Here is a 114,158-nt window from a genome sequence, read left to right on the forward strand (position 1 = left end):
TGCTCAGGCGGTCGATGTTCGGGCGGTGGGGTCGATCGCCGTGAGGGTATGTCCGGCGCGGTCAGAGGGTGTCCGAGAAGTCAGTCGACCGTGACGAGTTGCTTCTCCGAAGCAGCGGGCACCTGGAGGGTTTCGCCTTCGATGTCGACCTTGGGGGTGATGCGGTCGAGCCACTTCGGGAAGAACCAGGCTCGGTCGCCGAGGAGGGTGAGGACGGCGGGGACCAGCGTCATCCGGACGACGAAGGCGTCGATCAGGACGCCGATGGTGAGGCCGAAGCCGATCGTCTTGATGATCGGGTCCTCGGCGAACATGAACCCGGCGAAGACCGCGGCCATGATGAGCGCCGCCGCTGTCACCACCCGGGCGCCATGGCCGACACCTTCGATGGTCGCCTCGGTCGCGTGCCGTCCGTGCACGAACTCCTCCCGGACCCGGGACACGATGAACACCTCGTAGTCCATCGCCAGCCCGAACAGGATGCCCATCATGATGATCGGCAGGAAGCTGACCAGCGGCCCAGGCGAGTCGACGCCGAGCAGCGACGCGCCCCAGCCCTTCTGGAACACCGCCACGGTGATGCCGAACGTCGCACCGATGGTGAGCAGGAAGCCGAGCGTCGCCTTCAGCGGCACCAGGATCGAACGGAACGCCAGCATCAGCAGCAGGAACGACAACCCGATCACGACGAGCAGATAAAGCGGCAACGCTGCGGTCAGCTTGTTCGACACATCCACACCCACCGCGGTGTTGCCGGTGACGGCGACGTCGCCGAGCGGGTGGATCGACGTCCGCAGGTTCTTCACCAGGTCGGCGGTCTGCTCGCTGGCCGGACCGCCCGCCGGGATCACGCTCACCAACCGGGTCTTCCCGTCAGCACTCGCCGGCCCGGGCTGAACCGCGACGACGTCCTTGAGTCCCTTGGCCTTCCCGAGCACCTGCTCGACCAATGCACCCGCCGCGGCGGGGTTGTCAGCCCTGACCACAACCACCAGCGGCCCGTTCGCCCCCGGCCCGAAAGCCGCCGCCGTCAAGTCGTACGCCACCCGCTGATTGGTCCCGGCCGCGGCCGACGCGCCATCCGGCAGTGCCAGCCGCATGTCCTGCGTGGGAAGCGCCAGTACGCCGAGCCCGATGATGCCCACAGCAACAATCGGGACCCGGAATCGCGTCACCAACCGCGCCCAGCGGAATCCGAACCCATGAACAGCAGGAGCAGCAGCCCCACTCTTCCGCACCTTCCGTGGCAACACCCGCTGCCCGACGAACCCCAGCAGCGCAGGCAGCAGAGTCAACGCAACCAGTACTGCGGTAAGTACCGTGGCCGCCGCGGCCAGCCCCATCGCGGTCAGGAACGGAACTCCGACCAAACTCAACCCGGCAAGGGCAATCACGACGGTCGCACCAGCGAACAACACGGCCGACCCCGCGGTCGCGGTGGCTCGTGCGACCGACTCCTCCTCGTCCATTCCCGCCGCGAGCTGGGACCGGTGCCGCGAGCTGATGAACAGCGAATAGTCGATTCCCACCGCGAGCCCGAGCATCAACGCGAGGATCGGAGCCGTCGAGGAAACATCGACCACCGACGTGATCAGGAACAAGCCGGCCATCCCCGCAAGCACACCGGCGAGCGCAGTCAGCAAGGTCATTCCAGCAGCGACCAGCGATCCGAACGTGATCACCAGTACGAGAGCAGCGATCGCGACACCGATCACCTCGGTCACACCCATCGGCGGTGCTCCACCGACGATCTGGCCACCCGGAACCACCTGAAGGTCACCGGAGCTCAAGTGGTTCAGGTCGTCGTACGCCGTGGTGGTGCTCTTCGCCAGCTCGTCGGCGGGCTTGGTGAACTGCACGCTGATCAGGCCCGTCGTACCGTCCGGGCTGATTGCCTTGCTGGTAAAGGGATCCACCGCACCGACGACCTCGGGCAACTGGTTGGCCTTGGCAACGGTTGCGCCGACGGCCGCCTTCACGGCGGGAGTAGCGAGCGTCTGCCCGGCAGGTGCCTTCACGACGATGGTCGCCGAGGCGCCACTCGCGGCCGGCAGCTCTGTCTTCAAGGCGTCCAGCGCTCGCTGCGATTCGGTGCCGGGGATCGAGAAGGTGTTCGCCGTCTTGCCGCCGAGCGTCAGTGCGCCGACCCCGAGCAGGACCAGGACGAAGACCCAGATCGCCGTGACGATCCGGCGCCGCTGATAGGAGAACCGGCCGAGCCGGTACAGGAGGTTTGCCATGGCTGGTGCGTCCGTTCGCTGGAGGTAGGCGGTGGTCAGCGGTTCAGCCGGAGGATCCGGCGCAGGGCGGTGTCGCAGAGGGTGTGCAGTTCGGCGTCGGTGCGATCGCCGGGGTGCCGGCACTCGCCGAGCAGGCCGTTGATGGCGAACTTCGCCAGGTCGATCTCGAGCTGGTCGTCGGTGCCGCCGGCGAGGATCTCGGTCATCCGCATCCCGGCCGTGATCAGGTCGGCGAACTCGGGGTACTGCTCCATCGTGCTCAGCAGGTCCTGCAGCACGTTGATCAGTCCGCGGAACTCGACGGCGAGCTCGACGAACCGGGTCAGGGCGAATTCCTGCGCCGCCGCGGCCGGCATCCCGGCGGCCTGGTCGATCAGGTCGTTCAAGGCGATCCGCGAGGGTTCGAGCACGGCCGCCAGCACCGCCGGCTTGCCGTTGAAGTGGTAGAGCACGGTCGCTTTCGAGCAGCCGGCCGCGGTCGCGATGTCCTGCAGGGAGGTCGCGTCGTATCCCCGGCTGACGAACAGGGTCATGGCCTGCTGCTCGATCTCGCGCCGGGTCCGCTCCCGCGCCGGGGTGGTGGCTGCCATGCTCCCCACTATCCTGACCGATCGGCCAGTTTTCAACCGATCGGTCAGTTCTGTGTCCCAGCTCACCCGGCGACGGGGCCGCCGGGGTGCGTGGGAGGATCGGAGCGTGACGGCGGAGATTCTGGACGGCAAGGCGACCGCGGCGGCGATCAAGAGCGAGCTGGCGGTCCGGGTGGCGAAGCTGGCCGAGCAGGGCGTGGTGCCCGGCCTCGGCACGATCCTGGTCGGCGACGACCCCGGCAGCCGGGCGTACGTCGCGGGCAAACACCGGGATTGCGCGGCGGTCGGGATCGCCTCGATCGAGGTCGAGCTGCCCGCTACCGCGACCCAGGACGAGATCGCGGCCAAGGTGATCGAGCTGAACGAGAATCCGGCCTGCACCGGCTTCATCGTTCAGCTCCCGTTGCCGAAGCACGTCGACACCAACGAGATCCTCGGCCTGATCGACCCGGTCAAGGACGCGGACGGTCTGCATCCGGTCAGCCTCGGCAAACTGGTCCTCGGCCAGGACGGCCCGCTGCCCTGTACGCCGAAGGGCTGCGTCGAGATCCTCCGCCGGTACGACGTACCGATCGCCGGGGCGCACGTGGTCGTCGTCGGGCGCGGGGTCACGGCGGGACGCCCGATGGGGCTGCTGTTCACCCGGAAGTCGGAGAACGCGACCGTCACCCAGTGCCACACCGGCACCAAGGACCTGGGCGCTGTCGTCCGGACCGGTGACATCGTGATCGCCGCGGCCGGTTCGGCCGGCCTGATCACCGCGGACATGGTCAAGCCGGGTGCCGTCCTGCTCGACGTCGGCACCAGCCGCAGCGCCGAGGGCAAGATCGTCGGCGACATCGAGCCGGCCGCCCGCGAGGTGGCGAGCTGGATCGCGCCGATGCCGGGCGGGATCGGCCCGATGACCCGCGCGATGCTGCTCACCAACGTGGTGGAGGCGGCCGAAGCCGCTCTCGCCGGCTGATGGCGGGCGAGGCACAGCGCCGCAGCGAGTGGCCGTTGGCGTTGTCGGTGATCGTGGCCGCGGCCGGTCTGGTGATTCTCACCTTCTACGACTGGCGCAACGGCATCCTGCTCTTCGCCGGTGGAGTGCTGCTGGCCGGCCTGCTCCGGGCCGCCCTCGGCGACGACGCGGCCGGGTTGCTGCACGTCCGCAGCCGGATGTTCGACACTGCCCTCCTCCTCGGCGTGGGAGCCACCATCCTGCTGCTGGGCCTGATCGTTCCCAGTTGACGTCAACCTGGCGGCGGTCCCACGGCGTTCGAAGAGAGTCCACCTGATGAAAGGACTCCCTCTTCATGCGCTTCCCGCGTCGAAGAACCGCCGCTGCCGCGAGCGTGATCGCGCTCGCCGCCGCAGGCCTGGCCCAGCCCCAACTCGCGCATTCGAGCCCTGACCAGCTCACCCCGACAAGCAGTCCGTGGGATTCGTCCCGCAGCGTCACCCTGCTCACCGGTGACACCGTCCGGCTCGGCCCGACCGGCCGGCCCGAGATCAAGACTCGCCGCGACGGCATCTCGTACGCCGTCCAGAAGGTCGCCCGGCACCTGTACGTCGTACCGTCGGACGCCACGACGCTGCTGAGCCAGGGCAAACTCGACCACCGCCTCTTCGACGTCAGCGCCTTGCTGGCATCGGGACTGGACGATCAGCACAGCAAGGATGTCCGGCTCCTCGTCGAGTACGCGCAACCAACCGGCAGGCTCCGTTCGATCAACGCTTCGCCGACCCGCTTTGCCAAGACCGATGCTGCGGCCGGCTGGGCGAACCTGGTCAAGGGGCAGCGCCTCGCCGGTACCGTCCGCAAGATCTGGCTCGACGGAAAACGTCAGCTCAGCCTGGACAAGTCGGTTCCGCAGATCGGCGCGCCGGAAGCCTGGAAGTCCGGCCTGACCGGCAAGGGCGTCAAGGTCGCCGTCCTCGACAGCGGGATCGACGCCACCCACCCCGACCTGGCGGGCAAGGTGATCGCCGCCCAGAACTTCACCCAGGATCCCGCCGGCGATCAGGTCGGCCACGGAACGCACGTCGCCTCGACCATCGCCGGCTCCGGCGCCGCGTCGGGCGGTCGGTACCGGGGTGTCGCCCCGGATGCCGAGTTGCTCGACGGCAAGGTCTGCGCATTCACCTGCTTCGACTCCGATGTCCTGGCCGGGATGGAGTGGGCCGTCGCCCAGGGCGCCGACGTCGTCAACCTCAGTCTCGGCGGCACCGACACCCCGGAGATCGATCCGCTCGAGGAGGCCGTCAACCGGCTCAGCTCGCAAGCCCTCTTCGTCGTTGCCTCCGGCAACTGGCCGTACTGCACCAGCCCCCGGTACGGCGTATCGTCGCCCGCCACTGCCGATGCGGCCCTCGCCGTCGCCGCTGTCGACAAGGCCGACGCGTTCGCCGACTTCTCCTGCATCGGGCCGCGGCTCGGTGATCACGCCATCAAGCCGGACCTCACCGCGCCCGGCGTCGACATCGTCGCTGCCCGCGCCAAGGACGGCGTGATCGGCGAACCGGTCGACGAGAACTACACGAAGCTGTCCGGTACGTCGATGGCCACACCGCATGTCAGCGGCTCGGCCGCGATCCTGGTCCAGCAGCACCCGGACTGGAGCCCGGCCGGGATCAAGACGGCCCTGATGGCCTCGGCGAAGACCAACCCGGACCAGACCCTCTTCCAGCAGGGCGCCGGGCGCGTCGACGTCGGCGCCGCCACCAGGCAGAGCGTCGCGCCCTTGGAAGGCAGTATCTCCTACCCCGTTCAGACCTGGCCGCACACCGACGACGAACTGGTGAGCAGGACGATCACCTACCAGAACTCCGGTACGGCGGATGTCGATCTGCAGTTGGTTGCTCAAAGCAATGATCCTGGCGGCCGTCCGGCCGGAACCTTTACGCTCGACCGGTCCTCGGTGCGTGTCCCCGCAGGCGGCACCGCGAAGGTCACCGTCACCGCGAACACCAAGCTGGACGGTCCCAACGGCTACTACGCCGGACGGGTGATCGCGACCGCCGGCACGACTCACCTGACCACGGTGCTCTCGGTGGAACGTGAGGCCGAGAGCTACAACCTGACGATCAGGCACCTGGACCGCCGGGGCGGCCTGATCCAGCCGGCGGAGACGGTGGTGGCGTCACACGACGATCCCGAGGCGTTCGACTTCGCCTACGATCCGGTCAGCGTGGTCCGGCTGCCGAAGGGGAAGTACGTCCTGGACACCTACATCCGGCTGCCGACCAGCGATGACCGCAAGGACCGGGCCTTCCTGGCGATGCCGGAGCTCGACCTGAGCAAGGACACCACCGTGACCTTCGATGCGGCGCAGGCCAAACCGGTCAAGGTGGCGCCGCCACGAGCAGATGCCGCGCCGAACTCGATCGAGCTCGGTTTCGCCCGCGGCACGCAGCTCTCCTTCGCCTACCTCACTGGCACTTCCTTCGACGGCCTGGCGACTGCCCAGGTCGGCCCTGCTGTCGCGGGCAAGGATTTCGCGAGCACGCTGCTGACCCACTGGTGCCGGCCGGACGAAACCATGGGCTGCGACGATTCGCCGTACAACTACCTCTTGCAGTGGTTCGTGCCGGGCGAGCTGTACACCGGCTTTGACAAGGTCGTCCGACCGCAGGAGCTGGCCGCCGTCAAGGCCGATTACGCCGCCACTCCTGCGAGCAACAGGATGGAGATGGCGCGGTTCGCCAGGCCCCTCGCCGATCTGCCCGAGCAGCCCGTGGGCGGTTTCTCCCTCTTCCCGAAGCTGCCCAGTAGCACCACCCTGTATCTGCAGGCGGAGGGCATCCGCTGGTCCACGCAGTACCAGGAGATTCTCGTCGACCCGGACACCGGCGACTGGGGCAGCGGGACCCAGTTCGGTGCATCACCGCGGACGTACCGGGCCGGCAGCACGACTGTCGAGCACTGGAACAAGGGCGTCTTCGGTCCGGGCTTCCCGGCGACCGACCGACGGCCGTTCGATCCGGTCGCCAAGCCCTGGGCCGGTCGCGAGGGCGATCATCTGCACACCGATCTCCCTTTGTTCACCGACGGTTTCGGGCATCCGGGTTTCTCGCCGACGGATGAGGCCCGGACGACGCTGAAGCAGGACGGCAAGGTGATCGCCGAAGCGAAGGAGGCGGCCGGTGTGCTGACCGCCGATCTGCCGGCAGCCGCCGCTCAGTACCAGCTGGAGGTGGAGGCCAAGCGGAACTCGCAGAAAGGCCTGAGCAGCGAGGTCAGTGCGGTCTGGACGTTCCGTTCCGGCCACACGGCTGCGGACAGCGCGCTGCCCTTGTCGGCGGTTCGATTCAGCCCAGCGCTCGACGACCACAACCGGGCCAAGCCGGGTTGGGTGCCGGTGTCCGTTCAGCGGCAACCCGGTTCGGCGGCGCAACCGGCCAGGACCCTCGCGGTGCAGGTGTCGTACGACGAGGGCAAGAGCTGGCAGTCGGCTCCCGTACGACGCCACGGCGTCGCCTGGCAGGTCAAGGTCACCCCACCGGTCGGTACTGCGTATGTCTCGCTGCGAGCCCAGTCGGCAGACCGCGCGGGTAACACGATCGACCAGACCGTACTGAAGGCGTTCGCCGTCTCGCGCTGACGTCCGCCGAAGGGAGCGCGAAAGCCGTTTCCCTGCAGGTGACTGTCGGGTGCCCGGAGATCCTCCGGGCACCCGATCTTTTTCGCTCCGGGTGGCGTCTCACCAGCGGCTTGATCGACGACCTGGGGAGAAGTGAGATGGCAAGCAGGAAGAGGGGGCCGGCGCTCGCGCTGGCGGTGGCGCTGGTGGTGACGACCAGCGGGAGCGCGGCTGTGGCGCAAGGTGCCGGTGCGGTGCAGGGGCCGGCGTCGTGGCCTACGGGCAAGGGCGATCAGGTGGTCACCTTGATCACGGGAGACAAGGTGATCCTGGCAGGGGGCGACCCGGCGAAGTTGCGGGTTGAGAGGGGGCCGGGGCGGGAGAAGGTCGTCTTTCGGGTGCTGCGGGACAACAAGATGGACAAGGGCGCCAGTCAGGTCACGGTGCTGCCGATGGATGTCCGCACGATGGTGGGCTCCGGCCGGCTCGACCGGCGTTTGTTCGACGTGACCGGCCTGATCCGGATGGGGTACGACGACGCGCACCTGAAGGCCACTCCGTTGATCGTGGAGTACGACGCGCGCCGGCGCTCGGCCAGCGCGTTGCCGGGGGCAACAATCACTCAGCAGTTGCCGGCCGTCGGCGGGGCGGCGGTCCAGGTGCCGAAGAACGCCTCGGGGGAGTTCCTCCGGCAACTGGACGGCAGCGCCCGGTCGGTGGCCGGGATCAGCAAGATCTGGCTGGACGGCAAGGGCAAGGTGCTGCTGGATCAGAGCGTCCCGCAGATCGGTGCACCCGCCGCCTGGAAGGCCGGCTACACCGGCAAGGGCGTCAAGGTGGCGGTGCTCGACACCGGCATCGACAAGACCCACCCGGATCTCAAGAGCCGAGTGGTCGGCGGCAAGAACTTCACCAGCGACCCCGCCGGTGACAAATACGGGCACGGCACGCACGTCGCCTCGATCATCGCGGGCACGGCGGCCGCCTCGGGCGGTAAGTACAAGGGTGTCGCGCCGGACGCGCAACTGCTGGACGGCAAGGTGTGTGACAGCGAGGGGGGCTGTGAAGAGTCGGCCGTGATCGCCGCGATGCAGTGGGCAGCCGTCGAGCAGAAGGCCAAGGTGGTCAACATGAGCCTCGGCTGGCCGGACACCCCCGAGGTCAACCCGATGGAGGCGGCGCTCAACCGGCTGACCGCCCAGACCGGCACCCTGTTCGTCGTTGCCGCCGGCAACAGTGGTCCCGACGCGCAGACGCTGGGCTCGCCCGCCAGCGCGGACGCGGCGCTCACGGTCGGCGCGGTGGACAAGTCCGACCAGCTGGCCGAATTCTCCAGCCGTGGCCCGCGGCTCGGCGACGGCTCGATCAAGCCCGATGTCACCGCGCCCGGTGTCGACATCGTCGCCGCCCGCGCGAAGGGCGTCGAGATCGGCGAGCCCGTCAACCAGTACTACACGAAGCTGTCCGGTACGTCGATGGCGACGCCGCATGTGGTTGGTGCCGCGGCGCTGCTCGCCCAGCAGCACGTGGGCTGGAAGGCGCCCGAGCTGAAAGCGGTTCTGATGGGTTCGGCCAAGAAGCTGCCGAATCAAGGCGTCTTCGCGCAAGGAGCGGGCCGGATCGACGTCGCCAAAGCGATCACCGAATCGGTCCTCGCCTCGCCGGGCAGCCTGTCGTTCGGTACGGCGTTGTGGCCGCACACCGACGACAAGCCGGTCGCCAAGCAACTCACCTACCGCAACCTGGGCAAGTCCGCGGTGACGCTGTCTCTCAAGCTGACCGCGTCCGCCGCGGACGGCAAGCCCGCACCGGCGTCAGCCTTCAAGCTGAGCGCAACCTCGGTAACGGTCCCCGCCGGCGGAAGCGCTTCGGTGACCGTCACCTCGAACACCAAGCACAACGGACCCGACACCCTGTACTCCGGCCAGGTGGTCGCCAAGGCGGGCGCGTTGGCCATCGGCACGCCGTTCGCGGTCGACAAGGAGGTTGAGAGCTACGACCTGGTCATGCGCCACATCGGCCCTGATGGCAAGGGAACAGACCAGGGCGACACGCTGGTCTACTCGCTCGATCGGGACTTTGCCACCGAGCTCACGCCCGGCGCAGATGGAGTCGTGAAGCTGCGGCTGCCCAAGGGCAAGTACTTCGTCGACGGCAGCGTCGGGGACGCCCAAGGGCGCGTCTACCAGCTCGTCCGGCCTGTCCTGACGCTCGACCGTGCGACGAGCGCACCGATCGACGCCCGCCAGGCCAAGCCGGTGCGGATGACCTTGCCGCGGGCCGACGCCCGTCTCGGCCAGCTGGAGATCGGCTATCTGCGCGCACTGTCCGAAGGTGCGGAGAGCAACTCGATCTGGGCGCCAGACCTGGACCAGGTGCGCGTCGGTTCGCTGGGGAAGGCCGCTGCCAAGGATGAAATGCTCTCGTACGTCTCGACCCGGTGGGGCGTGCCCAAGCCCGACGGGCAGTTCCTCGATTCGCCGTACAGCTACAACCTGTTGCAAGGGAAGCAGGGCAGCTACTTCTCGGGGTACAACAGGATCGTTCGGGACAAGGAGCTGGCCAAGGTGGTCACGCGGTACGCCGCAGACCAGCCGGGACTGCTCGCCCTCGATCAGCGGTTCGGGACCCTGCCGGGGGCGGGCCTCAGCAGCTCGGGGCAGACCTTCGCGTACTCCAGGCCCGGTCAGGCCACGCATTATCTCGACACCGTGCCTGGGATGACCTGGTCGGCCATGGTCGACACCTTCAAGCCGGACAGCGGTGACGGCCGATGGCTGACCAATCACGTCGCCTACGACCAGCCCTATCAGGCCGGCCGGACGTACTCCGAGCGCTGGGGTGCCGCGGTCGCCGTACCGGATGTCGCCGACGGTGGCTCGACGCGGACCGGGAACGCGATCAACCTCTACGTGCAGCCGAACGCCGATGCGGACGGTCACTCCGGTGACTCGCTCGAGGTCGACAAGGCCGCGATCAAGCTGTTCCGGAACGGGAAACTGATCGGCTCGGACACCAGCCCGGGACAGCTGTCCGTCGAAGATGTTGCTGCAGGCAAGGGCTCGTTCCGGCTGGAGTCGTCGCAGGTGCGATCGCTGCTGCAGCTCGCGACCCAGATGAGCACGGTGTGGACGTTCAGCTCGCAGGACACCGGGAGCAAGGAAGTCGCCCTACCGCTCTGGGCGGTGCGGCCGCGGCCCGCGGTGGATCTGAACAACTCCGTGGCCCGGCAGCCGCTGTCGATCCTGCCGCTCGACGTCGTCAGCCAGCCGGGCGCGAAGGTGGGCGCGGTGAAGCAGGTGACGTTGCAGGTCTCCGGCGACGGCGGCAAGACCTGGACGAAGGCTTCCGTCGTACGGACCGGCAAGTCCGGCTACAAGGCCTGCTTCCGTACGCCGGCCGGGGCGAAGCTGATCTCGCTGCGGTCGACGCTGGCCGACCGGGACGGCAACACGGTCAGCCAGTCGGTGATCAACGCGTACCGGATTCGCTGAGAAAGCCGAACGCCCGGCCGGGAAGGTCTCCCGGCCGGGCGTTCGCGTACGTCGTGGATCAGCCGAGCAGGTTGAGCGCCTGCACCGCGTCGCGCTCCTCGCCGAGCTCCTGGGTGCTGGCGTCGATCTTGCCGCGGGAGAAGTCGTTGATCTCCAGGCCCTGGACGATCTCCCAGTTGCCGTCCTTGGTGGTCACCGGGAACGACGAGATGAGGCCCTCGGGGACGCCGTACGAGCCGTCGGAGACGACCGCCATCGACAGCCAGTCGCCGTCGGCCGAACCGAGCAGCCAGTCGCGGGTGTGGTCGATCGTCGCGGCCGCCGCGGAGGCGGCCGACGAGGCGCCGCGGGCCTCGATGATCGCCGCGCCGCGCTTCTGCACGGTGGGCAGGAAGTCGTTCTCGATCCAGTTCTGGTCGTTGACGACCTCGGCCGCGTTCTTGCCGGCCACCTCGGCGTGGAAGATGTCCGGATACTGGGTGGCGCTGTGGTTGCCCCAGATTGTCAGCTTCTTGAGGTCGGTGACGTGGGTGCCGGTCTTCTTCGCGAGCTGCGCGAGCGCGCGGTTGTGGTCCAGCCGGGTCAGCGCGGAGAACCGCTCGGCCGGGATGTCCGGCGCGTTGCTCTTGGCGATCAGCGCATTGGTGTTGGCCGGGTTGCCGGTCACGGTGATCCGGATGTCGTCCGCGGCGTGCTCGTTCAGCGCCTTGCCCTGGACGGTGAAGATCGCGCCGTTGGCCTCGAGCAGGTCGCCGCGCTCCATCCCCTTGGTGCGGGGGCGGGCACCGACCAGCAGGGCCACGTTCGCGCCGTCGAAGATGGTGTTGGCGTCGTCGCCGATCTCGATCCCGGCCAGGGTCGGGAACGCGCAGTCGTCGAGCTCCATCACGACACCCTCGAGTGCCTTCAGTGCCGGCGTGATCTCCAGCAGCCGCAGCTCGACCGGGGTGTCCGGCCCGAGCAGGGCACCGCTGGCGATGCGGAACAGCAGGCTGTAGCCGATCTGGCCGGCGGCGCCGGTGACGGCGACCTTCACGGGTGTAGTGCTCACGACATCGCTCCTCAGAGGTTTTCGACGGACTTGCCTTCGGACGCTAGCAAGTCGTCCGCCCGTGGGCGACGGTGGGTCCAGTGATCCGCACCACCCGGTCACGCTCCGCGTTCCGGCGTACTGCGAAACTCGGGGGATGGAACGCAAGGTCGGTAGTGGGGTCGCGACCGTCGAGGCCGAGGCCGACGGGACCTTCGTCCTGCGGGTCGACGGGTCGCTGCAGTCGCAGGTCGATCTGGCCGACCCGGCGAATCTCTGTTTCGAGTACGTCCGCCGGATCGGCGACGTCCTCGACGCCGTCGCCGAACGCCGCCAGCCGATCTCGGTGCTGCACATCGGCGGGGCCGGGATGACGCTCGCGCGGTACGTCGCCGCCACCCGGCCGCGGTCGCGGCAGATCGTGCTGGAGCCGGACGAGGATCTGACCGAGTTCGTCCGCGAGACCCTGCCGCTGCCGAAGCGCGCGGGTATCAAGGTCCGGCCGGTCACCGGGCGGGCCGGGATCGCGGACATCTACCCGGACTCGGTCGATGTGGTGATCGTCGACGCCTTCGTTCACGAGGCGGTCCCGGCGAACCTCGTCACCGCCGAGTTCGTCGCCGAGTGCGCCCGCGTCCTCCGCCCCGCCGGAGTCGTTGTCTTCAACCTCATCGACGGCACCGCGGGCCTCGGCTTCGTCCGCCGGGTAGCCGCCACCCTCCGCACCCACCTGGCCTCCGGCGCCCCTTCCGCCGGGCCCGCCGGCGGTGCCGGGCCTTCCGCCGGACCCGCTGGCGGTGGTAGCGGCCTCGGGTTCGGGGTGGTGCTGGCCGAGCGGAAGGTGTTGCGGGGGAAGGCGTTCGGCAACGTGGTGCTGGTGGGGTCGGCGCAGCCGGTGCCGGAGCTTGCCGACGCCGGGCGGCGCGCGCAACCGCCGTACGAGGTGCTCCCGCTGGTCGAGCTCGCGGGGAAGGCCGAGCCGCTCACCGACGCCGACGGGTTCACCTCGCCGGCCGCGCCTGCGGGGACCTTCGGGCGCTGAACCGGACAAAGCGCTGTCAGCTTTCCGGGGTGCGACCCGCGCTGGGCCTGCGGGCCAAGGTAATTTTGCGGGGTGTCCACAGCCAAGGTTGCCGCGCTGAACTACTACCCGGTGAAGGGTCTGGCCGGGGTATCGGTCGAGGAGGCCGAGGTGACGCCGACCGGTCTCCTGCACGACCGCAGCTTCATGCTCGTCGACCCCGAAGGCACCTTCCTCAGCCAGCGAACCGTTCCCGCGATGGCGCCGCTGAAGGTGCAGGTCCTCGGCGACTCCCTGCGGCTGTCCGCCGACGGCGCCGACGATCTCGAAGTACCGATCCAGTACGACGGTAAGCGGCGCGACGTGAGCCTGTTCAACAAGTGGTTCGGGGCTGGTGTGGTCCAGGACCCGGCGGCGGCCGAGTGGTTCTCCGAGCGTCTCGGACGTCCCGCGGCTCTGGTCCGCGTGACGCCCGAGCACGACCGTCCCGGTTGGGGCGTGCACAAGGGCCAGACCGGCTTCGGCGACGCGCACGCGCTGCTGATCACGTCGTTGTCGTCGCTCGACGGGTTGAACGAGCGAATCGTGGAGCGCGGCGGCACCCCGATCCCGATGAACCGCTTCCGCCCGAACCTCGTCATCTCGGGCTGGGACGAGTGGCACACCGAGGACCGCGTACTGCGTGCTTCGGCCGGCGAGGTCGACTTCGGGTACGCCGCCCGCGCGATCCGGTGCGCCGTGCCGACCGTCGACCAGGCGACCGGCCGCAAGAGCGGACCCGAGCCGACGCGCACGCTCGCGACGTACCGGCGGCAACCCGACTACGGCGGCGGCGTGAGCTTCGGAATGAAGGCGGCCGTGCTCAAGCCCGGCGTCGTCCGGGTCGGCGATGAGATCTTGGTACACGATTGGTTGCCGGAAGGCCCTGATCCCGCGCCGCTGGCTCGATAGCCTGCGACTCCACCGACCTGTGGAGTCGCCATGCGCCGGATCGTTCTGCTGGTAGCCCTTTCCTTGCTCTTGGCCCCTATCTCTCCTGCTGTTGCTGTCAGCAACGATGGACCCCGGTACGACGTACGCCTCGGCGCCGACGCCAGTGGGGTGACCTGGACAGGGCGGGAGCGGGTGACCTTCACGAACACGTCGGCGGGCACGCTGTCCGAGGTCTACCTACGTTTGTGGGGCAACGCATGGGACGGCTGCAACTCGTCACCGGTGCGGGTGAGCCACTTCGCGGGCGGGACGCCTGGTACTGCGTCCGTCGCGTGCACCGCCTTGCCGGTGGCTCTCACCCAACCAGTTGCTCCAGGCAAGCAGATCTCCATCGCCTTCGACCTCAGCATCACCGCGCCCGATCGGGCTGAGAAGTTCGGCCGGTCGGGCGACTACAGCTTCTTCGGCAATGCTCTGCCGGTGCTGGCGATTCACGACCAGGCCGGCTGGCACCTCGAACCGGATGTCGGCATCGGTGAGAGCTACTACGCGGCCGCCGCCGACTTCGCCGTACGACTGGATCATCCCGCCGCTGTGCAGGTTCCCGCGACCGGGACGGAATCGGGCGGTGTGATCACCGCCAAGCAGGTGCGCGACTTCGCTTGGGCCGCCGGGCCGTTCGAGCACTCGGAGGTGACCTCGCCCGGTGGCGTGAAGGTCCGCACCTGGTGGACCTCGGTGGTGACGGCGGGCGCCGTCGCCACTGCGCGAACCGGAGCAGTCGCCGCGGTCGACGATTTCGGCCGCCGCTTCGGGACCTACCCCTACGGCGAACTCGACCTCGTGCTCAACGACAAGTGGGCCGCCTTCAGCGGGATGGAGTACCCGGGCTTCGTGCTGCTCGTCGCCCCGCCGTACGGCGAAAGCGCCGCCGTCCACGAGGTGGCGCACCAGTGGTGGTACGGCATCGTCGGGAACAACGAGTACGCGGATCCCTGGCTGGACGAGTCGTTCGCGACCTACTCCGCCGACCTCTTCGCCGGCGACGCGAAGCCGGGTTGCTGGCCGGGCTCCGTCGTGACCTCGATCACCAACTCGATGGCCTACTGGAAAGCCCACCCGACCAGCTACGGCACCTACGTCTACACCTACGGCGCCTGCATGCTCCACGACCTCGACCGCCTGATCGGCGGCCCGGCCATGGCCACCCTGCTGAAGACCTACGCCCTCACCCACTGGTACGGCATCGCCACCCCGGCAGCCTTCAAGCAGGCCGCCCAATCCGCAACAGCGATCGACCTGACTTCCTTCTGGAGCGGTCACAGCATCGGCTAGAGGTCCATCGCGATGCCTGCGGTGGGGAGGCGGAGGCGGTCGGCCAGGTTGGCGGTGGTGAAGGTTTTGGCGAGGTGGGTGGGGCCTTCGCTGAAGTGGGCCCAACCTTCGGTGTGGACGGGGACGATGACGGCTGGGTTCAGGAGCCGGGCTGCTTCGACTGCGGCTTCCGAGGTGAGGGTGAGTGGGGCACCGTCCAGGAGGGGAGTGCGGGCGGCGCCGGCGAACAGTACTGCGACGTCCACCGAGCCGGCCTTGACGCCGGGGATGGTGCCCGCGGCGAGGCGGGTGACGAGTTCGTCGACCAGGTCGACCGACGCGTTGTCGCCGGAGACGTAGACGGTCGGCAGGTCGTCGCCGGTGAGCAGGAAGCCGGTGACGATACCGGTCACCGGCTCGCAGCCCTCCGGGCCGTGGCGAGCGGGGAGGCCGGTCACCGTGAGGACACCACCGTCCGGGCGGGCGAGGTCGATCGATGCCCAGTTCTCCAGGCCGTGTACGCCGGGAACCCGCTCGGCGGCGGCCGTCGTCGACAACACCTTGGGCACGCTCGACAGCAGTTCCCGGCCGGACTCGTCCAGGTTGTCCTTGTGCTGGTCGTGCGACAGCAGAACGGCATCGATCGGCCCGAGCTCCGCGATCTCCAGCGCGCGGCCGGTCAGCTTGGTCATCACGCGCCCGGGCAGGTGGTACTCGCGGGGCTGGTCGAACGCGGGGTCGGTCAGCAGAGAGAGGCCGCCGATGGTGAGCAGGGCGGTCGGTCCGCCGATGTGAGTGAGCAACATGTCTTCATCCTTCAGCTTCGAAACCCTCCTGACCATTGGCCCGGAGGACATACTTGCTTAAGATCGGGCCATGCGTTCGGTAGCGGTCCTCGCGTACGACGGGATGAGCCCGTTCCATCTGTCCGTGCCCTGCCTGGTGCTCGGCGACCGCCTCGGCGGCGAGCGGCAGTACGACGTACAGGTCTGTGCCGAGAAGCCCGGGCGCCTCGGCACCAACGCCGGATTCGACCTGCACGTCGAGCAGGGTCTCGCCGCGATGGACGACGCGGACGTGGTGATCCTGCCGAGCTGGGATCCGGACCTGGAGCCGTCCGATGCCCTGATCGAGGCGATCCGGGCGGCACACGCGCGGGGCGCGACCGTAGTCGGCCTGTGCATCGGGGCGTTCCTGGTCGCGGCGAGCGGGATCGCCGACGGGCGGGAAGTGGTGACGCACTGGCGATGGGCCGACCAACTGGCCGCGCGGTACCCCGGGATCGACGTACGCGCCGACGTGCTCTGGTCGGACCTGGGCGACCTGCTCACCTCGGCCGGTACGGCGGCTTCGCTCGACTGTTGCCTTCACCTGGTCCGGACCCATCACGGCCTCGAACTGGCGGAGCGGCTGGCCCGGACGATCGTGGTGGCGCCGTACCGGAGTGGGTCACAGGCGCAGTACATCCCGGCCCCGATGCCCTCCGATCCGGCCGACGACGTGATCGAACGAGCGATGGTGTGGGCCCGGTCCCGGCTCGACCAGCCGGTCTCCCTGGACGAGTGGGCGGCCGCGGTCGCGCTGTCACGGCGTACGTTCACCCGGCAGTTCCGGGCCAGGACGGGTAGCAGTGGACAGGCCTGGTTGCTGCGGCAACGGCTGGACCGCGCGCGGCTGCTGCTGGAGACCACGGACCACCCGGTCGAGCGGGTCGCGGCCGAGAGCGGCTTCGGCAGCAGCGCGGCGCTCCGGCATCACTTCCACCTGGTCTTCGGTACGACGCCGCAACGGCATCGCCAGGAGTTCGCGACGCCCAGGGACGGGCGAGGACTGCTCGGATCAGAGCAGCAGCAGGAGCGTGTAGAGCGCCGGGGCCGCGAAGGTGACCAGCAGGATCCAGGCCATCATCTTATGGCCGGGCTTGGCGCCGTCCAGCGATGAGGCGAAATGGACCACCGCGCCCTCTTCGGTATGGCGGCTGAGGCCGATCCGGCGGGCGTCCTCGGGTCGCCGGTCGGGACGTTCGTCCGCCAGGGCGTCGGGTGGGATGCCGTAGAGCGCAGGCCGGGCCGCATCGAGGTCGTCACGCTCGCCGTACATCCGGCCTCCCGCCAAGGTGGATGGAACTTCCTCCATGGTCGCACCAAACACCACCCCAGCGGCCCGACGCCGCCGAGCCGCTGTACTGAGTAGTCGAGCCGCTACCGGAAGTCAGCCACCCAGGCCACCCTGGTGTGGTAGCTGCAGAACAAATTCAGAAGGCCGCCGCAGGTCCTGTACCTGGCCGTGTCGCGGCCGACACCGAGCTCCCGCAGGCCGCAGTTGAGCACCGTGCCTGAGCTGTTGTTCTTCAGCCGATCGAACGCTGCCTGCGCGGACATGTCGTCGCCACCGGCCGACGCCTTGGACTGTTCGGTCGAGGAGACGTCGCCGCTGTCGGCCCGATCGCCGGCCTCGTTGCGGGCGCCGCCGGTGAGATCGCTGTCGCGGCCCAGCGGCGCGCAGCCGTTCTGCACCCGCGCGTCGTCGATCAGCGAGAACAACTGCTGCTCGTCGGCGCTCATGCTGCCGTCGTCGGTCGGTGGCTGAGTCGTCGGCGGCTTGCTGGGCACCGGCGTCGGCGTGGTGCTGTGCGAGTCCCCGCCGCGGGTCGGCTCGACCGGCGGTGTGCTCGTCTGGTCGCCCGGACCGTCCGTCGGCACGGTCGTCGGACGACTTGAGGGCGTCCTCGTCGGGTCGTCGCCAGGAGTCGGTGTGGCGGACGGCGTACGGGTCGGCTTGGTCGGCGTGACGCGTGGAGTCGGCGTACTGGTCGACGGTGTGTCGCTCGTCTGCACCACCGGCTCGTTGGAGGCGGTGATGTAGGTGTCGTCGTCCCTGGTGACGTAGGGGATCGAGGCGTCGGCCTGGTCCGACTGCGGTTCGTGCAGGAGGATCCAGGAGATCGGGGTGATGACCAGGATGACGGTGCCGATCGCGACCAGCGTCCGCTTCAGCCTGGACGGAGTTTCAGCGGCTCGACGGCCGCGCCGGGCTCGTGTGGCACCGGGTGCTGACATTGCTTGGTGTTCCCTTCACGGTCGCCGTCCCCCTCTGGCGTTGAGGTCAGTTCCGGCCGAAGTCCTGGACCCAGCTGCCCGGTCCCCACTCGGACTTCACCTGGCCAGGGTCGTACCCGATGCCGATCTTGTTGAACCTGCAGTTGAGGATGTTCGCGCGGTGCCCGTCGCTGTTCATCCAGGCGTTGAAAACCCTCTGCGCGGTGCTGTAGCCGGCGGCGATGTTCTCGCCCCAGCCCGAGCCGTGCCAGCCGGCGGCGGCCATCCGGTCGCCCGGGTCCTGCCCGTCCGGGTTCGTGTGATCCATGTAGTGGCGGCGGACCATGTCCGAGGCGTGCTTGCCGGCTGCCTCGACCAGGCTGTCGTCCAGCGACAACGGGCCACAGCCCTGGTTGCGCCGGGCCGCGTTGGTGAGGTCGAGGACCTCGCGCTCCTCGGCGCTGGTGCCGCCACCACCGGACGGCGGAGGCGGTGGGTCGTCCGGGGTCTGCGTGGCGGTGACCGTCTTCGTCGGCGTGCCGGTCGTCTTCGGCGGTTTCGGCTTGCCTTCGATCGTCCGCGGCGCCTTCGGCGTGACGGTCACCGTGGTGACCTCACCGGGGGTCGAGGCCGGCCCGCTCGAGGGGGTGGTGCCGGCGGTCGACTCGGCCGACCCGAGCTGCGGCGTACCGGACGGAGTGATCGTGGTGGTGACGCCGTTCGGCAGGGTCGCCGTGACGGTGACCTGCTTGCCCGGCAACTTGGCGGCGATGGTGCTGGTGTCGTCGACAGCGGCCGGGCCGGAGTCGTCCTGGGAGATGTTCAGCACCTTGGTGTCGTCCGTGGCGACAGCGGAGCCGTCGTGCGCGGTGACCAGCCAGACCACCGGGCCGATGGCCAGCAGAACCGACAATGCGCTGACGATCGGGCCGAGCAGGCCTCGTCGCTTCTTCGGCGCGGCTCGTCTACCGCGGTGTCGCCCAGGGGTTGGCGATTCCGTCATGGGTGGGCGAATCCTCTTCAGTTCGTCGTACCGGAAGTCCGTCGTTCCCCGTCGTTCGTTGCCAGGCCCCCCTGGTTACCGAACAGTGACCCTAACCGATGCGTGAGGTCACCGTTACGGGTCGGTAAGGCGTCTTAACGATCACCGAAGGTTGCCCCTGGAAACGTGCCGCGACCGGTCAGCCGCCGAAGTCCTGGACCCAGCTTCCGTTGCCCCATTCGGGTTTGACCTGGCCGCTGTCGTAGCCGATGCCGATCATCGTGTAGGAGCAGTTGAGGATGTTGCGGCGGTGTCCCTCGCTGTGCATCCAGCCGTCCACCACGGCCGCGGCGCTGCTGTACCCGACGGCGATGTTCTCCGCCATCGCACCACCGGTGAACCCGGCCGCCTTCATCCGGTCGAACGGGCTGCGGCCGTCCTGGCTGTTGTGGTCGAAGAAGTGGTGCACGACCATGTCGGTCGCGTGCAGGTCGGCCGCACGGGTCAGCGCGCTGTTCGTCCGCAGCGGTCCGCAACCGGCCTTCGCCCGCTCGTTGTTCGTGAGCGCCAGAACCTGCGCCTCCTTCGAACCACTCGGCGCGGGCGGCTGCGTCGTCGGCTTGGTCGTGGGCTTCGTGGTCGGCTTGGTCGTGTGGCTGGTCCCTGGCGACGTCGTTGTCGGCGTCGGCCGGGGCGTCCTGGTGGCGTGCCGGCTCGGTGCCGTCGTCGACCGCGTCGGTGTGGGAGTCGCGCTGGGGGTCTTGCTCGGCGTCTTCGACGGGGTCGGAGTGGCCTGAGGAGGCGTCGGTGTCGCGTCGTCGGTCGGGGGAGTGCTCACCTCGTCGGTCACCACCGACGTCAGCGGATCGTGCTGCCCGGTCGCGACCGCGTCCTTGCCGTCACGCGTCACGTACCAGCCGCCGGCGGCGACCAGACTCAGTACCGCCAGAGCTCCGACGATCGGCCCGGCCACACCGCGCTTGCGTCGACGGTGACCTCTCGGTTCCTCGTTGCTGTAGTCGTCGGGCCCGTTCTCCGAAGGAAAGAAGGGGTTCTGGCCGTTGGGCGGGTTCGTCACGCGAGGGACCGTAGCGGATCCCGTCGCCGACCACGAGACTTCGTGAGCTACCTGACCCCCGCATTGACGAAGCTTTGACGTACGGCGTCGGCGCGTACCGCGCTAGCCCACAACGCAAGGAGGAGACCGAGTGCGGGTGGTCGTAGGGGCAGGTGCCGTCGGTACGGCGGTCGCCAAACTCCTTGCAGAGCAGGGCGAACAGGTCAAGGTGGTGACGAGGAGCGGCGCCGGTCCCGACCACTCACGGATCGAAAAGGTCGCCGCCGACGCCAGTGATCCGACCGAGTTGAGCCGGATCGCGGCAGGCGCCGACACCCTCTTCAGCTGCGGCGGTCCGGCGTACGACAAATGGGCCACCGACTGGCCGCCGCTCGGTGCATCGCTCATCGGCACGGCCCAGGCCACCGGCGCGTTGCTGGTCACCACCGGCAATCTCTACGGGTACGGCGCACCGACACATCCGATGACAGAACATGACGAGGAGCGGCCGAACTCGGTCAAGGGCCGGGTCCGTGCGCGGCTCTGGGCCGACGCACTCGCCGCTCATCGCGATGGCCGGATCCGTACTGCGGAGGTCCGCGGCTCCGACTACCTCGGCGCGGGAGCAGCCTCCTTCTTCACGGTCGGAGTCCTCCCCGGCGTACTCCGGGGCAAGGCGGCTCCCGTGCCCGCCGACCTCGATGCCGCGCACAGCTGGACGTACGTCGGGGACGTGGCCCGCACCCTGATCGCTGTCGCCAAGGAGGACAGCGCCTGGGGGCGGGTCTGGCATGTGCCGACGGCCCCGCCCGTCTCCGTGCGCGAGCTGGCCACGCAGGCGGCCGCGATCGCCGGCGTCCGGGCTCCGCGGCTGATAGCCATGCCGCCGGCTCTGCTGTGGCTCGGTGGCTTGGTCAACAAGCAGGCCAGGGAGATTCGCGAACTGCAGTACCAGTTCCGGCAACCGTTCGTGCTCGACTCATCCGCCGCCGCGGAGAAGTTCGGCATCGAGCCGGTCGGCGCCGACCAGGCCCTGCGCGAAACCGTCACCCACCTGAAAGGGGCGGTTTGAGCTAGGCCGAGCGGGCGATGACTATGTCGGCGACGACCTTCCAGCCGAGGCTGCGGTAGAGCCGCAGGCCGTCGATCGAGGCGATCAGGATGCCGCGTTTGGCGCCCTGGGCCGCTGCGGTCTCGACCAGGGAAGCCATCACCGCGCTGCCGAGTCCGCGTCGTCGGTGCGCCGGGTCGGTCTCGATCCGGTCGGCGACGGCGTCCTCGCCGACCACGGCCATCCGGCCGCTCGACACGACTCCGCCGTGCAGCGTGGCCCGGGTGATGATCAGGTCGGACTCGAGCTCGGAGTGCAGCGAGTAGCGCTCGTTCAGGGTCAGCGCGGGCTGCTCCGACAGCTGGATCGTCATCAGCCAGTCCTGCTCGCGCTGCACCTCCAGCCCGAGGTCCTCCAGTTGCTCGACGCGGGCCTCGCGATCGTCGGTGGCCAGCGTGATCCAGCCCGCGCCGCGGCCACCGCCGGCGTTGAGCGCCAGCTCGGCGGCGCGCTCCACCCGCTCGGGTTTGTCGTCCGCGTCCAGGACGACGTACTCCATCGCGCGGTTGTCCTCACCCGCGCGGACGGTCAGGATCCCGTCGTTGTCGTCGTCGACCTTGGTCCAGCCCCGCGACACAGACCACCCGGCCTGCCAGCGGCGGACGAGTTCCTCACGATCTCTCACTCGTCGATTCAACCAGTCAGAACGCCGCACGGCGAGGGGAAGATGTGTCGGGCGGCACCAATTGGTCGCGTAGGGCGACGAAATCCGGCACGGATCGTTGCCCTTCGCTAACTTTCCGTCGCCACGGTCGCCGCGGTCGCCTGCGGGTGATCGGTCGCGAGGAGGTCGAAGCAGAGCAGGTTGTCGAAGCTGCCGTCGCGCCGGGGGCTCGCGGCGCGCGCCGTACCGGTCAGGGTGAAGCCGTTGGCGACGGCGACGTGCGCGGAGGCTGTGTTGCCTTCGGCAGCGAACAGCATCAGCCGCCGGCGGCCCAGACCGCCCTCGTCGATCGGCTTGAAGGCATGCCGGATCGCGAGCCCGACCGCGGCCGACATCACGCCGCGCCCGCGCGCCTCGGGGTGCAGCCAGTAGCCGACCTCGCCGACGGTCGCGTCGATCCGGTTCTTCAGATCGAACACGCTGACGTTGCCGAGCAGGTCGTCGGTTTCCGGATCCGCGATCGCCCAGGAGACTCCTTCGCCGCTGGCCAGGTTCTCCAACCGGCCGGTGATGAAGGCCTCCGCATCCTCCAGTTGGTACGGCGACGGCATGCCGACCAGCCACTGCTGCGTCCGCTCGTCGTTGCACGCCTCCATCACCCGCTTGGCATCGGTACTACGGAGCGCTCGCAACCGCAGTCCCGCACCGTCCAGCGTCGGCACCTGCCACCAGTGGCCCACCGGCTCGCCGGAATCGTCCCGGCTCCGGGTGGCGACCCACTCGTCCTTCCGTACGCCGCGCGCGACCCCGCCGTCGGGAACCATCACCAGACCGCGGAACCCGGCCTTCCAGGCGACCCGGCGAGATCCCCAGTTGCCGACGTACGCGCGCCAGATCACCCGCGTCCAGCCCCGCTCGAAGGCGTGGTCCACCGCCAGCTTCAAGGCTCTCGTCATCACCCCGTGGCCGCGAGCCCACGGTGCCACCGCGAACCCGACTTCGCCGACGCCGCCGTCGCCGGGCCGCAGGTCGATCGTGCCGGCGTACCGGCCGTCGTACTCGATCGCCCAGGCCCAGGAATTACCCTCCCGCCAGCCGGCCGGGACGAACTCGGTGAGGTAGTGGACCGCGTTCCCCCACTCGTACGGCACCGGGATCGTGGTCCAGCGCTGCATCTCCGGGTCCTGGCACGCCTCGTACGCCGGTCCGACGTCGTCGGCGGTGTGCGCCCGCAGGGTCACCACATCGTCACGCAGCACCGGAACGTCCTCAGGGAATCGCATACCCCACCCTCCCAAGCCACCTGCCTCAGCGGCAATCACATTTCAACCCACCAGGCGAACGGCACATCACCAACACCTACCCCGCCTTCCTTCCCTTCCCTTGAGTGCTGACGGCACATAAATCAACGTTTTCGCACTGCAAAGGGGGGCAGGACCGCTTAGGCTGTGGCTGTGAGCGCAGCTGGAGTGAATGCCGAACCGTCCCGCGGCCGGGGCGGTCAGCTCGCTGCCCAGCGGCAGGCCACGATCGTTGCCGAGGTCAACAGCCGCGGCGCGATCACCGTCGCCGAACTGGTCGAGCGGTTCGGGGTGTCGGACATGACGATCCGCCGCGACCTGGACGCGCTCGACTCCAGCGGCCTGCTGCACAAGGTGCACGGAGGTGCCACCTCGGTCGGCCTGCGCAGCGCGCATGAGCCCGGGTTCGACGCCAAGCTCACGCAGGAATCCGCCGCCAAGCAGGCGATCGCCGCCGAGGCCGCCCGCCGGGTGCAACCGGACAGTGCGATCGGCATCGGCGCCGGTACGACGACGTACGCGCTGGCCCGCCAGTTGCTCCGGGTCGAGAACCTCACCGTGGTGACGAATTCGGCCCGGATCGCCGACGTGTTCCACGGCAACGGCCGGTCGGACCGCACCGTCGTCCTGATCGGCGGCATCCGGACGCCGTCGGACGCGCTGGTCGGCCCGATCGCGACCGCCGCGCTGCAGTCGCTGCACCTCGACCTGCTCTTCCTCGGTGCACACGGCGTCGATGCCGAGCACGGCCTGAGCACGCCGAACCTGATGGAGGCCGAGACCAACCGGTCCTTCATCGCCGCGAGCCGCGAGGTGGTCGTCGTCGCCGACCACACCAAGTGGGGCACGGTCGGCCTCAGCACGTTCGCCGGCTGGGGCGACCTCGACCTCGTCGTCACCGACTCCGGCCTCTCCACCGCCGCCCGCAAAGCCATGCGCGACACCAACTGCGAACTGATCATCGCCTCCTGACCACCCACACTTTGAGGGGATGTCCCCCCAAAGTGTGGGCTGTCTGCCTGCATACTGCAGGGCAACCCGCCAGTTGGGGGGATATCCCCTCAAAGTGTGGGTGGTCAGGGTGGCTGCCGCGGCGTAACCCACCAGTTGAGGGGATGTCCCCTCAAAGTGTGGGTTGTCTGCCTGCATACTGCAGGGCAACCCGCCAGTTGGGGGGATATCCCCTCAGAGGGGGAGGCGGGAGGCGCCGGGGGACGGGGTGGCGGCCAGGGAGGTGGGGGCGGTGAAGCCGTGGTCGGCGAAGGCCTTCTCGATCGCGGCGAGGGTGGCGTCGGCCGCGTCGGCTTCAACCAGCGCGATGATGCAGCCGCCGAAACCGCCGCCGGTCATCCGGGCGCCGAGCGCGCCCGCCGCCAACGCGGTGTCGACGGCGACATCGAGTTCGGGCACGGTGATCTCGAAGTCGTCGCGCAACGACACATGCGATGCGGTGAACAGCGGACCGACATCGCGCAGCCGGCCGGCGTGCATCAGCTCGACCGCCTCCTCGACCCGGCGGATCTCGGTCACCACGTGCCGCACGCGACGGCGTACGACATCATCCGTCAACCGGGTAAGCGCATCGTCGAGCTCGTCGAAGGCAACCGAACGCAAAGCCGGTACGCCGAGCTCGGCCGCGGCCTGCTCGCAGCTCTTCCGCCGGGCGGCGTACTCGCCGTCGACGTGCCGATGCGGTGCCTTCACATCGACCACCAGCAAGGCGAGTCCGTCGGCCGCCGGGTCGAACGGGATCTGGTCGGTCGACATCGCGCGGATGTCGAAGTACAAGGCGTGTCCGGCGGTGCAGCACATCGACGCCATCTGGTCCATCAGACCGACCGGCGCACCGACGTACGAATTCTCGGCCTTCTGCGCGAGCCGGGCGACCTCGGCCGGATCGACCTCGACGTCGCTCAATCCCAACAGGGCAACGGCTGTCGCGCACAACAGCGCTGCCGACGACGACAGGCCGGCCCCCGACGGGAGGTCGGAATCGACCAGCAGGTTGGCCCCGCCGATCGGGTAACCGGCCTCACGCAGTACCCAGGCTGCTCCCGCCGGGTACGCCGCCCAGTCCTCGACGGACCCCGGTGCCAGGTCGGCCAGCGTGAACTCGATGACACCCGGCTGCCCCTTCGTCGCCACCGCGAACCGGCCGTCGGTGCGCGCGGAGGCGGTCACCACGATCTGGTTCGGCAGCGCGATCGGCATCACCAGGCCGTCGTTGTAGTCGGTGTGCTCGCCGATCAGGTTGACCCGGCCGGGCGCGCGCCAGGAGCCGTCGGGGGCGGTGTGGAAGATCTCCTCGAACGTGCTCACGAACCAACCTTCCGCAGAGTCTCGGCGACGTCTTCCGGCCGGGTGTCGCTGATGAACGCGCCCATCCCGGACTCGGAACCGGCAAGGTACTTGATCTTGTCCGCGGCCCGCCGGATCGACAACACCTCGAGGTGCAGGTAGCCGAGTTCGCGGTCGATGCGGACCGGCGCCTGGTGCCAGGCAGCGATGTAAGGCAGCGGATCGCCGTACAGGCCGTCGAGCCGGCGCAGTACGTCGAGGTAGAGCTGGGTGAAGTCGTCGCGCTCCGGGCCGGACAGCTCGGAGATGTCGGCGACCTGGCGGTGCGGGTACAGGTGCACCTCGACCGGCCAGCGGGCGGCCTCGGGGACGAAGGCGGTCCAGGTGCCGTTCTCGGCGATCACCCGGGTGCCCTGCTTGCGTTCGGTGGCGAGGATGTCGGCGAAGAGGTTGCTGCCGGCAACGGCCTGGTGTTCGCGCGCGCGGTCCAGCAGGGTGCGCATTCGCGGCGGCAGGAACGGGTAGGCGTAGATCTGGCCGTGCGGGTGGTTCAGCGTCACGCCGATCTCGCGGCCGCGGTTCTCGAACGGGAACACGTGCTCCACGTCCGGTCGCGCGCTCAGCTCGGCGGTCCGGTCGGCCCAGGTCTCGACGACGAGCCGGGCCTGGCCCTGGGAGAGGTTGGTGAAGGACTGGTCGTGGTCGCTGGTGAAGCAGACGACCTCGGCCCGGCCCGGACCGGCGAAGGACGGGAAGCGGTTCTCGAAGACGGCGACGTTGTAGTCGTGGTCGGGGATCTCGGTCGGGTTCCCCGGCTTGCTCGCGCACAGCGGGCACTGGTCCGCGGGCGGCAGGTAGGTCCGGGTGTTGCGGTGCGTCGCGTAGGTGATCGTGTCGCCGGTCAGCGGGTCGATCCGCAGGTCGACCTGCGGCTTCGGGGCCGGCAGTCCGCGGGTGTCCTCGAGCGGCACCCGGACGGCGGCGTCGGCGGGGTCGTAGTAGATCAGGTCCCGGCCGTCGGACAACTTGGTATCGGTCCGCCGCGCACCACGAATCGTCATGGAGCGATCATAAACCAACAGATTCAAACATGCATCAAAGGACCTCCCGCCGCTACTCTTGATCGATGGACGTCGCCCTACTTCCGCGTCCCCTCCTGTTCTGCCGGAGAGGACGCTAGGAACTCCCAGCCCATGAAAGAAACCCTGACCAACATCGTCCTGATCTTCGTCTTCGTGCTGATCGGCGGCGTCTTCGCGGCCGCCGAGATGGCCCTGGTCTCGCTGCGCGAGAGCCAGCTCAAGTCGATCGCACACCGCGGCAAGCGCGGCGAGACGGTGGCCCGGGTGGCCGCCAACCCGAACCGCTTCCTGTCCGCCGTGCAGATCGGCGTCACCCTGATGGGCTTCCTGTCGGCCGCCTTCGGTGGCGCGACCCTGGCCGACGGGTTGTCCCCGCACCTGCAGAACCTCGGCCTGCCGGAGTCGCTGGCCGACACGGTCGCGCTGATCCTGATCACGATCGCGATCTCGTACGTGTCGATCGTCCTCGGCGAGCTGGCGGCGAAGCGGCTCGCGCTGCAACGGGCGGAGACCTTCGCCCTCGGGCTGGCGCCGCTGGTGGACCGGATCGCCTCGGCCGCCCGGCCGGTGATCTGGCTGCTGTCGAAGTCGACCGACCTGGTCGTCCGGGCGCTCGGTGGTGACCCGAACGCCAACCGCGAGGTGATGTCCGACGAGGAGCTGCGCGACCTGGTCTCCGCGCACGAGTCGCTCGGCGAGGAGGAACGCCGGATCGTCGACGACGTCTTCGAGGCGGGTGGCCGGCAACTGCGCGAGCTGATGCTGCCGCGGACCGAGGTGGACTTCGTCGACGCGGAGATGCCGGCGTACAAGGCGGTCAAGTTCGCGGCCGAACGGCCGCACTCGCGGTACCCGGTGATGAACGGGTCGGCCGACGACATCGTCGGGTTCGTGCACGTCCGCGACCTGTTCGACCCCGCGGTCGCGACCCGCTCGGTGCGGGTCGGCGACCTGGCGCGCGACGTCCTGATGCTGCCCGACACCGCGAAGCTGCTGCCGACACTGACCGAGATGCGCCGCCGCAGTACCCATCTCGCGATCGTGCTGGACGAGTACGGCGGTACGGCGGGCATCGTCACGATGGAGGACCTGGTCGAGGAGCTGATCGGCGACATCAAGGACGAGTACGACGAGGACTCGACCGAGACGACCCGGCTGCGCAGCGGCGACATCGAGGTCGACGGCCTGCTCAACCTGGACGACTTCGCCGAGGAGACCGGGGTGGAACTGCCCGACGGCCCGTACGAGACGGTTGCCGGCTTCCTCGCCGCCCAGCTCGGCAAGGTGCCGGCGGTCGGCGAGGAGGGCGCGGTCGACGGCTACAAAATCACCGTCACCGAGATGGACGGCCGCCGCGTCGCCCGGGTCCGGGTCCACCGCGTCGCGCCGGCCGAGGAGACCGCCGACGCGATGGCCGGCGATCCGGCTGATGCGAAGGCACCGCCTGCCGAGTGACTCAGACGGCCTCTGGCTGTCCTACCGCGGGTTCTTCCTGGCCGGCCATCGTGTCGATCAGCACACGGCGACGGGCCAGGACGGCCAGGCCGCCGACGAAGAAGCCGAGACCCTGGAAGATCAGCACCGGGATGACCCCGACGACGTCGCCGAGGATGCCGGCCGCGACGGTGCCGGTGAGCACCGCGAGCCCCTCGGCGGCGAAGAGCGCGCCGAACACCCGGCCGCGCGAGGCGTCGTCGGTGAGCCGCTGGAGCACCGTCATCATCCCGGCGATCAGGAAGGCCCCGGGCACTCCGACCAGGATCATGCAGACGAACGCCGGTACGACGCTGTGCCAGACCAGCGGGTAGCAGAACATCACCAGGTCGATCAGCCCGAACAGCACCGCGCCGACGCCCCACATCTTCGCCGCCGGGAACCGCGACCCGACGGCCGCCGCGATCAGCCCGCCAACGATCCCGCCGACCGCCTGCGAGGAGGTGATCAGCCCGTACGTCGTACCGCTGCCGCCCAACTCGGTGCTCACGAACGGCGCGAACAAGGTGCTCATCGCTCCCTCGCCCACGCCGGTGACGAGTCCGAAGACGAAGACCAGCCGCAGCGCAGCACCGCCGACGCAGATCCGCAGTCCCTCCATCCACTCGGCCTTGATCCGCTGGATGGCGCTGGTGGTCTTCTCCACCACGATCTTGGTACCGCGATGGCGGACAGCGAACAACAGCCCCATCGCGGCCAGATAGGTGGCCGCGTCTGCCATCGCCAGCAGGGGAATCCCGCCGATCGCGGCCAGTACGCCGCCCAGCGCCGCGCCGATCAACCGGGCGATGTCGCTGGACTGGCTGTTCAGCGCGTTCGCCGTGACGAGCTGGCGCGACTCGACCAGCAGCGGAATCAGCGCCTGCTCGGCCGGCCGGAAAAATTGCTGCAGGCAACTTTGTGCGAGGACGACCAGGTAGACCACCCAGATCGTGCTGCCGTCGTGCACCAGCAACAACGGCAGCAGGACCAAAGCATGCAGGAGGTTGGTGACGATCATCGTGCGGCGCCGGTCCCACCGGTCGACGAAGACGCCGGCCAGGGAGCCGAGCAGGAACAGTGGCAGGAACGACGAGAGCAGCAGTCCACCGGAGGCCAAGGTCGATCCGGTCAGTGCGTAGACGTAGTACGCCAGGCCGATCCGCAGGGTCCAGTCGCCGGTGAGGGAGATCAGTCCGGCGGTCAGCACGAGCCGGTAGTCGCGTTGCCGGGCGAGCACCTCCCACAAGTTCTTCATGGGCCGGTTTCTTCCGGCGCGACCGTGACGATGCGGGTGATGTCGACCAGCCGGCTGCCGGGCGGACGCGTGGACTTGTCGTCGATCGGCCGTTCGTCGATGTAGCGCTGCAGCAGTCCGCTGATCTGCCGCTCCAACTCGGCCAGCTCCTCGCCGGTGAGGTAGATGCCGGTGTGGCCGATGCCGGCGTTCTCCCACCAGATCGGTTCTTCGCCGGCCCGCCGCTGCTGCCAGTCGGCCAGCGCGCCCAGCGCCCGCTCGGCGATCAACTGCTCCAGTACGTCGGCTGCCGCGGTCGCCTCCGGGCTCAGGCCCACCTCGCGCCACGACTGTGAGGTCGAGACCAGCCGCCAGGGCCGCTCCCGGTTGTCCTTGCCCGGCGCCGCTTCGACGAAGTCGTACTTCGCCAGCTGCCGCAGGTGATGCGAGGCCAATGCCTGGCTGATCCCGAGCCGGCGGGCCGCATCGGCCGCCGTCAGCGGGCCCTCCTTGCCGAGCAGGGCCTGCAGGTCCAGCCGGACCGGGTGCGCCATCGCCCGGATGGCCAGCGGATCGTCCAGCAGCCGCCGCCTGCGCGGGTCCTCCGAGGATTCCAAAGACATGCTTGGAATATGACGCGCGACAGAACGCATGTCAAGCCGTTGCTTGGAATGCCCCCGGACTCAGCGCTTCTTGGTCGACTTTTCCTTGGGTTCCTTGGGCGTCTTCGGGTGGCCCTTGGTCTTGCCCGGTTCCGCTGGTCCGTGGGTCGGTCGGCTGGTGGCCGGCGGCTTGACCGGCCGGTTGGTGATCGGCGCGGTGGTCGGCGGCCGCGTGGTACGGACCGTCGGTGGATGAGTGGTGACCGCGGCAGGCGTCGTACGAGGTGTGGACGGCGGTGTCGACGGCAGGAGATCGGTCGCCGGAAGATTGCCGAGATCAGGGCCGAGCAGTACTGCGAGCGCGATCGCCGCGGCGGCGGCGGTCACTGCCGCGGCGCCGGCCAGCACGCCTCGCCTGGACCCACCGAGGACGGTCGCCGGAACGGTCGGGGCCTCGGCGGTCCGCGGTTCGAGCGGGGCGATCTCCGCGCCGGACGCGATGGCGGCGGCGGTCGGCCGCTGCTCCGGGTCCTTGGCGAGCATCCGGAACAGCAGCGTCTCGCACGGGCCGGCGAGCTCGGGGCGCAGGCCGCTCGGCGGGGCCGGGTCGACCTCGACGTGCTGGTACATGATCGAAGCGGGGTCCTCGGCCATGAACGGTGGATGGCCGGTGAGGAGCTGGTAGAGAACACAGCCGAGCGCGTAGACATCCGAGGCCGGGCCGGCCGGGCGGCCGAGGGCGCGTTCGGGAGCAAGGTAGAAGCTGGTGCCGACGACCTGGCCGGTCGCGGTCAGCGTGGTGGTGGTGTCGGCGAGGAAGCGGGCGATGCCGAAGTCGGCCACCTTGACGGTGCCGCCGGGGCCGAGCAGCAGGTTCCCCGGTTTGATGTCGCGGTGGACGATGTTCTCCCGATGTGCCGCGGCCAGCCCGGCCGCTGCCTGCCGGACGATGTCCAGCGCGTCGTCGGCCGGGAGCGGGCCGTTCGACCGGAGTTCTTCCGCGACCGAGCGGCCCTCGACCAGTTCCATCACCAGGAAGTAGCCGTCGTCGTGCTCGCCGAAGTCGAGTGCCGCCACGACGTGTTCGTCGCTCAGCAGGGCAGCGGCATGGGCTTCCCGCCGGAAGCGTGCCGCGGCCATGTCGTCCTGACGGTTGGGCAGCAGGAACTTGACTGCGACCTCACGCCCGAGGAGTTCGTCCGTACCGCGATAGACGGCACCCATTCCGCCGCGGCCGAGGGGCGAGCCCAGCCTGTAGCGATCAGCAACCAGCATCGCACCCGGGTACCCACCGGATGCCCCGGCCATGCGGCTCAGCCCCGGCTCACCTGTGGCCGGCCAGCCAGGGCAGGACAACGCCGATCTCGTCGAAGATGGTGAAATGGCTGGCCCCAGGAGCCAGCCGCAGCTCGGCCGTCGGGCAGTGCGCGGCCAGCCAGGCGCCGTGGGAGGCCGGAATGATGCGGTCCCGTTCGCCGTGCAGCAGCAGGATCGGGGCCTCGATCGTGGTCGGGTCGCAGCCCCACGGGGTGACGTAGGAGATGTCGTCGTCGATCAGACCGTACGGACCGGCGTCGAGACCATGGCTCGCCACCGAACCGAGCCAGCCCCATTCACCTTCGAAGAGCGCGAAGTCGTCCTTGGTGAACTCCGGGTCGTACTCGACACCGGAGGCTTCGTGCGCGGCCTTCACCTCGCGTCCACCCAGGGCCGCGCGCAGCGAGGCGACGCCCGACGGGACCATCCCGTCGAACCAGTCCAGCCCCTGTACGCCGTACGGCGCGATCGCGGCGAGGGTGACGGCCGCGGTGACCCGATCGCCCAAAGCGGCGGCGCAGCCGAGCGCGTACGAGCCGCCGCCGGAGTAGCCGGCGACCGCGAACCGGGCGATCCCGAGCTCATCGGCGACGGCCGCCGCGTCGCCCGCGACCGAGGCCATCGTCCGGCCGGGAGCAGGCGAGGAACCGCCGTACCCGGGCCGGTCGAACGAGATCCAGCGGACGCCGAGCCGCTCGCTCTCGGTCAGCAGGGGAGCAGGCGGCGCCCCGAGGTTCGGCGTGCCGTGGTTCCAGAAGACGGGCAGATCGCCGCTGCCGGTGTCGTAGACGTGCAGGGTGCGGCCGTCGCTCAACCGGAGGTCGTTCTCTTGCATGGCGTTCACCTTAGAGTCGCTGCGGGTGGGTCAGCCCGTACGTCGTACTCGGGTCCGGCCGGTCGACATTTGGCCCATTTCTGGGAAAACCGCGCGTTTGTCGAGAAGGTCCGCAGGCCTCCGACCTCGGCTGCAAGGATCCACTCGACCGAAAGGACCTGTCGTGAAGTACTTGTTGTTGATCCACAGCAACCCGGTGACCTGGGGACATCCCTCCTTCCTGCACGCCGAGGAGGGGATCAAACTGCCGAAGTCGGCTCGCGTGGCGCTGACCGCGCAGCTCGACGGCCTGATCGCCGAACTCAAGGAAAGAGGCGAACTGGTCGCGCTCGAACCGCTCGCCGCGCCCAAGACCACGAAGGTGGTCCGCGTCCGCGAGGGCGTCCGGGCGGTCACCGACGGCCCGTACTCCGAGGCGAAGGAGCAACTGGCCGGCTTCTTCCTGATCGACGTCGACTCGCCCGAGCGGGCCGAGGAGGTCGCGGCCCGGATTCCCGAGGCGCAGTTCTTCGCCGTGGAGCTGCGCCCGATCGACGACCTCAGCTGACAGCACCACGACGACTCTGTACTACGGGCCGGCCACCCGTAGTACAGAGTGGTGGAGCTAGCTGACCAGGCGGGCGTGGTTGGCGCGGGTGGCCAAGGCCGGGTCGAGGGCGCCGAGGGCCAACCAGGTCGCGCCCCCGACGCCGTCGCGGGCGGTCAGTACCTCGCCGTCGAAGTGCTCGTGAATGTTTTGCCGAAGCAACCGCCCCACCGGAGACGATTCCCCGGCCACACTGCCGGCCAGCACCAGTGGGCCGTTGTCCGACGTTGTCCTGAGCCGGCTGACCGTTTCTATGAGCAGTTCGGCTGCGCGTTTCACCAAGGCGTGGGCGGTCTTGTCGTTCTGGTCGTACGCCGCCACGACCGTGCGGGCCAGTTCGGCCAGCATCACCGGTGGACGGTTGTTGACGGTGCGAACCAGCTCGTCACGCAGGTTGTCGTACCCCTCACGCTCCGCAGCGACCCGGAGTCCGGGGTCGGTGAGAGTGGCTGCCACCACGGCTTCGCCGAGGATGCCGAGCGGTTCCCGCAGATCGATGGATTGCAACACACTGCGCATTGCTTCCCGGCCGAGCCAGAAGCCGGATCCGTCGTCGCCGAGCAGCCAGCCGTGACCGCCGACGGTGCGGACCAGCGCGTGGTCGTGCACCAGGCCGACATTGCTGCCCGTCCCCGCGATCAGCACGGTGCCGTCCGGCTCAGGCGTGCCGGAGGCGAAGGCGATCTCCAGGTCGCCGATGTACCGCGGGTCGCAGACCAGGCCGGCACCGCTCCAGGCGGCGTCGAACTGGGCCCGGATGCCGGGGTTGGACAGCGCCGGACCGCCCGCCATACCGATCACCGCCGTCCTGACCAGCTGGGCGTCGATGCCGTCCAGAGCCTGGTGAATCGCCTGACCGAAGTTGGCCGCGGCGCTCGCGGGGTGGCTGGTCGGATTTCCGCCGGCCGCGGCCCCGCGGCCGATTACGTTGCCTTCATGGTCCGCGATCACGATCCGGGTGGAGGTGCCGCCGAGGTCGCCGCCCAGCACCAGTGCGGAGGCTGGCATCAAGACCACTGGGTCCCCAGGTTCGGGGACCGGCCGTTCGAGCGACATAGGCAATGCTCCAAACTGCTCATAAGAGGCTAGGCGTGAACAACAACAAGCAAGGTCACGCAACGGTCCCGATCTGGAGGGAAGAGTGAGATGAGCCTTGACTTTAGCTGCCAGGTGAGAAAAGTTCTGTCCAGCAAACCGCAAACATGCGCACTTGTCGGCACTAGGTGTGTCGTGGTGAACACATTAGTCAAGGGGTGGGGCCTCTGATGGCCAGCACGACAGACGGCAGCACCGGCGCCGACGGGACGAACCCGGGCGTGAGTGCGCAGTCCTATGTTCATGCGCTGACGCCGATCCTGGCGGCCGTGACCGAGCAGGCCGACGGCCCGATCCGGGCCGCCGCGGACCTGGTCACCGCTTCCCTGCGCGCGAACGGCGTCATCCAGGCCTTCGGGTCGGGCCACTCCGAAGCACTCGCGATGGAGATCGCCGGCCGCGCCGGCGGGCTGATCGCGACGAACCGGATCGCGCTGCGCGATCTGGTGCTGCTCGGGGGCGAGCCGCCCGAACTGCTCCGCGACGGCGAGCTCGAGCGCAACCCGTCGTACTCACGCAAGCTCTACGAACTGTCGGCCGCCCGCCCCGGCGACCTGTTCGTGATCGCGTCGAACTCCGGCGTGAACGGCTCGATCGTCGAGCTGGCCACCGTCGTGAAGGAAAAAGGACACCCGCTGATCGCGATCACCTCGCTGCAGCACACCAGCGGGGTCGACTCGCGGCATCCGTCGGGGAAGAAACTGATCGACTTCGCCGACGTGGTGCTCGACAACCATGCGCCGTACGGCGATTCTGTGCTGGAGCTACCCGACGGCGGCAAGGTCTGCGCCGTGTCGTCCATCACTGCTGCGCTGATCGCGCAGATGCTGGTGGCCGAGGTACTGCGACGGTTCACCGAGGCCGGCGAGACCCCACCGGTCTACCTGTCCGCGAACATCCCGGGCGGCGACGACCACAACCACGCCCTTGAAGCCCAGTACGCCGGCCGGATCCGTCGTACTGCTTGAAACACTCCTTGGAAGGCGGGACCAATGACCACTCCCAACATGTCGCGGCGCCTGTTCCTGCAGCGCGCAGCGGTCGGCACCTTGATGGCGACCGGCGGCAGCACGCTGCTCGCGGCCTGTGCCAGCAGCGGCAGCGACGACAACGGTTCCTCCGGTGGCGGCGCCGACAAGACGGCCGACAACCCGTTCGGCATGGCGGACAAGGCGACCGTCGACGCGGTGATCTTCAACGGTGGCTACGGCTACGACTACGTGTCGTTCGCGGCTGACATCGCCCAGAAGAAGCACGCGGGCTCGACGTTCAAGGTCGCCCCGTCGACCCAGATCGCCCAGCAGCTGCAGCCGCGCTTCGTCGGCGGCAACCCGCCGGACCTAATCGACAACTCCGGCGCGAACCAGATCGGCTTCAACACGATCCTGGACCAGCTGGCGACGCTGGACGACGTCTTCGAGGCCAACAACTACGAGGGCACGAAGATCGCCGACACCCTGTACCCCGGCGCCAAGAACCCGGGCACGTTCGACGGCAAGTTCGTCGCGATGAACTACGTGCTCACGCTCTACGGCCTGTGGTACTCCGACAGCCTGTTCAAGGAGAACGGCTGGGAGCCGCCGAAGACCTACGACGCGCTGCTCGACCTCGGCGCCAAGGCGAAGGCGAAGGGCAAGTACCTGTTCGTCTGGGGCAAGGAAGCCGCGACCTACTACCACACCCTGGCCGTCGACTCCGCGATCAAGGAGGGTGGCGACGAGGTCCGGCTGGCGCTGGAGAACCTCAAGGACAAGTGCTGGTCGCTGCCGCAGCTCCAGGGTGTCTTCAAGGCCATGGAGACCATGGTCAAGAACGGCTACTTCGTCCCCGGTGGTGCCGGTACCCAGTTCACCGCCGCCCAGGCGAAGTGGAGCAACGACCAGCAGGCCATCCTCTACCCCTCGGGCTCGTGGATCGAGAACGAGATGAAGAAGGCCACCAAGGCCGGCTTCAACATGAAGGGCATCCCGGAGCCGACCCTGACCGACAGCCCGAAGCTGCCGTACGAGTCGCTGCGCAGCGCGGCCGGTGAGCCGTTCATCGTCCCGGCCAAGGGCAAGAACGTTGCCGGCGGCAAGGAGCTGCTCCGGGCCATGCTGTCCAAGGAGGCGGCGACCAACTTCGCCAAGACGCGGCTCGCGCCGACCATCGTCAAGGGCCTGGTGCCCGCCGACGGCTTCGGTTCGACCGCGCTGCAGTCGCAGACCGCGATGCTGGACGCGGCCGGTACGAACATCTTCGACTACCAGGTCTTCGGCCTGTACGGCATGAACACCGACCAGCTCGTGGTCTGGAACTCGTTCCTGTCCGGCCAGACCGACGCGGCCGGCCTGACGAAGGGCCTGCAGCAGATCACGGACAAGGTGCGCAACGACAGCTCCGTCAAGAAGATCCCGGTCAACAAGTGACCATGACGCCAGAGGTAGTGCCGGACGGCGGACCCCAGCGGTCCGCCGTCCGGCGGCGCCGGCCACTGACCTTCGACCGGATCAGCTTCATGGTCGTCTTTCTCGGCCTGCCGCTGGCGGTCTTCGTGATCTTCGTGGTCTCGCCGTTCGTGCAGGCGCTGTGGTACTCGCTGACCGACTGGTCCGGGTTCAGCTCGAAGATGAACTTCGTCGGCTTCGACAACTACGTCAGGCTGTTCCACGACGACATCTTCCTGAAGGCCGTGCGCAACAACATCGAGCTGGCGGTCGTCGTGCCGATCGTGACGATCGTGTTGGCGCTGACCCTTGCCACGCTGGTGACGATCGGCGGCTCGGGCACCGGGACCGTTCGCGGACTGCGCAACTCCGGTTTCTACCGGATCGTCTCGTTCTTCCCGTACGTGATCCCCGCGATCGTGATCGGCCTGATCTGGGCGCAGGTGTTCACCCCGAGTACGGGCATCCTGGACGCGTTGCTGTCGAAGGTCGGGCTGAAGGGATTCGCGGACTACGCGTGGCTCGGTGACGCCCGGACCGCGATGCCGGCCTCGATGTTCGTGATGATCTGGGGCTTCGTCGGCTTCTACATGGTGCTGTTCATCGCCGCCATCCGGGGGATCGACCCCGAGGTGTTCGAGGCGGCCCGGATCGACGGCGCCGGCCGGTTCCGGACAGCGGTGTCACTGACGCTGCCGCTGATCCGCGACAACGTGCAGACGGCGTACGTCTACCTGGGCATCGCCGCCCTCGACGCCTTCGTCTACATGCAGGCGCTCAACCCGGGCGGTGGCCCGCAGAACTCGACCCTCGTCATGCCCCAGCAACTGTTCACCACGGCCTTCGCCAAGGGTCAGTTCGGTTACTCGACGGCGATGGGCGTGATCCTGGCCGCGGTGACCATGCTGTTCGCGCTGCTGGTCTTCACCGTGAACTGGCTGACCGGCGGACGTGACCGGAAGGTACGCCGATGACAACAACTACCGCCGACCGGGCCGAATTCGTCGCCGAGTCGCGCGTGCCCGGCAAGGGATCGCGGGAGGGCAGGGGCGTTGCGACCACCGCCCACATCGCGCTGATCCTGTGGTCGCTGCTGGTGATCCTGCCGCTGGTGTGGACAGTGCTGTCCTCGTTCAAGTCGACGCAGGAGGTGCTGGGCAACCCGCTGTCGTTGCCGGGCAAGCTGCGGTTCAGCAACTACGCCCACGCTTGGACGACGGCCGGTATCGGCCGCTACTTCACCAACACGGTGATCGTCGTCGGCTGCGCTCTCGTGCTGGTGATGATCCTCGGCGCCATGTGCGCGTACGTACTGGCCAGGTTCACGTTCCGCGGCAACCGGCTGATCTACTACAGCATGCTGGCCGGTCTGACCTTCCCGGTCTTTCTGGCGATCGTGCCGCTGTTCTTCGTGCTGAAGAACCTGTCGCTGCTGAACACGCTGCCAGGATTGATCATCACGTACGTCGCGTTCGCGCTGCCGTTCACCGTCTTCTTCCTGCACAGCTTCTTCAAGGCGCTGCCGGGTGAGATCTACGAGGCGGCGCAGATCGACGGCGCCGGCGAGTGGCGCACGTTCTTCTCGGTGATGCTGCCGATGGCCCGGCCCGGGATGGCGTCGGTCGCCATCTTCAACTTCCTCGGGTTGTGGAACCAGTTCCTGCTCCCCGTCGCCCTGAACACCGACTCGAGGAACTACGTGCTCTCGCAGGGCATGGCGTCGTTTGCCTCGCAGGCGGGTTATGCGGTGGACTTCGGTGCTCTGTTCGCTGCCGTGGTGATCACGGTCGCGCCGGTGCTGGTCGTCTACATCATCTTCCAGCGTCAACTCCAGGTCTCCGTCACCGCCGGAGGCGTGAAGTAGCCCAGCCGTGACGCTCGAGTAGCTTCACCTGCAACTCGCTAGCCCTCGCCGAATGCACCACGGCGGGGGCTAGTCTGCGTTCGTGCTCAGACGGCGAACCGTGTTGCAAGGAGCCTTGGTGGCTGCCCTGGCGGCCGGGTGTTCTTCGGAGAAGCCCGTGGCGGGGCCGGTGCGGTCCGCCGGAAATCCGTTCGGGGTCGACGAGACGAAGCCGCTCGAAGTGGTGGTCGCGGAGGACTGGGGTGCGTACGGCGCCGCGGCGTACCGGAAGAAGTATGCGAAGGCGGTGGTGACGAGTACGCCGACCAAGCAATTGAAGGACCTGCTGGAATCCCGCTTCGCCGCGGGCAGTCCGCCGGATGTGGTGCTGAACGTCGGCCCGAAGGCGCTGCCGACCGGTCACCTGGTCGCGGAGAACCAGCTCGAGAACCTCGAGGAGTTGCTGAAGGCACCTTCCTGGAGCGACGAGAACGCGACGATCCAGGACGCCTTCCTGCCAGGCCTGCTCGACGCCGGCCGGTACGACGGGACGTTGCGCGCCCTCAACTACATCGCGACCGTTTACGGCTTCTGGTACTCGGCCCTGCTCTTCCAGCAGAAGAACTGGGACGTCCCCGCGACCTGGCCTGAACTGCTTGCCCTGGGCACCGAGATGAAAGCGGCCGGCGTCGGCCCGTTCGCCTACGCGGGCGTCCATCCGTACTACGTGTTCGAGGCGGTCCTCACCCTCGCGGCCAAGACCGGCGGCCACGACGTCGTCAAGCGGATCGACAACCTCGAGGACGGCGCCTGGAAGGACGAGAGCGTGACCCGGGCGATCACCGCGTTCGGCGAACTGGCCCGGCGCGGGCTGCTCGCGAAGGGCACCACCGAGCTGGATCACCTCGCTTCCCAGACGCTGCTGATGAAGTCGAAGGCCGGCCTGCTGCCCTGCGGGAACTGGCTGGAGAACGAGATGAAGCCGGTGATCCCGGCCAACTTCGGGCTGAGCGTCTTCGGGATCCCGCCGCTGGACACCTCGGCGGCACTGCCGCGCGGCTTGCACGTGGCGCCCACCGCGCCGTTCGTCGTACCGGTGAAGGCCAAGAACCCCGAGGGTGGTTTCGACTACCTCCGGGCGATGCTGTCCAAGGAGGTCGCCGCGCAGGTGACCTCGGAGAGCAACCAGCTGACCGTAGTACGAGGTGCCGCTGACGGGCTGGAAATCGGTACGGCGCTCCGCTCCGCGCGGGACCTGCTGACCGCCGCGGGGGATCAGGTCATCACCTGGTACTTCGCCGACTGGTACCCCGAGCTCGGCAGGACGGCCGGGGAGGCGACCGGGCAATTCCTTGCCGGAGGCATCCGGGCGGACGAGTGGACGGCGCGGATCCAGGCCGCGGCGGACAAGGTGAAACAGGACCACGGGGTGACCAAGTATCACCGGGACTGATCGGCATGAGTTAGGTTAGGGATACCTAACTTCCGACTGTGAGGTCTCTCTATGCGCTCCATCCTCCGGCCGCTCGCGCTGCTGGTCGCTTTGCCGTTGCTCGCCCTGACCGCCTGTGGCGGCACCGACCAGAAAGACGTCGCTGCGACGCCCCAGGCGACCTCCGAAGCCGGCGCCTTCCCGGTGACGATCAAGAACAAGTACGGCGACACCGTCATCAAGGCGGCACCGAAGCGGATCGTGCTGGTCGGCCTCGTCGAGCAGGACGCCCTGCTGGCGCTCGGAATCACGCCAGCCGCCACCACCGAGTGGTTCGGCGACAAGCCCGGCGCCCTGTTCCCGTGGGCGAAGGCGAAGCTCGGCAACGGCGCGGTACCGCAGGTGCTGAGCGACAAGGACGGTCTGCAGTTCGAGAAGATCGCCGCGCTGCAGCCGGACCTCATCATCGGGCTGTACTCCGGGATCACGGCCGACGACTACAAGAAGCTGACCGCGATCGCGCCGACCGTCGCACAGGTCCCCGGCGCGCCGGACTACGGCATCAGCTGGCAGGACCTCACCCGGACCGTCGGCAAGGCCGTCGGAAAGCCCAAGCAGGCCGACGACCTGGTCAACGGGATCGAGGACCGCTTCGCCAAGGTGCGGGCCGAACACCCGGAGTTCAAGGGGAAGACGGCGCTGATGACCTCGGCGTACCAGGGCTATTTCATCTACGGTCGCCAGGATCCGCGGTCGCGGCTGCTGACCGACCTCGGGTTCAGTTGGCCGGCCGATGTGGACAAGGCGATCGGCGACAAGTTCGGCGCCAGTATCAGCGGCGAGAAGGTGTCGCTGCTCGATGTCGGCGCGCTGATCTGGTTCCCGGAGAAGGGCGGTCTGGCGAAGCTCAAGAACGACCCGCTGCTGAAGAACCTGGCCGTCAGCAAGCAGGGACGCCAGGTCTACATCGAGGAGAACTACGACGACCCGCTGTACGGCGCGGTCAGCTTCGTCTCGGTGCTGAGCCTCCCGATCGTCCTCGACACCCTGGTCCCGAAGCTGGCCGCAGCAGTCGACGGCAACCCGGCGACCAGCTAAGGCCAGACCACCTGGTCCAGGAAGTCCTCGACGGCCGTCGCCGTCTGCCCCAGTACCGCGGCAGACGCGGCGAGCCGACCGGGGACGAACATCCCGTGGTCGGCCCCTTCCACCTCCAGCACGTAGGGCGTGAGCTCGCGGGCAAGCGCGGAATCCCACAACCCGTCCGCGCTGCCACCCACCAGCAGGAAGGGCGCGGTCGATCGCCGCAGCGCGTCGACCACGAACGAACTGGTCAACACCGGTGTCAACCACACGGCCGGCAGGTTCCGCTCGGCTGCGACGACCGCCGCATGCGTCCCCAGTGACTTCGCGATCAGCAGCGTGTCCGCCCGTACGTCGGGGACCGCTCCCGCGAGTTGGTCGAGAACCCACGGCCCCCGTTCCTCCGGCGTCAGCGTGAGCGGGCGATCGGGATCGTTCCACGAGATCGGCCGGATCTTGGCGCCGCGCTGCTCGGCGGCACAGGCGGCGTACATCAGGAGTGGGCTGTGCGGTCCGTACTGTCCGCCGGGCAGGACGATCACCTCGGGTGAACTCATAGTTTCCACCCTATGACCCGCTGCGAACCGCCCCGGTGTGGAGCGGACCCGGGGCGCTGGCAGAATCGGGGGTATGTCAGCAGCCGTCCCCGACGACACCCCTGCGACGGAAGCGCCGGTTCGCCGCCCGCGCGTTCTGTCCGGAATCCAGCCGACCGCCGATTCCTTCCATTTCGGCAACTACCTCGGCGCGGTCCGCCAGTGGGTGGCGCTGCAGGACGACCACGACGCGTTCTACTGCGTGGTCGACCTGCACGCGATCACCGTCGAGTACGACCCGAAGGTGCTGCGAGCGCGCACCCGCCGGTCCGTCGCCCAGTTGCTGGCGGCCGGGATCGATCCCGAGCGGTCCACGCTGTTCGTCCAGTCGCAGGTGCCCGAGCACTCGCAGCTGAGCTGGGTGCTGGGCTGCATCACCGGTTTCGGCGAGGCGAGCCGGATGACGCAGTTCAAGGACAAGTCCGCCAAGGGCGGCGCCGACCGGGCCACGGTCGGCCTGTTCACGTACCCGATCCTGCAGGCCGCGGACATCCTGGTCTACCAGGCCGACCGCGTCCCGGTCGGGGAGGACCAGCGCCAGCACCTGGAGCTGACCCGGGACCTGGCGCAGCGGTTCAACCACCGCTTCGGCAAGACCTTCCGGATCCCCGAGCCGTACATCGTCAAGGAGACGGCGAAGATCTCCGACCTGCAGGACCCGACCTCGAAGATGAGCAAGTCGTCGTCCTCGCCGGCCGGCATCATCGACCTGCTGGACGACCCGAAGGTCAGCGCGAAGAAGATCCGCAGCGCCGTCACCGACTCCGGCCGCGACGTCGTGTTCGACCCGGAGAACAAGGCCGGCGTGGCGAACCTGCTGACCATCTACTCCGCGCTCAGCGGTCGCAAGATCAGCGAGCTCGAGGACGAGTACGCCGGCCGCGGCTACGGCGACTTCAAGAAGGACCTGGCCGAGGTGGTGGTCGAGTTCGTCACCCCGTTCCGGGAGAAGACGCTGGCGTTCCTCGACGACCCGGCTCAGCTCGACGCGATCCTGACCGCCGGCGCCGAGCGCGCCCGCGCGGTGACGGAGCCGACCCTGGAGCGGGTCTACGACCGGCTCGGTTTCGTCCCGTTCGCCGGTGGCGCCTCCCGGTCGGGCCGGTAGGCGCCGGATGGCGACAATCGGGGTCGCGATCCCGATCGTGGAACCCTACGGCACCGAACTGCAGAAGTACCGGGCCGAGTTCGGCGATCCGATGGCCTCGTCGATCCCGACCCACGTGACCCTGCTGCCGCCGACCGAGGTGGCCGACGCGGACCTGGCCGAGATCGACGACCACCTGCTCGAGGTGGCGGCCCGCTTCCCCAGCTTCCGGATCCGGCTCCGTGGTACGGCGACCTTCCGGCCGATCTCGCCGGTGGTGTTCGTCCCGCTGGTCGAGGGCATCTCGTCCTGCGAGCTGCTCCAGTCGCAGGTGCGCTCGGGACCGCTCGCGGTCGACCTGCGCTTCCCGTACCACCCGCACGTCACGGTGGCCCACGACCTGGAGAAGGACGCCCTGGATCGCGCGTACGACGCCCTGTCGGCGTACGACTGTGCCTTCGACGTCACCGAGTTCGGGCGGTACGAACACGGGGCCGACGGCGTGTGGCGGCCCCAACGCGGGTTCCCCCTGGCAGGCTGAATCCCTCGTCACGGGGTACGGGAGAACCATGGGCATCAAGCAACGAGCCAAGGCGGTCTGGGCACGCTTCAGCCGCACACAGCTGTGGCGGGCCTGGAAGCGGTACGGCGACCGGCGCGGCAACCGGCTGGCGGGCGCGACCAGCTTCTTCGCCTTCTTGTCGATGTTCCCGCTGATCGTGCTGGCGGCGGCGGTCACCGGCCGGCTGTTGAACAAGTCCGCGGTCAGCAATCTCAAGGACGCGCTGAAGACGAACCTGCCCGGTATCGGCGACCAGATCGACCTGGACTCGCTGATCAACAACGCGGGCACGATCGGGCTGATCTCGGGCGTCTCGCTGTTGCTCACCGGCCTGGGCTGGATCGACTCGCTGCGCGCCTCGATCCGCTCGATGCACGAACTCGACGACCAGCCCGGGAACGCGATCAAACTCAAGGGTGTGGATCTCGGGGCGCTGATCGGGCTCGGACTGATCGGCCTGGTCGCGACCGGTGCCTCGTCGGTGCTGACCGGGCTGTCGAAGAAGATCATCGACTGGACCGGCCTGGAAGGCACCTGGTTCGCCAACTGGGGTCTCGACGTGATCAGCATCGTCGTCGGGATCGGTGCGGGCGCGCTGCTGTTCCTGTATCTGCAGACCGCGCTGCCGCGGATCATCCTGCCGCGCAAGGTCGCGATGATCGCCGCGCTCGCCGGTGGAATCTTGTTCTACCTGGCGCAGAAGCTCGGCAACGGGTACGTCAAGAACGTGATCGGCAACAACGCGGCGTATGGGACGTTGGCTTTGCCGTTGGCGCTGCTGGTGTGGATCTACCTGATGACCCGGGTGATCATGCTGATCGCCGCGTGGACCAAGGAAGCCACGCTGGACTACCGGTGGCACACGGGTGAGGCCGAGGAGGCGGCGCGGGCGGCGATGCCGTTCGAGCGCGAATCGTCGGTGCCGGAGTGGCGGCGTACGGATGGCTTCGAGGCCGAGGACGACGGGTATCTGCCGGGGCCGCCCGGGAAGAAGTTCAAGGTGGTGCCGATCCCGGAGAAGAAGGCCGACACGGTCGCAGTGGCGGCCGGTGCCGTGCTGGGTGCTACAGCGACGGCGCTGGCCGTGCAGCTGGCCAGAGCGGCGCGCTCAGTACGCCGCTGAGCTCGTACCGCGCGGTTGGCGCGCCTGCGTCGGCGTACGCGGCGGCGTAGGGGCGTACGGCGTGCGGGTCGCGCGGCGGCGGAGCGGCGTACGGGCGCGGCAGCGGCGTACCGGCGTACTGGGGCTAGTGGCGGCGGGCTTTGAGGCGGCGGGCCTGGGTTTTGAGGGCGCGGGGGCGGCGGAGGAAGAGCGGCAGCAGGAGGACCGGCGGGGCCGCGTAGAACCAGACGGGGACGCGGAACGCGAGGGACTGGACGGCCTGGCCGTGCTCGAGGACTGTCCGGCTGCGCTTCGGCAGCGGCGTACGGGTCGACGACTTCTTCGACACGTTCGGGCCGCCGCCGGCTTTCGACTCGGTGGTGATCGGCTTGATCAGGGTGCCGACCGGCGTCAGTGCGGTGTAGTTCTGGAAGGCCCAGTCGAGCAGGTTCGAAGCCTCCTCGGTGATGCCGTGCGGCGAGTTCATCATCGTCACCACGATCCGGTGACCGCCGCGCTGGGCCGCACCGATGAACGTGTTGCGGGCCAGCGTGGTGTAGCCCGTCTTCACCCCGAGGGCGCCGTCGTAGGTGAAGAGCAGATGGTTCTGGTTGGCGACCTGGTAGGTGCCCGGCTTCTTGACCAGCGGGAAGTTCGTGTACTTCGTCGACGCGTACCGGGCGAAGTCCTCCCGCTCGAGCCCCGCCCGCGCGAACAGAGCCAGGTCGTACGCCGACGAGAGCTGCCCGTCCGCGTCGAGGCCGGTCGGGTCCGTCACGTGCGTGTCCAGCGCGCCGATCTGGTTGGCGAGCTTGTTCATCCGATCGATCGTCGCCGGAACGCCACCCTGGTCGTGCGTCGCCAGGGCGTGCACTGCGTCGTTCCCCGAGGCGAGGAACATGCCCTGGAAGAGCAGGTCGACGGTGTACTTACAGCCCGGGTACACCCCGACCTTGCTGCCCTCGATGCCCGCGTCCTGGTCCGTGCCGACCACCTGATCGGTCTTGTTGAGGCGGGGGAGCAGGACCAGCGCGGTGAGCGTCTTGAGCGTGCTAGCCGGTCGCAGCCTCGCATGTGGTGCCTTGGCGGCCAGTACCGCACCGGTGTCCAGGTCGGCGATCAAGAAGGCAGACGCGTGCACCGCCGGCGGCGTCGCTCCTTGTGCGACAACCGTCGGCCCCGTAGTCAGCTGCGCCCCACCAACCGGACTCTGCGCAGCCCGACCAGCAGCGGTCGCAGCCAGCGGACCCGAGACCACCAGTGCGGTGGTCACGCAGGCCGTCAGCAGGACACGCATCGGCCGCACTCTAGACGCCCAACAGTCCACCAGTCACACCCAGCCCCGCCGACCCCACGTACGCCGACCCGCTTCGCGCCTCCTACGACGGCCGCTCGATCCACCCCTCCAGAGGGCGCGAGCTCAGTTATCAAACGCTCGAGGCTTCGTCCGCTCGGAAGCTCTGTCGAGCAGGCCCCTGTCGTTAGATGGAAACTTCCCATCCGTATGTGCAAATTCGTTTCCAGCCAAGCGACCACCAGCCCTTTCCCAGCCGCCCGCAGGTTCGACGGCCGCTGCGAAGCGCGCCTATCAAATCCCCACTGATTGACAGCGCTGTGCACCTGACGCCTACGATGGGGGTTAATGGACTGGCCGTAGACCAATAGAATGTACCGGGAGCGATAGTGGCTGCTGATCGTGGGAAGTTGAGTGTGCAGGCGCTTCGGGACCTGGTGGAGCAGGGGCGCATCGATACGGTGCTGGTGGCGATCACCGATATGCAGGGGCGGTTGCAGGGGAAGCGGTGTGGGGCGCGGTACTTCATGGAGGAAGTGCTCCGGCACGGGACCGAGGGCTGTAACTACCTGCTCGCGGTCGATGTCGACATGAACACGGTCGACGGCTACGAGATGTCCTCCTGGGAACGCGGGTACGGCGACCTGCTGATGGCCCCCGACCTCGCCACCCTCCGCCTGCTCCCGTGGCTGGAAGGCACCGCACTCGTGCTCTGCGACGTGCAGTGGCTCGACGGCAAGCCGATGCCCGCCTCCCCGCGCCAGATCCTCAAGGCGCAGCTCGACCGCCTCGCCGAGCTGAATCTGAAGGCGTACGTCGGCACCGAGCTCGAGTTCATCGTCTTCAACGACACGTTCGAGGCCGCCTGGGACAAGCGGTACCGCGGCCTCGACCCGGCCAACCAGTACAACGTCGACTACTCCCTGCTCGGCACCTCCCGGATCGAACCGCTGCTGCGAGACATCCGCAACTCGATGGAGGGCGCCGGCCTGTACGTCGAGTCCGCCAAGGGTGAGTGCAATCTCGGCCAGCAGGAGATCGCGTTCCGGTACGACGAGGCGCTGGCCACCTGCGACAACCACTCGATCTACAAGACCGGGTCGAAGGAGATCGCGGCCAAGCACGGCAAGAGCCTCACGTTCATGGCGAAGTACGACGAACGCGAGGGCAACTCGTGCCACATCCACCTGAGCTTCCGCTCCACCGACGGGAAGGCCGTCCTGGCGGGGGACCGTGAGTACGGGTTCTCCCAGCTGATGGAGCAGTTCATCGCCGGCCAGCTCGCCTGCCTTCCCGAGCTCACCTACCTGCTCGCCCCGAACATCAACTCGTACAAGCGCTTCGTCCCCGGCAGCTTCGCGCCGACCGCGGTCGCCTGGGGTCTCGACAACCGCACCTGTGCGCTCCGCGTGGTCGGCCACGGCGAGTCCCTCCGCGTGGAGAACCGTCTCCCCGGCGGCGACGTGAACCCGTACCTCGCGGTCGCGGCCCTCATCGCGGCAGGCCTGCACGGCATCGAGAACGAACTCGAACTGGAACCGAGCTTCGAGGGCAACGCCTACGACTCCGACAAGCCGCACGTCCCGACCACCTTGCGCGAAGCGGCCGCCCTGTTCGCCGGGTCGAAGGTCGCGCGGGAGGCGTTCGGCGACGAGATGGTGGACCACTACACGAACGCCGCGCGAGTCGAACTCGACGCGTTCGACGCGGCCGTCACCGACTGGGAGCTGACCCGTGGCTTCGAACGACTCTGAAGGAAAGGAAAGAAAGGAAAGAAAAGCGCTGGGGGCGTCAGGAGAGGGAAGGAAAGCGCTGGGGGTGTCAGGAGAGGGAAGGAAAGCGCAGGGGGCGTCAGGAGAGGGAAGGAAAGCGCTGGGGGCGTCAGGAGAGGGAAGGAAAGCGCAGGGGGTGTCAGGAGAGGGAAGGAAAGCGATGGTGGGGTCAGGAGAGACAGTTCGGCCGCGGATCGGCATCACTACCTACCTCGAGCCGACCGTCTGGGGAGTCTGGGAACGCGAAGCGGCCCTGCTTCCCCGTGTCTACCTCGACGCCGTCACCGCGGCCGGCGGCGTACCGCTGCTGCTCCCGCCCGTGGGCACCGACCCGACCGTCCTCGAACTCCTCGACGGCCTGATCATCGCCGGCGGCTGCGACGTGGATCCGGGCTCGTACGCCGCGCAGCCGCACCCCGAGACGCTCGACACCCGCCCGGGCCGCGACGAGCACGAGGCGACCCTGATCAAGGCGGCACTCGACCTCGACGTGCCGCTGCTCGCGATCTGCCGTGGCCTCCAGATGCTCAACGTCACCCTCGGTGGAACCCTCCAGCAGCATCTGCCGGACGTGGTCGCCCACGACGAGCACCGCCCATCGCCCGCCGTCTTCGGCCAGACCGAGGTCAAGGTCGAGCCGGATTCGCTGACCGGCCGGCTGTTCGGCGAGCGGACCACGGTGCACTGCTACCACCATCAGGCCCTCGACATCGTCGCCCCCGCCCTCAAGATCACAGCCCGCGCAGGCGACGGAACGGTCGAGGCGGCCGAGGTCGAAGGCCGCGACTTCGCCATCGGGGTCCAATGGCATCCCGAGGAGAACCCCGAGGATCTCCGCCTGTTCACCGCTTTGGTTGCTGAAGGCAAGAAAAGGAGCGCGTCCCGGTGACGTACGACGTGATCAACCCCGCCACGGAAAAAGTGGTCCGGACGATCGAGCTCGCCTCGCTGGAGCAGGCCGATGCCGCGATCGAGAGAGCCGCCGCGGCGTACGCCGGGTGGCGGGCCGTGTCGCCCGCCGACCGGGGCAGACTGCTCAGACGGTTCGCCGATGCGGTCGACGCCGACCTGGAAATCCTGGCGGCCCTGGAGGTCGAGAACGCCGGCCACACGATCTCCAACGCCCGCTGGGAAGCGGGCAACGTGCGCGATGTCCTCAACTACTATTCGGCGGCGCCGGAACGCCTGTTCGGCAAGCAGATTCCCGTTGCCGGAGGCATCGATCTCACCTTCGCCGAACCGCTCGGCGTGGTCGGCATCATCGTGCCGTGGAACTTCCCGATGCCGATCGCCGGCTGGGGATTCGCCCCGGCGCTGGCGGCGGGCAACACCGTAGTACTGAAGCCGGCCGAGCTGACGCCGCTGACCGCCATCCGGCTGGGTGAACTCGCCTTGGAGGCAGGGATTCCGCCTGGTGTGCTGGAGATCGTGCCGGGCGCGGGGACCGTCGTGGGGCAGCGGTTCGTCACGCATCCCGCCGTACGTAAGGTCGTCTTCACGGGGTCGACCGGAGTCGGCAAGCAGATCATGGCCGGCTGCGCGGACCAGGTGAAACGCGTGACCCTGGAACTCGGCGGCAAGTCCGCGAACATCGTCTTCGCCGATTCTGACCTGGCGAAGGCGGCCGCGCAGGCCCCGTACGGCGTCTTCGACAACGCCGGCCAGGACTGCTGTGCGCGGTCGCGAATCCTGGTAGAGCGCACGGCGTACGACAAGTTCATGGAGTTGCTCGAGCCGGCCGTGCAGGGCGTCAAGGTCGGCGATCCCGGTGACCCGGCGACGGAGATGGGACCGCTGATCTCGGCGAAGCAACTGGAACGGGTTTCGAGCTATGTGCCGGACGACGCGGCCGTCGCCTTCCGGGGCAGCGCGCCGAGCGGTCCCGGTTATTGGTTCCCGCCCACGGTGCTGACGGCAGCACCCGGTGATCGCGTTGCGCAGGAGGAGATCTTCGGCCCGGTGGTGGCCGTGATCCCGTTCGAGGACGAGGCCGACGCGATCCGGATCGCCAACGATTCGCAGTTCGGGCTGTCGGGGTCGATCTGGACCAGGGACGTCGGGCGGGCGCTGCGGGTCGGTCGTGGCGTCGAGGCGGGCAACCTGTCGATCAACTCGCACTCGTCGGTGCGGTACTCGACGCCGTTCGGCGGCTACAAACAGTCCGGGCTCGGCCGTGAGCTCGGACCGGACGCGCTGGACGCGTTCACCGAGACCAAGAACATCTTCATCTCCACGGAGGACTGATGAGTGACGTAAAGGCGAGCCGCTTGGAAGGCCGCGTGGCGGTGGTGACCGGCGGCGCGAGCGGGATCGGCCTGGCCAGCGTACGGCGGCTCGCGGCCGAGGGCGCCAAGGTCGTCGTCGGCGACCTCGACCCGGCCGCGGGCAAGGCCGCCGCGGACGAGGTCGGCGGCCTGTTCGTGTCGGCGGACGTCACCAGCGACGCCGAGGTGGAGAACCTGTTCAAGCAGACGTTCGACACGTTCGGCAGCGTCGACATCGCGTTCAACAACGCGGGCATCTCCCCACCCGAGGACGGCTCGATCCTGGAGACCGGGCTGGACGCGTGGCGCAAGGTGCAGGAGGTCAACCTCACCTCGGTGTACCTGTGCTGCAAGCACGTCATCCCCTACATGCAGCGCCAGGGCAAGGGCTCGATCATCAACACGGCTTCGTTCGTGGCGGTGATGGGCGCGGCGACGTCACAGATCTCGTACTCCGCGTCGAAGGGCGGCGTCCTCGCGATGAGCCGTGAACTCGGCGTCGAGTTCGCCCGCGAGGGCATTCGCGTCAACGCCCTCTGCCCGGGTCCGGTGAACACCCCGCTGCTGAAGGAGCTGTTCGCCAAGGACGAGGAGCGCGCCAACCGCCGGCTCGTGCACGTCCCGATGGGCCGCTTCGGCGAGCCGGAAGAGATCGCCGCCGCGGTCGCGTTCCTGGCCAGCGACGACTCGTCCTTCATCACCGCCAACACCTTCCTGGTCGACGGAGGCATCTCGGGCGCTTATGTGACTCCGCTCTAAGCTATTGGGGTTTTCAACGGGGAGAAGGTGAGCTGTGACGGTCGCGGAACCGGGCAACCGGGCAGACGAGGCGTTGTTCCGCCCGGTGCGGGCCGGCAACCCGTTCGAGGAGACCGTCGAACGATTGCTGCAGGCAATCAAGCTGGGCGTCGTCGCGCCCGGCGAGCGGCTGCCGTCCGAACGCGACCTGGCCGCCCGGCTGAACGTCAGCCGGGTCACCCTCCGCGAAGCGATCCGCGCACTCACCGAAGCCGGCTACGTCGAGTCCCGCCGCGGCCGGTACGGCGGAACCTTCGTCAACTCGGTGCTCCCCAAGCCGCGCCGCGTCTCGGCGAAACAGCTCACCCGCGAACTGGGTGCCGGCGTGGACGACGCCCTCGTACTGCGGTCAGCCCTCGAAACCGGAGCCGCCGAAGCAGCCGCGTCCCGCGAACTCACCGAAGCCGAGGCCGACCACCTTCGGCACTGCCTCGCCGAGACCTCCTCGGCATCACTGGCCGACTACCGCCGGATGGATTCGCGGCTCCACCTGGCGATCGCGGAGGTCAGCGGCTCCCCGTCGCTGACGTCGGCCACCGCCGACGTACGAATGCGCCTCAACGAACTCCTCGACGCAATCCCCTTGCTGGCAGTCAACCTGGACCATTCCAACCACCAACACGAGGCGATCGTCGAGGCAATCCTGGCCGGCGACCCCGACGCGGCCCGCCAGACCATGCAGGAACACCTCTCCGGCACAGCGGCCCTCCTGCGCGGCTTCTTGACCTGATTGCTTGACACGGTCTGGGTCAGGTGTCTCAATGGGGCCTAAAGGTCTGCCTGAAGACCATTGGTTCGATTGCGCCGCCACTCCGCCAGTAGTAGTACCGAGGAGGCCCTCGTGAGCAACGACAAGACCGAAGTGAGCACGGGCAGTACCGCGCTGAGTGAGGACGAGAAACGCCTGCACCAGCTGGGGTACGCGCAGGAGTTGTCCCGGACGATGTCCGGTTTCTCGAACTTCGCCGTCTCCTTCACCATCATCTCGATCCTGTCCGGCTGCCTGACCCTGTACGGCTTCGGCCTGAACACCGGGGGGCCGGTGATGATCGTCTGGGGCTGGCCGATCGTCGGCATCATGACCTTGCTGGTCGGCCTCGCGATGGCCGAGGTCTGCTCCAGCTTCCCGACCGCGGGCGGCCTGTACTACTGGTCAGCCAAGCTCGCGCCGTCGAACGGGGCGGCCTGGTCCTGGTTCACCGGCTGGTTCAACTTCCTCGGCCAGGTGGCGGTGACGGCCGGGATCGACTTCGGCGCGGCCTTCTTCCTGAACGCGTTGCTGGACCTGCAGTTCGGCTTCTCCGCAACGCCGGGACACACCATCCTGCTGTTCGGCCTGATCCTGCTGGTGCACGCGCTGCTGAACTCGGTCGGTGTGAAACTCGTTGCCAAGCTCAACGATGTCAGCGTCTGGTGGCACATCGTCGGCGTGGCGTTCATCGTCGTCGTGCTCGCGTTCGTGCCCGACCATCACCAGTCGGCCGGGTTCGTGTTCGGGCACTTCGTGAACAACACCGGCTGGGGTTCCACCTTCTACGTCGCGATGCTCGGGTTGCTGCTAGCGCAGTACACCTTCACCGGGTACGACGCGTCCGCGCACATGACGGAGGAGACGCACGACGCGGCCCGGTCCGGCCCGCGCGGCATCGTGATGTCGATCATCGTCTCGCTGGTGGCGGGCTGGGTGCTGTTGATCGGGCTCACCTTCGCGATCCAGAGCTACGACGGGGCGCTCAACAGCGACACCGCCGTACCGCCCGCGCAGATCTTCATCGACGCGGTCGGCTCGTCGCTGGGCAAGATCCTGCTGCTGGTCGTGGTCGGCGCGCAGTTGTTCTGCGGGATGTCGTCGGTGACGGCGAACTCGCGGATGATCTACGCGTTCTCCCGCGACGGCGCGCTGCCGGCCTCGTCCTTCTGGCACAAGATCAACCCGAAGACCCGGACGCCAACCAATGCGATCTGGCTCGCCGCGGTCGGCGCGTTCCTGCTCGGCCTGCCGTACCTGTGGAACGCCACGGCGTACGCCGCTGTCACCTCGATCGCGGTGATCGGGCTCTACATCGCCTATGTGATCCCGACCCTGCTGCGCCTGCTCCAGGGCGACCGCTTCGTGCGGGGTCCGTGGCACCTCGGCCGGTGGAGCAAGCCGATCGGCGTGATCGCGATCGTCTGGGTCGTCTTCATCACGATCCTGTTCATGCTGCCGCAGGTCAGCCCGGTCAGCGCGAGCACCTTCAACTACACCCCGATCGCCGTGCTGGTGGTGCTCGGCTTCGCCGGCATCTGGTGGCTCGCGTCGGCCCGGAAGTGGTTCACCGGCCCCAAGGTCCAGGGCTCCGAGGAGGAACTCGCCGCGATCGAACGCGACCTCGAGTCGATCTGACCCGATCAGGCCGGGCCGCTCGACTGGCACTGATCGGCCAGCGCCGGTCGGTCGGCCGCAAACCTCGCGACCCGCCCGGGCCGCCGCCCTCGTCGGCGCGGCTCCGGGCGGTTTTTTGGTGTGAAATCGGGCGACACGCCGAGCGGGCGCGCATCTGTGAACTGCGGCGCGCAGAACAGAAAGGTAACGAGGTGATGGCCGATGCGTCTCTATATGTGACACTCGCCGTGTCCACTGGCACTCGACTGTGATGTCGGCGAATGTAATCCTTCGGGGAGAATGTTGATCGATGACTGACGACGAGCTGGTCGGGCGCGCCGGACTGGTCGAGCGTGCCAAGAAGCAGCTCGAGACCAGTGGCTCCGTGCTGCTCTACGGGCCTACCGGGATCGGGAAGTCCGCAGTAGGCCGTGCGTTGGTCGCCGAGCGCACCAGGGCCGGCTGCCGCATCCTCAGCGCCGCCCCGTCGCAGAGCGAAGCTGCCCTGCCGTATGTCACTCTCCTCGATCTCCTGTCCAACCAGCTCGAGCTCGCCTGGCAGGTGCTGCCCGACCACCTCCGGCAGCCGCTGGAGGTGGCCTTGCTCAAGGCCAGCGCTCCCGACACCGTCCGGGACGAGCTGGCCGTCCGGCTGGCCGTTCTGCACGTACTACGGCGTCTGGCGGCCTCAGGGCCGGTCCTGCTCGTCGTGGACGACATCCAGTGGGTCGACCCGTCCAGCCTCGAGGTGCTGACCTTCTGCGCGCGCCGGCTGACCGAAGGCGTGCACATGCTCGCGACGGAGCAGGTGGCCGACGGCGACCTGCCGACGATGGCCGAGGCCTGCCCCGAGCCCGTGCTGCAGCTGGAGGTGCCGCCGCTGGTCGAGGCCGACGTCCTGTCGCTCCTTCGCCAGCGCCTGTCCAGCCCGCTCCCGGTCCGAACCGCTCGCCGCATCTTCACCGCCAGCGACGGCAACCCTTTCATGGCCCTGGAGCTGGGCCGCGCAGTACTGCGTCACCCGCAGGGCGTCTCGCCGAACGACCCGCTGCCGGTGTCGAGCCGCCTCAAGATCCTCCTTGGTGACCGGCTCGCGGACCTCAGCCCCGCGACCCACGAAGTACTGCTGCACGCCGCATCCTCGCCACGACCCACCACGACTCAGCTCAGCCAGTCGCTGTGCCGCTCTGTCGACGTCGAGCTCGCCGAAGCGGAGGACCTGGGCCTGATCGACGTCTCCGAGCAGCGGCTGCGCTTCGCCCACCCATTGCTGCGCGAGTTCGTGTACGCCGAGGCGACGTCCGCCGCGCGACGCCAGGCCCACGCCCGGCTGGCCGCGGTGGTCGACGAGCCGGTGGAGAACGCGACCCATAGGGCTCTGGCGACGCAGGAGGCCGACGCGGACCTCGCCAGCACCATAGAAGCGGCAGCAGCAGTCGCGGGCGCGCGTGGTGCCCTTGGAGCGGCTGCGACGCTGTGGCGACTGGCTGCTGAACGTACGCCGCCGATTCTTCAGGACGAGCGGGCCCGGCGACTCACGCGCGCTGCGGACGATGCCGCCGCTGCCGGGCACCTGGTGGAATCGGCGGAGATGGCGCGACTCGCAGTACAGGCTGCCAGCCGGCCGGAGACCAAGGTGACCGCGCTGCTGCTCTTGGTGGACGCGGCGTGGCCGGAGCGGGAGCAGCGGATCGAGTTGCTCGCGCAGGCGTTCGAGGCGGCGGCTGGTGACGACCGACTCGAAGCACGGGTGCGGATTGCCCGCAGTACGAGTGCGTACTTCGACCGGCGGTTCGACGAGGCGCGGGAGGACGCCCAGGTGGCAGAGCAGCTTGCTCGCGCTTGTGGTGACACCGAGGCGGTCGTGGACGCTTTGAGCGCCGCTAGTTCCGTGCAGATCGCCGCGGGTGGCGAGACGACCTCGGACGAATTGCTGGAGCAGGCCGCGGAGCTGTCGGTTGGCCTGCCGTTGACGAAGACAGTGCTGGGTGCGCGGCAGATGGCCGCTATGCGGGAACTGTTCCGCGGCCACAACCAAGAGGCGATCACGGCAATCACCGCGCTCCTGGACGAGGTACGGGCGGGTGGTGCTGTCCGCTGGCTCGCCTCGGCGCTGATCTCCGCCACCGCGATCTACGAACGCAGCGGCCACGGTGCACAGGCACTGGCCGCGGGCCACGAGTGCTACCAGTTGATGCAGGACATCGGCGACGAGCCCGAGGTCGGCCTGGTCATCGCCTGCCGCGCCGAATGGGCCGGCGGTACGGCGACCATGGCGCGCGAGCTGGCCGAGGCAGCGCTCGAAGGTGTCCGCGTGGTCGGCAACGACGAATGGATCGGCCCGGCGCTCGCGGGGATGGGGCAGGTCGGCGTACTGGCTGGTGACCCGCAACGGGCGGTCGAGGCCTTCGACGCGATCGCCGACTGTGGCGAAGGAGCGATGCCGTACGACCCCGCCGTGATCCCGTGGCACGCCGACTATGCCGAGGCGCTCGTCGCTGCTGGGCGTCTGGACGACGCGGCCCGGCTGATCGCCGAGATCCGCCAGCGCGCGGAGACCCTGGACCGCGGCGTGGTCCTGATCGGCCTGGCCCGTTCGGAAGCGTTGCTGATCGCCAAGCAGGGCGACCCGGCGGCAGCGCTCGACCTACTGGAGAAGACCGTCGTCACGGCCGGCGACCGCGTCTACCCGCTCGACATCGCCCGCTGCGAACTGACCCGCGGCCGGGTAGCCCGCCAGGCCCGCCGCCGCTCAGTCGCCCGAACCGCCTTCCTCGACGCGATCGAGCAGTTCGAGACGTACGGCGCGCCCGCGTGGCGCGAGGTCGCCGAAACCGAGCTCGCCCGCCTCGACGTCCCGAGCCGCAGCCGCCAGCCCTCCGAACTCACCGACAACGAACAACAGATCGTCGCCATGGTCCGGGACGGCTCCACCAACCGCGAGATCGCCGCCGCCCTCTACCTCAGTGTCAAGGCCGTCGAATCCCAACTGACCCGCCTCTACCGCCGCTTCGGCGTAGCCAACCGCACCCAACTCCTCCGCACAGTAGACCGCAACGGCCCCGACCTAGCCCCCCGCTGAGGTCACTCCAGTGCCCGCCGCTGGCTCTAGGCGTTATGGGTAGAGGGGTTCGCCGAGGAGCTGTTCGGTGAGGTGGTGGAGGTTGGTGCGGGCGGTGGGGTCGTAGGCCTGGGGGTCGGCTTTGGCTGGGTGGTCGATAGAGAAGTAGGCGCCGGTGACGGTGGCCAGGGTCGGGTCGTGGGCGAGTCTGCTGGTGGCTTTGATGCCGGTCTCGAGGGTGTCGATGGTGTGTCCTACGAAGTTCAGCACCATCTTGGTGGGCATGTAGCTTCCCGGGTGCAGGCTGTTGACGGTGAGCTGGTCGGCCGGGAAGCGCTCGGCGAGATCGAAGCCGAACATGATCAGCGCCAGCTTGCTCTGGCAGTAGGCGCGCATTCCGGAGTAGCCGAGGGTCAGCATCGGATCGGTGAAGTCCAGTGCCTGTTGGCCGGCCGACGCCACGTTGACGATCCGGGCGCCCGGCCGAGTACGAAGTACGGGAAGTAGCCGGGCAGTCAGCAGCGCCGGCGCGAGGTAGTTCACAGCGAACCGCAGCTCGTGTCCTGCCGTGGTCGTGGCTCGCGTGACCGGGGCTGGCGCGCCGGCGCCGATACCGGCGTTGTTGATGAGAACGTCGATGGCGAGCTGCCGTCCGATGAGGTCGTCAGCCGCTTTCCGTACGTCGTCGAGCTCGGCGAAGTCCGCCAGCACGGTGTGCACGGTGACGCCGGCACCCCGGAGCTCGTCCGCGAGTTCGGCCAGCGCATCGGGCCGGCGGCCGTGCAGGATCAGTTGGGCGCCGCGCCGGGCGAGATCGTGTGCCAAGCCGCGGCCGAGACCGTCCGTGGCACCGGTGATCAGGATCGTTCGATCAGCGAGCGATGTCGTCATTGGTCGCCTGTCGGGGTGAGGAGGGTGACGAGTTCGGTGACGAGATCGTCGTCGAACTCGGTGGGCAGGATCAGCAGTCGGTACCAGATGACGCCGAAGACGACGTCCACCAAGGTGCTGGTCCGTACGGGTGCGGGCCTGCGGCCCTCGTCGCGGGTCAGGATCGTTGTCAGAGCGGCGCGTCGATGGTCGACGAAGGTGGCGCGGAATCGCTCGGCGAAGTCCGGATTCAGCTGGGCCTCGGCGGCCAGCGCACGGAGCAGTTCCACCACTTGCGACATCCGCCCGAACCGCAGCGAGGTCGTCAGGAACTGGCGCAGGTCGGCCTCCAGGGACCCCGTGTCGGGGATCGGGATGTTCACCTCGACCTTGTGCAGCAGCGCTTCCATGACGACATCGGCCTTGGTCGGCCACCAGCGGTAGACCGTCTGCTTGCCGACGCCGGACTCCCGGGCGATCCGCTCGATCGACAGCGCGGCGTACCCGTCGGTTCCGATGATCTGAGTCGCGGCCGCGAGGACCGCCTGCCGGCTGACCTCGCTGCGTGCCCGGCCTCGAGCAGCCCGTTGCGTTTCCATGAGCACCAGCATACGCTAAACATTACGAACCGTCTCGTATTGAATTGGAGCTTGTGGTGGATGTAGTGGTTGGCAGGACGGCCTTGGTCGTCGGCGGGTCCTCCGGAATCGGGCTGGAGACGGCGCGGCAGCTGGCCGCTCGCGACTACACGGTGCACATCGTTGGCAGGGACGCCGAAAGACTGTCCAAGGCGGCCGCCGAGGTACCGGGGCTGGTGACCCACCAAGCAGATGCCGGCGACAAGGCTGTGATCACGGCACTGGCGTCGGCGCTTGGTCGCGTGGATGTTCTTGTGGTGACAGTCAGCGGCTCGGAAGGCGTCGGCGCCTTCGCCGACCTCGACCTGACGACGCTGCGGCGAGCCTTCGACGCCAAGTTCTGGGCCCACGTGACGACGATCCAGGCCGTCCTGCCGTACTTGGCGCCCCAGGCATCGATCACGCTCGTCGGCGCCATCACGGCCCGAGCAGCGATGGCCGGTACTGCGGGAGTCGGTGCCCTCAACGCAGCGGTCGAAGCACTGGTGAAGCCGCTCGCGGTGGAGCTTGCACCGTGCCGCGTCAACGCGGTCTCACCGGGCTTCGTCGACACCCCTTGGTGGGAAGGCATGCCCGAAGCGGATCGAGTCGCCTACTTCGACCATGCCGCCAGCGTGCTGCCGGCCCGGCAGATTGCGACGGCAGCCCACATCGCCGAGGCGGTCGTCCTGGCCGCGACCAACCCGAACCTCACCGGCACAGTCATCGAATCCGACGCAGGAGCCCGCTTGGTCAGCATCTGACCGGCGCTCACCCACGCATCCGGCTTCGACAACTTCCAGCTCGAAAGCGCCCTCGCCGGCCTGTCGCGTTCCGGCTGATCGAACGGATTGGCGCCGTCACCGACGCGCCGTTCGCCACGATTCAGGACCTGCCCCTGACGGCCATCGGCACCCTGATCGAGCGGGACGTCAAAGAACTGCTCGGCGACGTCACCGCACCACCACCCCCACAGCCGACCAACGGCTACCTGTGGTGACCAGCACTGTCACTTGAACGCGCTGTGTACGCGCTGTGTACAGGGAAACCCTTGTGGTGACCCGCGAGTAGGTGCGGGAGGGTTGCTGGGGGTGGGGCGGACGCAGGAGTCTCGTGTGCACGTGGAGGGTTCGCCCTTGTCGGGGCGGCCGAGTGAGGTGCGGCCGCCCCGTTACGTAGTACTGCGTAGCCTGGCGGGGTGAAACTCGAACGCAAGCACGCCCTGGTACTCATCGGCATCGCCGTCTGGAATGTGGTCACGTACGTGACGTTCATCAAGAACCTGGCCGGTACCGAAGGGCGGCCGACCGGGTACTACGTGGCGCATACCGTGTTGATCATTGTGAATCTGGTGATCGCCGCTGTGCTGGGCACCTGGGGGGTCAGGGCGTACAAGGCGACTCGTAGTACAGGGGTCAAGGTCTGACGAACTGGCCGGGGGAGACGCCGAGCATCTTGCGGAAGTGGCGGGTCAGGTGGGACTGGTCGTAGAACCCTGCCAGGGTTGCGACTTCGGAGGGTGGGCGACCTTCCAGGAGATAGCGGCGGGCCAGGTCGACGCGTCGGCCGGTGAGGTAGCGGTGCGGGGGCATGCCGTACTCGCGGGTGAAGGCGCGCACCAGGTGGGTCGGATGCGCGTGTACCAGGAGCGCTGCCTCATCGAGGGTGATGCCGGTCGGCAGATGGCCGTCCAGGACGTCTCGTAGCCGGCTGGCGACTCCTGGGTCGCGGCGATCCGGCGGGGGAGTCACCTGACGGCGGAGGTGTTGTTGGAGGCGTTGCTCGATCAGGGCCAGGCGGCTCTCGGATTCGAGCGGTTCCGTGCCGTTGGTCAGTACTTCGTGCAGCTGGTGGATGCGCCGGCGTAGTACTGGATCCACGTACTCCGGGCGGTCTACGGCCGCGCCGATGAGGTCGGTGCCGAGTCGTGAGGGCTCCAGGTAGAGCACCCGCTTGCGGAAACCTTCGGGGCGTACCGAGCGGCCGTCGTGGGGGACGTTCGGTGGTAACAGCGAGACCTGGGCCTGAGCGAGGCCGTGCTCGCGGTGGTCGAGGTCGTATCGCACGACGCCTTCGTCGACGATCAGGACGGTCCAGGCGTCGTGGGTGTGGCTCGGGTACGCGTGGGAAGGGAAGTAGGCATGCAGTACTTCGACGACGCCGTCCAGTTCCGGCCGCCAGGCATGTACCTGTGCACTTCCGCTCACCCTTCAGAACATACGCTGCTCCGGTGAAGGTCTACATCAGCGCGGACATGGAAGGCATCACCGGGCTGGTCGACGCGGAGGACGTCCAGCCACCCGGGCGGGACTACGAGCGCGGGCGCGTGATGATGACCGAGGACGTGAATGCCGCCGTCCGCGGTGCATTCGCTGCCGGAGCGTCGGAGGTGCTGGTCAACGACGCGCACGGGCCGATGCGAAACCTGCTACCCGACCTGCTCGACCAACGCGCCGTACTGATCAAGGGCCGGCCGAAGGTGATGGGCATGATGGAGGGCCTGAGCGCGGAGTACGACGCTGCGCTGTGCATCGGGTTCCACGCGCGGGCCGGCATCCTCGGCGTTTTGAGCCACAGCTTCATGGGTCACGAGATCGAGGACATCTGGCTCGACGACCGCCCGGTCGGCGAGATCGGGCTGCTCCATGCGACGGCGGCCGCGTACGGCGTACCGGTGGTGCTCCTGACCGGGGACGACGCTGCGTGTGCCGAGCTGACCGCTTGGGATCCGTCGGTCGCCACGGTCCCGGTCAAGTACGCCAAGGACCGCTTCGCCGCCCAGTTGGTCCCCGTCGCCGAGGCACGCGCCGCGATCGAGGATGCATCGGCGAAGGCTCTGAGCTCTCGCTTCAAGGTGCCCACCGTCGACAACCAGGATCGGACCCTCGCGGTCCGCTGGCAGTCCGCGTCGGTGGCATCGCATCTCCCGGCGATCCCCGGCGTCGGCAAGCGAGACGACCGCACAGTCGAGGTCACCGGCACGATGCCCGACCTCTACCGCCTCTTCAACCTCTTCCTCCGCGTCGCCACCGCCATCACCTCCAACCCGCCCTACTGCTGACTTGGTTAGAAACGTACAAGACCCGGCGCTCGGTGCGACGGCAAAGTGAGGTCTGTGGACAACGAGAACGAGCCGATTCGGTTTGATACGAAGATTGCGGTGTTGCTGAGGGACGATCTGGCGTCCTGGCAGCGGTTGAATGTGACGGCGTTTCTGGTGAGTGGGATCGCGGCGACCAGGCCGGAGACGGTCGGGGAGGCGTACGAGGACGCGGACGGTACGGCGTACCTGCCGATGTTCCGGCAACCCGTCCTCGTCTTCGAGGGCTCCAAGGAGTTCATGGCAGCCGCTCACGGGAGAGCGCTGAGCCGGGAGATCCCGCACTCCGTCTTCACCCAGGATCTCTTTGCCACCGGCAACGACCGCGACAACCGAGCCGCCGTACGGGCCGTCCCGCAGGCCGAGCTCGACCTGGTGGGACTAGCCCTGTACGGCCCGAAGAACGCCGTCGACAAGGTGCTCAAGGGCGCGAAGATGCATCCCTAACGCGGCTCGAAGGTTCGCCACGTCCTTCCTTGGTCGGTGCTGACGGCAACCTTCTGGGCGGTCGGCCTTTCGAGCTGGATCCCGTACAGGAGCCGTTCGTCGCCGGCCAGATCGTCGAGCTGGTCCGGTACGCCGTTGAGCGGTTTCGCCCGCCCCGCGCTGATGCCGTAGAGCGACGAAGTGGGGTCGCTCAGCTTCTGCCCGAGCATGACCGCCGAGCCGTTGAAGACGACCGGCCCACCACCGCGCGCCCAGGGCTTGTCAGCGACCGTGGTCCAGTGCGCCCCGCGATCCGTCGACATCCTCAGCAGACCGATCGCCTCCAGCGTCGCGCCGTCGACCCAGGAACTCGCCACCACCGTCCGGCCGTCCGGACTGACCGCGATCTTCGCGCCCGGGTTGGCTGGATCCAGCAGCGCCTTCGCCCAGGTCTTACCGCCGTCGTCGGTCCAGGCGATGTCACTGCGCGAACCACTGGTGGATTTCCCCGTGACTACCCACCACCGTCCGGTGTTGTCCCGGACAGGCGAACGCGCGCCGTCCAGTCCGGCCGGGCGGAGTTGGCGCAGCGTGGAGTCCTGCAGATTCAGCACCCGCAACTCGCCGTTCCCACCAAGCCGGTCCGTCAGAATCTCGCCGGTTGTGAAGTCGGCCGTGGGTTTCGCATAGTGCAGTGCCGTCCGGAGGCCGTCGAGGCGAAGCAGGACGGTCTCCGGCCAAGTCGGGTCGGCAGAATCCAGCGCGGCACCCGACGGAGCGGCAACCGCGATCGGCTCGTCTCCGGCACGCAGAGCCACGAACGGCAACGCTCCACCGAGGCCGGTCACCTTGCTGCCGTGGCGGCTCACTGTGGCGCCATAGCGGCAGGGCTGCGACGCGCAATCCGCCCACGAGGCTGACCAATCTCCCGCAGTCGCCATCGCCACGGAGCGAACCTCGGCAGTCTTGCTGAGGACCACCGGATCGCTCTCCTTCACGACGGGTGGTTGCTGGCTCCGGGCATTGCCGCCCAGCGGGAGCAGCACAACCAGTACTGCGACCGTCGCACCGGCCGCCGCTGCTCCGGTGAGCACCTGGCGTCGCCTGCGCCGCCGTACGCCGCGGCGCTCGAGTTGCTCGAACGGCGCCGGTTGGACGGATTCCTGGACGGTCCAGGCGAGTTCCTTCAGTTCAGACATGGTCAGCCTCCTGAATGTCGTCGGCGAACTCTCGGACGAGCGGCGCGAGCCGGGCCCGGCCGCGCGTCAGCCGCGCCTTGACCGTCCCCTCCGGGACGTCCAGTTGGACGGCGATCTCGCGGACCGGAAGATCGACGATGTGGTGCAGGGTGATCGCTTCGCGTTGTTCGTACGGCAGCTGGCGCAGCGCTTCGACCAGCGCGACATGGTCGGGCGACATCCCCGGCACCGGTCCAGCAGGCGCCATCGCGTTGGTGACGAGCCACTGATGCCGTCCAGCGCGACGGAACCTGCTCCGTACGACGTTCAGCGCGACGGTTCGCAGCCAGGCCTCGGGATTGTCGACCTGGGCGAAGCGGCGGGGCTTCTCCACCGCCCGTACGAAGGCCTCCTGGACGGCGTCCTCGGCCTCGCCGAGGCTTCCGCAGATCGAGTACAGCTGCCCGACCAGGCGGCGGTAGCACCCGTCGTACAGGTCACGCAGGCTGTCCTGCTCCGCCATCGGCCCTCCCGTCGTCGCAAAGCTCCTTTGCTGCGACGACGCGTGGGAGGGCGAGGTTGGTTGCAGTCAGGCGAAAGAAATCAGACCCGGCGGAAGATCAGGGCTCGTTTGACCTCTTGGATGGCCTTGGTGACCTCGATGCCGCGCGGGCAGGCCTCGGTGCAGTTGAAGGTGGTGCGGCAGCGCCAGACACCTTCCTTGTCGTTCAGGATCTCCAGGCGCTGTTCGGTGCCCTCGTCGCGGCTGTCGAAGATGAACCGGTGCGCGCCGACGATGGCCTGCGGGCCGAAGTACTGGCCGTCGGACCAGAACACCGGGCAGGACGTCGTGCAGGCGGCGCACAGGATGCACTTGGTGGTGTCGTCGAAGCGCTCGCGGTCGGCCTGCGACTGGATCCGCTCCCGGGTCGGCTCGTGGCCGCTGGTGACCAGGAACGGCATGATCGAGCGGTACGCGTCGAAGAACGGCTCCATGTCGACGACCAGGTCCTTGAGCACCGGCAGGCCCTTGATGGGCTCGACGGTGATCTCCTTGTCCGGGTTCAGGTCCTTGATCAGCGTCTTGCAGGCCAGCCGGTTACGGCCGTTGATCCGCATCGCGTCCGAGCCGCAGACGCCGTGCGCGCAGGACCGCCGGAACGTCAGCGTGCCGTCCTGCTCCCACTTGATCTTGTGCAGCGCGTCGAGCACCCGGTCGCCGGGCAGCAGGGTGACCGAGTAGGTCTTCCACTCGGACTCGTCCAGCACCTCGGGGTTGTACCGAAGGATCTTGACCTTGACGTCCATCAGTACTTCCGCTCCATCGGCTTGTAGCGAGTCTGGACGACCGGCTTGTAGTCCAGCCGGATGTTCACGTTGCCTTCGGCATCGATGGTCCGGTAGGCCATCGTGTGCCGCATGAAGTTCACGTCGTCGCGCTTGTCGTAGTCCTCGCGGAAGTGCCCGCCGCGAGACTCCTTGCGGGCCAGGGCGGACACCACCAGTACTTCGGCCAGGTCGAGCAGGAAGCCCAGCTCGACCGCCTCCAGCAGATCGGTGTTGAACCGTTTGCCCTTGTCCTGCACCGAAACCTGGGCGAATCGTTGCTTCAGGCCCTCGATATCGGTCAGCGCCTGCTTCAGCGAGCCCTCGGTCCGGTACACCTGCGCGTTGATGTCCATCGTCGCCTGCAGATCGGTCCGGATCGCCGCCACCCGCTCGGTCCCCTCCGCGCTCCGCATGCCCTCGATCAGGTCGACCACGAACGCCTCGGGCTCCGGCGGCAGCTCTTCGAAATCGACCCCGGCCGCGTACTCCGCGGCGGCGATCCCGGCCCGCCGCCCGAACACGTTGATGTCGAGCAGCGAGTTCGTGCCGAGCCGGTTCGCGCCGTGCACCGAGACACACGCGACCTCGCCCGCGGCGTACAGGCCGGGGATGACGTCGTCGTTGTTGGCCAGCGCCTCGCCCTGGATGTTGGTCGGGATGCCGCCCATCGCGTAGTGCGCGGTCGGGAACACCGGAATCTGTTCGGTGTAAGGCTCCACACCCAGGTACGTCCGCGCGAACTCGGTGATGTCCGGCAGCTTCGCGTCGATGTGCGCGGGCTCGAGGTGGGTCAGGTCGAGCATTACGTACGCGCCGTCGGGACCACAGCCACGGCCTTCGCGTACTTCGTTCGCCATTGCCCGGGCGACCATGTCGCGCGGCGCGAGATCCTTGACGGTCGGCGCGTACCGCTCCATGAACCGCTCGTTGTCCTTGTTGCGCAGGATTCCGCCCTCACCGCGGGCGGCCTCCGACAGCAGTACGCCGAGGCCGGCCAGCCCGGTCGGGTGGAACTGGAAGAACTCCATGTCCTCCAGCGGCAGACCCTTGCGCCAGACGATGCCCATCCCGTCGCCGGTCAGCGTGTGCGCGTTCGAGGTGGTCCGGAAGACCTTGCCGAAGCCGCCGGAGGCGAACACGATCGACTTGGCCGAGAAGATGTGCAGCTCGCCGGTGGCCAGTTCGTAGGCGACGACACCGGTGGCGCGACCGCCGACCATCAGCAGGTCCAGCACGTAGAACTCGTTGAAGAACTCCACGTTCTGCTTGATGCACTGCTGGTACAGCGTCTGCAGGATCATGTGGCCGGTGCGGTCCGCGGCGAAGCAGGACCGGCGTACGACGGCCTCGCCGTGGTTGCGGGTGTGCCCGCCGAAGAAGCGCTGGTCGATCTTGCCCTCGGCCGTCCGGTTGAACGGCAGGCCCATCTTCTCCAGGTCCAGCACCGCGTCGACGGCCTCGCGGCACATCACCTCGGCCGCGTCCTGGTCGACCAGGAAGTCGCCACCCTTGACCGTGTCGAAGGTGTGCCACTCCCAGTTGTCCTCCTCGACGTTGGCCAGCGCGGCGCACATGCCGCCCTGGGCCGCGCCGGTGTGCGACCGGGTCGGGTAGAGCTTGGTGAGTACTGCGGTCCGCGTGCGCTTGCTGGACTCCAAGGCGGCGCGCATACCCGCTCCACCCGCGCCGACGATGACCACGTCGTACTGATGCCGCTGCATATTCAGAGGTTCCTTACTTGCAGACCGACAGCGTGGAGCTGGGGTCCAGGCAGGGATCGAAGGTGAAGATGACCAGGGTGCCGAGGACGACGATCACGATCGCCGCGGTGATCAGCAGGGCTTTCAGCCAGAACCTGGTCTGGTCCTTCTCGGCGTAGTCGTTGATGATCGTGCGCATCCCGTTGCTGCCGTGCAGCATCGCCAGCCAGAGCATCAGCAGGTCCCAGACCTGCCAGAGCGGGTTGGCCCACTTGCCGGCCACGAACCCGAAGTCCAGCGCGGTGATCCCGCCGCCGAGCATCAGGTTGGTGAACAGGTGGCCGAGCACGAGCACGACCAGGGCGAGCCCGGACAGCCGCATGAACAGCCAGCTGTAGAGCTCGAAGTTGGTCTGGCCGGAGCGGTTGCGGCCGCCGCCCTTGAGCGAGCGGGAGCGGGTGGACGATCGCGGTGCGGCGATATCGGACATCTCAGCCTCCGAAGACGTGGCTCAGGTGCCGGATCACGAACGGCACGAACAACACGACCCAGATGATCCCGACGGCGATCATCAGCTTGCGCTGGTGCCGCGGGCCCTTGGCCCAGAAGTCGACCAGGATCAGCCGGATGCCGTTGAAGGCGTGGAACAGGATCGCCCCGACCAGGCCGACCTCCATCAGGCCGACGACCGGGTTCTTGTAGGTCCCGATCACCTCGTTGTAGGCCTCCGGGGAGACCCGGACCAGCGCGGTGTCGAGTACATGGACCAGGAGGAAGAAGAAGATCCCGACCCCGGTGATCCGGTGCGCCACCCACGACCACATGCCTTCGTGGCCGCGATACAGCGTGCCGGGGGGAATGATGCGCGGTTTGCTGGGCAAACCGATCCTCCGATCGGACGACAGACCAGAGCCGGGGACCACGGCGACTCCGGGGCGTCCAGAGCAGCCTCGACGCCAAGGCGAGGAGGCCGGGGTGGCAAAGGGGCCGCGGTCGGCTCGGCCCGGCAGGAAACCAGGCCGTTCTTGATGCTATCCCTGCGCTGCGCCGGTTCCGGCACGCTCACGTGTGACATCGCTCTCTGAGACCTCACCCACGCGGTGATGACGAAGAGTGATCGAGCGCGCACCGGGCCGCTGTTGATCTCAACCGCGCTTGAACTCGGAGGATGAATGGCCCGCCGCATCCGGTCTCCAGTGGACCAGTACGGCGGACCCGGCCGGATCTAGTGTTGAACGGCGACGAGCAGACCCGGCGAGCGCCGGGAGAAGAGGGGACGAGAGTGAGTTTCTGGATCTGTGAGACCTGCGCGGTCGAGCACTCCGAGCAGGTCGAGGTGTGCGCGATCTGCGCCGACGAACGACAGTGGGTGCCCGCCGACGGGCAGCACTGGACGACGCTCGAGGAGCTGTCCGCCGCCGGCTACAAGGTTGAGGTGAAGAACGTCGAGCCCGGCCTGTACGGCGTGACGTCGACCCCGAGCGCCGGGATCGGCCAGCAGTCGATGCTCGTCCAGACTGCCGAGGGCAACCTGCTCTGGGACCCGATCGGCTACCTCGACGACGACGCGGTGGAGCAGGTCAGCGCGCTCGGTGAGGTGAAAGCGATCATCGCGAGCCACCCGCACATGTACGGCGTACAGGTCGAGTGGAGTCGCCGGCTCGGCGGCGTACCGGTCTATGTGTCCGAGGCCGATGCCGAATGGGTCGCCCGGCAGGACCCGGTGATCAAGACCTGGTCGGGCACGCTCGACCTGCTGCCCGGCGTCACGCTGATCCAGCCGGGCGGGCACTTCCCGGGCAGCGCAGTGGTGCACTGGGCAGAAGGTGCCGAGGGCAAGGGAGTGATCCTTGCCGGGGACACCATCTTCGCGAACCCGGACCGTACGTCGGTCAGCTTCATGCGCAGCTACCCGAACCGGATCCCGCTGTCCGGCGCGGTCGTCGACCGGGTCGCGAAGGCGCTCGACGTGTTCTCCTACGACCGCCTCTACGGCAACTTCGGCGCATCCATCCCGGCCGATGCACGCAACGTCGTACGCCGCTCCGCCGACCGCCACGCCGCCTGGGTCCGCGGCGACTTCGACCACCTGACCTGAGGCACGGCGTCGGACATCAAGCGGCCGCGCGCATGCTCAACCGCGTGTGCAGGTTGAGCATGCGCTGCACGCAGGTATCCCAGTCGTAGAGCTCGGCCCGCTTCCGGGCCGCAGCTCGACGACCTGGCTGCTGAACGAGTTCCAGTACTGCGTCCGCCAGCTCCCCGGCCTTCGCGGGCGCCCAGCGGCCGCAGCTGGAGTCGACCAACTCCCTTGCGCCGCCGGTGTTCGCCGTCACCACCGGCGTACCGGCGGCCAGCGCCTCCAGTACGGCGAGTCCGAACGTTTCTCCAGGGCAGACCGACAAGGCCACATCCGCCTCGGCCAGGTGGCGCGCCAGGGCGACCCGGCCGTCGACGTACCCGTGGAAGAAGATCGGCGCGCTGCCTGCGATCGCGAGCAGCTCGTCCAGGTGCGGGCCCGAGCCGTAGACGTCCAGCCGCACCGGTACGCCGCGTCGGTGCAGCTCGACTGCTGTGGCGACAGCGAGGTGTGGGCTCTTCTCGCGTGACAGCCGGCCGGCGTGGACGAGCTTGATGATCCCGTCGTCTACCGGCACGGCTCTCGATGGGTGGAACGTGTCAAGGTCGACGCCGAGCGGGATGCGGATCAGCGGCGTGGTGACCTCGTCGAACTCCGCGGCTGCATAGCGGGAGGTGACCACCACCGCGTCGTACGTGCGGCTCAGCAGTTTGTAGAGCGCGCCGACGCCGGACGCGATCCCCAACTGACGGCCCGTCCGCAGGGACAGCATCGCGTCCAAGCGTTCGTGGCTGAACAGGACCGAGCCGATGCCCTGGCGTCGCGCCCACCTCGCCACCGGCAACAAAGTCGACTTGTCGGAGATCTCGACCGTGGTCGGGCCGAACCGCTCCAGCGCCTCGATCACCTTCCACGGATCGGTGATCAGGCGGTAGCCGCCGCCGACCTTCGGTGCTTTGATGCGCACGATCGTGCCGACCTCGGTCTGCGTGACGCTGTCGCGCTCGCCGGGGGTGATCAGGATGCGGTCGGCACCGGCCTCGGTATAGCCCCGGCCCAGGTGCTCGATGGCGGTCCGCATGCCACCGGAGGTCGGGCCGACGAAGTTCGCGAGCTGGGCGATCCGCAGCGTCATGCGGCCCGCCGGACGGCCGCGACCTCGGCGAGTACCTCGGCGTAGTGCCGGTCGATCAGGTCGTCGACTACGGCCGGCCAAGTTCGCGTCTGGACCCGGCGACGGCCGGCCGCTGCCATCGCCGTACGGGCGTCGGGGTTGTCCAGGAGGTGCGCGACTGCTTCGCGGAGCGAGCCGGGTTTGCCTGGTTCGAAGAGCAGCCCGGTCTCGCCTGGCCGGATCAGGTCCAGCGGGCCGCCCGCGGCGGGGCCGACGGTGGCGACGCCGGAGGCCTGCGCCTCCTGGATGGTCTGGCAGAAGGTCTCGTGCTCGCCGGTGTGCACGAACAGGTCGAGGCCGGCGAAGATCGAGGCGAGGTCGCTGCCTCGGCGCATCCCGAGGAAGGTTGCTTTGGGCAACGTGGTTTCCAGCGCGGCGCGATCGGGGCCGTCGCCGACGATCACCAGGTGGCAGTCGAGTTCGCTCAACTCCGCGAGGCGTTTCACCTTCTTCTCCGCGGCCAGCCGGCCGACGTACCCGACGATCGGCTTGCCGTCCGGGGCGATTTCGTTGCGCCAGGCATCGTTTCGGTGCGAGGGGTCGAAGAGGTCGAGGTTGACACCGCGACCCCAGTGGTGGACTCGCGGTACGCCCTCTTGGACGAGTTGCGCGACGGCGGAGGACGACGGCGCGAGGGTGCGATCGCAGCGCGAGTGGATCCTGCGGATCCAGGCCCAGCAGCCGCGATCGGCCTTGGCGAACCACGGGTACTGCCTGGCGAAGCCGGCCAGGTCGGTCTGGAACACCGCGACCGTCGGCAACCCGAGCCGCCGCGCGCTGCGCAGCCCATAAGCGCCGAGCGCGAACGGGGCTGCCAGATGAACCAGATCAGGCCCGAACTCGGCCATCGCCCGCTCGATCGCGGGATCGGGCAGCCCGACCGGAATCTCCTTGTACCCAGGGATCCCGAAGCTCCGGGCCCGTAGTACCCGGACGCCGTTGTAGGTCTCCGGACCAGGGCCGGCGGTGATGATCAGCAGCTGGTGCCCGCGGGCAACCAGCCGGTCGGCGACGTGGCGAGCTGTGTTCGCCACGCCATTGATCTGCGGCAGGAAGCACTCGGCAACCATCACTATTCGCACAACCGAAGGTTCCCGCCCCCACATGAACCCTCAGCGACACTCCAGCAACACCCCGCAGATCCCCTGGCAACAGCCAGTCGGCACATCCGGCGGGCTGATGGGCGTAGGGAGAGACTCGGGTCACACAGCGTGCTGGATGTCACCTGGGGGATGGATACCAGTGGGTGGGTGGTCGGGCCTACGGTGGGTGGATGAGCCACCAGACCGAGTCGGGGTGGGACTTCGAGCCTGTTTACGGTCCCGACAAGCTTGCGGGATTCGACCCGGCGGAGAAGTTGGGTACGCCGGGGCAGTACCCGTTCACGCGCGGGGTCTACCCGACCATGTACACCGAGCGGCCCTGGACGATGCGGCAGTACGCCGGGTTCGGCACGGCCGCCGAGTCGAACCAGCGGTACCACCAGCTGATCGACGCCGGGACGATGGGGCTGTCGGTCGCGTTCGACCTGCCCACCCAGATGGGCTACGACTCCGACGCCGAGATCGCGCACGGTGAGGTCGGCAAGGTCGGGGTGGCGATCGACTCGATCGACGACATGCGGATCCTGTTCGACCGGATCCCGCTGGACCAGGTCTCCACCTCGATGACGATCAACGCGCCGGGCTCGGTGCTGTTGCTGCTCTACCAGCTCGTCGCCGAGGAGCAGGGTGTCGGCGGCGACAAGCTGACCGGCACGATCCAGAACGACGTACTCAAGGAGTACATCGCCCGCGGTACCTACATCTATCCGCCGAAGGAGTCGCTCCGGCTGATCAGCGACATCTTCGCGTACTGCCGGACCGAGCTGCCGCGCTGGAACACGATCTCGATCTCCGGCTACCACATGGCCGAGGCCGGCGCGACGCCCGCGCAGGAGATCGCGTTCACCCTTGCCGACGGGATCGAATACGTGCGCGCCGCGATCGCGGCCGGTCTCGACGTCGACGACTTCGCGCCCCGGCTGAGCTTCTTCTTCGTCTCCCGGACGACGCTGCTGGAGGAGGTCGCCAAGTTCCGCGCGGCCCGCCGGATCTGGGCGCAGATCATGCGTGACGAGTTCGGAGCCAAGAACCCGAAGTCGCTGATGCTCCGCTTCCACACCCAGACGGCCGGCGTCCAGCTGACCGCGCAGCAGCCCGAGGTGAACCTGGTCCGCGTCGCGATCCAGGGTCTCGCCGCGGTGCTCGGCGGCACCCAGTCGCTGCACACGAACTCGTACGACGAGGCGATCGCGCTGCCGACCGAGAAGGCGGCCCGGCTCGCGCTGCGCACCCAGCAGGTGCTCGCGTACGAGACGGACATCACCGCGACCGTCGACCCGTTCGCCGGCTCGTACGTCGTGGAGTCGCTCACCGATGAGGTCGAGGCGGCCGCGCGCGAGCTGATGGACCAGGTGGAGGAGTACGGCGGGGCCGTCGCGGCGATCGAGAAGGGATTCCAGAAGCAGGAGATCGAGCGGTCGGCGTACCGGATCGCGCAGCAGATCGACTCGGCCGAGCGGGTCGTCGTCGGGTTGAACAAGTACAAGGTCGCCGAGGAGGAGCCGTACGAACCGCTCCGGGTCGATCCGGCGATCGAGGCGCAGCAGGTCGCGCGGCTCGCCAAACTCCGGGCCGAGCGCGATCAGGCGGCTGTCGACAAGGCGCTCGCGGATCTCCAGGCGGCCGCGCGCGGCACCGACAACTGCCTCTACCCGATGAAGGAAGCCCTCAAGGCCCGCGCCACCGTCGGCGAGGTCAGCAACGCCCTCCGCGAGGTTTGGGGCGTCTACGTCCCCGCCGACACCTTCTGACCCGTACTACGTGAGCCGCCGACACCTTCTGAACGAGTTTCAGTCCAGGAGGGCGGCGGCGACCAGGACTGCGGTGCCCAGGGTGATGGCGTCTTCGGAGGGGTTGAAGCCGGGGGTGTGGAGGTCGGCTGCTGTGTCCGAGCCGGGTGGGCGGACGCCTAGACGGGCCATGGCGCCGGGGACGTGTTCGAGGTACCAGGCGAAGTCTTCGCCGCCGAGGCTCTGGTCGGTCGGGGCGACGGCCGCCGGGCCGAGCGTGTGGCCTACCGCAGTACGGAACACCTCGATGGCGGCCGGGTCGTTCATCACCGGCGGCACGCCGTGCGTGACCTCGGTGTCGACCTCCACGCCGAACGGCGCGGCCAGTTGCGCCGCCAGCGAAGGGATCAGCTCCTCAGCGAGCCGCCAAGCGTTCACGTCGAGGCAGCGCAGGGTGCCCTCCGCCTCCCCGCGCGCGGGGATCGCATTGGCCGCGGAACCGGAAGTGATTCGCCCCCAGACCAGCGACATCCCCGCCCGCGGATCGACCCGCCGCGACAACGCGGCCGGAAGCTCGGTCACCAGCGTGGCCAGGGCATAGACGAGATCTGCAGTCAGATGCGGCCGAGACGTGTGTCCACCGGGCCCGGTGAGCCGCACAAGGATCCGGTCAGCCGCAGCAGTGAGCGCACCGACGCGCAGCCCGACCTGCCCAACGTCCAGCCGCGGATCACAGTGCAACCCGTAAATACGCCGTACGCCGTCCAGCCCGCCCGCCGCGATCACCCCGAGCGCGCCGCCCGGCATCACCTCTTCGGCGGGCTGGAAGATCAGCCGCACCCGCCGCTCGAGCAGGCCGTCCCGAGCCATCCCGGCAAGAACCAGACCGGCTCCGACCAGGGCAGCAGTGTGTACGTCGTGCCCGCACGCATGCGCGACACCGTCGACGGTCGACCGGTGCGGGGCCACCACGGCGTCCGGCACGGGCAGTGCGTCGATATCGGCCCGCAGCGCGATACAGGAGTCGCCGGAGCCGATGTCGCAGATCAGCCCGGTCCCGGTCGGCAGTACCTGCGGGGACAGACCCGCCTCGGTCAGTCGCTGACGCAGTACTTCGGTCGTGCGGACCTCGTTCCAGCCGAGCTCGGGGTGCGCGTGCAGGTCGCGGCGGAGGGCGAGGGTCTCGTCGCGAACCTCGTCCACCCGCGCTTTCGAGTCCGCCACCAGCAGCTGTCCCGCAGTCGTCATCCGGCGATTCTGTCATCCGATCGGCACCCGACCGGGCCGGACCCGGCCGATGTCACGGATCGTGACCGGAACTGACAGTGAGCAAACCGTGGGCCCGGAGGCGGGAATTCACCGGTGCGTGACCTGGATCGAGCAGACGGTAGCCATACCGCAGGAGTTACGTCACAATGCTTCGCGCGCCGGTCACTTTCCGGTATCGAGGCCCTCGCGCCGTTCAAAGAAGGCTCCGCTGGCCCCTATAGTCTGCGGATGCGGCACGCTGGGGAAGGCGTGCCGGGGCAGATATTTCTGGTCGACGAAGGAGACCTCCGGTGAAGAAGTACGTGCGGGGACTGGCGATCGTGAGCGTGCTGACGCTCGCCGTCGCCGCTTGTGGCAGCAAGCCGACTGACAACGCGTCCGGCGGCAGCGCCAACAAGGACTTCAAGGCCTGCATGGTCTCGGACTCGGGTGGCTTCGACGACAAGTCGTTCAACCAGACCTCGTACGAGGGTTTCCAGGCCGCCATCAAGGCCAAGGGCCTGACCGAGGTCAAGGCGGAGTCGAAGTCGGACAACGACTACCCGACCAACATGACCGCGATGGTCAACGCCAAGTGCAAGGTGATCGTTGCCGTCGGCTTCAAGCTCGAGGACGCCACCGACAAGGCCGCGACCGCGAACCCGGACATCAAGTTCGCCATCGTCGACTCGGCCCCGGCCAAGCCGATCGCGAACGTGAAGCCGCTGCTGTTCAACACCGCGCAGGCTGCCTTCCAGGGCGGTTACCTGGCCGCGGCGATGACCAAGACCGGCAAGGTCGGCACCTTCGGCGGCATCAAGATCCCGCCGGTGACGATCTACATGGACGGCTTCGCCGAGGGCGTGCGGTACTACAACAAGCAGAAGAGCAAGAACGTCCAGGTGCTGGGCTGGGACGACGCGAAGCAGACCGGCCTGTTCACCGGTGACTTCGAGGACAAGGCGAAGGGCCAGAACACCGGCCAGAACCTGATCACCCAGGGCGCGGACATCATCTTCCCGGTGGCCGGCCCGTCGGGTCTGGGCGGTCTGCAGGCGGCCAAGGCCAGCAACGGCAAGGTCAACGCGATCTGGGTCGACACCGACGGCTGCGTGAGCGCCGCGGAGTACTGCTCGGTGTTGATCAGCTCGGTGAACAAGGGCATGGACGTCGCCGTCCAGGACGCCGTCACCTCCGTGGTCGACAACAAGTACGACAGCAAGCAGTTCGTCGGCACGCTGGAGAACGGCGGCACCTCGCTGGCTCCGTTCCACGAGTTCGACGGCAAGGTTCCGGCCGAGGTGAAGACCGAGCTGGACCAGATCAAGGCCGACATCATCTCCGGCAAGATCACCATCGCGTCCAAGGCGCAGCCGGCCGCGTCCTGATCGACAGCGTCAGCACGTAGTACGGTGCGAGCCAGGAAGTAGCCCCGACCGGGGCGGCTTCCTGGCTCGCCGTCTGAGAGGAAGGCCGCGGCATGCATCTCGAGCTCTCGGGGCTGACCAAGAGCTTCGGCTCGCTGGTCGCCAACGACCACATCGATCTCGTCATCGAGCCCGGTGAGATCCACTGCCTGCTCGGCGAGAACGGGGCCGGCAAGAGCACTCTGATGAACATGCTCTACGGGCTGCTGCAGCCCGACTCCGGCGAGATCGTGATCGACGGGGAGAAGGTCGTGATCAGCTCGCCGAGCGACGCGATCGAGCACGGCATCGGGATGGTGCACCAGCACTTCATGCTGGTGCCGGTGTTCACCGTCGCGGAGAACATCATGCTCGGCCGGGAGAACACCCACCCCGGCGGCATCCTGGACCGCAAGAAGGCGCACGCGCTGGTCACCGAGCTGTCCGAGCGGTACGGGTTCGAGGTGAACCCCGAGGCGCTGGTCGAGGACATCCCGGTCGGCGTCCAGCAGCGGGTGGAGATCATCAAGGCGCTCACCAACGACGCCAAGGTGCTGATCCTCGACGAGCCGACCGCGGTACTCACCCCCGCCGAGATCGACGAGCTGATCACGGTGATGCGGCGGCTGAAGGAGAACGGCACCTCGATCGTCTTCATCACCCACAAGCTCAAAGAGGTCAAGGCGATCGCGGACAAGATCACCGTGATCCGCCGCGGCAAGGTGGTCGGCCAGGCCGACCTGAGCGAGACCGAGGAAGGCCTGGCGCAGATGATGGTCGGCCGCGCGGTCGACCTGGTGGTGGACAAGCAACCGGCCCGGCCGGGCGAGCCGGTGCTGCAGATCAAGGGCCTGACGGTGATCGACGAGCGCGGGTTCACCGCCGTCGACGGCGTCGACCTGGAGGTCCGGGCGGGCGAGATCCTCGCCGTGGCCGGTGTCCAGGGCAACGGCCAGACCGAGCTCGCGGAGGCGCTGCTCGGGCTCACCCCGATCGCGGCCGGCAGCGTTTCGCTGGACGGCAAGGACCTGACCGGGGTGAACACCAGACAGCGGCTCGACGCCGGGATCGGATACGTGCCGGAGGACCGCGGCCGGGACGGGTTCGTCGGACCGTTCACGGTCGCCGAGAACCTGGTCCTCGACCTGTTCCGCCGGGCGCCGTTCGGCGACGGCCTGATGCTGCACACCGACGAGATCGCCAAGAACGGCGAGCAGCGGGTCGAGGAGTTCGACATCCGCACCCAGAGCATCGATCTGCCGGTCTCCTCGCTGTCCGGCGGCAATCAGCAGAAGGTGGTGCTGGCTCGCGAACTGTCCCGGCCGCTGAAGCTGCTGGTCGCCTCGCAGCCGACCCGCGGTGTGGACGTCGGCTCCATCGAGTTCCTGCACGAGCGGATCGTGCAGGAACGCGACAACGGCACCGCGGTCCTGATCGTGTCCACCGAACTGGACGAGATCGCCGCGCTGTCCGACCGGGTCGCGGTGATGTACCGCGGCAAGGTGGTCGGCGTCGTACCGTCCGACACGCCCCGCGACGAACTCGGCCTGATGATGGCCGGCGCCTCCCGGACCGAGGCCCACGAAGCCGCGATCGAGCACCCCACCACGTTGGGAACCATCTAGATGAGTACTGACACCACCACCGAGCCGGAGAAGGCCGCGCCGGTGCCGGCCAAGGAGCCGCAGCGGTCCGGGTTGCCCAGTTGGGCGATTCAGGGGCTGGTCTCGCTGAGCGCGATCGTGCTGGCGCTGGTCGTCGGCGCGATCCTGATCATCATCGGCGACGACCAGGTGAAGGCCGCCGTCTCGTATTTCGGCGCCGCGCCGATGGACACCTTCTCGGCCGCCTTCAGCGCTGTCGGGGAGGCGTACAAGGCGCTCGCGGCCGGCGCGATCGGCGGAGTCACCCCGATCACCGAGTCGCTGACCCAGGCCACGCCGCTGATCTGCGGCGGTCTCGCGGTGTCGCTGGCGTTCCGGACCGGGCTGTTCAACATCGGCGCCCAGGGGCAGCTGATCATCGGCGCGATCCTGGCCGCCTGGGTCGGGTTCGCCTGGCACCTGCCGCCCGGACTGCACCTGATCCTCGCGGTGATCGCGGGCCTGGTCGGTGGGGCGATCTGGGGTGGCGTCGTCGGCCTGCTGAAGGCCCGTACCGGCGCCCACGAGGTGATCGTCACGATCATGCTCAACTACGTGGCGATCTACCTGCTCCAGTGGTTGCTCACGACAACGACCTTCAAGCGTCCCGGCCGGACGGACCCGATCAGCCCGATCGTGGACGCGAACGCGCAGTACCCCCAGTTCGGCAGCACCCGGTTGCACGTGGGCTTCCTGCTCGCCCTGCTGGCCGCGGCGTTCGTCTGGTGGCTGCTGAACCGCTCGACGGTCGGCTTCGAACTGCGCGCGGTCGGCGCGAACGCGGACGCCTCCCGTACCGCGGGCATGAGCGTCGGCAAGGCCTACTTCATCGCCATGCTGGTCGCCGGAGCCCTGGCGGGCCTGGCCGGAACCCAGCAGGTGCTCGGCACCGACCTGCCGCTCACCGACGGTGTGGCCGCCTCGGTCGGGTTCGACGCCATCACGGTGGCGCTGCTCGGTCGCGGTACGCCGCTCGGTACAGTGCTGGCCGGTCTGCTCTTCGGCGCCCTGAACGCCGGCGGTCTGCAGATGCAGTTGGAGACCCAGACCCCACTGACGCTGACCACTGTCCTGCAGGCCGTGATCGTGCTGTTCGTGGCCGCACCGGCCCTGGTTCGCTCGGTCTTCCGGTTCCTGCCCAAGGAACGCGGCGCCGGCACGGTCCTCGCGAAAGGCTGGAACGGATGAGCGAGTCGACGACGGCGGCCGACACCGTCAAGGTCCCGGCCCCGGCGGCCATCGAGGCGCCGGCCGAGCGGACCCGCCGGTTGCGGGTCGGTGGCCTGATGGTGGTCTTCGCCCTGATCGGGCTCGGCCTGGCGATCGGCACCAAGGGCGGCAAGGCGACCTTCCAGCTCACCTCGGGCGACCTGGAGAACAACCTGCTGCACCTCCCCGCACAGCCGGTGGGCATCTTCCTCGGCATCCTCGGGCTCGCCGCCGCCGTGGCGTATGTGCTGCGCAGGATCCCGCAGCGGTACGCCGCCTGGCTGGCCGCCGTACTGGGCATCTGCTTCATCGGGGCCTTCCTGTGCTGGGCCGCCGCGGGCAAGACGTTCCCGCTGGCGAACCAGTTCCAGGGCACGCTGAACTTCGCCACGCCGCTGATCCTGGGCGCGCTGGCGGGCGTGATGTGTGAGCGTGCCGGTGTCATCAACATCGCGATCGAAGGCCAGTTCCTGGTCGGGGCCTTCACTGCCGCGGTGGTCTCCAGTACGACGCACAACAATGCGGCGGCCCTGATCGCGGCAGCGGTGACCGGTGTCCTGATGGCCGCGCTGCTCGCGGTCTTCTCGATCAAATACCTGGTCAACCAGGTGGTGCTCGGTGTCGTTCTGGTGGTGTTCGCGTCCGGGATCACCGGCTACCTCTTCGACCAGTTCCTGCAGGAGGACGCGGCGAAGCTGAACACGCCGACCGTGTTGTCGGCCGTGAAGATCCCGCTGCTCGGCGACATCCCGTTCTTCGGGCCGATCCTGTTCAACCAGACGGTGCTGGTCTACCTCACCTACATCGCGGTCGCCGTGGTGACCTTCGTGCTCTTCCAGACCCGGTGGGGCCTGCGGATCCGGGCGGTCGGCGAGCACCCGAAGGCGGCCGACACGGTCGGTATCAGGGTCAAGCGGGTCCGGTACTCCGCAGTGCTGGCGGCGGGCATCCTCGCCGGTCTCGGCGGCTCCTTCTTCACGGTCGGGTATGCCGGGTCGTTCAGCAAGGAGATGACCGCCGGCAACGGGTTCATCGCGCTGGCAGCGTTGATCATGGGCCGCTGGCATCCGATCGGCGCGATGGTAGCGGCGTTGTTCTTCGGCTTCGCGACCCAGCTGCAGTCGCAGTTGCAGATCATCCAGACCCCGATCCCCGGCGAACTGTTGCTGATGGCCCCTTACCTGGCCACCGTGATCGCCGTCGCGGGCCTGGTCGGCAGGGTGAGAGCCCCCAAGGCGGACGGTGAGCCCTACGTCACCGAATGAGCCCGAACCCGTTGCGTCCGAAGCAGTGAGGGGCAGGACCCCCGCTTCTTCGGACGCTAGCGGGGGGATTGATTGGGAAGCTTTGCGGGCGGTGGCCGTTGAGGCGATGGGGCGTGCCTATGCGCCGTACTCCGGGTTCCCGGTGGGGGCTGCGGCGGTGGTGGACGACGGGCGGGTTGTTGCCGGGTGCAACGTGGAGAACGCGTCGTACGGGCTGACCTTGTGTGCCGAGTGTGGGCTGGTGTCCGAGTTGCACCGGACCGGTGGTGGGCGGCTGGTCGCGTTCACCTGTGTGGACCACAACGGCGAACTGCTGACGCCGTGCGGGCGGTGCCGCCAGTTGCTGTACGAGCACGGCGGCCCGACGCTCCAGATCGAGACCCACGGCGGAAGCCGGCCGATGAGCGAACTACTGCCCGACGCGTTCGGGCCGGAACGAATGGGGGAGTAAGTGGCAGGCTTCGACGCCGTCGACGTGATCCGGACCAAGCGGGACAAAGGTGAGCTGACCGACGGGCAGATCGACTGGGTGATCGACGCCTACACCAAGGGCGACGTCGCCGACGAGCAGATGTCTTCGCTGGCGATGGCCATCCTCCTGAACGGGATGAACCGGCGGGAGATCGCCCGCTGGACCGACGCGATGATCGCCTCCGGCGAACGGATGGACTTCGCGAAGCTGTCCCGGCCGACCGCGGACAAGCACTCCACCGGCGGCGTCGGCGACAAGATCACGTTGCCGCTCGCGCCGCTGGTCGCCGCGTGCGGAGTCGCCGTACCGCAGCTTTCTGGCCGCGGCCTCGGCCACACCGGCGGCACGCTGGACAAGCTGGAGTCGATCCCGGGCTGGCGGGCGGCTTTGTCGAACGAGGAAATGATGAGCCAGCTCGAGGATGTCGGCGCGGTGATCTGCGCGGCCGGCGACGGGCTGGCCCCGGCGGACAAGAAGCTGTACGCGCTCCGCGACGTGACCGGTACGGTCGAGGCGATCCCGTTGATCGCCAGCTCGATCATGAGCAAGAAGATTGCCGAGGGCACCGGTGCGCTGGTGCTCGACGTGAAGGTCGGATCCGGCGCGTTCATGAAGGACGTCGCGAACGCCCGCGAGCTGGCCGAGACGATGGTTGCTCTCGGCACCGATGCGGGGGTGAAGACGGTCGCGCTGCTGACCGACATGTCGACGCCGCTCGGCCTGACGGCCGGGAACGCCTTGGAGGTCAGGGAATCCGTCGAGGTACTGGCCGGTGGCGGACCGGCCGACGTGGTCGAGCTGACCATCGCGCTGGCGACCGAGATGCTGGCGGCCGCCGGTGTGACCGACGTCGATCCCGCGGAGAAGCTGCGCGACGGTACGGCGATGGACGCCTGGAACCGGATGATCTCGGCCCAGGGCGGCGACCCGTCGGCCGAGCTTCCGGTGGCGCCGGAGCAGCACGTCGTGAAGGCATCGTCCACCGGCGTACTGACGGCGATGGACGCGCTGGCGGTCGGAGTCGCCGCCTGGCGCCTCGGCGCGGGCCGCGCTCGCAAGGAAGACCCGGTCTCCGCGGTCGCCGGAGTCGAGTTGCACGCGAAACCAGGTGATTCGGTGACCGAGGGACAACCGCTGCTCACCCTGCATGCGGACGACACGAGCCGCTTCGACCGCGCACTCGAGTCGCTCGCCGACGCAGTACAGATCTCAGCGGACGGACGCTACGAGCCGACGCCGCTGGTGATCGACCGCATCACTGCCTGATCGCCGCGGCGGGATGGGCCTCGGCGCCCCTCCCGTGGTGGCGCGTCAGCCGGCTTTGCGGGTCTGGGATTGCTTCTGCTGCTTCGTGATGGTGGCGGCGAGGGCGGTGTCAGGGGTGAGGCCGGCGGTCAGCTCGCCGGTCTGAGTGACCGTGATCTCGGTGACCAGGGTGCCGACGACGAAGCTGGTCTCGGCGATCGCCTCGGAGCGGCCGACCGAGGTGGAGACGACGGTTCTCCCGTCGGTGAGCGCGTCCGGAACTCCTGGCACGGTGAACGGCCGATCGTGGGGCTCCTGCGCCCAGAATCCACGTCGCAAGGTGTCCGCCTGAGTCTTGGAGCCGACGCGGAAGATCTGCACGGTGATGTGCTTCCTGCGGTCCGCGCTGGTCCGGTACGACCGGTAGCCCTCGGCGAAGTGCGCGTTCAGCAGCAGGGCGCGGTCCTTGGCCGGTTCCGCGGACAACGCGTCGAGATACGACTCCCGGCTGAACGGCCCGCTCTGCTCGGCCGGATCCGCGGAGTCCCCGGCCACCGAGCCGGCCGGTACGACGATCAGCCCAGCGAGCCCGTTCGTCGAGCGTTCGGCCGCCGGGGGAGCGGATGGTGCCGCGGCAATCGCGGCGGCTTCGGGTCCATCGGCCGTCGCGGCACCGGCGGTGTTCCCGCATCCGGTCACGACCAGCGCACTCAGTACTACGGCGACGCCGGGAGCAGCACGCCTCACAATTCCTCCGCCTGTCAGGGATCCCGAGCCTCGATCGGACCAGACGAAGATGAACGCCAGACGAATACGACAACTGCAGCAGGTGCTACGCAGCGGTATGCAAAGCTGCTGCGACTGCTTCCACAGCAGGCGTTCGGGTCGCCCGGGTCAGCAGGAAGACCTCGCGAGTGAGATCGCCCTCGGCCAGGGAGCGGACCGCGACACCCGGCACGCCGTAGCCGAGGACGAGATCGGGCAGCAGCGCGCAGGCGCCCGTGGTACGGACCATTTCGACGAGGATCAGGAAGTCGTCGGAGGCGTAGCGCAGGTCGGGTTCGAAGCCGCCGAGTTCGCGGCAGGCGCGGATCTGCATCTCGCGGTGGCCGGTGCCCGGTTGGCAGGCGGCCCATCGAGCGCCGGACAGTTCTGCCATCCGTACCCGCTCGCCGGCCGCCAGCGGATGCGTTTCGGGCAGAACCAGGCGCACCTGTTCGCGGACCAGCGACTCCCGGGTCAGGTCGTCGTGAACGGGCCGCGGCCGGCCGGAGTACTCGTCGCCGACCAGCGCGTCGAGCTGGCGCAGGCGAAGGGCGGGCACGGCCTCCTCGACCTCGGCCTCGGTGACCTCGATCCGGATACCGGGATGGCTGTCGGCCAGCGCGGCGACCGCGGGCGCCACGATCCGCAGGAAGGCGGATTGGAAGGCAGACACCCGTACGACGCCTGCCGGGTGTCCCGCGGCGATGGCTGCCACCTCGGCCTCGGCGGCTTCCATCCCGTCGAGCAGCGTGGCCGCGTGCCTCACCAGGACCTGGCCCGCGTCGGTGAGTCGCACATTCCGGCCGCTGCGTTCGAGCAGTTTGGCGCCCGCCTCGCGCTCGAGGACCGCGAGCTGCTGCGAGATCGCGCTCGGGGTGTAGCCGAGCGCGCGGGCGGCGCCGTGGACGGTACCGCGGGCGTCGAGTTCGCGCAGGAGGCGTAAGCGGCGGAGGTCGAGCATCGTTCACAGATGCTACCCAATTCCGTGCACAAAGAGCAGATGGACGTGAACAGTCGGCGGTGTCAGCATCGGTGCGTGGGTGCCCTCTTCTGCCTCTTGTCCGCCGCCTGTTTCGGCGCGATGGCGATCTTCGGGAAGTACGCGTACGACGCCCGGGTCGACGTCGCGGATCTCCTCCTGTTGCGGTTCGTGATCGCTGCCGTGCTGTTGCTCGTCGTCGCCCGGGCGACCGGCGCGCTGCGGAACCTGCCGCGACGCTCGATCGCGGGCGCGCTCGCGATGGGTGGGATCGGCTACGCGACCCAGTCGGGTTTGTTCTTCGGCGCGCTCCAGCGGATGGACGCGTCCCTGCTCGCGTTGATCCTCTACGCCTACCCGACCCTCGTGATGCTCGGCGCGATCGCCCTCGGCCGCGAGCGGGCGTCCGTACGCCGGGTCGTCGCGCTGGTGATCGCCTCGGTGGGGACAGTCCTCGTCCTCGGCGCGGCCGCGGCGGGTGGGCTCGACGCGCTCGGTACGGCGATGGGCTTCGGGGCGGCCATCGCGTACACGGTCTACATCCTGGTGGGGGATCGGCTCGGACCCGCGATTCCGCCGTTGGCGTTGGCCGCGTTGGTTTGCACCGGAGCGGTCGGAACATTCGGGGTGGTCAGCCTGGTTCGCGGCGGGCCTGAGTTGGGCTTCGATGCCGCCGGTTGGGGCTGGGTGTCGGCGATCGCCGTCGTCAGCACGGTGGCGGCGATCGTCCTGTTCTTCGCCGGAGTCGCCCGCGTCGGCCCGTCGACCGCCTCGATCCTGTCGACCCTGGAACCGGTGGTCACGGTCGCCCTGGCAGCAGCCGTCTTTCACGAGTCGCTAGGCGCCGTCCAGTTGGCCGGGGGCGCCTTGGTCCTGACAGCCGCTGTCGTCATCCAGCCGATGAGTCCTGGATTGGTCAGGAGGTGGCGGGGACGTTCAGTGGTTGGTGGTGGTGAGGAGTTCGGTGATGCGGCGGCGGGCCGCCTTGGGGCTCAGGGGTTCGCAGCCGGCGTCGAGGCAGCGGCGGACGACGCGGGGGTCGTCGCGGAGCAGCAGGAGGCCTCGGCGGAGCAGGGTGAGCGGAGGCTTGCGGTGTTCGCGGAGGTCTCGCTGGAAGCGGCGGGCGAAGGTGACGAGGCGGTGGTGGCGGACGCAGATCGCTGCCGCCAGTAGTCCGCGATCGCGCAGCGCGCCGACGATCTGGTCCGCGAAGATGCCTTCGGCAATCACCAGCGGCGAGCCCTCGGTCGAGACCGGCCGGTGCCCGACCGTGCCGTCGGCGGAGATGTCGTAGATCGGCATGTCCGCGCTACCCGTCGTACAGAGTGTCTCCAGGGCGGCGACCGCGCGATCGCCGTCCCATGAACCAGGGTGGTCCCAGTCGACGATCCCGAGCGGCGAACGCGGCATCGCCTCGTCGTCACCGTTGCGGTAGAAGTCGTCCAGCCGCACCACCGGCAACCCGGTCAGCTCCGCCAGATGAGACTTCCCGGTCCCCGAAGGTCCCGCCAGCAACACCACACGCGCACTCACCCGCGCCATTCTCCGCCATCGACGCCGGGATGCATAAAGCTGCAGCGGGAGCCGATCGCCGTAACGCTGCGTCTGCCCAGTGCGATATGCGGGCGAGACCGAGCGGCGGGGGTGGGCGGTGCGGCTGACGGTGGGTGGCGTACTCGTGTACGCCGGAATGGCGCTGCTACTGGTCATCCAGACCGCGCGGCTGGTCACGATGGACCAGCTCTGGACGGACGGCGTTTCCGTTGCGTCGGTCGGGCTTGTCGCGGTTTCTGCTGCGGCGGCGCTGCTGTTCCTGACTGCGGTGGTGACAAGGCAGCCGTTGATCGAAGGCGACGGACCGTGGTTCATCACCATGGGCTGGGCCCTGCTGATCGCTCTGACCGCGCTCTCCTTCGTGATCTCGCTGTCGTCGTCGCTGGCGTCCGACGAGGCGGTCTGGGTGACCATCCCGGCGGTGTTCGTGCCGTTCTGGGTGCGGAAGCTGGAGGAGTCCTACCGCGAGGGCGTCGACGAGGCCCGCCGCGAGCGCTGACGCCCGCCGGCCTGTACGCCGTACGTCCACTCGCCCTCTTCGCGTGTCCGCCGGCTCCTCGATGCTCAATTGTGCGTCGGCGCGCTCGGATGTGGCGTGAAGTCTTGACACCTGACAGTGGCGACCGGTTCACTCACACCTAATGAGCGGCGGGGCGCTCATGTGAGCGAGGGCCGGGTAGGGATGTCGACGGCGAAGGAGCAACTCGTGGTGGCACAGCGGAAGCGGATCGGGGGTGTGGCTGTCGCGGTGCTCCTGGTGAGTGCGGTCGGCGGCTGCGCGGGCTGGGGTGGTGGGGGCGGCGGCGCGGGCGGGGCCGATGCCGTCAACGTGCTGATGGTGAACAACCCGCAGATGGTGGATCTGCAGAAGCTGACGGCGGACAACTTCACCAAGCAGACCGGGATCAAGGTCAACTACACCGTGCTGCCGGAGAACGACGTCCGGGACAAGATCAGCCAGGAGTTCTCCAGCCAGGCCGGCCAGTACGACGTCGCCTCGCTGAGCAACTTCGAGATCCCGATCTACGCGACCAGCAAATGGATCGCGCCGCTGTCGGACTACATCGCCAAGGACCCGTCCTTCAACCAGGACGACGTTCTGAAGCCGATGACCCAGTCGCTCACCGGCGCCGACGGCAAGATCTACGGCGAACCGTTCTACGGCGAGTCGTCGTTCCTGATGTACCGCAAGGACGTGCTGGCGGCCAAGGGCATCGAGATGCCGGCCAAGCCGACCTGGCAGCAGGTCGCCGACATCGCGGCCAAGGTCGACAACGCCCAGCCCGGTATGCGCGGCATCTGCCTGCGCGGCCAGCCCGGCTGGGGCCAGCTCTTCGCGCCGCTGACCACGGTGGTGAACACCTTCGGTGGCACCTGGTTCACCGACGACTGGAAAGCGCAGGTGAACGCGCCCGAGTTCACCGAGGCGACCAAGTTCTACGTCGACCTGGTCCGCGCCCACGGCGAGCTCGGCGCCCCGCAGGCCGGCTTCACCGAATGCCTGAACAACCTCGTCCAGGGCAACGTGGCGATGTGGTACGACGCGACGTCGGCGGCCGGCTCACTCGAAGCGCCGAACTCGCCGGTCAAGGGCAAGATCGGCTACGCCCTCGCGCCCGTGGTGAAGACCGACAGCTCTGGCTGGCTGTACACGTGGTCCTGGAGCATCCAGGAAGCCAGCAAGAAGAAGGACAACGCCTGGAAGTTCATCTCCTGGGCCTCGAGCAAGCAGTACGAGGAACTCGTCGGCCAGAAACTCGGCTGGTCCCGGGTCCCGGCCGGCAAGCGCGCCTCGACGTACGCCAACCCGGAGTACCTGAAGGAGGCCGCGGCGTTCGCCCAGCCGACCAAGCAGGCGATCGAGACCGCCGACCCGACCAACCCCGGCGTGCAGAAGCGGCCGGCGATCGGGATCCAGTTCATCGACATCCCGGAGTTCCCGGACCTCGGTACCCAGGTCAGCCAGGACGTCAGTTCGGCGATCGCGGGCCGGATGAGCGTCGACAAGGCGCTGAAACGCGGGCAGACGCTCGCCGACGACGTGGCCGACCGGTACCGGTCCCGAGAAGCGAAGTGAGGGAACCGTCATGTCCGTAGACACCGAGGTCCGCCCGGGCCGGCACGCCGCGGTCCCGCCCAACTCCAGCGGCACGCTGATGCGGCGTACCGGCGACTGGGCCCGGCGGGCGCCGCTGATGCCCGCGCTGGTCTTCATGATCATCGTCACCCAGTTGCCGTTCGTGGTCACGATCATCGCCTCGTTCATGAACTGGAACGCCTACTACCCCGACGAGCGCGGGTTCGCCGGGATCGACAACTTCCGCCGCGTCCTGACCGACGTGAACACCCGCCACGCGATCCTGGTGACAATCCTGCTCACCGCCGGCGTGGTGTTGATCAGTCTGCTGCTCGGACTGGCGATCGCGCTGCTGCTCGACCGGCGGTTCCGCGGCCGGGGTGCGGTCCGGACGATGATGATCACGCCGTTCCTGGTGGTGCCGGTGGCAGCCGCGCTGCTGTGGAAACACGCGTTGTACAACCCGGAGTACGGGCTGTTCAACGGCGTCCTCAAGTGGATCTTCGGCGACAACGCGCCGCAGCCGGACTGGATCAGCAACCAGCCGTTGTGGTCGGTGATCTTCGCGCTGGTCTGGCAGTGGACGCCGTTCATGATGCTGATCCTGCTGGCCGGACTGCAGAGCCGTCCGCTCGACGTGATCGAGGCGGCCGGGATCGACGGTGCGAGCAAGTGGGACATCTTCCGCTACATGACGCTGCCGCACCTTCGGCAGTACCTCGAACTGAGCGCGCTGCTCGGCTCGATCTACGTGGTGCAGAACTTCGACGCCGTCTTCACGATCACCTCGGGCGGCCTCGGGACGGCGAACCTGCCGTACACGATCTACCAGACCTTCTACACCGCTCACGACTACGGCCGGGCCTCGGCCGCCGGCGTCATCGTGGTGATCGGCACGATCGTCATCGCGACCTTCGCGCTGCGCTCGGTGTCCACGCTGTTCAAGGAGGAGGGACGATGACTGGTCAGGTGACGATGGTGACCGGCAAGCGGAACCGTGGTGGCGGCTGGGCGCTGAGCGGGCTGGCCTGGGTGGTCGGACTGCTGTTCGTACTGCCGGTGCTGTGGATGGTGCTGACCTCCTTCCACGCCGAGACCGACGCGGCGAAGAACCCGCCGGATCTGGCCGCGCCGCTGACGCTGGACGGATTCCGGTCGTTCTTCGACTCCGGTCCGTGGCCGTCGATCGCGAACTCACTGACCGCGAGCATCCTGTCCACGGTGCTGGTCATCCTGCTCGCCTTCCCGGCGGCGTACGCGCTGTCCATCAAGCCGGTGAAGAAGTGGACGGACGTGATGTTCTTCTTCCTCTCCACCAAGATGCTGCCGGTGGTCGCCGGGCTGCTGCCGATCTACCTGTTCGCCCAGTTCGCCGGGCTGCTGGACAACATCTGGTTGCTGATCGTGCTCTACACCTCGATGAACCTGCCGATCGCGGTCTGGATGCTGCGCAGCTTCCTGGCCGAGGTGCCGGTCGAGATCCTCGAGGCGGCTTCGGTCGACGGTGCCGGGCTGACCAGGACGCTGCGTTCGGTGGTCGCGCCGGTGGTGACGCCGGGGATCGCGTCCGCGGCCCTGATCTGCTTCATCTTCAGCTGGAACGAACTGCTTTTCGCCCGCGTGCTGACGGGTACCGTGGCACAGACCGCGCCGGTGTTCCTGACCGGATTCGTCACCAGCCAGGGCCTGTTCCTGGCGAAGGTCTGCGCCGCCTCGCTGGTGGTGTCGCTACCGGTGCTGATCGCGGGATTCGCTGCCCAGGACAAGCTGGTCCAGGGCCTGTCGCTCGGGGCGGTCAAGTGACCCAGTTGGGAACAGCAACGATAGGTGCCCTCGGCAACGAGGTCGGCGTACCGCGGTACGACCGTACGGCGGTCCGCTCCGGCATCGTGCACTTCGGGGTCGGCGGCTTCCACCGGGCCCATCAGGCGATGTACCTCGACCGGCTGATGAACGACGGCAAGGCGCTCGACTGGGGGATCTGCGGCATCGGCGTACTGCCGCAGGACCGCCGGATGGCCGACGTGCTCCAGGCGCAGGACGGCCTCTACACGCTGGTGGTCAAGTACCCGGACGGCGCCCTGGAACCGCGGGTGATCGGGTCGATCGTGGACTACCTGTTCGCACCGGACGACCCCGAGGCGGTGCTCGCCCGGATGGTGGATCCGGCCACCCGGATCGTCTCGCTGACCATCACCGAGGGCGGGTACCACGTGAACCAGGTGACCGGGGAGCTCGACGCCTCCGACCCCGGCCTCACCGCCGACCTGGAGCCGGGCGCGACACCGGTGAGCGTGTTCGGTTTCGTGATCGAGGCGCTGGCGCGCCGGCGTACGGCGGGTGTGCCGCCCTTCACGGTGATGTCGTGCGACAACATCCCGGGCAACGGGCATGTCGCTCGCAAGATGCTGACCTCGTTCGCGCGCTTGAAGGATGCTGCGTCTCATCAGTCCCCGCCCCACCGCCCCGGTCAGGGGCTGGCGGACTGGATCGAGCGCGAGGTGCGCTTCCCCAACTCGATGGTGGATCGGATCACGCCGGTCACCACCGATGAGGACAAGGCGGCCCTGGCGGAGAAGTTCGGGGTCGAGGACGGCTGGCCCGTGGTCTGCGAGCCGTTCACGCAATGGGTGCTCGAGGACGATTTCGGAGGTGAGCGGCCGCCGTACGAGGAGGTCGGGGTGCAGTTGGTGGCCGACGTCGAGCCGTACGAGCTGATGAAGCTGCGGCTGCTGAACGCGAGCCACCAGGCGCTCTGCTACCTCGGCTATCTGGCCGGCTACCGGTACGCGCACGAGGTCTGCCAGGACAAGCTGTTCGTCGACTTCCTGCTCGGCTACATGGACTTCGAAGGTGCGCCGACTTTGCCGCCGGTGCCCGGTGTCGACCTCGACGGGTACAAGCGGGAGCTGATCGAGCGGTTCGCCAATCCGGAGGTCCGCGACACGCTCGCCCGGCTCTGCGCGGAGAGTTCGGACCGGATCCCGAAGTGGCTGGTGCCGGTGATCCGTGAGCAGCTGGCCGCCGGGCGCGAGATCAAGCGGTCCGCGCTGGTGGTGGCGTCCTGGGCCCGGTACGCCGAGGGCACCGACGAGCAGGGCGAACCGATCGAGGTGGTGGACCGGCTGCGCGACAAGCTGGTCGAGCGGGCGCAGCACAACCACGACGATCCGTTGCTCTTCGTCTCCGACCGGGACCTGTTCGGTGACCTGGTCGACGACGAGCGGTTCGTCCAGGAGTACACGGCGGCCCTCGCTTCGCTGCACGAACGAGGCGCGCGAGCGACACTCGAAGCGCTGACCGGATGACCGCTGCCTGGGTCTCGGGTGACCACTGCGCAAGACTGGTCGCGGCAGATCCCTGAAACGGCTACGGTGCCGGACGGACACGGATTGGGGGCAAGGGTGACGGTGAACAACCGGGGACAGGTGCTCGGCGAAGGCGACGAGGACGACGAGCTGCTCGCGGACGTCGCCCGGCGCTACTACCTGGACAACACGTCCAAGGTGGACATCGCCAAGGACCTGGACCTGAGCCGGTTCAAAGTCGCCCGGCTGCTCGAGGACGCCCGGGCCCGCGGGATCGTGCAGATCCAGATCAAGAGCCCCAGCCCGATCGACCGGGCGCTGGCCGACGAGCTCGCCGAGAAACTCGGCGTACCGCGGTGCGTGGTCACCCACACGTCGGGATCGCCGGAGCAGATCCGCGATCAGGTGGCGGAAGCGGCCGCCCGGACCGTGGCGCCGCTGGTCCATGACGGCGATCTGCTCGGCCTGACCTGGAGCCGGGCCGTCGACGCGATGGTCGACCACTTCGACACGTTGCCCGCCTGCACGGTCGTGCAGATGGCGGGTTCGCTGCATTCGCCCGCCGGTGGCGGCAGCACGATGGATCTGGCTCGTCGCGCGGCCGCGCTGGCCGGCGGCACCGCGCACGCAGTACACGCTCCGCTGGTTGTCGACGACGTCGCCGCGGTGGCCGCGTTGCGCCGGCAGCCCGGGATCGCCGACACCCTCGCGCTGGCCGACCGGCTGGACATTTCGGTGGTCGCGATCGGCGCGTGGCGGACGGGCTGTTCCACCGTCTGGGACGCGGTCTCGGAGGAGATCCGCGACGACGGGCTGGCCGGCGGTGCCGTCGCCGAGGTCAGCGGGCATCTTTTCACCGCGGACGGCAAACTGGTCGAGTCACCGTTGGAGCAGATGATCATCGCCGTCTCGGCCGACCAGTTGCGCCGCCCGGCCGAACGGGTAGCGCTGGCCGCCGGCGTACACCGCGCTCCGGCGGTGATCTCCGCGGTGCGGGCCGGCCTGGTCAGCACCCTGGTGACCACGACCGATCTGGCCCGCGATGTACTACGGGAACTCGCCGCCCTCGAGAGGACTTAGTTGATGACCGAACCCAGGTTGGTCGCCGGTGTGGACTGTTCCACCCAGGCGACCAAGGTCGTGGTGTGCGACGCGGCGACCGGGGAGGTGCTGCGCGAAGGGCGGGCACCGCATCCCGACGCCACCCAGGTCGACCCTGCGGAGTGGTGGGCCGCCTGGCAGTCGGCGTCCGACGGGCTGCTCGACGGGGTCTCCGCGATCTCGGTCGGCGGGCAGCAGCACGGCATGGTGCTGCTCGACTCGGCCGGTGAAGTCGTTCACCCGGCGGTCCTGTGGAACGACACGAGTTCGGCGGACGCGACGCTGGAGCTCGTCTCCGAGCTGGGCGGGCCGGAGGCGTGGGCCGCGGCGGTGGGATCTGTGCCGGTGTCCTCGTTCACCGTCACCAAGCTGCGGTGGGTGCGTGGCGCTGCTCCGGAAGCGGCTGCGCGAGCTGCCGCGGTGGCGCTGCCGCACGACTGGCTGACCCACCGGCTGGCCGCTGATCGTGGTGGCATCGAGGACCTGACGACCGACCGCGGTGACGCGTCCGGGACGGGGTGGTGGTCGCCGATCACCAACTCGTACCGGCCGGATCTGGTCGAGCTCGCCTTCGGCCGTTCGCTCTCGTTGCCGCGCGTCGCGGGTCCCGCTGAGGTTGTCGGCCACACCGCGTCGGGCGCTGCCCTGGCTGCGGGCACGGGCGACAACATGGCCGCCGCGCTGGGGCTGGAGCTGCAACCCGGCGACGTCGCAGTCTCGCTGGGGACCTCCGGTACTGCGTTCGCGACCAGCGCCTCGTCGACGGCCGACCCGAGTGGCTTCGTCGCCGGGTTCGCCGATGCGACCGGCGGCTATTTGCCGCTCGTCTGCACCCTGAACGCCGCTCGCGTGATGTCGGCGACGGCTGCCTTGCTCGGGATGGACCTGGCCACTCTGGACGAGGCCGCGCTGGGGTCTTCGGGGAGCGGCGGGCTCGTGATGCTGCCCTATTTGGACGGCGAGCGCACTCCGGATTTACCGCACTCGACAGGTCTGGTCTACGGCCTGACCCGGGCGACCGCGCAACCGTCGACGATGGCCCGCGCCGCCGTCGAAGGCATGCTCTGCGGCCTGGCCGACGCCGTCGACGCCCTCCGCGCTCAGGGTCTCCCGGTCGAGCGGGTGCTGCTGCTCGGCGGAGCGGCCCGCTCCCGCGCAGTACAGGCTCTCGCTCCTGCCCTGCTCGGCGCACCTGTCGTCCTCCCCGAGCCGGCCGAGTACGTCGCCCTCGGCGCAGCCCGCCAGGCCGCTTGGGCGATCTCCGGCGCGGAGACTCCGCCCACCTGGGAGACCGCAGTCAGCAAGCCCGAGCCTTCCATCCTCTCCGACACCGAGGCGGCTCAAATCCGCACCCTCTACGCCTCCGTCCTCGCCGGCACCCGCCCCCTCCTGGCCACCGGCAAAGACTGGCCCGCCAAACGCTGACCGCCGGTACGCCGCCGAACGGCTAGCTGCTGCGGCGGTTGGCGATCTCGCGGAAGGTTTTGCGGAGGGCTTCGGGGGTGTCGCCGAAATACTCCGTGTCGAGGGCGCGGGCGATCTCTGTGGCTTGGCGGGTGGGTTTGCGGCCCTTGGTGGTGAGGCGCAGGCGGTAGGCGCGGGAGTCGTTCGGGTCGGCCTCGCGGCTGAGGAGTTCGGCTTCGACCAGGGTTTTGACCACCTTCGAGGTCATCATCCGGTCGGCGCCGGCTTGCGCGGCGACCTGCTGCTGGGTCGGCGCACCTTGCGTGTGCTCGAGCCAGCCGGCCGACGCGAGCAGCATGAACTGCGTGGGCGTCAGGCCGATCGTCCGCAACCGCTGGTCGAGCTCGGCCCGCCACGCAAGTGCCGCATGGTGCAGCCAGAATCCTGGCGACAGCATCGGTCCCGACTCTTCGATCACGCGCTTTGCTTAGCACGCTGTTCGAGCGCCGACCAAGTACGGAAGAAGTCGCGTCGCATCTTGCGGCCGAAATGAAAGCGGAACAACGGCACCAGCGGCCCCGTCACCCGCACCGTCCGCGTGCACCGGATCCGCCCACCCGGCAGGGCTTCGTAGTCGTTCGACCCCCACAACTTCCCGCCCGGCAACTTGCACTCACTGGCCCACCGCCGCTCCGGCACCACCTCGGTCAGCGTGAACACCGCCGCCGGATTCCCCTTCTGCTTGACCCACCCAGTCGTCCCCACCACGAACTCCCCGTCCAGCCGCGCCTGATCCTCATGCGGATCCCACTCCGGCCACCGCCCAACATCCGTCACCACCGCCCACACCGCCGCCAGTTCCCCCACAATCACCGCATCCGCCCGCAGCTCGTACATAACGCCTCCCATTCTGTTGTCACAACTACAATAAACAGTAGCCGCGACAACAGTCAATCAGTGCACAGTCAGCTACTCGGCTGGGCGTTGGCGCAGCAGTACGCCGGAGACCGGGGCTGGGCCGGGGGCTTCCTCGGCGTGGCGGAGGACCCAGTCGTCGAGGTCTTCGGCGGCTTCGTGGGGATCGCTCAGGAGATGAGTGCGCCAGTTGGACGGGGCAGGTTCGACCGAGGAGAGTAGCTCGGCGATCTCAGGCCAGGCGATGCCGTCGGCTTCGGCGGCGAGAACGGCGGCGGCGAGGTATCGCTGTGCTGCTTGAAGGATCCGGGCCGCGTCGGCGACGGCTTCCGTCGTACTGCGGGTCGTCGGCACGGCGTTCCGAGCTAGTTCGGACAGCTCGCAAGCCTCGTAGGACAAGGCGATCCGGGCGACGGCCGGCCTCATCGCGAGGCCTTGGTGAAGTAGACGACGGTCATCGCGACGGCTGACACCAGCACGAGCGTACGAAGTACGGGAGGAGGCAGTCGTCGCGCGATCGTGGCGCCGCTGAAACCGCCGGCCACTGCGCCGGCGATCAGGGCTGCGAGGATGATCGGACGATCCACGACATCGGAGGCAATCAGGAAGACGATCGCGGCGGTGCAGTAGATGGCCGCGAGTTGGGCCACCCTCGGCGGATTGCCGGCGGCCGGGTCGAGGCCGAGACCGATGCTCCAGAAGGCGACCATCATCAGGCCGACCGCGCCGCCGAAGTACCCGCCGTACAAGGCGAGGACGAACTGGCCGCCGACGACCATGGGCAGACTGAGGACGCCGGAATTCAGGAAGGCGGCGATCCGGCGGCCGAAGGCGAGCACGAGCGTGGCGAACGCGAGCAACCACGGGACGAGAGCGTCGAAGGAGCTGGAAGGAAGAGCGAGAAGGAGTACGGCGCCGAGTCCGCCGCCGACGATGCTGGTCGCGGTCAAGGTGCGGGTGGAGATCACCGCGAGTGGCTGGAGCTCGCGGCGGTAGACCCAGAGGCTCGCGACCGCGCCCGGTAGGAGGGCGACCGTGGTGGCGGCGTTGGCGGTGACGGGTGGGAGGCCGGCCGCCACCAGGACTGGGAACGCGACGAAGCTGCCGCCGCCTCCGACCGAGTTCAGCGCGCCGGACACGAGGCCGGCGAGCAGAACGATCAGCAGAGCTGTCACGCCTTCGAGGATCGCGGGTGTGGACGGACCTTCACAATGCGCGATTGGCTTAGCCAGCCTTAGGCACAGACGTAGGCTGGCAATATGCGCTACGACCTGGAGGACCTGCGGCTGTTCGTACACATCGTTGCAGAGGGATCGATCACGGCCGGTGCGGCTCTGGCGCATCTGAGTCTGCCTTCGGCGAGTGCGCGGGTCAGGGCGCTCGAAGGGCACGCGGGCGTACCGCTGCTGATTCGCGAGCGGCGCGGGGTTCGACCGACTCCGGCCGGCGCGACGCTGGCTCGCCACGCGCGCGAAGTACTGGCGCAGACGGCGCAGCTCGACAGCGCTGTCGCGAGCTACACCGCGCCTCGGACGCGACCGTTGGTCATCGTGGCGGGTACGTCCGGCCTACACCGCGTGGTACCGCAGGCTCTTGCGTCGTTCCTGCGTGAGTATCCCGAGTACGACGTGACGGTGTCGGAGCAGCGCACGCCGCAGAGTCTCCGGATGCTTGCCGAAGGCAACGCCGACCTGGGTGTCGTCGTCGACGAGCAACCGACCGAACTGCGGACCGAATTCCTGGCCGACGACTCGCTCGTGGTGATCGGGCCGGCCGACGGCATCCTCGCCGACCGTACGACGATGACGTACGCCGAGGCCGCCGAGCATCCGATGGTCGGCCTGCACCCGTCGACGGCCCTGCGTCGCTGGATCGACAAGCAACTCGGCCCGCATGCCCCGGTCCCGCGCTACCGAACGCTCGCGCCGAACCTTCATACCGTCATCGCCCTCGCGACCGCCGGCGCCGGTCTCGCGATCGTCCCTCGCCGTACCGTCGACTCCCCGACTCGCATCGGCGACCCAGGGACCGCGCCGCTCGCGGTCCGGCCGCTCCGCGATCCGTGGGCCACTCGGCAGCACCTGCTCTGCTACGCCAGCCGCCGGCCGGGCCACGCCGTGAAGGCGCTGGCCCACCATCTCCACCTCGCCGCGCAACCGGAGTAACCCGGCGCGTACTGCCGCGCGGCATTACAGTCGATGGATGGTGGTTTTCGGTGGGTTCCTGGCGGTGATGGGACTGGCGACGCTCATCTTCCGGCACGGCGATGTCGTCGGTGCATCGCCCGTGGGCATCGGCGTCGTGCTGCTGGTCCTGGGTGCGGCGGTCGCCGGGCTAGGCGTCGTACGCCGGGTGGTCGGCCGGCGTCGGCGGGCTGCCCGGGGTGAGCCGGAGCCGGTCGGGAACGTCATCGAGCGCGCTCAGGCGCTGCCGCGACTGATCCGGGCAGCGCGAAGTGGTGCCTATCCTGGGCTGCCGAAGAGCAGGCTGGCGTTGTGGCTGTTCGCACTGCTCTACCTGGTGTCGCCGATCGACGTCCTGCCGGACCTGCTGCCGATCATCGGGGTCGCCGACGACGCCGGAGTCGCGGTCTGGCTGTTCAGCAGCGTCTCCACGGCGGCAGGCCTGTATCTGCGTCACGAACGCGACCGCGCGAAACGCCCCTACCTCTAAAACGGTTTCAGCGACCGGAGAGGAACCAGCCGCCGGCGCCTGCCAGTACGAGCAGAAGCGGCAGCATCACCAGGATCGGCAACCGGCGCCGACGAGGTCTGCTGACAGGGGCCGTCGTGGTCCCTTCCCCGCTAGCGAGGCCGACCGGTGTCGGGGTTTCCTGCTCCACCCGGTAGGCCTCCGCTTCGAGCCGCTCGGCCAGCGAATCGGCCCGCTGCCACCGCTCGTCGACCCGGTAGGCGAGGGTCCGGGCAAGAATGGCGTCGATATCGCCGACGGAGTCGCCCAGCCACGGGCGCAGGCTCGGCGGGTCGGCGTCAGGGTCGCGATTCAGGACGTCGGTGATCGACGACACGGCGTACGGCGGTCGTCCGGTGAGCAGCGCATACGTCACCGCACCGATCGCATACACATCGGCTCGCTCGTCGAAGCCGCCCGACTCCCTGCCCTGCTCCGGCGCCATGTACGACGGGGTGCCGACGGCCTGGGTGAGCCCGGACGCCTCCGCGACGCGTTTCGCCAGGCCGAGGTCGGCCAGCACGATCCGGTGCGTCCCGCCGCCGGTCTGGTCCGCGCGGGTCGGGCGGAGCAGCAGGTTGGCCGGGGTGATGTCGCGATGGACGACGCCCTCCTCGTGCAGCGCCGCGACGGCCCTGGCCAGGTCCGCGCCCCACCAGAGCGCGTCCGCGGGCGGGATCGGGCCTCGTTTGATGATGTCGGCCAGGCTGCCGCCGCCGATGTGGTCCATCACGAAGTACGGCCGGCCGTCGGGGAGCTGGCCGAGGTCGAACACCCGGACCACCCGGTCGCTGGCGATCCGGCGCATCAGCCGCGCCTCGGCCAGGAACCGCTCCCGGACGTCAGTGCGCGACGCCCAGTTCTCGGCCAGCACCTTGACCGCCACGTCGATGTCGAGATCGTCGTCGTACCCGCGCCAGACCGTGGCGAAAGCACCCGCGCCGATCTTCGACTGCAGCCGGTAGCGTCCGATGACATCCATTCCGGCTATTGTCGGTGACGGAGAGGATCAAGGCGAACACCGGGCAGGATGACCGCGAGCACGGGGCCGCTGGGGGAGTATGAACGAGGAACTGGAAGGTCTTGCCGCTCGGGCAGCGGGTGGCGACGAGGCCGCGCTTGCCCAGATCCTGCAGGAGATCAGGCCGCAGGTGCAGCGCCGGGTGGCCAAGTTCCTGCCGCATCGCGAAGACGCCGAGGAAGCCGTCCAGGACACCCTGATGACGGTGGCGACCAAGATCCACACCTTCCGAGGGACCGGCAGCTTCGCCGGCTGGCTCACCGTGGTCGCGACCAACTGCGCCCGTCAGACCTACCGCTCGCTGAAGCGCCGCTCGGTCGAGCAGTCGGCCGAAGTACTGCCCGAGTCGGTCGACCCGCGAACCACCTCGGTGATCGCAGGCTCCCGGCTCGACCTGCTGGAGGCTCTCGAAGCGCTCGAGTCCAACCACCCCCAGCTCGTCCAGCCCCTCGTACTACGCGACCTCGGCGCCCTCAGCTACGCCGAGATCGCCGCCGAACTCTCCGTCCCCCTAGGCACCGTCAAAGCCCGCATCCACCAGGCCCGCAAAGAAGTAGCCGAACACCTCACCATCCGCTGACGGCGACGTTGCCCTTAGCAACGAAACCTGGGGTGTAGATAAGTGCAGGTTGCACGGGGAGTCAGGCGCAATGGCGGCCTCAGGCGCTGCCTTGAAACTGGGGGAATGGGACGAGCGAGTGGCACCTCGATGACCTACGGTGGCGCGGGCAGCAGCCCGAGAGGGGGACGACGATGAGATTCCGGCTGATGGCGTTGCCGCGGGCCTTGGCGGTGCTCTGCGTCTCTGTCGCCGGCCTGGTAGCGGGCGCGCTGGTGGTCGTCAGTGCGCTGCTGATGCTGGTCGGCATCGGCTGGTTTCTCTTTCCGCCAGCGGTTGCGCTGCTCCGCGGAGTCGCCGATCTGGCGCGCCGGCTGGTCCGGCTCGCCGGTGTCGAGGTCGAGCGTCCGTACGGCGAAGAGTCCGGCACAATCTCGTTGCTCAAGGCGCGCAGCACATGGCGCGATCTGCTCTGGGCCTTCCTCGATCCGGCCATCGGCACCTGGGCTGCCGCGCTCGCGCTCGGCATGCCCTTGTTCGGCGTGTACGGCGTCGCCGTGCAGCCGTTCGTCTGGAAGGCGAACGAGCGGGCCGGCGGCACGAACTCGTACGGCGTCATCCATGTGACCTCGACCGCGACCGCGCTGGCGGCGATCCCCGTCGGCTTCCTCATGATCGCCTTCGGCCTGTACATCGGAGTACCGCTCCTGCACCTGCGCGCCCGCTGGTCCGCCGACCTGCTCGGCTCGTCGCGAACCAGCCGGCTGGAACGACGCGTCGAGTCACTGGCCGAGACCCGCGCGGACAGCGTCGGCGCCCAGGCCGCCGAGTTGCGGCGGATCGAGCGCGACCTGCACGACGGGGCACAGGCCAGGCTGGTCTCTCTCGGGATGAGCCTGGGAGCCGCGGAGCGATTGTTCGACGAGGATCCGGAAGCGGCCCGCCGGCTGGTGACCGCGGCCAGAGACACTTCGTCGAAGGCGCTCGACGAGCTACGCGACCTGGTCCGCGGTGTTCATCCGCCGGTCCTGGCCGACCGCGGTCTCGCCGATGCGATTCGCGCCTCGGCGCTGGACTCGCTCGTCGACGCCGAGGTCTCGGCGGACCTGCCCGGACGCCCGTCCCTGCCAGTGGAGTCGGCGGTCTACTTTGCCGTCAACGAACTGCTCACCAATGCCGCCAAGCATGTCGGTCCGGCGGCCGAGGTGCGGATCCGGCTGGGCTATCGCGACGGAGTGCTGAGCTGCGACGTGGTCGACAACGGCGACGGCGGCGCGGACCCGGCCGACGGGACCGGCCTGCGCGGCATCGAAAGCCGGCTGGCCGTGTTCGACGGCACCCTGACGGTCGACAGCCCGGTCGGTGGGCCGACCCACGTCCGGTTGGAGGTGCCGTGCGCGATCAGCTCCGCGTAGTGCTCGCCGAGGACCTGTTCCTGCTCCGCGACGGGCTCGTCCGGATGCTGACCGAGAACGGCTTCACCGTCGTGGCCGCGGTGGACAACGGTCCATCCCTGCGGAAGGCGCTGATCGACGAACAGCCCGACATCGCGGTCGTCGACGTACGGCTGCCGCCCTCGTTCACCGACGAAGGCCTGCAGGAGGCGATCGAGGCGCGCCGGCGGCAACCGGGCTTCCCGGTCCTGGTCTTGTCGCAGTACGTCGAACAGCTGTACGCCCGCGAACTCCTGGCCGATGGCGAGGGCGCGATCGGGTACCTGCTGAAGGACCGGGTCTTCAACACCGAACAGTTCGTCGAAGCGGTCCGCTCGGTGGCCCGTGGCGGTACGGCGATGGACCCGCAGGTGGTCGCCAAGCTGCTCAGCCGAGGCGACGCCCGGGGCCGCACCTCGGAGCTGACCCCGCGCGAGCGCGACGTCCTGGAACTGATGGCGGCGGGTCGCTCGAATGCCGCGATCAGTCAGCAGCTGACCATCTCCACCAGCGCCGTCACCAAACACATCGCCGCCATCTTCGGCAAGCTCGAGCTGCCCAACACCGATGACGACAACCGGCGGGTGCTGGCTGTCCTGAGCTATCTCAATCGATGAAGACAGTCCTGTGACTTACAGTAGTTGTATGACTACTCTATGCGGTCAGGTGCGGATGTCGTTCGTCGTAGGGCTCGCGCTGGTTCTCAGTGCCGTGCCGGCGGTGGCGGGGCCCGCGGCGGTGGGTTATCGGTGCCAGGCGGACACAAAGTTCGGGCGGCAGCAGTTCTCCTTGCGGCAAGGAGTGGCGGCTTCGGCGCCGGGGGTGGTGCAGCCTGGCGCGGTGTTCGACATCGTCGTCGACGCGGATGCCGGCTCGTTGCCTGGGGAGGTCAAGGGGTTCAAGGTGAAGGAGGTTCGGGATCTGTCGTTGCGGGTGCCGGTGCCGGCGAACTCCAGCTTCGTCGGAGCTACTCTGAGCGGTGGATCCGGGCTCGGGTCGACGCCGGCCGTGGAGGCGGCCAACGGTGTCGTCACGATCAAGGTGTCCGGGCCGATTCCCGGTGGGGCCGGTTACCAGTTGCCGAGGCTGACGGTGAAGTTGCGCGCGGGCCAGTCGGGGGCGATCGAGACCAGGTTGCAGGGCAGCAGTTTCGACAATCCGGGGCTCAACCTGCAGGCGACCATCAAGTGGAAGTTCGTCACGATCAAGTCCGCGGTCGCCTGCTACCCCGATCCCAACACGCCGCTCACCCACACCGACATCCGCGCTACCTGACGCGACGGTCAGTACGTGACGGTGATGCGGCGGCTCGCCGGGTCGAGCGCCGCGTGACCGCCGTACGGGAGGACGAACTGCGGGTCGGTGTGGCCGATGTCGAGGCCGGTGACCAGCAAAGCATCGGGGTTGTACTCCGAGAGTGCGCGTCGGGCGGCGGCGTACTGGTTCTCGACGTAGGTGTCGCTGTCGGGGCGGGAGAGTTCGTTGCCCAGGGCCCATGCTTTCGGGCGGCCCCAGAGGACGGCGTCGAAGCGTTCGAGCAGGCCGCGTTCGCCGAAGTTGCGCAGGATCCGGTAGACCGTCTCGGCGGACGGCATCTCCTCGCTGGTCTCCAGGAAGAGGATGCCGGAGTACTCCTCGACCGGGAGCATCCAGCGGTTCGCGGCCAGTTGCCAGTCGAGGATCTCCAGGCAACCTCCCCAGAGCTTCCCGCTCACCGGCGATTCGCCGTACCAGGTCCAGTCCGTCGCGGGAAACAGCTCGGGCTCGGGCGTTCCGAACTCAGGGCTGCCCCAGTCGAGGTTGTGGTCGGTCCAGCCCGCACCCGGAGCGAGGTCGAAGTCGCCGGAGCTGAACAGGGCGGCGCGCAGGGAGCGCTCGCTGTCGGGATGCATCTTGCCGCTGCGGCCGAACTCGACCATCACGCTGCCGCCGTGAAAGGCCGGAATCCCTTGGGCGTAAAGGAAATTGAGCAGGTTCGTGTTGTCGCTGTAGCCGAAGAACGGCTTCGGGTCCGCGCGGAAGATCGCCGGATCGAGGTGCTTCAGCACGGTGAGCTGATCGTCGCCGCCGATCGAGGCGATCACCGCGCGGATCGACGGATCCGACCAGGCCGCGTGCAGATCCGCGGCCCGGTCCTGCGGCGTCGAGCGCAGCTTCCGCGTCGTCGGATACTCGACCGGTTCGAGCCCGAAACCGCGCAGCCGCTCGAGACCGAGCTCGTACGGCGCTGGGAAGATCTCCTGTAGCCCACCGGACGGGGACACGATCGCGACCTTGTCGCCGGGCTTGGGTTTGGCAGCGAACAACATGGCGTCACGGTATGCGAAGGGCGCCGTCACCGGCCATCCGGTTTCGGCGCCCTGGAGTCGCTGGCGTTGCTGCGGTGGTTCAGATGCCGATCGGGTGCCAGACCGTCTTCAGTTCGAGGTACTGCGTCAGCCGGGACAAGCCTGGTGACTCGGTCCAGTCCTCGTCGGCGGGACGGCGTACCCGCTTGAGGTTCTCCGCGGCGGCCGCCTCGAGCGCGGTCGCCTCCTCGTGGTCGGTGACCCCCGCGAGGTCGATCGCGTTGACGTCGAGGTGTGCCGCCAGCCACGGCCCGATCTCCGAAGCGGACCCGGTGAGGATGTTGACCACCCCACCCGGTACGTCGGACGTCGCCATCACCTCGCCAAGCGTGACCGCGGGCAACGGGCGCTCGAACGAGGTGACCACGACCGCGGTGTTGCCGGACACGATCGCCGGCGCGATCACGCTGGTCAGCCCGAGCAGGCTGGAGTCCTGCGGTGCGAGCAATGCGACCACACCAGTTGCCTCGGGCAACGAGAAGTCGAAGTACGGCCCGGCGACCGGGTTGCTCGAGCCGACCACCTGGGCCAGCTTGTCGGCCCAGCCGGCGTACCAGACCCAGCGGTCGATCGAGGCGTCGACGAGCGCGCGGGCCTTGCCGATGGACAGTCCCTCGGAGGCGGCGACCTCGGCGCTGAACTGCTCGTGCCGGCCCTCCATCACCTCGGCGATCCGGTACAGCACCTGACCGCGGTTGTACGCCGTCCTCGCCGACCAGCCGCCGAACGCCTTGCGGGCCGCGACGACAGCGTCCCGGGCGTCCTTGCGGGACGCCTGCGAGGCGTTCGCGAGAAACTTGCCCTTGGCATCGTTCACGACGTACGAACGGCCCGATTCGCTGCGCGGGAAGGCGCCGCCGCCGTACAGCTTGTAGGTCTTGCGCACATCCAGCCGGGCGCCGTCTTTAGTGGGCAAGGTAGGCCTCCAGACCATGACGGCCGCCCTCGCGACCGTAGCCCGACTCCTTGTAGCCGCCGAACGGCGAGGTCGGGTCGAAGCGGTTGAACGTGTTGGCCCAGACGACGCCGGCGCGCAACTGGTTCGCCATCCACAGGATCCGGGAACCCTTGTCGGTCCAGACGCCGGCGGACAGGCCGAACGGGGTGTTGTTCGCCTTCTCGACCGCCTCTTGCGGGGTACGGAAGGTGAGCACCGACAGCACCGGGCCGAAGATCTCCTCGCGGGCGATCCGGTGCGCCTGGGACACGCCGGTGAAGACGGTCGGCGGGAACCAGAAGCCCTGCGTGGGCAGCTCGCACTCGGGCGACCAGCGCTCCGAGCCCTCGTCCTCACCCACCTGCGACAGCTCGCGGATCCGGGCCAGTTGCTCGGCGGAGTTGATCGCGCCGATGTCGGTGTTCTTGTCCAGCGGGTCGCCGACGCGCAGGGTGCCCATCCGGCGCTTGAGCCGCGCCAGCACCTCGTCGTACACACTCTCCTGGACCAGCAGCCGCGAGCCCGCACAGCAGACGTGGCCCTGGTTGAAGAAGATGCCGTTGACGATGCCCTCGACGGTCTGGTCGATCGGCGCGTCCTCGAAGACGATGTTCGCCGCCTTGCCGCCGAGCTCCAGCGTGACCTTCTTGTCCGTGCCCGCGACCGACTTCGCGATCGCGCGGCCGACCGCGGTCGAGCCGGTGAAGGCGACCTTGTCGACACCTTCGTGTTCGACGAGCGCCTGACCGGTCCGGCCGGCGCCGGTGATGATGTTCACCACGCCCGGCGGCAGGTCGGCCTGCTGGCAGATCTCGGCGAACGCGAGTGCGGTCAGCGGCGTCGTCTCGGCGGGCTTCAGTACGACGGTGTTGCCGGCCGCGAGCGCCGGGGCGATCTTCCAGGCCAGCATCATCAGCGGGAAGTTCCACGGGATCACCTGCGCGGCGACCCCGAGCGGCTGCGGGTTCTCGCCGGCGCCGGCGTACTCGAGCTTGTCCGCCCAGCCCGCGTAGTAGAAGAAATGCGCTGCCACCAACGGCAGGTCGACGTCCCGCGACTCGCGGATCGGCTTGCCGTTGTCGAGCGACTCCAGCACGGCCAGCTCCCGCGACCGCTCCTGGATCAGCCGGGCGATGCGGTACAGGTACTTCGCGCGGTCGCGACCCGGCATCGGGCCCCACACCTTGTCGTAGGCCTTGCGAGCCGCCTTCACCGCCCGGTCGACATCGGCCGGACCGGCCTCGCTGACCTCGGCCAGCACCTCCTCCGAGGCGGGGCTGACCGTCTTGAACGGTTTGCCGTCGGTCGCCTCGGTGAAGGCGCCGTTGATGAACAATCCGTACGACGACTTGATGTCGACGATCGCGCGCGACTCCGGCGCGGGTGCGTACTCGAATCTGCTCATGCCCTCAGTCCAGCGTGAAATAGTCGGGTCCGGGGTAGTTCCCGGTGGCCAGCTTGGTGCGTTGCATCAGCAGGTCGTTCAGCAGGCTGGACGCGCCGAAGCGGAACAGCTCCGGGTCCAGCCAGTCCGGTCCGGCCGTCTCGTTGACGGTGACCAGGTACTTGATCGCGTCCTTCGCGGTCCGGATGCCGCCCGCGGGCTTGACGCCGATGTGCAGTCCGGTCGCCTCGTGGTAGTCGCGGACCGCTTCCAGCATCACCAGGGTCACCGGAAGCGTCGCGGCAGGGGAGACCTTGCCGGTCGAGGTCTTGATGAAGTCCGCACCGGCCAGCATCGCCAGCCACGACGCACGCCGTACGTTGTCGTAGGTGACCAGCTCGCCGGTCTCCAGGATCACCTTGAGATGCGCGTCACCGGCCGCCTCGCGGATCGCCGCGATCTCGTCGAAGACCAGCCCGTACCGCCCGGACAGGAACGCGCCCCGGTCGATCACCATGTCGACCTCGTCGGCACCTGCCGCGACCGCGTCCTTGGTGTCCTGGATCTTGATCGCCAGGCTCGAACGGCCACTGGGGAAGGCGGTTGCGACACTCGCCACGTTGATGCCGGTGCCCTTGAGCTCGAACTTCGCGGTCGCCACCAGGTCCGGATACACACAGACCGCGGCCACCTGCGGCGCGGTCGGGTCGGCCGGATCGGGCCGTTTCGCCTTCGCGCAAAGGGCTCGCACCTTGCCGGGGGTGTCCTGACCTTCCAGCGTGGTCAGATCGATCATCTGGATCGCCAGATCCAGCGCGTACGCCTTGGCGGTCGTCTTGATCGACCTGGTTCCCAACGTGGCAGCCCGCGCCTCGGCGCCGACCTGGTCGACGCCCGGCAGGCCCAGCAGGAACCGGCGCAGCCGATCCTCGGACGAGGTCACGTCGGCAAGACTGTCGACGCCAGTGTCGGTAGTGGTCACCCACCCCACTCTACTGCGCTTTTTCGCCCTCTCCCGCACCGAGAACACCCCGTACGCCGGCCCCTCCCGCGCCTCCTACATGGGCTGCCGAGGCGGGGCGTTGTCAGGCAAGCAGCGCCTCGAGTTGCGGGAGGCGGTCGAACAGCTCGGGAAGCCCGCGCAAGCCGTCCTGTGCCGACTGGTGAGACAGGGCGAGGTCCGGGCCGGTGGCCGCTTCGACGCCTGCGAGGCAGCGGAGGATGTTCCATCTCGTGAAGCCGAGCCAGCCGCCGATCAGGTAGACGAACCAGCTCGGGCCCGGCGGCGGTAGCGTTCCGCCGCCGGCGACATATCCGTCGAGGACCGAGCGGAAGATCGTCGGCTCGATGTCGTCGAAACCAGGTCCCTTCGCGAGGCTCAGTGCGGTTGAGCCCAGTTCGCCGGACAGGTCGAGCATCCCCGAGAGCTCCCAGTCGAGTACCACGGGCCGACCGTGTCGGACGAGCAGGTTCCACGGCTGGATGTCCCGATGGGTCAGCACGACGGGGCCCGGCCGTTCGCAGGTGTCGACGAAGTGGGCTATCGCGAGGAAGGTCTCGACCTGGGCGGCGAGTTCGCCGGCCCACGGCTGTCCGGTCGCCACCGCCCGCTCGGCGAGCTCGGGCCAGTCCCGCGCCACTGGGTCCTCGCTCGACCCGCGCGGCCCGTCGACGTCGAGTGCGTGGAGGCGCGCGAGGATCTCACCGATCTCGAACCCGTACGCCGCCGGCACCGGCGCTTCGGGCAGCTTTTCGCCCTCGACCCAGCGGTGGACGAGCAGGTGCTGACCAGCCCGGACCGGTTCCGGCATCGGGATTCCGGCCGCGAAGGCCGCCTGCTCGAACCTGAACACGTCCTCGACGTGGTAGGTCGACCGGCGATCGGCGAGGTTCAACTCCTTCACCGCGAACGACCCCTGGTCGGTGTCGAGCCGGTACAGCCGGTTGGCGAATCCGCCGTGGACGCGGATCATCGGTCCGATCGGCGTGCCGAGTTGCGCGAGGTCGGAGGGCACGTCGGTCACCCCACGCAATCTAGGGCTCGCAGTTCGGCAATGCACCGGAATTTCCCGCCGACCATGGAAGTCGGCCGAGTCAGCGGTCGGACAGGCGGCTGACGATTCGCGTGAGCTGTTCGGCGTACTCGGCTGCGAAGTCTGGTGCAGAAGGATCAAGTCCGAGCGCCTGGGCGATCTGCGGGAAAGTCACCGGCGCGGCCGACAGAGCGAACAGCGCCAGGCCGACGTACGCCGGATCGAGATCGGCGGCGAGTTCGCCTTGTTTCTGGCGGGATCGGAAGTCGGTGAGCATCGCCTGGAAGCGGGCGGTCTGGGCCTCCCGGTCCGCTTCGACTGCCTCCTGGTCGACGCCCTGGCGGATCAGGAGCCGGGCCAGGTCGGGTTGGGCGAGGGTCTCCCGCGCGTAGGCCGCGACGATGTCCGGCAGGGTGGTTGCTTCCTCGGTGACGCTCTGCTCGCCGGCGCGCCAGCGGGCGCTGATGGCCTGGTAGAGACCGCGTTTGCCGCCGAAGTAGTACGAGATCAGCTGCTTGTTGACCCCGGCCCGGGTGGCGATCTCGCTCACTCTTGCGCCGCCGAAACCGTGCGCGGCGAACTCGATCACCGCCGCGTCCATCAGCTGCTGTTTGGTCCGCTCCGCGTCGCGCTGTCGTTCGCCGGGAGCTGGCGCTCTGTGCATGCACGCGACTCTAGCAATGGCGTCAACCATCGTGCTAACTTAATCATCCAAATGGATGATAAGGAGGAAACATGCAGGTGGCGATCGTCGGAGCCGGGGTCGGTGGGCTCGCGCTGGCTCAAGGGTTGAAGCAGGCGGGCATCGACGTGCGGGTGTACGAGCGCGACGCGTCGGCGCGCTTTCGCAAGCAGGGTTACCGGATCCACATCAGCGAGGTGGGCGAGCAGGCGCTCGCCGCCGTACTGCCGGAGGCTGTCCGTCGCCGGGTGATCGAGACCGCGACCCATCCGGGCGACCTGGTGGCCGGGTTCGACACTTCGCTGCGGCCGACCTTCGAGCAGGCCTACCCCGGCGCCGGGCCGGACACGGTCAGCGCGATCGATCGGTACGCGTTCCGCCGCGCGCTGATGACCGGCCTCGACGACGTGCTCGTCTTCGGCAAGCAGTTCACGTCGTACGCCGAGACCGCGGATGGCCGGGTCCAGCTCACTTTTGCGGACGGCAGCACCGAGACAGCCGATCTCCTCGTGGGTGCTGATGGAGTCGGCTCGCGGGTCCGGGCGCAGCTCGTGCCCGACTTCGAGGTGATCGACAGCGGGATCCGCTGTATTTACGGCAAGATCCCGGTGACCCCCGCAGTCCGTGATCGAGCGCCGGCCGAATTCCTGCGTGGATTCTGCTTCGTCACGGACGGAGAGGGACCGGGTGCGGCCTTCGCGCCGGTGTTGTTCCGGACGCCGCCGGAGGAGTACGGCGACTACCTGATGGCCGTGATGACCGGGACGCAGGAGCAACTCGGCCATTCCGACGAGGAGCTGTTCGGCATGGCCCCCGACGACCTGTGGAGTGTCGTGAAGAAGCACGTCGCCGACTGGCACCCGACGATCGGCGAGCTCGTCGCGTCGGCCGATCCGAGCGCGGCGTTCCCGATCACCTTACGCACCTGCACCGAGGTCGCTTCCTGGCCGACCGGAAAGATCACGCTGCTGGGCGACGCCGTCCACCCGATGCTGCCGTCAGCGGGCGCCGGCGCGAACACCGCGCTGTGGGACGCGGCCCGCCTCACCGAGGCTTTGGTCGACGGCTCGCTGCCGGAGTACGAACGAGACGTCCGTCCGCACGCGCTCGCGGCGGTCGAAGAATCACTCCAGAACGCCAAGCATCTTTTCAACCTCGACCTCGGTGCGTGACCGGCCGGTGTGTGCGGGTGGTTGCTGTGCGTGGTCGTCGTGGCCTAACTGGTATGTGAGGTGTCCGGTGAATTCTGGTTCGGGTCGGGGTGGGCGGTTACCTTGTCCCGGTGAAGTCCAAGACCAGTGAGAACGAGCAGTACCTGTCGACGTCCAACCGGATCACCGGTGTGGTGGTGATGGCGATCGGCGGGCTCGGGCTGCTCGACATCGTGCTGGAGTGGCGGACCGCGGGTGGGCTGATGGTCGCCGGGCTGATCGGGATCCTGATGGTGTGCGCCTACGCCGGCCTGGTGCGGCCGTCGATCAACCTGACCCCCGAGGCGCTCACGATCCGCAACCATTTCCGCGACCACCGGGTGCCGTGGAACAAGATCACCGACGTCGACGTGACCGACATCCTCCGGGTGCACACCGAGCTCGGCAAGATCCGCTGCCCCGGCGTCCAGCTGGTGATGCGGGACATGCGCAAGCAGCGCGTGGGCGGCCGCAAGCTCAAGGCGGACAGCTCCATCTCGCGCGCGGACTTCGTGGTCGACCGGATCGAGTCCCACCTGCAGCAGTACGGACCGACGGCCGAGGGTGAGGTCGTCACCACCTGGGCCCGGCCCGAGCTGTCGATCATCGCCGTCCTCGCGCTGGTCGCCCTCCTCGGGGAGTTCTTCCGCTGAACCGCCGTGCCTTCCTGATCACGGCGATCGCCGGAGCCGGTGCGCTGGCCGGTGCCACAGGGCTGGTCGAAGCCGGCGTTATCCCAGGCCGAGCCCGCGCGCACGAAGTACTGGGCCTGACCGGCAAGGACGGGACGATCCCCGACGTGGCACCGGGGCGAGTAGAGTCCGGCAGCTTCGCTTCGGCAGCACGCCGTACGAAGGTCGGCTGGTCGATCATCTATCCCGACCAGCGGCCGGCGAGAATGCCGGTCGTTCTCGTGCTGCACGGCCGCGGCGGCGACCACACCTCGGCGATCAACGACCTCGGCATCGACCGTCACCTAGCTGCCGCCGTGTCCGCCGGACTACCGCCGTTCGCCCTCGCGACCGTCGACGGCGGCGCCGACAACTACTGGCACCGGCGCGCGAACGGTGACGATCCCCAGCGGATGCTGACCCAGGAATTCCTTCCCCTGTTGGCGAAACGCGGACTGCTGACCAGCCGGTACGGCGTACTCGGCTGGTCGATGGGTGGCTTCGGGGCTCTTCTGCTGGCCGCCGACGTCAAAGCGCCCAGGGTGGTCGCGGCGGCCGCGATGAGCCCGGCGCTGTGGCGTCACGCGAAGGACACCACGCCCGGCTCGTACGACGGTCCGGCCGACTTCGAGGCGCACCAGCTCTTCGGTCGTGCGGCGGATCTCGCGGGCGTCGCCATACGGATCGACTGTGGGCGTGACGACCCGTTCGCCGCCGCGACAGAGCAGCTCCGGGCCGAGGTGCCGGCCGAGGGCGGGATGGAGCCCGGCCGCCATACCGCCGGTTACTGGCGCCGCATGCTTCCTGACCAGCTGCAGTTTCTCGGCCGGAAACTCTCGATGTGACGGGAACTTGGGCCCGAACACCTGCGTCCGAGCCCATGTCCGTCCCCGGTGAACCTTTCGGTGATCCAAGATTGGGGCCGTAAGTCCCCCAAGTACTCGAGAGTGGAGCGCATGTACAACCTCTCCAGCAAGAAACTGCGCGGACTGGTCGGCGTGATCGCCATGGCCGGTTGCGTGGCCCTCGCCGTCCCGAGCGCGCAGGCCGCCCCGGCCGGCGTGACCGAGCAGCCGATCCCGATCCCGGGCGCCGCGGTCAAGCCGCCGACGACCTCCGGGACGCGGGGCATCGAAACGACCTCGGGCTGGAACGCCACCAGTTCGCGTAACGCGGTCGTCAACAACCGCCTCTACAGCACGCCGTACATCCCGGCGTCGGGCTGCAAGCGCCCGAACGTCACGCTGAACACCGAGTACCGCATCCGGTACTTCGAGCAGGAGATGGTGCGCTGCATGTACGCCGCCTGGCGTCCGGTGATCTGGCGGGCCGGCGGTCGGTACGACGTCAAGCCCGCCCTGGTCGTGCACGGCTACAACACGATCAACACCGCCTGCGGCTCGGTCACCGGACCGACCTCGTTCTACTGCTCCGCGGGTGGCGGCACGATCTACATCCCGTGGCGCCAGATCGTCAACTACTACGCGCAGAACCCGACGTTCGCCGTCGCGTACGCGACCAACACGATCGCGCACGAGTACGGGCACCACGTGCAGTCGATGACCAGCATCCTGACCGCGTCGTGGTGGCGCCAGCAGCACATGACCGGCGACGCGGCCCTGGCCGAGAGCCGTCGCCGTGAGCTGCAGGCCTCCTGCCTCGGCTCGGCCTACATCGGCGCGAACCGCAAGGCGTACCCGATGTCGGGCGGCCTCTACACCCAGTGGCGCTACGTGATCTCGCACTCCGGTGACATGCCGGGCTACCCGCGCGACCACGGCTCGTGGACCAACCACAACTTCTGGTCGCTGGCCGGCTGGAGTGGTGACGGCAAGGGCCAGCACGCCGGCAGCTGCCGGACCTGGTCGGCGCCCGCGACCCGCGTTTCCTGATCGGCCCCGGCACGGAGTCTGATGCAGTTCGGTAACACTGCTCAGCTTCCCTGACCGGTTGTGTAACCCGAGGCGCCCGGAATGCGTTCTGCATTCCGGGCGCCTTCGTGTGCTTGGACAGCACCGTGCGTTTTGCCGACACGTACACGATCTGCGATCGTGTGGTTACCGTGTTTCGGGTCCGCACGCCTTACAGTCTTGTGTCGAACGACGAACGGCAGGAGTCAAGGGATCGTGAACTACGACGAGTTCAACACCGAGTACACCCGGGTGCTGGACAAGATCAAGAGTGGTACCTGCAGCTGGTCCGAGCTGTCCGGGCATGTCACCCGGCTGCGCAAGGCCACCGCGGGACTGACCAAACCGATCGAGCGGAACCAGGTGGACAGCGATCTGGCCGCGCTCGGCCAGATGGTCGACCTGTCCCGCCGGACCAACGACCGCGAGGACGTCTGGACCATCACCTCCGAGGCGGTGCGGCGGGCCAGCAGCGGTGAGGGCACGGTCGCCGACCGGATCGGGCGGATCGAGGCGAGCATCAACGAGATCACTCATCTGGCGAACCGGAACCCGGACGAGCGCGAGGCGTTGATGCAGTCGACCAGCACCCTGCGGATCCTGCACTCCTCGCTGCAGAGTTCGCTGCGGGCCGAGCAGGCCGAAGCCGCAGCAGCAGTCCGCTGACGCAAGACCAACGACGAAGGGCCCCTGACTCCAGGGGCCCTTCGTCGTTGCGTCCGAAGAAGCGTTGCGTCCGAAGAGGTGAGGGTCAGGACCCTCGGTTGTTCGGACGCAAGGCTCAGATGCCGGCGGCGGTGGCGAGGTCCTTCTTGATCGCCGACAGTTCGGCGGCGGCCTGGGTGCGAGCTGCGGCGACGTCGTCGGCCGCGACCGGGATCACCACTTCCAGGTAGCACTTGAGTTTCGGCTCGGTGCCGGACGGCCGGACGACGACGCGGGCGCCCTCGGACAGGTGATAGCGCAGGCCGTCCGTGGCCGGCAGGGTCTCGGAGGCAGTGTTCAGATCGTCGGCCTGCTCGACCGCGTGGCCGCCGAGCGAGGTCGGGGGAGTCGCCCGCAACCGGTCCATCGCGGCCGAGATCAGGCTCAGGTCCTCCACCCGCGCGGACAGTTGGTCCGTCGCATGCAACCCGTACTTCTTCGCCAGATCGTCCAGCAGGTCCAGCAAGGTCCGCCCGTCGGCCCTCGCCTGCGCGGCGAGTTGCAGCACCCGGATCAGCGTCGAGATGCCGTCCTTGTCCTTCACGGCCGACGGATCCACGCAGTACCCGAGGGCCTCTTCGTAGCCGAAGACGAGGTCCGGGACGCGCCCGATCCACTTGAAGCCCGTGAGGGTGTCGGCGTACCGCACGCCGTACGCCGCCGCGATCTTGCTCAGCAGCGACGACGAGACGATCGAGCACGCGGCGACCCCGTCCGGCGAGGACGACAGCAGGAACTCGCCGAGCAGTCCGCCGAGCTCGTCCCCGCGCAGCATCCGCCAGCCACCGGCCGCGGCAGGATCCGGTACTGCGACCGCGCAGCGATCCGCATCGGGATCGTTCGCGACAGCGATGTCGGATCCTTCGGCGCGGGCCAGATCCAGCGCGGCGTCGATCGCGCCCGGCTCCTCCGGGTTGGGGAACGAGACGGTCGGGAAGTCGGGGTCCGGATCAGCCTGCGAAGCAACCACCGCCGGTACTGCGAACCCCGCGCGCGCCACGGCCTGCTCGACCAGGGCCCGGCCGACCCCGTGCAGCGGGGTGTAGGCCACGTCGAGATCGCGCGGGGCGTCTTCGGGGACCAAGGTGGCGATGCGATCCAGATAGGCGCCTAGCAGGTCGTCCCCGGCGGTCTGCCAGTCGTCACCCCGCGGTACGGAAGCCAGGGGGCCGACCGCGTCGATGGCGGCGGCGATCTCGCTGTCGGCCGGCGGCACGATCTGGGAGCCGTCCCCGAGGTACACCTTGTAGCCGTTGTCCTGCGGCGGGTTGTGCGACGCCGTCACGACGACACCGGCGACCGCTTTGAGATGCCTGATCCCGAACGCGACCACCGGCGTCGGAGCCGGCCGGTCCAGCAGTACTGCGTCCAGCCCGGCGCCACGGACCACAGCGGCCGTGTCCTGCGCGAAGATGTCCGACTTGTGCCGCGCGTCGTACCCGATGAGCACCGGGCCGTCGGTGAGCCCGTTCGCCTTCAGGTAGGCGCAGAGACCGGCTGCCGCGCGAATCACGACGACTCTGTTCATCCGGTTGGGCCCGGCGCCCACGGCGCCCCGCAACCCCGCAGTACCGAACTCCAGCGTCCCGCTGAACCTGTCGGCCAGCTCGTCACCGGCACCTTTGTCGAGCAAGTCCTGCAGCTCGGCGCGGGTATCAGGATCGGGGTCTTCGCTCAGCCAGGCTTCGGCGGCGGCACGAACATCATCATTGACGGTCACCACCGCAAGATACAGCGAGGGGCGTCAGTGCCCCGAGGATTGGCAAGGCCGCGCGCGGAGGTCGGCCACGTAGTCGTCAGGGGCGCCGGCGGCTTCGGCGGCCTCGGCGAGGATGCCGAGGTAGCGGGCCGACGGCAGGCCGCCCTCGTAGGCGTTCAGGACGTACATCCAGGCCAGTTGCTCGCCGTCCAGGGTCTGCACCCGGACCTGGATCTTGCGGTAGACGCCCTGGTCGATCCATTCCCACTCGTCCAGCCGCTCGACGTCCTTGGGGTGGATGTCGTAGAGCGCGACGAACACCTGGTTCGTCGGATCGGCCGGGTCCTCGACGACGGTCGCCATCGAGCCCTCCCAGCCGAGCTCCTCGCCACCGAAGGTGAGGCGCCAGCCGACGATCCACCCGGTCCCGCGCAAGGGCGAGAACGGGCACCGCTCGGCCATCAGATTCGGGTCCAGATTCGACGCAAACGCGGCGTACAGGGTCACGAGATCACAGGATACGGAACAATGGCCTCTCGTGGCGCGAGTTGTGATCATCGGTGGCGGTCCTGGCGGGTACGAAGCGGCGAGTGCGGCCGCCCAATTGGGGGCGGAGGTGACAGTCGTCGACTCCGACGGGATCGGCGGGTCGTGCGTGCTCACGGACTGCGTCCCGAGCAAGACCCTGATCGCCACCGCGGAGGTGATGACCGAGGTCGAGGAGGCCGGCCAGCTCGGCGTACGGCTCGAGGACGGGGACGACGATCCCGCCAACTCTGTGCGTGTCGATCTCTCCGTCGTCAACAAGCGGGTCAAGGCGCTGGCGACGGCTCAGTCGGAGGGGATCAGCCGCCGGCTGGCCGACGACAAGGTCCGGGTGATCCACGGCCGCGGCCGGCTGGACGGTCCCGAGACGGTCGTGGTCGGCGACGAGCGGCTGGACGCCGACGTCGTACTGATCGCCACCGGCGCGCGGCCGCGCATCCTCAAGGGCTCCGAGCCCGACGGCGAGCGGATCCTGACCTGGGAGCAGGTCTACGAACTCGAGGAACTGCCCGAGCGGCTGATCGTTGTCGGGTCAGGTGTCACGGGCGCGGAGTTCGCCAGCGCGTACGACGCGCTCGGCAGCGACGTCGTACTGGTCTCCTCGCGGGACCGGGTCCTGCCCGGTGAGGACCAGGACGCGGCCGCCGTGCTCGAGGACGTCTTCAAGCGGCGCGGGATGACCGTGCTCGGCAAGTCCCGGGCCGAGTCGGTACGCCGGCAGGGTGACGGCGTCGTCGTCACGCTCACCGACGGCCGGACGGTCGAGGGCTCGCACGCGCTGCTCGCGGTCGGCTCGCTGCCGAACACCGAGGACATGGGCCTGGTCGAGTCGGGCGTGTCGCTCGGCGACGGCGGCTTCATCACGGTCGACCGAGTCTCCCGAACGTCGGCCCGCGGGGTGTATGCGGCCGGCGACTGCACCGGGGTACTGATGCTCGCCTCGGTCGCCGCGATGCAGGGCCGGATCGCCATGTCGCACGCGCTCGGCGACGCGGTGGCCCCGCTGAACCAGTCGACCGTCTCCTCCAACGTCTTCACCGCGCCCGAGATCGCCACCGTCGGCCTGACCCAGGCCGCCCTGGACGCCGGCGGCAGTACGGCGATGGTCGTCAAGGTGCCGCTCGCGGACAACGCCCGGGCCAAGATGCAGGGCGTCCGGGACGGTTTCATCAAGCTCTTCTGCCTGCCGAACACCGGCATCGTCGTCGGCGGCGTGGTGGTCGCGCCCCGCGCCAGCGAGCTCATCCACCCGATCTCGCTGGCCGTCGGCGCCCGCCTCACCGTCGACCAGATGGCCCAGTCCTTCACCGTCTACCCGTCGGTCTCCGGCTCCATCGCCGAAGCCGCCCGCCGCCTCCACCTCCGCTCCTGAGGCGGGCGTGGCCTGGTCGGCGTGCCAGGATTCCGGGTGTGCGGACGCGGGTGATGTGGGCGGTGGCGCTCGGGGTTTGTGTTGCCGTGGGCATCGTTCTGCCGATGTTGTGGCAGCACTCGCTGGTTGATCTGAAGGTGTACCGGCTCGGCGGCCGGGCTCTCTTGGACGACGCGGCGAGTTTGTACGACGTACGGCTGGCCGGCCTGCCGTTCACGTATCCGCCGTTCGCCGCGGTCGTGATGGTCCCGTTCGCCTTATTGCCCTGGCCGGTCGCGACCACTGTGTGGACGGCAGGAACGGTGGTCAGCCTCGTCTTCGTCTGGCGACTGTCGCTCGGCCGCAGCATTCCCTCGGCGCTCCTGGTGGCTGTTGTCGCTGGGTCGCTGCTGCTCGAGCCGGTCCGCGAGACGCTCGGCTTCGGTCAGGTCAACCTGATGCTCTGCGCGCTGATCCTGTACGACGTACTCGACCTCAGGCACTCCCGTCGCGGGATCTGGATCGGCATCGCGGCCGGGATCAAGCTGACGCCACTGGTATTCCTCGGCCTGCTGGTCTTCACCCGGCAGTGGAAGGCGTTGCTGTACTCCGCCGGGTCGTTCGCGGCCACGGTTGTCGTCGGCTTCCTGATCTCGCCGCATTCGGCCACGGAGTACTGGACTTCGCTCGTCTCCGACACCACCCGGATCGGCGGCCTCGCGTTCGCCGGCAACCAGTCGTGGAATGCCTTCCTGGTCAGGTTGACGGGCGATCTCGACGGTGGCGGCCTGGTCTGGCTGGCGCTGGTCGGACTGACCGTGCTCAGCGGGCTCTGGTTCTGCCGGCTGCTGTGGTTGCGCGGCGACCGACTGGCCGCGGTGTCGATCTGCGCGCTGGTCGGACTGCTCTGCTCACCCGTCTCCTGGAGCCATCACTGGGTCTGGGCTCTACCGCTCGGCGTGTCGCTCGTGCGAGTCGTGCACGGCCGCTGGCGAGTCGTGGTCGGCGTCCTGTGGTTCGGGCTGTTCACCGTGGCGCCGATCTGGTGGCCGCCGAATCATGACAACCGCGAGCTGACCTGGAGTGTTGGTCAGCAGCTCCTCGGCAACGCCTACCTCATCGGGGCGGTGGCGGACGTAGTACTGCTGGTTGTTGCTCACCGTGAGGCGCCGTCACCGACGGTACTTGCGGCCAATGGCCGGAAGCTGCCAGCGGCATAGACCGGTTGTGCCCCCTTCGGCTGCCAGGCTTGGCCGGTGACAATGGGGTTCTTGGGGGCTCCGGCAAAGCGTCCTTGGTGGTTCGCGGCCGGTGTCTGTGTGCTGGTCGCCCTGCTGCTGCCGTTCGTGTGGAGACACACCGGCGCCGACCTGAAGGTCTACCGGCTCGGCGGCTCGGCGATCCTGGCCGACCCGTCCACCTTGTACGAGGCGCGGCTGCGCTACATCTCGATGCCCTTCACGTACCCGCTGTTCGGCGGCCTCGTGATGGTGCCCGTGTCGCTGCTGCCCTGGCCGGTGGCGTACGGCGCATCGATCGCGGTCTCCCTGATCGCCCTGTTCGCCATCTGGCGACTGAGCCTGCGAGACCACCTCGTTGCCCTCCACAAG

The 114,158-nt window shown here is 68.5% G+C and carries 108 protein-coding genes (1 of these 108 running past the window's edge); 62 read left to right on the plus strand and 46 right to left on the minus strand.

Translation table 11 applies throughout. The features are described from left to right. Positions 1-80: 80 nt before the first annotated feature. Entirely contained in the window at positions 81-2,240 is a 2,160-nt protein-coding gene (locus DIZ26_RS26560; RefSeq protein ID WP_112246309.1) for an MMPL family transporter, read from the minus strand. Between the two features lie 35 nt (positions 2,241-2,275). Beyond that, complete coding sequence (locus tag DIZ26_RS26565) at positions 2,276-2,830, minus strand: TetR/AcrR family transcriptional regulator (protein WP_112246311.1); 555 nt, start codon at positions 2,828-2,830, stop codon at positions 2,276-2,278. 106 nt (positions 2,831-2,936) lie between these two features. On the opposite strand from DIZ26_RS26565, the gene DIZ26_RS26570 reads away from it, so the two are divergent. The 4 genes from DIZ26_RS26570 (at position 2,937) to DIZ26_RS26585 (ending at position 10,889) form a co-directional block, all read left to right on the plus strand. Then, entirely contained in the window at positions 2,937-3,794 is an 858-nt protein-coding gene (locus tag DIZ26_RS26570) for a bifunctional methylenetetrahydrofolate dehydrogenase/methenyltetrahydrofolate cyclohydrolase (RefSeq protein ID WP_112246313.1), read from the plus strand. Continuing rightward, positions 3,794-4,063, plus strand: coding sequence for a DUF3017 domain-containing protein (locus tag DIZ26_RS26575; RefSeq protein WP_112246315.1), 270 nt, complete (start codon positions 3,794-3,796; stop codon positions 4,061-4,063). Before DIZ26_RS26570 ends, DIZ26_RS26575 begins: the two co-directional genes overlap by 1 nt. 65 nt (positions 4,064-4,128) lie before the next feature. Beyond that, positions 4,129-7,416, plus strand: a complete 3,288-nt coding sequence (locus DIZ26_RS26580; RefSeq protein ID WP_112246317.1) for a S8 family serine peptidase — start codon at positions 4,129-4,131, stop codon at positions 7,414-7,416. Positions 7,417-7,553: 137 nt separating this feature from the next. Further along, positions 7,554-10,889, plus strand: coding sequence for a S8 family peptidase (locus DIZ26_RS26585; protein ID WP_112246319.1), 3,336 nt, complete (start codon positions 7,554-7,556; stop codon positions 10,887-10,889). 58 nt (positions 10,890-10,947) lie between these two features. Here the strand turns inward: DIZ26_RS26585 and DIZ26_RS26590 are convergent, their stop codons facing one another. Next, positions 10,948-11,940 carry a malate dehydrogenase gene (locus DIZ26_RS26590; protein WP_112246320.1) on the minus strand — a complete coding sequence of 331 codons (993 nt, stop codon included), beginning with the start codon at positions 11,938-11,940 and terminating at the stop codon, positions 10,948-10,950. A 136-nt stretch (positions 11,941-12,076) separates the two neighbouring features. Between DIZ26_RS26590 and DIZ26_RS26595 the strand changes: the two genes are divergently transcribed. From DIZ26_RS26595 to DIZ26_RS26605, 3 genes are all read left to right on the plus strand, one after another. Continuing rightward, positions 12,077-12,961: a spermidine synthase gene (locus DIZ26_RS26595; RefSeq protein WP_112247119.1), complete on the plus strand. Its 885-nt coding sequence runs from the start codon at positions 12,077-12,079 to the stop codon at positions 12,959-12,961. Positions 12,962-13,033: 72 nt separating this feature from the next. Then, positions 13,034-13,891, plus strand: a complete 858-nt coding sequence (locus DIZ26_RS26600; RefSeq protein ID WP_112246322.1) for an MOSC domain-containing protein — start codon at positions 13,034-13,036, stop codon at positions 13,889-13,891. Positions 13,892-13,921: 30 nt separating this feature from the next. Next, on the plus strand, positions 13,922-15,208 hold the full coding sequence (locus tag DIZ26_RS26605) for a M1 family metallopeptidase (RefSeq protein WP_112246324.1): 1,287 nt from the start codon (positions 13,922-13,924) through the stop codon (positions 15,206-15,208). Here the strand turns inward: DIZ26_RS26605 and DIZ26_RS26610 are convergent. Continuing rightward, on the minus strand, positions 15,205-15,993 hold the full coding sequence (locus tag DIZ26_RS26610; RefSeq protein WP_112246326.1) for an MBL fold metallo-hydrolase: 789 nt from the start codon (positions 15,991-15,993) through the stop codon (positions 15,205-15,207). The genes DIZ26_RS26605 and DIZ26_RS26610 overlap by 4 nt on opposite strands. A gap of 70 nt (positions 15,994-16,063) precedes the next feature. Between DIZ26_RS26610 and DIZ26_RS26615 the strand changes: the two genes are divergently transcribed. Beyond that, a complete protein-coding gene (locus DIZ26_RS26615) occupies positions 16,064-17,128 on the plus strand; it encodes a GlxA family transcriptional regulator (RefSeq protein ID WP_112246328.1) in 1,065 nt (354 codons plus the stop codon). On the opposite strand, the gene DIZ26_RS26620 is transcribed toward DIZ26_RS26615, so the two are convergent. From DIZ26_RS26620 to DIZ26_RS26635, 4 genes are all read right to left on the minus strand, one after another. Further along, positions 17,027-17,323, minus strand: a complete 297-nt coding sequence (locus tag DIZ26_RS26620; protein ID WP_232828613.1) for a hypothetical protein — start codon at positions 17,321-17,323, stop codon at positions 17,027-17,029. The genes DIZ26_RS26615 and DIZ26_RS26620 overlap by 102 nt on opposite strands. Positions 17,324-17,388: 65 nt before the next feature. Further along, positions 17,389-18,246, minus strand: a complete 858-nt coding sequence (locus DIZ26_RS26625; protein WP_112246331.1) for a CAP domain-containing protein — start codon at positions 18,244-18,246, stop codon at positions 17,389-17,391. A 46-nt stretch (positions 18,247-18,292) separates the two neighbouring features. Beyond that, the gene (locus tag DIZ26_RS26630) at positions 18,293-19,228 is read right to left on the minus strand and encodes a CAP domain-containing protein (protein WP_112246333.1); all 936 of its coding nucleotides are present in this window, start codon (positions 19,226-19,228) and stop codon (positions 18,293-18,295) included. A gap of 178 nt (positions 19,229-19,406) precedes the next feature. Next, positions 19,407-20,285: a CAP domain-containing protein gene (locus tag DIZ26_RS26635; protein ID WP_112246335.1), complete on the minus strand. Its 879-nt coding sequence runs from the start codon at positions 20,283-20,285 to the stop codon at positions 19,407-19,409. A 130-nt stretch (positions 20,286-20,415) separates the two neighbouring features. Here DIZ26_RS26635 and DIZ26_RS26640 point away from each other — a divergent pair, with 130 nt between their 5' ends. Next, positions 20,416-21,336, plus strand: coding sequence for an NAD-dependent epimerase/dehydratase family protein (locus DIZ26_RS26640; protein WP_112246337.1), 921 nt, complete (start codon positions 20,416-20,418; stop codon positions 21,334-21,336). A gap of 1 nt (position 21,337) precedes the next feature. Here the strand turns inward: DIZ26_RS26640 and DIZ26_RS26645 are convergent, their stop codons facing one another. Together DIZ26_RS26645 and DIZ26_RS26650 are read right to left on the minus strand one after the other, a co-directional pair. Continuing rightward, positions 21,338-22,000 carry a GNAT family N-acetyltransferase gene (locus DIZ26_RS26645; RefSeq protein ID WP_112246339.1) on the minus strand — a complete coding sequence of 221 codons (663 nt, stop codon included), beginning with the start codon at positions 21,998-22,000 and terminating at the stop codon, positions 21,338-21,340. A gap of 107 nt (positions 22,001-22,107) precedes the next feature. Further along, entirely contained in the window at positions 22,108-23,262 is a 1,155-nt protein-coding gene (locus DIZ26_RS26650) for a GNAT family N-acetyltransferase (protein ID WP_112246341.1), read from the minus strand. Positions 23,263-23,433: 171 nt separating this feature from the next. On the opposite strand from DIZ26_RS26650, the gene DIZ26_RS26655 reads away from it, so the two are divergent. Then, entirely contained in the window at positions 23,434-24,252 is an 819-nt protein-coding gene (locus DIZ26_RS26655; RefSeq protein ID WP_112247121.1) for a DeoR/GlpR family DNA-binding transcription regulator, read from the plus strand. Between the two features lie 213 nt (positions 24,253-24,465). Here the strand turns inward: DIZ26_RS26655 and galK are convergent, their stop codons facing one another. Then, positions 24,466-25,599 (minus strand): galactokinase, encoded by a 1,134-nt coding sequence (gene galK, locus DIZ26_RS26660; protein WP_112246343.1) that lies wholly within the window; start codon positions 25,597-25,599, stop codon positions 24,466-24,468. Beyond that, positions 25,596-26,639: a galactose-1-phosphate uridylyltransferase gene (gene galT / locus DIZ26_RS26665; RefSeq protein ID WP_112246345.1), complete on the minus strand. Its 1,044-nt coding sequence runs from the start codon at positions 26,637-26,639 to the stop codon at positions 25,596-25,598. The genes galK and galT overlap by 4 nt, the downstream gene beginning before the upstream one ends. Before the next feature lie 132 nt (positions 26,640-26,771). On the opposite strand from galT, the gene DIZ26_RS26670 reads away from it, so the two are divergent. After that, entirely contained in the window at positions 26,772-28,115 is a 1,344-nt protein-coding gene (locus tag DIZ26_RS26670; RefSeq protein WP_112246346.1) for a hemolysin family protein, read from the plus strand. Position 28,116: 1 nt separating this feature from the next. Here DIZ26_RS26670 and DIZ26_RS26675 read toward each other — a convergent pair whose 3' ends face one another. Genes DIZ26_RS26675 through DIZ26_RS26690 form a run of 4 tightly spaced genes read right to left on the minus strand, consistent with a single transcriptional unit; the run spans position 28,117 to position 32,124 of the window. Continuing rightward, on the minus strand, positions 28,117-29,391 hold the full coding sequence (locus tag DIZ26_RS26675; protein WP_112246348.1) for an MFS transporter: 1,275 nt from the start codon (positions 29,389-29,391) through the stop codon (positions 28,117-28,119). Continuing rightward, positions 29,388-29,993: an ArsR/SmtB family transcription factor gene (locus DIZ26_RS26680; protein WP_112246350.1), complete on the minus strand. Its 606-nt coding sequence runs from the start codon at positions 29,991-29,993 to the stop codon at positions 29,388-29,390. The genes DIZ26_RS26675 and DIZ26_RS26680 overlap by 4 nt, the downstream gene beginning before the upstream one ends. A gap of 60 nt (positions 29,994-30,053) precedes the next feature. Beyond that, positions 30,054-31,247, minus strand: coding sequence for a serine/threonine-protein kinase (locus tag DIZ26_RS26685; RefSeq protein ID WP_112247123.1), 1,194 nt, complete (start codon positions 31,245-31,247; stop codon positions 30,054-30,056). A 49-nt stretch (positions 31,248-31,296) separates the two neighbouring features. Then, the gene (locus DIZ26_RS26690; RefSeq protein ID WP_112246352.1) at positions 31,297-32,124 is read right to left on the minus strand and encodes an alpha/beta fold hydrolase; all 828 of its coding nucleotides are present in this window, start codon (positions 32,122-32,124) and stop codon (positions 31,297-31,299) included. A gap of 163 nt (positions 32,125-32,287) precedes the next feature. Between DIZ26_RS26690 and DIZ26_RS26695 the strand changes: the two genes are divergently transcribed. Beyond that, positions 32,288-32,671, plus strand: a complete 384-nt coding sequence (locus tag DIZ26_RS26695; RefSeq protein WP_112246354.1) for a YciI family protein — start codon at positions 32,288-32,290, stop codon at positions 32,669-32,671. A 57-nt stretch (positions 32,672-32,728) separates the two neighbouring features. Here DIZ26_RS26695 and DIZ26_RS26700 read toward each other — a convergent pair whose 3' ends face one another. Then, positions 32,729-33,718, minus strand: a complete 990-nt coding sequence (locus DIZ26_RS26700; protein WP_232828614.1) for an N-acetylglucosamine kinase — start codon at positions 33,716-33,718, stop codon at positions 32,729-32,731. Positions 33,719-33,975: 257 nt separating this feature from the next. On the opposite strand from DIZ26_RS26700, the gene DIZ26_RS26705 reads away from it, so the two are divergent. The 6 genes from DIZ26_RS26705 (at position 33,976) to DIZ26_RS26730 (ending at position 40,604) form a co-directional block, all read left to right on the plus strand. Beyond that, on the plus strand, positions 33,976-34,773 hold the full coding sequence (locus DIZ26_RS26705; protein WP_112246358.1) for a sugar isomerase domain-containing protein: 798 nt from the start codon (positions 33,976-33,978) through the stop codon (positions 34,771-34,773). 24 nt (positions 34,774-34,797) lie between these two features. Beyond that, positions 34,798-36,213, plus strand: a complete 1,416-nt coding sequence (gene ngcE, locus DIZ26_RS26710; RefSeq protein ID WP_112246360.1) for an N-acetylglucosamine/diacetylchitobiose ABC transporter substrate-binding protein — start codon at positions 34,798-34,800, stop codon at positions 36,211-36,213. A 2-nt stretch (positions 36,214-36,215) separates the two neighbouring features. Further along, positions 36,216-37,205, plus strand: a complete 990-nt coding sequence (locus DIZ26_RS26715; RefSeq protein WP_112246362.1) for a carbohydrate ABC transporter permease — start codon at positions 36,216-36,218, stop codon at positions 37,203-37,205. Further along, positions 37,202-38,095: a carbohydrate ABC transporter permease gene (locus DIZ26_RS26720; protein ID WP_112246364.1), complete on the plus strand. Its 894-nt coding sequence runs from the start codon at positions 37,202-37,204 to the stop codon at positions 38,093-38,095. Before DIZ26_RS26715 ends, DIZ26_RS26720 begins: the two co-directional genes overlap by 4 nt. A 118-nt stretch (positions 38,096-38,213) precedes the next feature. After that, positions 38,214-39,527, plus strand: a complete 1,314-nt coding sequence (ngcE, locus tag DIZ26_RS26725) for an N-acetylglucosamine/diacetylchitobiose ABC transporter substrate-binding protein (RefSeq protein ID WP_232828615.1) — start codon at positions 38,214-38,216, stop codon at positions 39,525-39,527. A gap of 51 nt (positions 39,528-39,578) precedes the next feature. Beyond that, positions 39,579-40,604, plus strand: a complete 1,026-nt coding sequence (locus tag DIZ26_RS26730) for an iron-siderophore ABC transporter substrate-binding protein (protein WP_112246368.1) — start codon at positions 39,579-39,581, stop codon at positions 40,602-40,604. Here the strand turns inward: DIZ26_RS26730 and DIZ26_RS26735 are convergent. After that, a complete protein-coding gene (locus tag DIZ26_RS26735) occupies positions 40,601-41,146 on the minus strand; it encodes an alpha/beta hydrolase (RefSeq protein WP_232828616.1) in 546 nt (181 codons plus the stop codon). The genes DIZ26_RS26730 and DIZ26_RS26735 overlap by 4 nt on opposite strands. 73 nt (positions 41,147-41,219) lie before the next feature. Between DIZ26_RS26735 and trpS the strand changes: the two genes are divergently transcribed. Genes trpS through DIZ26_RS26750 form a run of 3 tightly spaced genes read left to right on the plus strand, consistent with a single transcriptional unit; the run spans position 41,220 to position 43,957 of the window. Next, the gene (trpS, locus tag DIZ26_RS26740) at positions 41,220-42,293 is read left to right on the plus strand and encodes a tryptophan--tRNA ligase (RefSeq protein WP_112246370.1); all 1,074 of its coding nucleotides are present in this window, start codon (positions 41,220-41,222) and stop codon (positions 42,291-42,293) included. Positions 42,294-42,300: 7 nt separating this feature from the next. Further along, a complete protein-coding gene (locus tag DIZ26_RS26745; RefSeq protein WP_112246372.1) occupies positions 42,301-42,813 on the plus strand; it encodes a 2'-5' RNA ligase family protein in 513 nt (170 codons plus the stop codon). A 28-nt stretch (positions 42,814-42,841) separates the two neighbouring features. Further along, positions 42,842-43,957: a YihY/virulence factor BrkB family protein gene (locus DIZ26_RS26750; protein WP_112246374.1), complete on the plus strand. Its 1,116-nt coding sequence runs from the start codon at positions 42,842-42,844 to the stop codon at positions 43,955-43,957. A 124-nt stretch (positions 43,958-44,081) separates the two neighbouring features. Here DIZ26_RS26750 and DIZ26_RS26755 read toward each other — a convergent pair whose 3' ends face one another. After that, complete coding sequence (locus DIZ26_RS26755; RefSeq protein ID WP_112246376.1) at positions 44,082-45,233, minus strand: D-alanyl-D-alanine carboxypeptidase family protein; 1,152 nt, start codon at positions 45,231-45,233, stop codon at positions 44,082-44,084. A gap of 386 nt (positions 45,234-45,619) precedes the next feature. Between DIZ26_RS26755 and DIZ26_RS26760 the strand changes: the two genes are divergently transcribed. The 7 genes from DIZ26_RS26760 (at position 45,620) to DIZ26_RS26790 (ending at position 55,511) form a co-directional block, all read left to right on the plus strand. After that, positions 45,620-46,984 (plus strand): glutamine synthetase family protein, encoded by a 1,365-nt coding sequence (locus tag DIZ26_RS26760; protein ID WP_112246377.1) that lies wholly within the window; start codon positions 45,620-45,622, stop codon positions 46,982-46,984. 178 nt (positions 46,985-47,162) lie between these two features. Then, positions 47,163-47,891, plus strand: coding sequence for a gamma-glutamyl-gamma-aminobutyrate hydrolase family protein (locus DIZ26_RS26765; protein WP_112246379.1), 729 nt, complete (start codon positions 47,163-47,165; stop codon positions 47,889-47,891). Next, positions 47,888-49,246 carry an aldehyde dehydrogenase family protein gene (locus DIZ26_RS26770; RefSeq protein ID WP_112246381.1) on the plus strand — a complete coding sequence of 453 codons (1,359 nt, stop codon included), beginning with the start codon at positions 47,888-47,890 and terminating at the stop codon, positions 49,244-49,246. Before DIZ26_RS26765 ends, DIZ26_RS26770 begins: the two co-directional genes overlap by 4 nt. Then, positions 49,246-50,025, plus strand: a complete 780-nt coding sequence (locus DIZ26_RS26775) for a 3-oxoacyl-ACP reductase (RefSeq protein ID WP_112246383.1) — start codon at positions 49,246-49,248, stop codon at positions 50,023-50,025. Before DIZ26_RS26770 ends, DIZ26_RS26775 begins: the two co-directional genes overlap by 1 nt. Before the next feature lie 34 nt (positions 50,026-50,059). Further along, entirely contained in the window at positions 50,060-50,794 is a 735-nt protein-coding gene (locus tag DIZ26_RS26780) for a FadR/GntR family transcriptional regulator (protein ID WP_112246385.1), read from the plus strand. Positions 50,795-50,905: 111 nt separating this feature from the next. Further along, complete coding sequence (locus tag DIZ26_RS26785; protein ID WP_232828617.1) at positions 50,906-52,450, plus strand: amino acid permease; 1,545 nt, start codon at positions 50,906-50,908, stop codon at positions 52,448-52,450. Positions 52,451-52,739: 289 nt separating this feature from the next. Then, on the plus strand, positions 52,740-55,511 hold the full coding sequence (locus tag DIZ26_RS26790) for a helix-turn-helix transcriptional regulator (RefSeq protein ID WP_112246387.1): 2,772 nt from the start codon (positions 52,740-52,742) through the stop codon (positions 55,509-55,511). Positions 55,512-55,544: 33 nt separating this feature from the next. On the opposite strand, the gene DIZ26_RS26795 is transcribed toward DIZ26_RS26790, so the two are convergent. After that, positions 55,545-56,381, minus strand: a complete 837-nt coding sequence (locus DIZ26_RS26795) for an SDR family NAD(P)-dependent oxidoreductase (RefSeq protein WP_112246389.1) — start codon at positions 56,379-56,381, stop codon at positions 55,545-55,547. After that, a complete protein-coding gene (locus DIZ26_RS26800) occupies positions 56,378-56,959 on the minus strand; it encodes a TetR/AcrR family transcriptional regulator (protein ID WP_112247129.1) in 582 nt (193 codons plus the stop codon). The genes DIZ26_RS26795 and DIZ26_RS26800 overlap by 4 nt, the downstream gene beginning before the upstream one ends. Before the next feature lie 56 nt (positions 56,960-57,015). On the opposite strand from DIZ26_RS26800, the gene DIZ26_RS26805 reads away from it, so the two are divergent. Beyond that, positions 57,016-57,741, plus strand: a complete 726-nt coding sequence (locus tag DIZ26_RS26805; protein ID WP_198676299.1) for an SDR family oxidoreductase — start codon at positions 57,016-57,018, stop codon at positions 57,739-57,741. A 434-nt stretch (positions 57,742-58,175) separates the two neighbouring features. Beyond that, positions 58,176-58,403, plus strand: coding sequence for an SCO4848 family membrane protein (locus tag DIZ26_RS26810; protein WP_112246393.1), 228 nt, complete (start codon positions 58,176-58,178; stop codon positions 58,401-58,403). Here the strand turns inward: DIZ26_RS26810 and DIZ26_RS26815 are convergent. Then, positions 58,393-59,184: a helix-turn-helix transcriptional regulator gene (locus DIZ26_RS26815; RefSeq protein WP_112246394.1), complete on the minus strand. Its 792-nt coding sequence runs from the start codon at positions 59,182-59,184 to the stop codon at positions 58,393-58,395. The genes DIZ26_RS26810 and DIZ26_RS26815 overlap by 11 nt on opposite strands. A 23-nt stretch (positions 59,185-59,207) precedes the next feature. On the opposite strand from DIZ26_RS26815, the gene DIZ26_RS26820 reads away from it, so the two are divergent. Together DIZ26_RS26820 and DIZ26_RS26825 are read left to right on the plus strand one after the other, a co-directional pair. Then, on the plus strand, positions 59,208-60,038 hold the full coding sequence (locus DIZ26_RS26820) for a M55 family metallopeptidase (RefSeq protein ID WP_112246396.1): 831 nt from the start codon (positions 59,208-59,210) through the stop codon (positions 60,036-60,038). Positions 60,039-60,137: 99 nt separating this feature from the next. Further along, the gene (locus tag DIZ26_RS26825; RefSeq protein WP_232828618.1) at positions 60,138-60,524 is read left to right on the plus strand and encodes a DUF2000 family protein; all 387 of its coding nucleotides are present in this window, start codon (positions 60,138-60,140) and stop codon (positions 60,522-60,524) included. On the opposite strand, the gene DIZ26_RS26830 is transcribed toward DIZ26_RS26825, so the two are convergent. From DIZ26_RS26830 to sdhC, 6 genes are all read right to left on the minus strand, one after another. Further along, positions 60,521-61,702, minus strand: coding sequence for a beta propeller repeat protein (locus tag DIZ26_RS26830; protein ID WP_112246399.1), 1,182 nt, complete (start codon positions 61,700-61,702; stop codon positions 60,521-60,523). The two genes, DIZ26_RS26825 and DIZ26_RS26830, sit on opposite strands and share 4 nt — an antisense overlap. After that, complete coding sequence (locus tag DIZ26_RS26835) at positions 61,695-62,204, minus strand: RNA polymerase sigma factor (RefSeq protein WP_112246401.1); 510 nt, start codon at positions 62,202-62,204, stop codon at positions 61,695-61,697. Before DIZ26_RS26835 ends, DIZ26_RS26830 begins: the two co-directional genes overlap by 8 nt. Positions 62,205-62,284: 80 nt before the next feature. Beyond that, complete coding sequence (locus tag DIZ26_RS26840; protein ID WP_112246403.1) at positions 62,285-62,989, minus strand: succinate dehydrogenase iron-sulfur subunit; 705 nt, start codon at positions 62,987-62,989, stop codon at positions 62,285-62,287. Then, positions 62,989-64,731 carry a succinate dehydrogenase flavoprotein subunit gene (gene sdhA / locus DIZ26_RS26845; protein WP_112246405.1) on the minus strand — a complete coding sequence of 581 codons (1,743 nt, stop codon included), beginning with the start codon at positions 64,729-64,731 and terminating at the stop codon, positions 62,989-62,991. Before sdhA ends, DIZ26_RS26840 begins: the two co-directional genes overlap by 1 nt. A gap of 13 nt (positions 64,732-64,744) precedes the next feature. After that, positions 64,745-65,200, minus strand: a complete 456-nt coding sequence (locus tag DIZ26_RS26850) for a succinate dehydrogenase hydrophobic membrane anchor subunit (RefSeq protein ID WP_112246407.1) — start codon at positions 65,198-65,200, stop codon at positions 64,745-64,747. A gap of 1 nt (position 65,201) precedes the next feature. Beyond that, positions 65,202-65,591, minus strand: a complete 390-nt coding sequence (gene sdhC, locus DIZ26_RS26855) for a succinate dehydrogenase, cytochrome b556 subunit (protein ID WP_112247130.1) — start codon at positions 65,589-65,591, stop codon at positions 65,202-65,204. A 401-nt stretch (positions 65,592-65,992) separates the two neighbouring features. Here sdhC and DIZ26_RS26860 point away from each other — a divergent pair, with 401 nt between their 5' ends. Then, positions 65,993-66,808, plus strand: a complete 816-nt coding sequence (locus DIZ26_RS26860; protein ID WP_112246409.1) for an MBL fold metallo-hydrolase — start codon at positions 65,993-65,995, stop codon at positions 66,806-66,808. Between the two features lie 16 nt (positions 66,809-66,824). Here DIZ26_RS26860 and DIZ26_RS26865 read toward each other — a convergent pair whose 3' ends face one another. Together DIZ26_RS26865 and DIZ26_RS26870 are read right to left on the minus strand one after the other, a co-directional pair. Continuing rightward, complete coding sequence (locus DIZ26_RS26865) at positions 66,825-67,925, minus strand: glycosyltransferase (protein WP_112246411.1); 1,101 nt, start codon at positions 67,923-67,925, stop codon at positions 66,825-66,827. Then, on the minus strand, positions 67,922-69,046 hold the full coding sequence (locus tag DIZ26_RS26870) for a glycosyltransferase family 4 protein (protein WP_198676301.1): 1,125 nt from the start codon (positions 69,044-69,046) through the stop codon (positions 67,922-67,924). The genes DIZ26_RS26865 and DIZ26_RS26870 overlap by 4 nt, the downstream gene beginning before the upstream one ends. A 191-nt stretch (positions 69,047-69,237) precedes the next feature. Here DIZ26_RS26870 and DIZ26_RS26875 point away from each other — a divergent pair, with 191 nt between their 5' ends. After that, positions 69,238-70,818, plus strand: coding sequence for an acyl-CoA mutase large subunit family protein (locus tag DIZ26_RS26875; protein ID WP_112246415.1), 1,581 nt, complete (start codon positions 69,238-69,240; stop codon positions 70,816-70,818). Positions 70,819-70,857: 39 nt separating this feature from the next. Here DIZ26_RS26875 and DIZ26_RS26880 read toward each other — a convergent pair whose 3' ends face one another. Beyond that, positions 70,858-72,045 carry an amidohydrolase gene (locus DIZ26_RS26880; RefSeq protein ID WP_112246416.1) on the minus strand — a complete coding sequence of 396 codons (1,188 nt, stop codon included), beginning with the start codon at positions 72,043-72,045 and terminating at the stop codon, positions 70,858-70,860. A 311-nt stretch (positions 72,046-72,356) separates the two neighbouring features. Here DIZ26_RS26880 and DIZ26_RS26885 point away from each other — a divergent pair, with 311 nt between their 5' ends. The 6 genes from DIZ26_RS26885 to DIZ26_RS26910 all read left to right on the plus strand — a co-directional run bounded on the left by DIZ26_RS26885 (position 72,357) and on the right by DIZ26_RS26910 (position 79,306). Then, a complete protein-coding gene (locus DIZ26_RS26885; RefSeq protein ID WP_112246418.1) occupies positions 72,357-73,433 on the plus strand; it encodes a BMP family lipoprotein in 1,077 nt (358 codons plus the stop codon). A gap of 92 nt (positions 73,434-73,525) precedes the next feature. Then, positions 73,526-75,076 (plus strand): ABC transporter ATP-binding protein, encoded by a 1,551-nt coding sequence (locus tag DIZ26_RS26890; RefSeq protein WP_112246420.1) that lies wholly within the window; start codon positions 73,526-73,528, stop codon positions 75,074-75,076. Next, complete coding sequence (locus DIZ26_RS26895) at positions 75,077-76,282, plus strand: ABC transporter permease (protein ID WP_112246421.1); 1,206 nt, start codon at positions 75,077-75,079, stop codon at positions 76,280-76,282. After that, positions 76,279-77,568 (plus strand): ABC transporter permease, encoded by a 1,290-nt coding sequence (locus DIZ26_RS26900; protein ID WP_112246423.1) that lies wholly within the window; start codon positions 76,279-76,281, stop codon positions 77,566-77,568. Before DIZ26_RS26895 ends, DIZ26_RS26900 begins: the two co-directional genes overlap by 4 nt. 67 nt (positions 77,569-77,635) lie before the next feature. Further along, positions 77,636-78,019: a cytidine deaminase gene (locus tag DIZ26_RS26905; protein ID WP_269815409.1), complete on the plus strand. Its 384-nt coding sequence runs from the start codon at positions 77,636-77,638 to the stop codon at positions 78,017-78,019. Beyond that, complete coding sequence (locus DIZ26_RS26910; RefSeq protein WP_112246427.1) at positions 78,020-79,306, plus strand: thymidine phosphorylase; 1,287 nt, start codon at positions 78,020-78,022, stop codon at positions 79,304-79,306. Between the two features lie 45 nt (positions 79,307-79,351). Here the strand turns inward: DIZ26_RS26910 and DIZ26_RS26915 are convergent, their stop codons facing one another. Then, positions 79,352-80,032: a hypothetical protein gene (locus tag DIZ26_RS26915; protein ID WP_112246429.1), complete on the minus strand. Its 681-nt coding sequence runs from the start codon at positions 80,030-80,032 to the stop codon at positions 79,352-79,354. Positions 80,033-80,117: 85 nt separating this feature from the next. Continuing rightward, the gene (locus DIZ26_RS26920; RefSeq protein ID WP_112246431.1) at positions 80,118-81,011 is read right to left on the minus strand and encodes a LysR family transcriptional regulator; all 894 of its coding nucleotides are present in this window, start codon (positions 81,009-81,011) and stop codon (positions 80,118-80,120) included. Positions 81,012-81,086: 75 nt separating this feature from the next. Between DIZ26_RS26920 and DIZ26_RS26925 the strand changes: the two genes are divergently transcribed. The 8 genes from DIZ26_RS26925 (at position 81,087) to xylB (ending at position 90,494) form a co-directional block, all read left to right on the plus strand. Then, positions 81,087-82,202 (plus strand): DMT family transporter, encoded by a 1,116-nt coding sequence (locus DIZ26_RS26925; RefSeq protein WP_232828619.1) that lies wholly within the window; start codon positions 81,087-81,089, stop codon positions 82,200-82,202. Positions 82,203-82,680: 478 nt separating this feature from the next. Then, positions 82,681-83,082 (plus strand): hypothetical protein, encoded by a 402-nt coding sequence (locus DIZ26_RS26935; protein ID WP_112246433.1) that lies wholly within the window; start codon positions 82,681-82,683, stop codon positions 83,080-83,082. Between the two features lie 207 nt (positions 83,083-83,289). Further along, the gene (locus DIZ26_RS26940; protein WP_232828620.1) at positions 83,290-84,660 is read left to right on the plus strand and encodes an ABC transporter substrate-binding protein; all 1,371 of its coding nucleotides are present in this window, start codon (positions 83,290-83,292) and stop codon (positions 84,658-84,660) included. 10 nt (positions 84,661-84,670) lie between these two features. Continuing rightward, positions 84,671-85,621, plus strand: a complete 951-nt coding sequence (locus DIZ26_RS26945; protein WP_112246437.1) for a carbohydrate ABC transporter permease — start codon at positions 84,671-84,673, stop codon at positions 85,619-85,621. Further along, on the plus strand, positions 85,618-86,463 hold the full coding sequence (locus tag DIZ26_RS26950; RefSeq protein WP_112246439.1) for a carbohydrate ABC transporter permease: 846 nt from the start codon (positions 85,618-85,620) through the stop codon (positions 86,461-86,463). Before DIZ26_RS26945 ends, DIZ26_RS26950 begins: the two co-directional genes overlap by 4 nt. Next, entirely contained in the window at positions 86,460-87,968 is a 1,509-nt protein-coding gene (locus DIZ26_RS26955) for a mannitol dehydrogenase family protein (protein WP_112246441.1), read from the plus strand. The genes DIZ26_RS26950 and DIZ26_RS26955 overlap by 4 nt, the downstream gene beginning before the upstream one ends. Positions 87,969-88,070: 102 nt before the next feature. After that, positions 88,071-89,048: a sugar-binding transcriptional regulator gene (locus tag DIZ26_RS26960; RefSeq protein ID WP_112247134.1), complete on the plus strand. Its 978-nt coding sequence runs from the start codon at positions 88,071-88,073 to the stop codon at positions 89,046-89,048. 3 nt (positions 89,049-89,051) lie between these two features. After that, entirely contained in the window at positions 89,052-90,494 is a 1,443-nt protein-coding gene (gene xylB, locus DIZ26_RS26965) for a xylulokinase (RefSeq protein WP_112246443.1), read from the plus strand. A 22-nt stretch (positions 90,495-90,516) separates the two neighbouring features. On the opposite strand, the gene DIZ26_RS26970 is transcribed toward xylB, so the two are convergent. From DIZ26_RS26970 to DIZ26_RS26985, 4 genes are all read right to left on the minus strand, one after another. Beyond that, positions 90,517-90,951 (minus strand): MarR family winged helix-turn-helix transcriptional regulator, encoded by a 435-nt coding sequence (locus tag DIZ26_RS26970; RefSeq protein ID WP_112246445.1) that lies wholly within the window; start codon positions 90,949-90,951, stop codon positions 90,517-90,519. Continuing rightward, entirely contained in the window at positions 90,948-91,370 is a 423-nt protein-coding gene (locus DIZ26_RS26975; RefSeq protein ID WP_157979826.1) for an SRPBCC family protein, read from the minus strand. The genes DIZ26_RS26970 and DIZ26_RS26975 overlap by 4 nt, the downstream gene beginning before the upstream one ends. Positions 91,371-91,442: 72 nt before the next feature. Next, positions 91,443-91,814: a hypothetical protein gene (locus tag DIZ26_RS26980; protein ID WP_112246449.1), complete on the minus strand. Its 372-nt coding sequence runs from the start codon at positions 91,812-91,814 to the stop codon at positions 91,443-91,445. Next, on the minus strand, positions 91,811-92,563 hold the full coding sequence (locus tag DIZ26_RS26985) for a sulfite exporter TauE/SafE family protein (protein ID WP_112246451.1): 753 nt from the start codon (positions 92,561-92,563) through the stop codon (positions 91,811-91,813). Before DIZ26_RS26985 ends, DIZ26_RS26980 begins: the two co-directional genes overlap by 4 nt. 84 nt (positions 92,564-92,647) lie before the next feature. On the opposite strand from DIZ26_RS26985, the gene DIZ26_RS26990 reads away from it, so the two are divergent. Together DIZ26_RS26990 and DIZ26_RS26995 are read left to right on the plus strand one after the other, a co-directional pair. Next, positions 92,648-93,553, plus strand: coding sequence for a LysR family transcriptional regulator (locus DIZ26_RS26990; RefSeq protein ID WP_112246452.1), 906 nt, complete (start codon positions 92,648-92,650; stop codon positions 93,551-93,553). A 37-nt stretch (positions 93,554-93,590) separates the two neighbouring features. Continuing rightward, the gene (locus tag DIZ26_RS26995; RefSeq protein ID WP_112246454.1) at positions 93,591-94,061 is read left to right on the plus strand and encodes a YkvA family protein; all 471 of its coding nucleotides are present in this window, start codon (positions 93,591-93,593) and stop codon (positions 94,059-94,061) included. A 7-nt stretch (positions 94,062-94,068) separates the two neighbouring features. Here the strand turns inward: DIZ26_RS26995 and DIZ26_RS27000 are convergent, their stop codons facing one another. After that, positions 94,069-95,061 carry a serine/threonine-protein kinase gene (locus DIZ26_RS27000; RefSeq protein ID WP_112246456.1) on the minus strand — a complete coding sequence of 331 codons (993 nt, stop codon included), beginning with the start codon at positions 95,059-95,061 and terminating at the stop codon, positions 94,069-94,071. 79 nt (positions 95,062-95,140) lie between these two features. On the opposite strand from DIZ26_RS27000, the gene DIZ26_RS27005 reads away from it, so the two are divergent. The 4 genes from DIZ26_RS27005 to DIZ26_RS27015 all read left to right on the plus strand — a co-directional run bounded on the left by DIZ26_RS27005 (position 95,141) and on the right by DIZ26_RS27015 (position 98,367). Next, the gene (locus tag DIZ26_RS27005) at positions 95,141-95,680 is read left to right on the plus strand and encodes an RNA polymerase sigma factor (RefSeq protein WP_112246458.1); all 540 of its coding nucleotides are present in this window, start codon (positions 95,141-95,143) and stop codon (positions 95,678-95,680) included. 173 nt (positions 95,681-95,853) lie between these two features. Next, entirely contained in the window at positions 95,854-97,074 is a 1,221-nt protein-coding gene (locus tag DIZ26_RS37995) for a sensor histidine kinase (protein WP_198676302.1), read from the plus strand. A 44-nt stretch (positions 97,075-97,118) separates the two neighbouring features. After that, positions 97,119-97,709, plus strand: a complete 591-nt coding sequence (locus DIZ26_RS38000; RefSeq protein ID WP_232828664.1) for a LuxR C-terminal-related transcriptional regulator — start codon at positions 97,119-97,121, stop codon at positions 97,707-97,709. Between the two features lie 28 nt (positions 97,710-97,737). Further along, positions 97,738-98,367 (plus strand): hypothetical protein, encoded by a 630-nt coding sequence (locus tag DIZ26_RS27015; protein ID WP_112246460.1) that lies wholly within the window; start codon positions 97,738-97,740, stop codon positions 98,365-98,367. A gap of 8 nt (positions 98,368-98,375) precedes the next feature. Here the strand turns inward: DIZ26_RS27015 and DIZ26_RS27020 are convergent, their stop codons facing one another. The 6 genes from DIZ26_RS27020 to DIZ26_RS27045 all read right to left on the minus strand — a co-directional run bounded on the left by DIZ26_RS27020 (position 98,376) and on the right by DIZ26_RS27045 (position 104,458). Continuing rightward, positions 98,376-99,401, minus strand: a complete 1,026-nt coding sequence (locus tag DIZ26_RS27020; protein WP_112246462.1) for a S66 family peptidase — start codon at positions 99,399-99,401, stop codon at positions 98,376-98,378. 79 nt (positions 99,402-99,480) lie between these two features. Next, on the minus strand, positions 99,481-100,356 hold the full coding sequence (locus DIZ26_RS27025; protein WP_112246464.1) for an aldehyde dehydrogenase family protein: 876 nt from the start codon (positions 100,354-100,356) through the stop codon (positions 99,481-99,483). After that, a complete protein-coding gene (locus DIZ26_RS27030; protein WP_112246466.1) occupies positions 100,346-101,782 on the minus strand; it encodes an aldehyde dehydrogenase family protein in 1,437 nt (478 codons plus the stop codon). The genes DIZ26_RS27025 and DIZ26_RS27030 overlap by 11 nt, the downstream gene beginning before the upstream one ends. 4 nt (positions 101,783-101,786) lie before the next feature. Continuing rightward, a complete protein-coding gene (gene deoC, locus DIZ26_RS27035) occupies positions 101,787-102,743 on the minus strand; it encodes a deoxyribose-phosphate aldolase (protein ID WP_112246468.1) in 957 nt (318 codons plus the stop codon). 103 nt (positions 102,744-102,846) lie between these two features. Beyond that, the gene (locus DIZ26_RS27040; protein WP_198676304.1) at positions 102,847-103,785 is read right to left on the minus strand and encodes a phosphotransferase family protein; all 939 of its coding nucleotides are present in this window, start codon (positions 103,783-103,785) and stop codon (positions 102,847-102,849) included. 70 nt (positions 103,786-103,855) lie between these two features. Continuing rightward, the gene (locus DIZ26_RS27045; RefSeq protein ID WP_198676305.1) at positions 103,856-104,458 is read right to left on the minus strand and encodes a TetR/AcrR family transcriptional regulator; all 603 of its coding nucleotides are present in this window, start codon (positions 104,456-104,458) and stop codon (positions 103,856-103,858) included. A 71-nt stretch (positions 104,459-104,529) separates the two neighbouring features. On the opposite strand from DIZ26_RS27045, the gene DIZ26_RS27050 reads away from it, so the two are divergent. The 5 genes from DIZ26_RS27050 (at position 104,530) to DIZ26_RS27070 (ending at position 108,913) form a co-directional block, all read left to right on the plus strand. Further along, on the plus strand, positions 104,530-105,648 hold the full coding sequence (locus tag DIZ26_RS27050) for an FAD-dependent oxidoreductase (protein ID WP_112246472.1): 1,119 nt from the start codon (positions 104,530-104,532) through the stop codon (positions 105,646-105,648). A gap of 110 nt (positions 105,649-105,758) precedes the next feature. Beyond that, positions 105,759-106,319: a PH domain-containing protein gene (locus tag DIZ26_RS27055; protein WP_112247140.1), complete on the plus strand. Its 561-nt coding sequence runs from the start codon at positions 105,759-105,761 to the stop codon at positions 106,317-106,319. 146 nt (positions 106,320-106,465) lie between these two features. Continuing rightward, a complete protein-coding gene (locus DIZ26_RS27060) occupies positions 106,466-107,182 on the plus strand; it encodes an alpha/beta hydrolase (RefSeq protein ID WP_232828621.1) in 717 nt (238 codons plus the stop codon). A gap of 111 nt (positions 107,183-107,293) precedes the next feature. Beyond that, complete coding sequence (locus tag DIZ26_RS27065) at positions 107,294-108,229, plus strand: neutral zinc metallopeptidase (RefSeq protein ID WP_112246476.1); 936 nt, start codon at positions 107,294-107,296, stop codon at positions 108,227-108,229. Between the two features lie 234 nt (positions 108,230-108,463). Continuing rightward, positions 108,464-108,913: a hypothetical protein gene (locus DIZ26_RS27070; protein WP_112246478.1), complete on the plus strand. Its 450-nt coding sequence runs from the start codon at positions 108,464-108,466 to the stop codon at positions 108,911-108,913. Positions 108,914-109,028: 115 nt separating this feature from the next. Here the strand turns inward: DIZ26_RS27070 and DIZ26_RS27075 are convergent, their stop codons facing one another. Continuing rightward, complete coding sequence (locus DIZ26_RS27075) at positions 109,029-110,675, minus strand: phospho-sugar mutase (protein ID WP_112246480.1); 1,647 nt, start codon at positions 110,673-110,675, stop codon at positions 109,029-109,031. 21 nt (positions 110,676-110,696) lie between these two features. Then, the gene (locus tag DIZ26_RS27080; RefSeq protein WP_112246482.1) at positions 110,697-111,158 is read right to left on the minus strand and encodes a gamma-glutamylcyclotransferase; all 462 of its coding nucleotides are present in this window, start codon (positions 111,156-111,158) and stop codon (positions 110,697-110,699) included. A gap of 31 nt (positions 111,159-111,189) precedes the next feature. Here DIZ26_RS27080 and DIZ26_RS27085 point away from each other — a divergent pair, with 31 nt between their 5' ends. The 3 genes in view from DIZ26_RS27085 to DIZ26_RS27095 are tightly spaced (at most 42 nt apart) and all read left to right on the plus strand, a layout consistent with a single transcriptional unit that may run on beyond the window. Continuing rightward, positions 111,190-112,569 carry an NAD(P)H-quinone dehydrogenase gene (locus DIZ26_RS27085; RefSeq protein ID WP_112246484.1) on the plus strand — a complete coding sequence of 460 codons (1,380 nt, stop codon included), beginning with the start codon at positions 111,190-111,192 and terminating at the stop codon, positions 112,567-112,569. Positions 112,570-112,607: 38 nt separating this feature from the next. Beyond that, positions 112,608-113,768, plus strand: coding sequence for a glycosyltransferase 87 family protein (locus DIZ26_RS27090; protein ID WP_232828622.1), 1,161 nt, complete (start codon positions 112,608-112,610; stop codon positions 113,766-113,768). 42 nt (positions 113,769-113,810) lie between these two features. Further along, positions 113,811-114,158 carry the beginning of a glycosyltransferase 87 family protein gene (locus tag DIZ26_RS27095; protein ID WP_232828665.1) on the plus strand. It continues 858 nt past the right edge of the window, so only the first 348 of its 1,206 coding nucleotides appear in the window; it begins with the start codon at positions 113,811-113,813; the stop codon falls past the right edge of the window.

Source organism: Kribbella monticola (assembly GCF_003261635.1).
GTDB classification, from domain to species: domain Bacteria; phylum Actinomycetota; class Actinomycetes; order Propionibacteriales; family Kribbellaceae; genus Kribbella; species Kribbella monticola.

Excerpts from the sequence above, each read along its gene's own strand:
- DIZ26_RS26560 (WP_112246309.1), bottom strand. The coding sequence starts at position 2,240 with ATGGCAAACCTCCTGTACCGGCTCGGCCGGTTCTCCTATCAGCGGCGC.
- DIZ26_RS26565 (WP_112246311.1), bottom strand. The coding sequence starts at position 2,830 with ATGGCAGCCACCACCCCGGCGCGGGAGCGGACCCGGCGCGAGATCGAG.
- DIZ26_RS26575 (WP_112246315.1), top strand. The coding sequence starts at position 3,794 with ATGGCGGGCGAGGCACAGCGCCGCAGCGAGTGGCCGTTGGCGTTGTCG.
- DIZ26_RS26580 (WP_112246317.1), top strand. The coding sequence starts at position 4,129 with ATGCGCTTCCCGCGTCGAAGAACCGCCGCTGCCGCGAGCGTGATCGCG.
- DIZ26_RS26585 (WP_112246319.1), top strand. The coding sequence starts at position 7,554 with ATGGCAAGCAGGAAGAGGGGGCCGGCGCTCGCGCTGGCGGTGGCGCTG.
- DIZ26_RS26595 (WP_112247119.1), top strand. The coding sequence starts at position 12,077 with ATGGAACGCAAGGTCGGTAGTGGGGTCGCGACCGTCGAGGCCGAGGCC.
- DIZ26_RS26605 (WP_112246324.1), top strand. The coding sequence starts at position 13,922 with ATGCGCCGGATCGTTCTGCTGGTAGCCCTTTCCTTGCTCTTGGCCCCT.
- DIZ26_RS26610 (WP_112246326.1), bottom strand. The coding sequence starts at position 15,993 with ATGTTGCTCACTCACATCGGCGGACCGACCGCCCTGCTCACCATCGGC.
- DIZ26_RS26615 (WP_112246328.1), top strand. The coding sequence starts at position 16,064 with ATGCGTTCGGTAGCGGTCCTCGCGTACGACGGGATGAGCCCGTTCCAT.
- DIZ26_RS26620 (WP_232828613.1), bottom strand. The coding sequence starts at position 17,323 with ATGGAGGAAGTTCCATCCACCTTGGCGGGAGGCCGGATGTACGGCGAG.
- DIZ26_RS26625 (WP_112246331.1), bottom strand. The coding sequence starts at position 18,246 with ATGTCAGCACCCGGTGCCACACGAGCCCGGCGCGGCCGTCGAGCCGCT.
- DIZ26_RS26630 (WP_112246333.1), bottom strand. The coding sequence starts at position 19,228 with ATGACGGAATCGCCAACCCCTGGGCGACACCGCGGTAGACGAGCCGCG.
- DIZ26_RS26650 (WP_112246341.1), bottom strand. The coding sequence starts at position 23,262 with ATGCGATTCCCTGAGGACGTTCCGGTGCTGCGTGACGATGTGGTGACC.
- galT (WP_112246345.1), bottom strand. The coding sequence starts at position 26,639 with ATGACGATTCGTGGTGCGCGGCGGACCGATACCAAGTTGTCCGACGGC.
- DIZ26_RS26670 (WP_112246346.1), top strand. The coding sequence starts at position 26,772 with ATGAAAGAAACCCTGACCAACATCGTCCTGATCTTCGTCTTCGTGCTG.
- DIZ26_RS26675 (WP_112246348.1), bottom strand. The coding sequence starts at position 29,391 with ATGAAGAACTTGTGGGAGGTGCTCGCCCGGCAACGCGACTACCGGCTC.
- DIZ26_RS26680 (WP_112246350.1), bottom strand. The coding sequence starts at position 29,993 with ATGTCTTTGGAATCCTCGGAGGACCCGCGCAGGCGGCGGCTGCTGGAC.
- DIZ26_RS26685 (WP_112247123.1), bottom strand. The coding sequence starts at position 31,247 with ATGCTGGTTGCTGATCGCTACAGGCTGGGCTCGCCCCTCGGCCGCGGC.
- DIZ26_RS26690 (WP_112246352.1), bottom strand. The coding sequence starts at position 32,124 with ATGCAAGAGAACGACCTCCGGTTGAGCGACGGCCGCACCCTGCACGTC.
- DIZ26_RS26700 (WP_232828614.1), bottom strand. The coding sequence starts at position 33,718 with ATGCCAGCCTCCGCACTGGTGCTGGGCGGCGACCTCGGCGGCACCTCC.
- DIZ26_RS26705 (WP_112246358.1), top strand. The coding sequence starts at position 33,976 with ATGGCCAGCACGACAGACGGCAGCACCGGCGCCGACGGGACGAACCCG.
- ngcE (WP_112246360.1), top strand. The coding sequence starts at position 34,798 with ATGACCACTCCCAACATGTCGCGGCGCCTGTTCCTGCAGCGCGCAGCG.
- DIZ26_RS26715 (WP_112246362.1), top strand. The coding sequence starts at position 36,216 with ATGACGCCAGAGGTAGTGCCGGACGGCGGACCCCAGCGGTCCGCCGTC.
- DIZ26_RS26720 (WP_112246364.1), top strand. The coding sequence starts at position 37,202 with ATGACAACAACTACCGCCGACCGGGCCGAATTCGTCGCCGAGTCGCGC.
- DIZ26_RS26730 (WP_112246368.1), top strand. The coding sequence starts at position 39,579 with ATGCGCTCCATCCTCCGGCCGCTCGCGCTGCTGGTCGCTTTGCCGTTG.
- DIZ26_RS26735 (WP_232828616.1), bottom strand. The coding sequence starts at position 41,146 with ATGAGTTCACCCGAGGTGATCGTCCTGCCCGGCGGACAGTACGGACCG.
- trpS (WP_112246370.1), top strand. The coding sequence starts at position 41,220 with ATGTCAGCAGCCGTCCCCGACGACACCCCTGCGACGGAAGCGCCGGTT.
- DIZ26_RS26745 (WP_112246372.1), top strand. The coding sequence starts at position 42,301 with ATGGCGACAATCGGGGTCGCGATCCCGATCGTGGAACCCTACGGCACC.
- DIZ26_RS26750 (WP_112246374.1), top strand. The coding sequence starts at position 42,842 with ATGGGCATCAAGCAACGAGCCAAGGCGGTCTGGGCACGCTTCAGCCGC.
- DIZ26_RS26755 (WP_112246376.1), bottom strand. The coding sequence starts at position 45,233 with ATGCGTGTCCTGCTGACGGCCTGCGTGACCACCGCACTGGTGGTCTCG.
- DIZ26_RS26765 (WP_112246379.1), top strand. The coding sequence starts at position 47,163 with ATGGTGGGGTCAGGAGAGACAGTTCGGCCGCGGATCGGCATCACTACC.
- DIZ26_RS26775 (WP_112246383.1), top strand. The coding sequence starts at position 49,246 with ATGAGTGACGTAAAGGCGAGCCGCTTGGAAGGCCGCGTGGCGGTGGTG.
- DIZ26_RS26790 (WP_112246387.1), top strand. The coding sequence starts at position 52,740 with ATGACTGACGACGAGCTGGTCGGGCGCGCCGGACTGGTCGAGCGTGCC.
- DIZ26_RS26795 (WP_112246389.1), bottom strand. The coding sequence starts at position 56,381 with ATGACGACATCGCTCGCTGATCGAACGATCCTGATCACCGGTGCCACG.
- DIZ26_RS26800 (WP_112247129.1), bottom strand. The coding sequence starts at position 56,959 with ATGGAAACGCAACGGGCTGCTCGAGGCCGGGCACGCAGCGAGGTCAGC.
- DIZ26_RS26830 (WP_112246399.1), bottom strand. The coding sequence starts at position 61,702 with ATGTCTGAACTGAAGGAACTCGCCTGGACCGTCCAGGAATCCGTCCAA.
- DIZ26_RS26835 (WP_112246401.1), bottom strand. The coding sequence starts at position 62,204 with ATGGCGGAGCAGGACAGCCTGCGTGACCTGTACGACGGGTGCTACCGC.
- DIZ26_RS26840 (WP_112246403.1), bottom strand. The coding sequence starts at position 62,989 with ATGGACGTCAAGGTCAAGATCCTTCGGTACAACCCCGAGGTGCTGGAC.
- sdhA (WP_112246405.1), bottom strand. The coding sequence starts at position 64,731 with ATGCAGCGGCATCAGTACGACGTGGTCATCGTCGGCGCGGGTGGAGCG.
- DIZ26_RS26850 (WP_112246407.1), bottom strand. The coding sequence starts at position 65,200 with ATGTCCGATATCGCCGCACCGCGATCGTCCACCCGCTCCCGCTCGCTC.
- DIZ26_RS26865 (WP_112246411.1), bottom strand. The coding sequence starts at position 67,925 with ATGACGCTGCGGATCGCCCAGCTCGCGAACTTCGTCGGCCCGACCTCC.
- DIZ26_RS26875 (WP_112246415.1), top strand. The coding sequence starts at position 69,238 with ATGAGCCACCAGACCGAGTCGGGGTGGGACTTCGAGCCTGTTTACGGT.
- DIZ26_RS26880 (WP_112246416.1), bottom strand. The coding sequence starts at position 72,045 with ATGACGACTGCGGGACAGCTGCTGGTGGCGGACTCGAAAGCGCGGGTG.
- DIZ26_RS26890 (WP_112246420.1), top strand. The coding sequence starts at position 73,526 with ATGCATCTCGAGCTCTCGGGGCTGACCAAGAGCTTCGGCTCGCTGGTC.
- DIZ26_RS26895 (WP_112246421.1), top strand. The coding sequence starts at position 75,077 with ATGAGTACTGACACCACCACCGAGCCGGAGAAGGCCGCGCCGGTGCCG.
- DIZ26_RS26900 (WP_112246423.1), top strand. The coding sequence starts at position 76,279 with ATGAGCGAGTCGACGACGGCGGCCGACACCGTCAAGGTCCCGGCCCCG.
- DIZ26_RS26920 (WP_112246431.1), bottom strand. The coding sequence starts at position 81,011 with ATGCTCGACCTCCGCCGCTTACGCCTCCTGCGCGAACTCGACGCCCGC.
- DIZ26_RS26945 (WP_112246437.1), top strand. The coding sequence starts at position 84,671 with ATGTCCGTAGACACCGAGGTCCGCCCGGGCCGGCACGCCGCGGTCCCG.
- DIZ26_RS26950 (WP_112246439.1), top strand. The coding sequence starts at position 85,618 with ATGACTGGTCAGGTGACGATGGTGACCGGCAAGCGGAACCGTGGTGGC.
- xylB (WP_112246443.1), top strand. The coding sequence starts at position 89,052 with ATGACCGAACCCAGGTTGGTCGCCGGTGTGGACTGTTCCACCCAGGCG.
- DIZ26_RS26975 (WP_157979826.1), bottom strand. The coding sequence starts at position 91,370 with ATGTACGAGCTGCGGGCGGATGCGGTGATTGTGGGGGAACTGGCGGCG.
- DIZ26_RS26980 (WP_112246449.1), bottom strand. The coding sequence starts at position 91,814 with ATGAGGCCGGCCGTCGCCCGGATCGCCTTGTCCTACGAGGCTTGCGAG.
- DIZ26_RS26990 (WP_112246452.1), top strand. The coding sequence starts at position 92,648 with ATGCGCTACGACCTGGAGGACCTGCGGCTGTTCGTACACATCGTTGCA.
- DIZ26_RS26995 (WP_112246454.1), top strand. The coding sequence starts at position 93,591 with ATGGTGGTTTTCGGTGGGTTCCTGGCGGTGATGGGACTGGCGACGCTC.
- DIZ26_RS27000 (WP_112246456.1), bottom strand. The coding sequence starts at position 95,061 with ATGGATGTCATCGGACGCTACCGGCTGCAGTCGAAGATCGGCGCGGGT.
- DIZ26_RS27005 (WP_112246458.1), top strand. The coding sequence starts at position 95,141 with ATGAACGAGGAACTGGAAGGTCTTGCCGCTCGGGCAGCGGGTGGCGAC.
- DIZ26_RS37995 (WP_198676302.1), top strand. The coding sequence starts at position 95,854 with ATGAGATTCCGGCTGATGGCGTTGCCGCGGGCCTTGGCGGTGCTCTGC.
- DIZ26_RS38000 (WP_232828664.1), top strand. The coding sequence starts at position 97,119 with ATGCTGACCGAGAACGGCTTCACCGTCGTGGCCGCGGTGGACAACGGT.
- DIZ26_RS27015 (WP_112246460.1), top strand. The coding sequence starts at position 97,738 with ATGACTACTCTATGCGGTCAGGTGCGGATGTCGTTCGTCGTAGGGCTC.
- DIZ26_RS27020 (WP_112246462.1), bottom strand. The coding sequence starts at position 99,401 with ATGTTGTTCGCTGCCAAACCCAAGCCCGGCGACAAGGTCGCGATCGTG.
- DIZ26_RS27030 (WP_112246466.1), bottom strand. The coding sequence starts at position 101,782 with ATGAGCAGATTCGAGTACGCACCCGCGCCGGAGTCGCGCGCGATCGTC.
- DIZ26_RS27045 (WP_198676305.1), bottom strand. The coding sequence starts at position 104,458 with ATGCACAGAGCGCCAGCTCCCGGCGAACGACAGCGCGACGCGGAGCGG.
- DIZ26_RS27050 (WP_112246472.1), top strand. The coding sequence starts at position 104,530 with ATGCAGGTGGCGATCGTCGGAGCCGGGGTCGGTGGGCTCGCGCTGGCT.
- DIZ26_RS27065 (WP_112246476.1), top strand. The coding sequence starts at position 107,294 with ATGTACAACCTCTCCAGCAAGAAACTGCGCGGACTGGTCGGCGTGATC.